This is a genomic window from Acidovorax sp. BL-A-41-H1, from assembly GCF_051942715.1.
The window spans coordinates 112,923-227,662 of record NZ_JBPVJQ010000003.1 but is presented as its reverse complement, the minus strand read 5'-3'; the positions used below and the strand labels follow the sequence as shown (position 1 = coordinate 227,662).

94 protein-coding genes and 1 riboswitch (1 of these 95 only partly in view) are annotated in these 114,740 nt (G+C 66.9%); of the genes, 52 read left to right on the top strand and 42 right to left on the bottom strand.

From position 1 onward, the window contains the following. The 8 genes from ACTPOI_RS02190 to ssb form a co-directional block, all read left to right on the top strand. Positions 1-1,398: the end of a beta strand repeat-containing protein gene (locus ACTPOI_RS02190; RefSeq protein WP_440105959.1), read on the top strand. 2,358 nt of this gene lie to the left of the window's left edge; the window shows 1,398 of its 3,756 coding nt (coding positions 2,359-3,756); its start codon lies off the left edge, out of view; the stop codon is at positions 1,396-1,398. A 242-nt stretch (positions 1,399-1,640) separates the two neighbouring features. Beyond that, a complete protein-coding gene (locus ACTPOI_RS02185; RefSeq protein WP_440105957.1) occupies positions 1,641-2,531 on the top strand; it encodes a GNAT family N-acetyltransferase in 891 nt (296 codons plus the stop codon). A gap of 1 nt (position 2,532) precedes the next feature. Next, complete coding sequence (locus ACTPOI_RS02180) at positions 2,533-3,051, top strand: phage tail protein (protein WP_440105955.1); 519 nt, start codon at positions 2,533-2,535, stop codon at positions 3,049-3,051. A 12-nt stretch (positions 3,052-3,063) separates the two neighbouring features. Then, the gene (locus ACTPOI_RS02175; protein ID WP_440105953.1) at positions 3,064-3,570 is read left to right on the top strand and encodes a phage tail protein; all 507 of its coding nucleotides are present in this window, start codon (positions 3,064-3,066) and stop codon (positions 3,568-3,570) included. 18 nt (positions 3,571-3,588) lie between these two features. Then, complete coding sequence (locus tag ACTPOI_RS02170) at positions 3,589-4,131, top strand: phage tail protein (RefSeq protein ID WP_440105951.1); 543 nt, start codon at positions 3,589-3,591, stop codon at positions 4,129-4,131. Between the two features lie 22 nt (positions 4,132-4,153). Continuing rightward, the gene (locus ACTPOI_RS02165) at positions 4,154-6,325 is read left to right on the top strand and encodes a choice-of-anchor U domain-containing protein (RefSeq protein ID WP_440105949.1); all 2,172 of its coding nucleotides are present in this window, start codon (positions 4,154-4,156) and stop codon (positions 6,323-6,325) included. Positions 6,326-6,580: 255 nt separating this feature from the next. Continuing rightward, positions 6,581-7,762 (top strand): MFS transporter, encoded by a 1,182-nt coding sequence (locus ACTPOI_RS02160; protein ID WP_440108244.1) that lies wholly within the window; start codon positions 6,581-6,583, stop codon positions 7,760-7,762. A gap of 130 nt (positions 7,763-7,892) precedes the next feature. Further along, positions 7,893-8,456, top strand: a complete 564-nt coding sequence (gene ssb / locus ACTPOI_RS02155; RefSeq protein WP_440105947.1) for a single-stranded DNA-binding protein — start codon at positions 7,893-7,895, stop codon at positions 8,454-8,456. A gap of 100 nt (positions 8,457-8,556) precedes the next feature. Here ssb and mnmA read toward each other — a convergent pair whose 3' ends face one another. Both mnmA and ACTPOI_RS02145 read right to left on the bottom strand, forming a co-directional pair. Beyond that, on the bottom strand, positions 8,557-9,672 hold the full coding sequence (mnmA, locus tag ACTPOI_RS02150; RefSeq protein ID WP_440105945.1) for a tRNA 2-thiouridine(34) synthase MnmA: 1,116 nt from the start codon (positions 9,670-9,672) through the stop codon (positions 8,557-8,559). A 78-nt stretch (positions 9,673-9,750) separates the two neighbouring features. Then, positions 9,751-10,938: an MFS transporter gene (locus tag ACTPOI_RS02145; protein WP_440105943.1), complete on the bottom strand. Its 1,188-nt coding sequence runs from the start codon at positions 10,936-10,938 to the stop codon at positions 9,751-9,753. A gap of 220 nt (positions 10,939-11,158) precedes the next feature. On the opposite strand from ACTPOI_RS02145, the gene ubiU reads away from it, so the two are divergent. From ubiU to ubiD, 7 genes are all read left to right on the top strand, one after another. Continuing rightward, positions 11,159-12,214 carry a ubiquinone anaerobic biosynthesis protein UbiU gene (gene ubiU, locus ACTPOI_RS02140; protein ID WP_440105941.1) on the top strand — a complete coding sequence of 352 codons (1,056 nt, stop codon included), beginning with the start codon at positions 11,159-11,161 and terminating at the stop codon, positions 12,212-12,214. Between the two features lie 136 nt (positions 12,215-12,350). After that, positions 12,351-13,265 carry a U32 family peptidase gene (locus tag ACTPOI_RS02135; RefSeq protein ID WP_440105939.1) on the top strand — a complete coding sequence of 305 codons (915 nt, stop codon included), beginning with the start codon at positions 12,351-12,353 and terminating at the stop codon, positions 13,263-13,265. A gap of 67 nt (positions 13,266-13,332) precedes the next feature. Then, positions 13,333-13,953, top strand: a complete 621-nt coding sequence (gene trhA / locus ACTPOI_RS02130; protein ID WP_440105937.1) for a PAQR family membrane homeostasis protein TrhA — start codon at positions 13,333-13,335, stop codon at positions 13,951-13,953. Between the two features lie 18 nt (positions 13,954-13,971). Then, positions 13,972-14,502, top strand: a complete 531-nt coding sequence (ubiT, locus tag ACTPOI_RS02125; protein WP_440105935.1) for a ubiquinone anaerobic biosynthesis accessory factor UbiT — start codon at positions 13,972-13,974, stop codon at positions 14,500-14,502. Positions 14,503-14,504: 2 nt separating this feature from the next. Then, the gene (locus ACTPOI_RS02120; protein WP_440105933.1) at positions 14,505-14,930 is read left to right on the top strand and encodes a putative zinc-binding protein; all 426 of its coding nucleotides are present in this window, start codon (positions 14,505-14,507) and stop codon (positions 14,928-14,930) included. Beyond that, positions 14,923-15,540: a UbiX family flavin prenyltransferase gene (locus ACTPOI_RS02115; RefSeq protein WP_440105931.1), complete on the top strand. Its 618-nt coding sequence runs from the start codon at positions 14,923-14,925 to the stop codon at positions 15,538-15,540. The genes ACTPOI_RS02120 and ACTPOI_RS02115 overlap by 8 nt, the downstream gene beginning before the upstream one ends. Before the next feature lie 67 nt (positions 15,541-15,607). Continuing rightward, positions 15,608-17,095 (top strand): 4-hydroxy-3-polyprenylbenzoate decarboxylase, encoded by a 1,488-nt coding sequence (gene ubiD, locus ACTPOI_RS02110; protein ID WP_440105929.1) that lies wholly within the window; start codon positions 15,608-15,610, stop codon positions 17,093-17,095. Between the two features lie 103 nt (positions 17,096-17,198). Here the strand turns inward: ubiD and ACTPOI_RS02105 are convergent, their stop codons facing one another. From ACTPOI_RS02105 to ACTPOI_RS02095, 3 genes are all read right to left on the bottom strand, one after another. Then, positions 17,199-17,999, bottom strand: coding sequence for a TIGR02391 family protein (locus tag ACTPOI_RS02105; protein ID WP_440105927.1), 801 nt, complete (start codon positions 17,997-17,999; stop codon positions 17,199-17,201). 13 nt (positions 18,000-18,012) lie between these two features. Further along, positions 18,013-18,999, bottom strand: coding sequence for a hypothetical protein (locus tag ACTPOI_RS02100; RefSeq protein ID WP_440105925.1), 987 nt, complete (start codon positions 18,997-18,999; stop codon positions 18,013-18,015). Between the two features lie 325 nt (positions 19,000-19,324). Further along, positions 19,325-20,143 (bottom strand): SOS response-associated peptidase, encoded by an 819-nt coding sequence (locus tag ACTPOI_RS02095; protein ID WP_440105923.1) that lies wholly within the window; start codon positions 20,141-20,143, stop codon positions 19,325-19,327. A gap of 198 nt (positions 20,144-20,341) precedes the next feature. Between ACTPOI_RS02095 and ACTPOI_RS02090 the strand changes: the two genes are divergently transcribed. Beyond that, complete coding sequence (locus ACTPOI_RS02090) at positions 20,342-21,670, top strand: acyl-CoA dehydrogenase family protein (RefSeq protein ID WP_440105921.1); 1,329 nt, start codon at positions 20,342-20,344, stop codon at positions 21,668-21,670. 170 nt (positions 21,671-21,840) lie between these two features. Next, complete coding sequence (locus ACTPOI_RS02085; protein WP_440105919.1) at positions 21,841-22,398, top strand: DUF3617 domain-containing protein; 558 nt, start codon at positions 21,841-21,843, stop codon at positions 22,396-22,398. Here ACTPOI_RS02085 and ACTPOI_RS02080 read toward each other — a convergent pair. From ACTPOI_RS02080 to ACTPOI_RS02065, 4 genes are all read right to left on the bottom strand, one after another. Next, positions 22,382-23,455 carry a diguanylate cyclase gene (locus ACTPOI_RS02080; protein ID WP_440105917.1) on the bottom strand — a complete coding sequence of 358 codons (1,074 nt, stop codon included), beginning with the start codon at positions 23,453-23,455 and terminating at the stop codon, positions 22,382-22,384. The genes ACTPOI_RS02085 and ACTPOI_RS02080 overlap by 17 nt on opposite strands. A 307-nt stretch (positions 23,456-23,762) precedes the next feature. Next, positions 23,763-24,920 carry a diguanylate cyclase gene (locus ACTPOI_RS02075; RefSeq protein WP_440105915.1) on the bottom strand — a complete coding sequence of 386 codons (1,158 nt, stop codon included), beginning with the start codon at positions 24,918-24,920 and terminating at the stop codon, positions 23,763-23,765. A gap of 447 nt (positions 24,921-25,367) precedes the next feature. After that, positions 25,368-26,147: a 16S rRNA (uracil(1498)-N(3))-methyltransferase gene (locus ACTPOI_RS02070; RefSeq protein ID WP_440105913.1), complete on the bottom strand. Its 780-nt coding sequence runs from the start codon at positions 26,145-26,147 to the stop codon at positions 25,368-25,370. Positions 26,148-26,249: 102 nt separating this feature from the next. Next, positions 26,250-27,470, bottom strand: coding sequence for an aminoglycoside phosphotransferase family protein (locus ACTPOI_RS02065; RefSeq protein ID WP_440105911.1), 1,221 nt, complete (start codon positions 27,468-27,470; stop codon positions 26,250-26,252). Between the two features lie 198 nt (positions 27,471-27,668). Here ACTPOI_RS02065 and ACTPOI_RS02060 point away from each other — a divergent pair, with 198 nt between their 5' ends. The 3 genes from ACTPOI_RS02060 to rsmA all read left to right on the top strand — a co-directional run bounded on the left by ACTPOI_RS02060 (position 27,669) and on the right by rsmA (position 32,372). Then, positions 27,669-30,011 (top strand): LPS-assembly protein LptD, encoded by a 2,343-nt coding sequence (locus ACTPOI_RS02060; protein ID WP_440108243.1) that lies wholly within the window; start codon positions 27,669-27,671, stop codon positions 30,009-30,011. Between the two features lie 113 nt (positions 30,012-30,124). Continuing rightward, entirely contained in the window at positions 30,125-31,543 is a 1,419-nt protein-coding gene (locus ACTPOI_RS02055) for a peptidylprolyl isomerase (protein ID WP_440108241.1), read from the top strand. A 49-nt stretch (positions 31,544-31,592) separates the two neighbouring features. Continuing rightward, the gene (gene rsmA, locus ACTPOI_RS02050; protein ID WP_440105909.1) at positions 31,593-32,372 is read left to right on the top strand and encodes a 16S rRNA (adenine(1518)-N(6)/adenine(1519)-N(6))-dimethyltransferase RsmA; all 780 of its coding nucleotides are present in this window, start codon (positions 31,593-31,595) and stop codon (positions 32,370-32,372) included. A gap of 354 nt (positions 32,373-32,726) precedes the next feature. On the opposite strand, the gene ACTPOI_RS02045 is transcribed toward rsmA, so the two are convergent. From ACTPOI_RS02045 to ACTPOI_RS02015, 7 genes are all read right to left on the bottom strand, one after another. Further along, the gene (locus tag ACTPOI_RS02045) at positions 32,727-32,954 is read right to left on the bottom strand and encodes a hypothetical protein (RefSeq protein ID WP_440105907.1); all 228 of its coding nucleotides are present in this window, start codon (positions 32,952-32,954) and stop codon (positions 32,727-32,729) included. Then, positions 32,933-33,361: a barstar family protein gene (locus ACTPOI_RS02040; protein ID WP_069104160.1), complete on the bottom strand. Its 429-nt coding sequence runs from the start codon at positions 33,359-33,361 to the stop codon at positions 32,933-32,935. The genes ACTPOI_RS02045 and ACTPOI_RS02040 overlap by 22 nt, the downstream gene beginning before the upstream one ends. A 152-nt stretch (positions 33,362-33,513) precedes the next feature. Further along, complete coding sequence (locus tag ACTPOI_RS02035) at positions 33,514-33,921, bottom strand: ribonuclease domain-containing protein (RefSeq protein ID WP_440105905.1); 408 nt, start codon at positions 33,919-33,921, stop codon at positions 33,514-33,516. A gap of 240 nt (positions 33,922-34,161) precedes the next feature. Then, entirely contained in the window at positions 34,162-36,507 is a 2,346-nt protein-coding gene (locus tag ACTPOI_RS02030; protein ID WP_440105903.1) for an NADP-dependent malic enzyme, read from the bottom strand. Between the two features lie 558 nt (positions 36,508-37,065). Beyond that, positions 37,066-38,583: a CoA-acylating methylmalonate-semialdehyde dehydrogenase gene (locus ACTPOI_RS02025; protein WP_440105901.1), complete on the bottom strand. Its 1,518-nt coding sequence runs from the start codon at positions 38,581-38,583 to the stop codon at positions 37,066-37,068. A gap of 70 nt (positions 38,584-38,653) precedes the next feature. Next, a complete protein-coding gene (locus tag ACTPOI_RS02020; RefSeq protein WP_440105899.1) occupies positions 38,654-39,283 on the bottom strand; it encodes a DJ-1/PfpI family protein in 630 nt (209 codons plus the stop codon). 36 nt (positions 39,284-39,319) lie between these two features. Beyond that, positions 39,320-40,681: an aspartate aminotransferase family protein gene (locus ACTPOI_RS02015; protein WP_440105897.1), complete on the bottom strand. Its 1,362-nt coding sequence runs from the start codon at positions 40,679-40,681 to the stop codon at positions 39,320-39,322. A gap of 128 nt (positions 40,682-40,809) precedes the next feature. Here ACTPOI_RS02015 and ACTPOI_RS02010 point away from each other — a divergent pair, with 128 nt between their 5' ends. Both ACTPOI_RS02010 and ACTPOI_RS02005 read left to right on the top strand, forming a co-directional pair. Continuing rightward, a complete protein-coding gene (locus ACTPOI_RS02010) occupies positions 40,810-41,772 on the top strand; it encodes a LysR family transcriptional regulator (protein ID WP_440105895.1) in 963 nt (320 codons plus the stop codon). Between the two features lie 76 nt (positions 41,773-41,848). Next, entirely contained in the window at positions 41,849-42,157 is a 309-nt protein-coding gene (locus tag ACTPOI_RS02005; protein WP_440105893.1) for a flagellar basal body protein, read from the top strand. Positions 42,158-42,455: 298 nt separating this feature from the next. Here the strand turns inward: ACTPOI_RS02005 and ACTPOI_RS02000 are convergent, their stop codons facing one another. Continuing rightward, on the bottom strand, positions 42,456-42,725 hold the full coding sequence (locus tag ACTPOI_RS02000) for a DUF2061 domain-containing protein (protein WP_069104153.1): 270 nt from the start codon (positions 42,723-42,725) through the stop codon (positions 42,456-42,458). Positions 42,726-43,019: 294 nt separating this feature from the next. Between ACTPOI_RS02000 and ACTPOI_RS01995 the strand changes: the two genes are divergently transcribed. From ACTPOI_RS01995 to ACTPOI_RS01960, 8 genes are all read left to right on the top strand, one after another. After that, a complete protein-coding gene (locus ACTPOI_RS01995) occupies positions 43,020-44,075 on the top strand; it encodes an SPFH domain-containing protein (protein ID WP_440105890.1) in 1,056 nt (351 codons plus the stop codon). A 100-nt stretch (positions 44,076-44,175) separates the two neighbouring features. Next, positions 44,176-45,693: a DUF4178 domain-containing protein gene (locus ACTPOI_RS01990; protein ID WP_440105888.1), complete on the top strand. Its 1,518-nt coding sequence runs from the start codon at positions 44,176-44,178 to the stop codon at positions 45,691-45,693. Between the two features lie 33 nt (positions 45,694-45,726). Next, positions 45,727-45,948: a DUF350 domain-containing protein gene (locus ACTPOI_RS01985; protein ID WP_069104150.1), complete on the top strand. Its 222-nt coding sequence runs from the start codon at positions 45,727-45,729 to the stop codon at positions 45,946-45,948. 132 nt (positions 45,949-46,080) lie between these two features. Continuing rightward, on the top strand, positions 46,081-47,769 hold the full coding sequence (locus tag ACTPOI_RS01980; protein WP_440105885.1) for an ATP-binding protein: 1,689 nt from the start codon (positions 46,081-46,083) through the stop codon (positions 47,767-47,769). Between the two features lie 158 nt (positions 47,770-47,927). Further along, positions 47,928-49,532: a polyamine aminopropyltransferase gene (locus ACTPOI_RS01975; RefSeq protein ID WP_440105883.1), complete on the top strand. Its 1,605-nt coding sequence runs from the start codon at positions 47,928-47,930 to the stop codon at positions 49,530-49,532. A gap of 199 nt (positions 49,533-49,731) precedes the next feature. Continuing rightward, positions 49,732-51,429 carry an NAD(P)-binding protein gene (locus ACTPOI_RS01970; protein WP_440105881.1) on the top strand — a complete coding sequence of 566 codons (1,698 nt, stop codon included), beginning with the start codon at positions 49,732-49,734 and terminating at the stop codon, positions 51,427-51,429. A gap of 234 nt (positions 51,430-51,663) precedes the next feature. Then, positions 51,664-52,251, top strand: a complete 588-nt coding sequence (locus tag ACTPOI_RS01965; protein WP_440105879.1) for a periplasmic heavy metal sensor — start codon at positions 51,664-51,666, stop codon at positions 52,249-52,251. Between the two features lie 50 nt (positions 52,252-52,301). Further along, positions 52,302-52,793: a L,D-transpeptidase family protein gene (locus ACTPOI_RS01960; protein ID WP_440105877.1), complete on the top strand. Its 492-nt coding sequence runs from the start codon at positions 52,302-52,304 to the stop codon at positions 52,791-52,793. A 231-nt stretch (positions 52,794-53,024) separates the two neighbouring features. Here ACTPOI_RS01960 and ACTPOI_RS01955 read toward each other — a convergent pair whose 3' ends face one another. Then, on the bottom strand, positions 53,025-53,321 hold the full coding sequence (locus tag ACTPOI_RS01955) for a DUF4148 domain-containing protein (protein ID WP_291517583.1): 297 nt from the start codon (positions 53,319-53,321) through the stop codon (positions 53,025-53,027). Between the two features lie 426 nt (positions 53,322-53,747). On the opposite strand from ACTPOI_RS01955, the gene ACTPOI_RS01950 reads away from it, so the two are divergent. The 5 genes from ACTPOI_RS01950 (at position 53,748) to ACTPOI_RS01930 (ending at position 57,982) form a co-directional block, all read left to right on the top strand. Next, a complete protein-coding gene (locus ACTPOI_RS01950) occupies positions 53,748-55,148 on the top strand; it encodes an esterase-like activity of phytase family protein (protein WP_440105875.1) in 1,401 nt (466 codons plus the stop codon). Between the two features lie 354 nt (positions 55,149-55,502). Continuing rightward, entirely contained in the window at positions 55,503-56,201 is a 699-nt protein-coding gene (locus ACTPOI_RS01945; protein WP_440105873.1) for a riboflavin synthase subunit alpha, read from the top strand. After that, positions 56,198-56,719, top strand: coding sequence for a GNAT family N-acetyltransferase (locus ACTPOI_RS01940; RefSeq protein WP_440105871.1), 522 nt, complete (start codon positions 56,198-56,200; stop codon positions 56,717-56,719). Before ACTPOI_RS01945 ends, ACTPOI_RS01940 begins: the two co-directional genes overlap by 4 nt. Before the next feature lie 89 nt (positions 56,720-56,808). After that, positions 56,809-57,294, top strand: coding sequence for an NUDIX hydrolase (locus ACTPOI_RS01935; protein WP_440105869.1), 486 nt, complete (start codon positions 56,809-56,811; stop codon positions 57,292-57,294). Between the two features lie 205 nt (positions 57,295-57,499). Further along, positions 57,500-57,982: a YidB family protein gene (locus tag ACTPOI_RS01930; RefSeq protein ID WP_440105867.1), complete on the top strand. Its 483-nt coding sequence runs from the start codon at positions 57,500-57,502 to the stop codon at positions 57,980-57,982. A 153-nt stretch (positions 57,983-58,135) separates the two neighbouring features. Here ACTPOI_RS01930 and ACTPOI_RS01925 read toward each other — a convergent pair whose 3' ends face one another. The 8 genes from ACTPOI_RS01925 to ACTPOI_RS01890 all read right to left on the bottom strand — a co-directional run bounded on the left by ACTPOI_RS01925 (position 58,136) and on the right by ACTPOI_RS01890 (position 67,281). Beyond that, positions 58,136-59,026 (bottom strand): lysophospholipase, encoded by an 891-nt coding sequence (locus ACTPOI_RS01925; RefSeq protein WP_440105865.1) that lies wholly within the window; start codon positions 59,024-59,026, stop codon positions 58,136-58,138. Positions 59,027-59,312: 286 nt separating this feature from the next. Then, a complete protein-coding gene (locus ACTPOI_RS01920) occupies positions 59,313-60,800 on the bottom strand; it encodes a M20 family metallopeptidase (protein ID WP_440105863.1) in 1,488 nt (495 codons plus the stop codon). A gap of 213 nt (positions 60,801-61,013) precedes the next feature. After that, positions 61,014-62,267 (bottom strand): GGDEF domain-containing protein, encoded by a 1,254-nt coding sequence (locus ACTPOI_RS01915; RefSeq protein WP_440105861.1) that lies wholly within the window; start codon positions 62,265-62,267, stop codon positions 61,014-61,016. A gap of 161 nt (positions 62,268-62,428) precedes the next feature. After that, on the bottom strand, positions 62,429-63,256 hold the full coding sequence (gene otnI, locus ACTPOI_RS01910; protein WP_440105859.1) for a 2-oxo-tetronate isomerase: 828 nt from the start codon (positions 63,254-63,256) through the stop codon (positions 62,429-62,431). 219 nt (positions 63,257-63,475) lie between these two features. Then, positions 63,476-64,612, bottom strand: coding sequence for a glycerophosphodiester phosphodiesterase (locus ACTPOI_RS01905; RefSeq protein WP_440105857.1), 1,137 nt, complete (start codon positions 64,610-64,612; stop codon positions 63,476-63,478). A gap of 82 nt (positions 64,613-64,694) precedes the next feature. Continuing rightward, the gene (gene metW / locus ACTPOI_RS01900; RefSeq protein ID WP_440105855.1) at positions 64,695-65,279 is read right to left on the bottom strand and encodes a methionine biosynthesis protein MetW; all 585 of its coding nucleotides are present in this window, start codon (positions 65,277-65,279) and stop codon (positions 64,695-64,697) included. Then, a complete protein-coding gene (gene metX / locus ACTPOI_RS01895; protein WP_440105853.1) occupies positions 65,276-66,472 on the bottom strand; it encodes a homoserine O-acetyltransferase MetX in 1,197 nt (398 codons plus the stop codon). The genes metW and metX overlap by 4 nt, the downstream gene beginning before the upstream one ends. 242 nt (positions 66,473-66,714) lie before the next feature. After that, positions 66,715-67,281, bottom strand: a complete 567-nt coding sequence (locus tag ACTPOI_RS01890; protein WP_440105851.1) for a TMEM165/GDT1 family protein — start codon at positions 67,279-67,281, stop codon at positions 66,715-66,717. A 16-nt stretch (positions 67,282-67,297) separates the two neighbouring features. After that, positions 67,298-67,481, bottom strand: a riboswitch (yybP-ykoY riboswitch). 224 nt (positions 67,482-67,705) lie between these two features. On the opposite strand from ACTPOI_RS01890, the gene ACTPOI_RS01885 reads away from it, so the two are divergent. Both ACTPOI_RS01885 and ACTPOI_RS01880 read left to right on the top strand, forming a co-directional pair. After that, positions 67,706-68,098, top strand: a complete 393-nt coding sequence (locus ACTPOI_RS01885; protein ID WP_440105849.1) for an RNA recognition motif domain-containing protein — start codon at positions 67,706-67,708, stop codon at positions 68,096-68,098. 271 nt (positions 68,099-68,369) lie between these two features. Continuing rightward, positions 68,370-68,927 carry an RNA recognition motif domain-containing protein gene (locus ACTPOI_RS01880; protein ID WP_440105847.1) on the top strand — a complete coding sequence of 186 codons (558 nt, stop codon included), beginning with the start codon at positions 68,370-68,372 and terminating at the stop codon, positions 68,925-68,927. Positions 68,928-69,176: 249 nt separating this feature from the next. Here ACTPOI_RS01880 and ACTPOI_RS01875 read toward each other — a convergent pair whose 3' ends face one another. The 4 genes from ACTPOI_RS01875 to ACTPOI_RS01860 all read right to left on the bottom strand — a co-directional run bounded on the left by ACTPOI_RS01875 (position 69,177) and on the right by ACTPOI_RS01860 (position 72,317). Beyond that, entirely contained in the window at positions 69,177-69,959 is a 783-nt protein-coding gene (locus tag ACTPOI_RS01875; RefSeq protein ID WP_440105845.1) for an SDR family oxidoreductase, read from the bottom strand. 75 nt (positions 69,960-70,034) lie between these two features. Next, positions 70,035-70,646, bottom strand: a complete 612-nt coding sequence (gene lptC / locus ACTPOI_RS01870; protein ID WP_440108240.1) for an LPS export ABC transporter periplasmic protein LptC — start codon at positions 70,644-70,646, stop codon at positions 70,035-70,037. Positions 70,647-70,731: 85 nt separating this feature from the next. Next, positions 70,732-71,316, bottom strand: a complete 585-nt coding sequence (locus ACTPOI_RS01865; protein ID WP_440105843.1) for a KdsC family phosphatase — start codon at positions 71,314-71,316, stop codon at positions 70,732-70,734. Beyond that, complete coding sequence (locus ACTPOI_RS01860; protein WP_440105841.1) at positions 71,316-72,317, bottom strand: KpsF/GutQ family sugar-phosphate isomerase; 1,002 nt, start codon at positions 72,315-72,317, stop codon at positions 71,316-71,318. Before ACTPOI_RS01860 ends, ACTPOI_RS01865 begins: the two co-directional genes overlap by 1 nt. Before the next feature lie 127 nt (positions 72,318-72,444). Here ACTPOI_RS01860 and ACTPOI_RS01855 point away from each other — a divergent pair, with 127 nt between their 5' ends. Next, a complete protein-coding gene (locus ACTPOI_RS01855; protein WP_440105839.1) occupies positions 72,445-74,430 on the top strand; it encodes a monovalent cation:proton antiporter-2 (CPA2) family protein in 1,986 nt (661 codons plus the stop codon). A 42-nt stretch (positions 74,431-74,472) separates the two neighbouring features. Here the strand turns inward: ACTPOI_RS01855 and ACTPOI_RS01850 are convergent, their stop codons facing one another. From ACTPOI_RS01850 to ACTPOI_RS01830, 5 genes are all read right to left on the bottom strand, one after another. Then, positions 74,473-76,869 carry a DUF1631 family protein gene (locus ACTPOI_RS01850; protein ID WP_440105837.1) on the bottom strand — a complete coding sequence of 799 codons (2,397 nt, stop codon included), beginning with the start codon at positions 76,867-76,869 and terminating at the stop codon, positions 74,473-74,475. A gap of 17 nt (positions 76,870-76,886) precedes the next feature. Then, positions 76,887-77,837 carry a protein translocase subunit SecF gene (secF, locus tag ACTPOI_RS01845; RefSeq protein WP_440105835.1) on the bottom strand — a complete coding sequence of 317 codons (951 nt, stop codon included), beginning with the start codon at positions 77,835-77,837 and terminating at the stop codon, positions 76,887-76,889. A 95-nt stretch (positions 77,838-77,932) separates the two neighbouring features. After that, entirely contained in the window at positions 77,933-79,819 is a 1,887-nt protein-coding gene (secD, locus tag ACTPOI_RS01840; protein WP_440105833.1) for a protein translocase subunit SecD, read from the bottom strand. A 125-nt stretch (positions 79,820-79,944) separates the two neighbouring features. Continuing rightward, positions 79,945-80,280, bottom strand: coding sequence for a preprotein translocase subunit YajC (gene yajC / locus ACTPOI_RS01835; RefSeq protein WP_440105831.1), 336 nt, complete (start codon positions 80,278-80,280; stop codon positions 79,945-79,947). A 293-nt stretch (positions 80,281-80,573) separates the two neighbouring features. Further along, on the bottom strand, positions 80,574-84,149 hold the full coding sequence (locus ACTPOI_RS01830; RefSeq protein ID WP_440105829.1) for an indolepyruvate ferredoxin oxidoreductase family protein: 3,576 nt from the start codon (positions 84,147-84,149) through the stop codon (positions 80,574-80,576). 168 nt (positions 84,150-84,317) lie between these two features. Between ACTPOI_RS01830 and ACTPOI_RS01825 the strand changes: the two genes are divergently transcribed. Together ACTPOI_RS01825 and ACTPOI_RS01820 are read left to right on the top strand one after the other, a co-directional pair. Next, entirely contained in the window at positions 84,318-84,812 is a 495-nt protein-coding gene (locus ACTPOI_RS01825) for an Lrp/AsnC family transcriptional regulator (RefSeq protein ID WP_440105827.1), read from the top strand. Positions 84,813-84,989: 177 nt separating this feature from the next. After that, complete coding sequence (locus ACTPOI_RS01820; RefSeq protein WP_440105825.1) at positions 84,990-86,783, top strand: MFS transporter; 1,794 nt, start codon at positions 84,990-84,992, stop codon at positions 86,781-86,783. Between the two features lie 105 nt (positions 86,784-86,888). On the opposite strand, the gene ACTPOI_RS01815 is transcribed toward ACTPOI_RS01820, so the two are convergent. Beyond that, a complete protein-coding gene (locus ACTPOI_RS01815; RefSeq protein WP_440105823.1) occupies positions 86,889-87,734 on the bottom strand; it encodes a sensor histidine kinase in 846 nt (281 codons plus the stop codon). A gap of 35 nt (positions 87,735-87,769) precedes the next feature. Further along, the gene (locus tag ACTPOI_RS01810) at positions 87,770-88,435 is read right to left on the bottom strand and encodes a LuxR C-terminal-related transcriptional regulator (protein ID WP_440108239.1); all 666 of its coding nucleotides are present in this window, start codon (positions 88,433-88,435) and stop codon (positions 87,770-87,772) included. A 606-nt stretch (positions 88,436-89,041) separates the two neighbouring features. Here ACTPOI_RS01810 and ACTPOI_RS01805 point away from each other — a divergent pair. The 4 genes from ACTPOI_RS01805 to ACTPOI_RS01790 all read left to right on the top strand — a co-directional run bounded on the left by ACTPOI_RS01805 (position 89,042) and on the right by ACTPOI_RS01790 (position 93,258). Continuing rightward, positions 89,042-89,512, top strand: coding sequence for a hypothetical protein (locus ACTPOI_RS01805; protein WP_440105821.1), 471 nt, complete (start codon positions 89,042-89,044; stop codon positions 89,510-89,512). A 93-nt stretch (positions 89,513-89,605) separates the two neighbouring features. Further along, positions 89,606-90,034 (top strand): hypothetical protein, encoded by a 429-nt coding sequence (locus ACTPOI_RS01800; protein WP_440105819.1) that lies wholly within the window; start codon positions 89,606-89,608, stop codon positions 90,032-90,034. 88 nt (positions 90,035-90,122) lie between these two features. Then, positions 90,123-91,943, top strand: a complete 1,821-nt coding sequence (locus tag ACTPOI_RS01795; RefSeq protein WP_440105817.1) for a DUF4384 domain-containing protein — start codon at positions 90,123-90,125, stop codon at positions 91,941-91,943. A 13-nt stretch (positions 91,944-91,956) separates the two neighbouring features. Further along, entirely contained in the window at positions 91,957-93,258 is a 1,302-nt protein-coding gene (locus ACTPOI_RS01790) for a hypothetical protein (protein ID WP_440105815.1), read from the top strand. Positions 93,259-93,406: 148 nt separating this feature from the next. On the opposite strand, the gene mltA is transcribed toward ACTPOI_RS01790, so the two are convergent. Continuing rightward, complete coding sequence (gene mltA, locus ACTPOI_RS01785) at positions 93,407-94,582, bottom strand: murein transglycosylase A (protein WP_440105813.1); 1,176 nt, start codon at positions 94,580-94,582, stop codon at positions 93,407-93,409. Between mltA and ACTPOI_RS01780 the strand changes: the two genes are divergently transcribed. Then, positions 94,581-94,745: a hypothetical protein gene (locus ACTPOI_RS01780; protein WP_440105811.1), complete on the top strand. Its 165-nt coding sequence runs from the start codon at positions 94,581-94,583 to the stop codon at positions 94,743-94,745. The genes mltA and ACTPOI_RS01780 overlap by 2 nt on opposite strands. Before the next feature lie 344 nt (positions 94,746-95,089). Beyond that, the gene (locus ACTPOI_RS01775) at positions 95,090-95,737 is read left to right on the top strand and encodes an OmpA family protein (protein ID WP_440105809.1); all 648 of its coding nucleotides are present in this window, start codon (positions 95,090-95,092) and stop codon (positions 95,735-95,737) included. A gap of 47 nt (positions 95,738-95,784) precedes the next feature. Here the strand turns inward: ACTPOI_RS01775 and ACTPOI_RS01770 are convergent, their stop codons facing one another. Genes ACTPOI_RS01770 through ACTPOI_RS01755 form a run of 4 tightly spaced genes read right to left on the bottom strand, consistent with a single transcriptional unit; the run spans position 95,785 to position 103,598 of the window. Beyond that, a complete protein-coding gene (locus tag ACTPOI_RS01770) occupies positions 95,785-96,414 on the bottom strand; it encodes a response regulator transcription factor (RefSeq protein WP_440105807.1) in 630 nt (209 codons plus the stop codon). Further along, positions 96,414-98,582 carry a sensor histidine kinase gene (locus tag ACTPOI_RS01765; protein WP_440105805.1) on the bottom strand — a complete coding sequence of 723 codons (2,169 nt, stop codon included), beginning with the start codon at positions 98,580-98,582 and terminating at the stop codon, positions 96,414-96,416. Before ACTPOI_RS01765 ends, ACTPOI_RS01770 begins: the two co-directional genes overlap by 1 nt. A 7-nt stretch (positions 98,583-98,589) precedes the next feature. Further along, complete coding sequence (locus ACTPOI_RS01760; protein WP_440108238.1) at positions 98,590-99,405, bottom strand: carbon-nitrogen hydrolase family protein; 816 nt, start codon at positions 99,403-99,405, stop codon at positions 98,590-98,592. After that, a complete protein-coding gene (locus ACTPOI_RS01755; RefSeq protein WP_440105803.1) occupies positions 99,405-103,598 on the bottom strand; it encodes a YhdP family protein in 4,194 nt (1,397 codons plus the stop codon). Before ACTPOI_RS01755 ends, ACTPOI_RS01760 begins: the two co-directional genes overlap by 1 nt. A 98-nt stretch (positions 103,599-103,696) precedes the next feature. On the opposite strand from ACTPOI_RS01755, the gene glnE reads away from it, so the two are divergent. From glnE to ACTPOI_RS01725, 6 genes are all read left to right on the top strand, one after another. Further along, a complete protein-coding gene (glnE, locus tag ACTPOI_RS01750; RefSeq protein ID WP_440105801.1) occupies positions 103,697-106,450 on the top strand; it encodes a bifunctional [glutamate--ammonia ligase]-adenylyl-L-tyrosine phosphorylase/[glutamate--ammonia-ligase] adenylyltransferase in 2,754 nt (917 codons plus the stop codon). A 244-nt stretch (positions 106,451-106,694) separates the two neighbouring features. After that, positions 106,695-107,471: a CerR family C-terminal domain-containing protein gene (locus ACTPOI_RS01745; RefSeq protein WP_440105799.1), complete on the top strand. Its 777-nt coding sequence runs from the start codon at positions 106,695-106,697 to the stop codon at positions 107,469-107,471. 7 nt (positions 107,472-107,478) lie between these two features. Continuing rightward, on the top strand, positions 107,479-108,864 hold the full coding sequence (locus tag ACTPOI_RS01740; protein ID WP_440105797.1) for an efflux transporter outer membrane subunit: 1,386 nt from the start codon (positions 107,479-107,481) through the stop codon (positions 108,862-108,864). A 67-nt stretch (positions 108,865-108,931) separates the two neighbouring features. Beyond that, the gene (locus tag ACTPOI_RS01735; RefSeq protein WP_440105795.1) at positions 108,932-110,155 is read left to right on the top strand and encodes an efflux RND transporter periplasmic adaptor subunit; all 1,224 of its coding nucleotides are present in this window, start codon (positions 108,932-108,934) and stop codon (positions 110,153-110,155) included. A 12-nt stretch (positions 110,156-110,167) separates the two neighbouring features. Continuing rightward, the gene (locus ACTPOI_RS01730) at positions 110,168-113,284 is read left to right on the top strand and encodes an efflux RND transporter permease subunit (protein WP_440105793.1); all 3,117 of its coding nucleotides are present in this window, start codon (positions 110,168-110,170) and stop codon (positions 113,282-113,284) included. Positions 113,285-113,456: 172 nt separating this feature from the next. Next, positions 113,457-114,659, top strand: a complete 1,203-nt coding sequence (locus ACTPOI_RS01725) for an HD-GYP domain-containing protein (protein WP_440105791.1) — start codon at positions 113,457-113,459, stop codon at positions 114,657-114,659. Positions 114,660-114,740 lie beyond the last annotated feature (81 nt).

The window sequence follows — 114,740 nt, the reverse complement described above, 5'->3', positions numbered from 1 at the left end:
CTGACCAATGGTGTGGCTTACACGTTTACCGTCACTGCCGCCAACTCGGCGGGTACTGGGGCAGCCTCGGCCGCATCCAACGCCGTCACGCCGGCAGCGCCCCAGACCATCACGTTCAACAACCCCGGTGCGCAGAGCTTCGGCACCTCGCCCACGCTTACGGCAACTTCCACTTCGGGGCTGACGGTCACGTTCAGCTCATCCACCACCGGTGTATGCACCGTGACCAGCGGCGGGGTCTTGACTTTTAACGCCGCGGGCACCTGCACCATCAATGCTGACCAGCCCGGCAACACCAGTTACCTGCCCGCCACACAGGTCAGTCGCAGCTTCACGGTCAGCCCGGTGGTGCCGGGCGCGCCCACCATCGGCACAGCCATCGCGGGTGACACCCAGGCCTCGGTGGCGTTCACCGCGCCAACCAGCATCGGTGGCTCTGCGATCACGGGCTACGTCGTCACCGTCAGCCCTGCAGACGTGGTGCCCGTGATCGGCGCCAGCTCGCCCATCGTGGTCACCGGTCTGACCAATGGCCAGGCCTACACCTTCACCGTCACCGCCGAAAACGTCGCCGGTACCGGCCCCGCCTCTGCGGCATCAAATTCCATTACCCCGGCGGCTACGCAAACCATCACCTTTGCCAACCCGGGCGCCCAGAATTTCGGCACCACGCCCACTCTTGCGGCGACAGCCGACTCTGGCTTGACGGTTGTTTTCACCTCGTCCACCGCGGGTGTATGCACTATCACCACGGGTGGCGCCCTTGCGTTTGTGACGGCGGGCACCTGCACCATCAACGCTGACCAGCCGGGCAACGCCAGCTACCTGGCCGCCTCGCAAGTCACGCGCTCCTTTACGGTGAACCCGGCGCCCAGTGTGACCGGCACGGTCCCCGGCATGGCCGGTGTCGCCACTGCCACGCTGACGGGCGGCGGTGCGACCTGCACACTGGATCCAGCAAACACGCGTTTCATGGCTGCGGTGTCGCTGCCGGCCGGCCGCACAGCGCCGAATGGCGGTTTCGAGTTCCGGGCGGCGGGCTGCACTGGCAGCGTCACGGTGACCCTGGTCTACCCTGACCCCCTGCCCGCAGGCGTGGCCTTCTGGAAGTTTGGCCCGGCCACGCCGGCCGCGGCGAGCAGCTGGTTCCAGTGGACGGGCGCCAGCCTCAGTGGAGACCGGCGCACTGTGAGCTACACCATTGCCGACAACGGTGTTGGAGACTCCGACCCGGCCATCGGGGTGCTGCGCGACCCGTTTGTGCCAGCGTTGGGCGGCGCTGCTGATGCGGTGGGTATCCCGGTGGATGCACCTTGGGCGCTTGCGTTGATCAGTGCGCTGATCGGATGGCTGGGTTGGCGCCGGAGTGGGCGCGCTGCGCCAGCGCCACAGGGCTGATTCGGCTCCATCAGCGGCACGCAGCAGCAGGGCTTTTCGGTGCTGCGGGGCGGCGGCTGTGTGCCTGCCCCTCAACGAACCCTGCGGACGGCAGGCGGATGATGCGTCTGAAGGTTCCCATTGCATGCAGTGACCGGGCACTGGGTGCATGGGCCATGTAGCTCCCATGCGGCGGTCGCATCCCACGGCATCGCGTGTTCACGGGATGTGCAGGTGTCCGGGGCTCGCATAACGTTCGGGCCATGTTGCAGTCTGCACGTCAAGCCCTTTCCTTTGCACCGCCAGTGGTGGCTGGCAGCGTCGAGTTTGTCGGTCCGCCCGGCGTGCCAGGCGTTCGTGAACTGCAGGAGGGGGTGGCCTTGCGCGCCATCGGGCCGGGCGACGAGGACTGGCTGCATGCCATCTTTAGCGCCACGCGCGATACCGAGCGCCAGTTGCTGGCATCGCCGCACGAGGCTTGGCAGGCCTTCGTGGCGCAGCAGTCTGCATGGCAGCAGGCGCAGTACCAGGCACAGTGCCAGAACCCCGCGTTCGACCTGGTGCTCTTGCACGGACAGGTCGCAGGTCGGCTTTATGTGGACCGGCGCCGCGATGAGATCCGTGTGGTGGATATTGCACTGCTGCCCGCATTTCGTGGCCAGGGTATTGGCAGGCGCTTGCTCGAGGCACTGGTGGCTGAATCGGATGCGAGCGGCCAGCCTCTGGCGCTGCAGGTAGCGCGGCACAACCCCATCCTGGCTTACTACCAGCGCCTGGGCATGCAGGTGCAGGACGACCTGGGGGCGCACCTGTGCCTGAGGCGCCCCTGCAGCACGGCCACCGTGCCGTCTGCCGACGCATTCCTGGATGGCGTGGGTTCGGACTTCAGGCTGGTGCACCCCGAAGCGGGGTACCTCGCCACGCTGCGGCTGGAGCGGGTGCAGTCGTGGCAAGCCGGAGCGCTACAGGGCTGCGCGGTGTATTTCTCGGGGCCAGACATCCAGCGCAGGGCCCCTGATACCTACGGCCTGGAGCATCGGCAACTGGGGCGGTTTTCGATGCATTTGCGGCCTGTGCAGCAAGGCGGCGATGGCGCTTGCCGGTATGAGGCACTGATCACCCGCCTGCATTCACCCACTGACCAAGGAAACTGACATGAGCGATGCATTTCTGGGCGAGATCCGCCTGCTTGCCAGCACCATCGTGCCGAGCGGCTGGGCCGTGTGCGATGGGCGCCAGCTGGCCGTGGCGGACAACACGGCGCTGTTTGACCTGCTCGGCTACGCCTATGGCGGCGACGGCAGCCAGACCTTTGCGCTGCCCGACCTGCGCGGTCGCCTGCCGATCGGCATCGGAAAGGGGTCTGGCCTGAGCCAGCGGAACCTGGGCGACGCGTTGGGCGAAGAGCGCGTGACCCTGGCGGTGCAAGAGATGCCACCGCACACCCACGCCCTGCAAGCGGGAGGCCCGGCAACCAGCAACCTGCCTCGGGCGCTGGTTCCCGCGGCGGTGGAGGGCTTCAACCTGTATGCCAAGGCGGTTGCAAATCCGCAGGTGCTGGCCACCGGGACGGTACAGGCCACGCAAGGCGGCAAGCCGCACAACAACGTGATGCCGTCGCTGGTGCTCAATTTCATCATGTGCCTGGATGGCGCATCCCCAAACTTGCAGTGAAAGGACAAGGCGATGGACCGCTTCATTGGTGAGATCCGTCCGTTTGGCTTCGGACGTGTCCCGCAGGGCTGGGCCGCGTGCGACGGCCGCCTGCTGGCAATCGCACAAAACCCTCTGCTGTTTGAACTGCTGGGGTGGCGCTACGGCGGGGATGGTCTCAGCCAGTTCGCGTTGCCCGACCTGCGCGGGCGCACACCCATCGGCTGCGGAAGCGCGACCAACGGCATGGCCGTGAAGCTGGGGTCGCATGCGGGGGATGAAGCCGTTGCCCTGACCAGCGCGCAAGTCCCCGGGCACAGCCACGCACTGATGGGGGCCACTGCGGCAGCGAGCACGAGCGTACCCGCCGGTGCAGCGCTTGCGCAGCCTGCCAAGGCAGCGTACGCCGCCCCCAATGGCGCCTACATGTCCAGCCAAGCTGTGGCGGTGAGCGGGGCCGGCCTGCCGCACTCCAACATGCAACCCTCGCTCGCCGTCAACTGGTGCATCGCCATTGACGGTCTGCGTCCCCCGCGTTGATTGCTGCAGGAGCTGACCATGGCAGATTCATTCCTCGGAGAGATCCGGGCCTTCGCATTTGATGGCGCCGCCGCCAACTGGGCACCGTGCCGCGGCCAGCTGTTGCCGATCGCGCAGAACAATGCGCTGTTTGCATTGATCGGCACCAGTTTCGGCGGTGACGGAAAAACCAACTTCGCACTGCCGGACCTCCAGGACCGCGCTCCCATGGGGCAGGGTGCCGGCCCCGGGCTGAGCCAGCGACACCTGGGGCAGGCGGTGGGGTCCGGCGCGCATGCACTGCAGCCCCGGGAGATGCCCACCCACAGCCATGCGCTGGTCGCCGCTGGCGCGCCCGCCAATGCGGCAGACCCTGCACAGGCCGTGTTCGCGCAAGGCGGTTCGTTCGGCTCGCGCCCTACGCCTGCCCCTACCTATGCAGCCGTGGAGCCCGATGTGCCCATGGCCGCCGAGGCCCTGGCACCCTTTGCCGGCGGTGGGCAGCTGCATAACAACACCCAGCCCTACCTGGCGCTGAATTTCTGCATCTGCGTCAACGGCTTGGCCCCTTCGGCCGCTTGAGCGTACCGACAACTGTTCTTCCATGCCCCACATGCAATTCCTGACCATGCCGTTTCCCGGAGTGCGCCACTGGATGTGCCTTGCAGGCCAGTGCTTGCGGCGGGGAGTCCTTGCCCTGCTGACCGGATGCATCGCGCTTTCACCGCTTGCGCACGCAGCTGTCGCCCCGGGTGCGCAAGGATTCGGCACTGGCGACCCGGAACTGGGCCTCATCGGCGAGCTCTCCGGCATTGCATTCAATGGGCTGGTCGCTGGGGACGGCCAGGGGTGGGTGTACGGCAAGGCAGACACCTACACCTCCTGCAACAACTGCGCGGGCCGCGGCGGGTTTGCGCTGGCCGAGAACGGCGGGGCCAATACGCCTTCGGTGGCATTCTTCCGTGCGGCGACCCCCGGAGACCGGTTCGGCGTGAGTGGCGTGCGCATCTACAACCCCAGCCCTGCCAACACCGGCATGACCGTGCGCGGATACCGCAATGGGAGCGTGGTGCAGACGGTGTCGCTCACGCTGACCCGCATCTCCCCGATGCTGGTCGCATACGACCTGGGTCTGACCGATGTGGACCAGGTCAGCTTCACTTCCAGCCACGACTGGTTTTTTGCGATTGACGACCTCGGCATTGCGCCGCGGCCCACGGTCACGGGCGTATCTCCTGTTAGCGGCGCGGGTGCGGGCGGCACTGCGGTGGTGATCACCGGCAGCGGCTTTACCGCGGCGGGCTATCCGGGCGGCACGGCGGTACGGTTCGGCACCACCCTTGCCACGGCCACGGTGGACAGCGACACCCAGATCACGGCGACTGCCCCGGCTGGCACCGGCACGGTGGACGTCACGGTCACGACGGCGGGCGGCGTCAGCGCCACGGGCGCTGCCTCGCAGTTCAGCTATGTCGCCTCACTCCTGCCGCAAACCATCAGCTTTGCCAATCCGGGCGCCCGCAACTTCGGCACGGCCCCTACCTTGACCGCTACTGCCACCTCGGGCTTGCCGGTGAGCTTTTCGTCTTCGACGACGGGCGTGTGCACCATCAGTTCGGGCGGGGTGCTGAGCTTCGTGGCAACGGGCAACTGCACGATCAACGCCAACCAGGCGGGTAACGGCAGCTACGACGCAGCGCCTCAGGTTACGCAGACGTTCACCGTCAACCCGGTGGTGCCCGGCGCGCCGACCGCAGTTGTGGCCACCGCGAGCGACACCCAGGCGTCCGTGGCATTCGCGGACCCCGCCAGCAACGGCGGAAGCAGCATCACGGGCTACACCGTCACTTCGAGTCCGGGGGGCATCGTTGGAACGGGCACTGCCTCACCCATCCTGGTATCCGGTCTGACCAATGGCCAGGCGTACACCTTCACCGTCACGGCCACCAATGCAGCGGGTACGGGGCCTGCCTCGGCTGCCTCCAGTCCGGTCGTTCCCCGCAGCGCACAAAGCATCCTGTTCAGCAACCCGGGACCGTTGACGTTTGGTACTACAAACACGTTGACCGCAACGGCCACCTCGGGATTGCCGGTGACGTTCAGCTCTGCCACGCCTGCCGTGTGCGCCATCACAGCGGGTGGAGCGCTCAGCTTTCTGACGGCCGGCACCTGCATCATCAACGCCGACCAGGCGGGCAATGCCAGTTTTCTGCCGGCTGCCCAGGCGGGACGGACCTTCCAGGTCAATCCGCGACTGGGTCTGGCAAACACGGTGCCCGGCATGACAGGGCTTGCCAACGCCACTCTCAGCGGCGGTGGGGCCACCTGCACCCTGGTGGGCGGCGATACGCGGTTCATGACCCCGTCTGGCATGCCAAGCGGCCGAACCGCACCCCATGGCGGCTTCGAGTTCCGTGCGGTGGGGTGTGTCGGCAGCGTCACCATCACCATCGCCTACCCTGAGCCGTTGCCGGCGGGCGTGGCGTTCTGGAAGTTCGGACCTGCCAGCCCGGGTGCCGCCAGCAGCTGGTTTGCATGGAGCGGAGCCACGCTCAGTGGCGACCGGCGCACCGTGAGTTACACCATCACGGACAACGGCGTGGGCGATGGTGACCCGGCGGCGGGGGCAGTGCTCGACCCGTTCGTCCCTGCGTTGGGCGGCGCAGCCGATGCTGTGAGCATTCCCGTGGATGCACCCTGGGCGCTGGCGTTGATGAGTGCAGTGATTGGCTGGCTAGGCTGGCGCCGGGCATCGCGGGCGGCGCCAGCGGCATAGAGCGGAGATGGCACCGTACGGTGCCAATGTCCGCGGCGTACGCCGAATCCGGGGTGGCACGGTCTTGTTCGCTTCAGGGGAGTGCCGGCAGCAGCACCACTGAAAACCGGGGCGCTGTCCTGGCTGAGCGGCGCCGCACCGGCCAATGGGCGAAAATCCCCCCTTTGCTCCACTTGGCCTCAAGCGCACACCGTGCCGGATTCCTCCCCCTCCCTGTCAGATACCGCCGCGCAGCCGCCGTCCCCCAGCACCCGCATGACTGCCCAGGAGCGCCGCTCCAGCGTCAGCCTGGCGCTGATCTTTGCGCTGCGCATGCTGGGCCTGTTCCTGGTGCTGCCCGTGTTCGCGCTGGAGGCCCGCAAGTACCCCGGCGGCGATGACCCGGCCCTGGTGGGGCTGGCCATGGGTATCTACGGGCTCACGCAGGCGGTGTTGCAGCTGCCGCTGGGCATGGCGTCCGACCGGTTTGGGCGCAAGCGCGTGATCGTGCTGGGGTTGCTGGTGTTTGCCGGTGGTAGCCTGCTGGCCGCGCTGGCGGATTCGCTGACCGGGCTGCTGGTGGGGCGTGCCCTGCAAGGTGCCGGGGCGGTGTCTGCGGCTGTGACGGCGCTGCTGGCCGACCAGACCCGCGACGAGGTGCGCACCAAGGCCATGGCCATGGTGGGCGGCAGCATCGGCCTGATGTTTGCGGTGGCCCTGGTGGCCGCGCCGGTGCTCACCGCGGCCTTTGGCCTTTCGGGCCTGTTTGCGCTGACGTGCCTGCTGGCGCTGGCGGGTGTGGCCGTGATGCTGTGGTGGGTGCCGCCCGAATCTGGCGCACTCAAACAGGCGCCGCGCGGCCGGCTGGCCGATGTCTGGTCGCACCCTGATCTGCTGCGGCTGAACCTGGGCGTCTTCGTGCTGCACACCGTGCAGCTGTCGATGTGGGTCGCGGTGCCCGCCATGCTGGTGCAGGCGGGCCTTTCCAAAGACCACCACTGGCAGGTGTACCTGCCGGCCGTCGTGCTGTCGTTTGCCGCCATGGGCGGGCTGTTTGCGCTGGAGCGCGCTGGCCGCCTGCGCGGCGCGCTGCTGGGCGCCATCGGGCTGGTGCTGGCGGTGCAGGCGGGGCTGTGGTGGCTGTCGGCCAGCGGCGCCACCCCCACGCTGTGGCTGCTGGGGCCGTTGCTGTTTTTGTTTTTCTGCGGCTTCAACGCGCTGGAGGCCAGCCAGCCCAGCCTGGTCTCGCGCATGGCGCCGGCCCATGTGCGCGGTGCGGCGCTGGGCAGCTACAACACGCTGCAGTCGCTGGGGCTGTTTGCCGGCGGTGCGCTGGGCGGCGCGCTGGTCAAGTGGGCGGGCGCACCGGGCCTTTTTGCCACCACAGCCGCGCTCACGGCCCTGTGGCTGGTGCTGACCTGGCCCCTGCGGCCCGTGGGGCGGGGCCGCGCCCACTGACAAGGCGCAAGCCCGGAAAGGCGCAAATGCTGACCCACAGCCGGTGGGTGTTGCGGCACAATGCTGCGCTCTGGCGCCCGGAATTCCCTCAAATCCGGCGCTTCCTTCGTTACTTTTCCAAGGCACTCACATGGCATCCGTCAACAAAGTCATCATCGTCGGCAATCTGGGCCGCGACCCCGAAATGCGCACCTTCCCCAGCGGCGACCAGGTGGCCAACGTGACCATTGCCACCACCGACAAGTGGAAGGACAAGCAGTCGGGCGAGATGAAGGAAGCCACCGAGTGGCACCGCGTGGTGTTTAACGGCCGTCTGGCCGAGATCGCAGGCCAGTACCTGCGCAAGGGCTCGCAGGTGTACGTGGAAGGCAGCCTGCGCACCCGCAAGTGGACCGACCAGAGCGGCGTGGAAAAGTACAGCACCGAGATCCGCGCCGACCAGATGCAGATGCTCGGCAGCCGCCAGGGCATGGGCGGCGGCCAGCAAGGCGGCGGTGGTGGTGGTGGCTACGACGACGGCGGCTACGGTGGTGGTGCCGACCAGGGCGGTGGTTACGACCAGGCCCCGCGCCGCGCGGCCGCCCCGGCTGCCCGCCCACCCGCCCCCATGCAGCGCCCCGCCCCGGCCCCCGTGGCACAGGCGCCCCGCGCAGCCTCGGGCTTTGACGACATGGACGACGACATTCCGTTCTGATCGCTGCTTTCAGCGTTCAGCGTTCAGAAAAAACGGCCCGGGGCGCAAGCCACCGGGCCGTTTTTCATGGTGCAGCGGCGTGCAGCCCTGCGCACCCCGTTCATTCCATCGCCGCAATCACCCCGCCGCCCAGGCACACATCGCCGTCGTACAGCACGGCGCTCTGGCCGGGCGTCACGGCCCACTGGGCCTCGGGGAACTGCAGTGCAAAGCCTTCGGGGGTGGGCGCCAGGGTGCAGGCCGCATCCTGCTGGCGGTAGCGCGTCTTGGCGGCATAAGCCCCGGGCGCGGGCGCATGGCCGGCGCACCAGCTGGCGTCCTGCGCCGTCAGGCGGTGCGACTGCAGCCAGGGGTGGTCGTGCCCCTGCACCACCTGCAGTGTGTTGCGGGCCAGGTCCTTGCGGGCCACAAACCACGGCGCATGCTCGCCACCGCCGCGCTGCGCGCCCTTTTCCTTCACGCCGCCAATGCCCAGGCCCTGGCGCTGCCCCAGCGTGTAGAACGACAGCCCCACATGCCGACCCACCTTGCGGCCGCGCTCGTCCTCAATGGCGCCCGGCGCGTGGCTGATGTAGCGGTTCAGAAACTCACGGAAAGGCCGCTCGCCGATGAAGCAGATGCCGGTGGAGTCTTTCTTGCGTGCGTTGGGCAGGCTGATCTCTTCGGCAATGCGGCGCACTTCGGTCTTGTGCAGCTCGCCCACGGGGAACAGCGTCTTGGCCAGCTGCGCCTGGTTCAGGCGGTGCAAAAAGTAGCTCTGGTCCTTGCCCGGGTCCAGCCCCTTGAGCAGCTCGTGCAGGCCCGTGGCGGGGTTGTGGCGCACGCGGGCGTAGTGGCCCGTGGCGATCTTCTCGGCCCCCAGGCGCATGGCATGGTCGAGAAACGCCTTGAACTTGATCTCGGCGTTGCACAGCACATCGGGGTTGGGCGTGCGGCCCGCCTGGTACTCGCGCAGGAACTCGGCAAACACGCGGTCCTTGTAGTCGGCCGCGAAGTTCACATGTTCGATCTCGATGCCGATCACATCGGCCACGGCCGCAGCGTCCACAAAGTCGACATTGGACGAGCAGTATTCGCTGTCGTCGTCGTCTTCCCAGTTCTTCATGAAGATGCCGACCACCTCGTGGCCCTGCTGCTTCAAGAGGTAGGCGGTCACGGCCGAATCCACGCCGCCCGAAAGGCCGACGACCACGCGTTGTCTGGTGCTTGCTGTCATTGGCCTGATTGTATTTTTGTACAGGCCAGGCGGGACGGGTGCGCCGCAAAGGCCCCCGTTGCGCTGCGCCCCGTACCTTCACACTGCAGGCGGCGCACTACGACGACGCTGCAGCCCCAGCCAGGCCAGCGCCGCGCCGGTGACAGCAATCGGCATCAGCGACCCCGCGTTCAGCAGCGTCCAGCCCTGCGTGGTGACCAGCACGCCCGACGAGAACGCGCTGAGTGCCAGCGTGGCATACACGCAGAAGTTGATGGCGGCCTGGGCGCGGTCCTTTTCCTCCGGCCGGTAGGCGGTGATCGCCAGCGTGGTGGAGCCGGTGAACAGGAAGTTCCAGCCCACGCCCAGCAGGAACAGCGCCACGCCGAAGTGGTGCAGCTCCACCCCCATCAGCGCCACGGCCACGCAGGCAAGGTTGAGCACCACGCCTGCCCCCATTACCGGCAGCACGCCCACGCGTTTGATCAGGTGCCCGGTGAAGAAGCCCGGTGCAAACATGCCGATCACGTGCCACTCCAGCACCAGCGCCGACGCATCGAAGTCAAAGCCGCACACCTGCATGGCCAGCGGCGTGGCCGCCATCAGCAGGTTCATCACGCCGTAGCCCAGCGCAGCACCCATGATGGCCACGATGAAGGCCGGCTGGCGCATCAGCTCGCCCAGCGGGCGTCCCCGGGCCACCTCGCCCGCAGCGTTGAGCACGGGCCGTTCGGCCTCGAAACGGATCGCGGCCATGCACACCATGCCCAGCAGCGCCACCCCGATCAGCGCGATGTACGCCCCGGCAAACGGCACCGGGAACAGCGTGCGCGTGGCGCTGGCCAGGTTGGGCCCCGCTATGGCGCCCAGCAGGCCGCCGGCCAGCACCAGCGACACGGCTTTTTCGCGGTAGTCGGGCGCCGACAGCTCGGCCGCTGCAAAGCGGTACAGACCGCCGTTGGCGCTGTAGTAGCCCGCCACCACCGTGGCCGCGCACAGCAGCCAGAAGTTGCCCTGAAACGCGGCCCAGGCGCACAGCGCCGCCGACGCCGCGCCCACGGCCAGGCCGATCTGGAACGACACCTTGCGGCCCCACAGCGACTGCGAGCGCGCCACCAGCGGCGTGGCCAGCGCCCCGCCCACCACGTAGCCCATCACCGGCAGCGTGGCCATCCAGCCAAAGGGCGCCAATTGCAGGCCCACCAGCCCGTTGATGGCGATGAAGACGACGTTGTTGGTGAGGAAAAGGCCTTGGCACAGGGCCAGCAACCAGAGGTTCTTGTTCACGGCAGGAGCGCGGCAGCGAGTAGGGGAAAAGGGGAGGGCGGCACGGCGCAAGCAGCGCGCGGGTGCCGTTGCGAAACTGTGCCGCATCAAAACCCAACTACTTTGCTCTGGCATTGTGCACCGCGGTTGATGCACATCAGCAGGAACACGCGGCGCTGTCACTATCGTCGCGCCCATCGCCTGGGTTCTCCATTCGGAGGCCCGCAACTTCTTGCCCATGATGGACTCCCCGACACGCCCGGAAACCGCGCCCGCCGCCGCCGACATCCCCCAAGCACCTGAACTCGTCTGCCCTGCCGGCAGCCTGCCCGCCCTCAAAGCCGCGGTGGACCACGGCGCCAGCTGCGTATACCTGGGCCTGCGTGACGCCACCAACGCCCGCAACTTTGCCGGTCTGAACTTTGACGAGGCCGCCATTGCCAGCGGCATTGCCTACGCCCACCAGCGCGGCTGCAAGGTGTTCATGGCGCTCAACACCTACCCGCAGGCGGGCAACCCCGGGCCCTGGCGCAGCGCGCTCGACAAGGCGGTTACCCTGGGCGTGGACGCCGTCATCCTGGCCGACCCGGGCCTCATGCAGTACGCCGTGCGGCACCACCCGCAGCTGCGGCTGCACCTGTCGGTGCAGGGCTCGGCCACCAACCACGAGGCCATCAACTTCTACCGCGAGCAGTTCGGCATCGTGCGGGCCGTGCTGCCGCGTGTGCTGTCGCTGGAGCAGGTGCGCCAGGTGATCGACCGCACGCCGGTCGAGATCGAGGTGTTCGGCTTTGGCAGCCTGTGCGTGATGGTGGAGGGGCGCTGCGCCCTGTCGTCGTACGCCACCGGCGAGTCGCCCAACACGCACGGTGTGTGCTCGCCCGCCAAGGCCGTGCGCTGGCAAGAAACGCCGCGCGGGCTGGAGTCGCGCCTGAACGGCATCCTGATCGACCGCTACGGCGCGGGCGAGAACGCCGGCTACCCCACGCTGTGCAAGGGGCGCTTTGACGTGGGTGACGACGAGAACTACTACGCCATCGAGGAGCCCACCAGCCTGAACACGCTGGAGCTGCTGCCCCAGCTGGCCAAGATGGGCGTGCGTGCCATCAAGATCGAAGGCCGCCAGCGCAGCCCTGCTTACGTGGCGCAGGTCACGAAGGTGTGGCGCGAGGCCATCGACCAGTGCCAGGCCAGCCCGCACCGCTTTGCGCCCAAAACGCAGTGGATGGCGCAGCTCGATCAGGTGGCCGAGGGGCAGCAGCACACGCTGGGGGCATACCACCGCCCCTGGAAATGATGTGCCATCCACCTGAGCCGCTGCGCGGCAGGGCAGCCCTTGCGCGGCGTCCGCGGGCCTGGGCCACACCCAGTGCAATGTCCTTGCCCCGCCTTCGGCCCCGTGGCACCGCAACGAAAACCTTCGATCTCTCCCCATGAAACTCTCCCTCGGCCCCCTGCTGTACTACTGGCCCCGCGGCACCGTGTTCGCGTTCTACGAGGCCATGGCGGCCACACCGGTGGATGTGATCTACCTGGGCGAAACCGTGTGCTCGCGCCGCCACGAGCTGCGCCTGGCCGACTGGCTGGCGCTGGCGGCCATGCTGCGCAGCGCGGGCAAGGAGGTGGTGCTCTCCTCCCAGGTGCTGATCGAATCCACCGCTGAAGTGAGCACGCTGCACAAGGTCACAGGCCAGGCCGAATTTGCCGTAGAGGCCAACGACATGGGCGCGGTGCACTGCCTCACGCGCGAGCCCGGTGAACGCCAGGCATTCGTGGCCGGCCCGCACCTGAACCTTTACAACGCCGACGCGCTGCAGTGGATGGCTGGCCTGGGCGCACGCCGCTGGGTGATGCCCCTGGAGATGTCGCGCGATGCGCTGGCCGCGGTGCTGGCGCAGCGGCCAGCGGGCCTGGAGACCGAGGTGTTTGCCTGGGGCCGCATGCCGCTGGCGCACTCGGCCCGGTGCTTCACCGCGCGCCACCGCAACCTGCCCAAGGACGACTGCCAGTTCAGCTGCATCGCACACCCCGACGGCCTGCTGCTGCGCACGCGCGAGAGCGAGGGCTTTCTGGTGCTCAACGGCACGCAGACCCAGTCGGCCCGCATCTACAACCTGGCCAGCGAGATGGCCGACATGCGCGCCCTGGGCGTGGACGTGCTGCGCCTGAGCCCGCAGTCCGAACACATGCCCGACGTGATCGCCGCCTTTGACGACGCGCGCCGCGAGGCGCCCCCGCCACCATCGCCCGCCGCCACGGCAGCGCGGCTGGCGCCGCTGATGCCCGGCGAGCCCTGCAACGGCTACTGGATGGGGCGCCCCGGGCTGGAGCAGGTGGCATCGCGCTAGGCCTGCGCGGCCGCCGCCTGACGCCCGCTGCCATCACCCTACCACCACACCTCGCACGAAAGACCCGATGTACGCCGGAGAACGTTTCAACAGCATCAGCCACCTGGTCGGGGCGCTGCTGGCCACCGCCGGCACCGCCGTGCTCGTCACCCTGGCCGCCCGCATGGGCGACCCCTGGAAGGTCGTGTCCTTCAGCATCTACGGCGCGATGCTGGTGGCGCTGTATGCGGCCTCCACCGCGTACCACAGCGTGCGCCGCCGCGCCATCAAGGCCGTGCTGCAAAAGCTCGACCACTGCAGCATCTACCTGTTGATCGCGGGCAGCTACACCCCGTTTGCACTGGTCTCGCTGCGCGGGCCGTGGGGCTGGTCGCTGATGGGCGTGGTGTGGGGCCTGGCCCTGCTGGGCATTGCGCAAGAGATCTGGTGGGCGCGCGGTGCGCGCGTGCTGTCGCTCGTCATCTACGTGCTGATGGGCTGGCTGGCGCTGGTGGCCGTGGTACCGCTGTGGCAGGCGCTCACGCCCGCCGGCTTTGGCTGGCTGCTGGCGGGCGGTGCCTGCTACACGCTGGGCATCGTCTTCTACGCACTGGACCACCGCGTGCGCCACGGCCATGGGCTGTGGCACCTGTTTGTGCTGGCGGGCAGTGTCTGCCACTTCTTTACCGTGCTTTTCTACGTGGCCTGAACGGCCACGCTCTGTCCCATGGCTGCATCTGAATCACCTGTTTCGTTTCCCCGCGTTGTTCCACCACCGGTGGGTGCCGTGCTCTCGCGCCTGCCGGCCTACCCCGGCTCGCTGCTGCTGGTCACGGCGCTCAACCTGGCGCTGGCACGCCACCTGCCGGCCGATGTGGGCCGCCTGCTGCTGCACAAGCGCATGCGCGTGCAGGTGCGCGACGCGCGCGTGGCCTTTGACTTTGCCTGGAACGGCCAGCGCTTTGCGCCGCACGCGCCGCTGGTACCCCCGGCCGTGGCCGACGTGACGCTGGGCGCCACCGCACACGATTTCTTGCTGCTGGCCCAGCGCCAGCAGGACCCGGACACCCTGTTCTTCAGCCGCCGCCTGTCGATGGAGGGCGACACCGAACTGGGCCTGGTGGTCAAGAACGCGCTCGACGCCATCGAACTGCCCGTGCTCGACCCGCGCCAGTGGAAACAGGCACTGGCCCCGCGCTCGGTGCTGGGCCGCTTGCGCCAGCGCCTGGGCGCCGCCGCGCCATCGCGCTCCCGCTGAGGATGAATTACATGCCCACCGATCCGAACCACCCCATCGTCTACTCCTGCTCGGGCTGCTCCAGTGCCGCGCAGCTGGCCAACCATGTGGCGCTGCAGCTCGACCGCCGCGGCGTGGCCGAGATGTCGTGCATTGCCGGCGTGGGCGGCGATGTGCCGCACCTGATGAAAACCGCGCGCTCGGGCCGCCCCATCATTGCGCTCGATGGCTGCCCGCTGGTGTGCGTCAAAAGCACGCTGGCGCGCCACGGCATCGCGCCCGGGCGGCACTACCAGTTGCAGCAATACGGCGTGAAAAAGCGCGCGCACGAAGACTTCGACCCCGTGCAGGCCGCCCTGGTGCTGGAACAGGTCGAGGCCGACCAGCAGGCGCAGCCGCTGGTGGGCCCTGCCGCCCATCCCGCGGCGGCGGAGGCATCGCATGGCTGACGCACCTGCCCCGCAGCACCCTCGCCGCGTCATCGTCGCCATCTCGGGCGCCAGCGGCGCGGTGTACGGCGCGCGCCTGCTGCAGGTGCTGCAGGGCCAGCCGGGGGTGGAAACGCACCTGGTGGTGTCGGACGCCGGCTGGCGCAACCTGCAGCACGAACTGGATATGGCCCGCCCCGCCGTGGAGGCCCTGGCCCACCGCGTGCACGACGTGGCCAACGTGGGCGCGGCCATTGCCAGCGGCTCGTTCCAGTGCCACGCCATGGTGGTGGCGCCGTGCTCCATGCGCACCCTGGCCGCCATTGCGCACGGTCTGGCCGACAACCTGCTCACCCGCGCCGCCGACGTGGCTCTGAAGGAGCGGCGCCGCCTGGTGCTGATGGTGCGCGAGTCGCCCCTGCACCTCACCCACCTGCGCAACATGGTCGCCGTGACCGAGATGGGCGGCATCATCTGCCCGCCGCTGCCCGCCTTCTACCTGCGCCCGCAGAGCGTGGGCGAAGTGGTCGACTACAGCGTGGCCCGCGTGCTCGACCTCATCGACCTGCCGCACGACCTGGCGCCGCGCTGGGAGGGGCTGGACATGCCTGGCGTGCAGACTGCTATTTGATTGATAGCTGCTAGTGCTTATAGAAAAAGCGCTACAGGCCGATTTGACCCAAAAAGTACCCCGGAGCATGCCCTACACCGACCTGCGCGACTTCATGGCCCAGCTCGAAGCTACGGGCGACCTGCGCCGCGTGGCAGAGCCTGTGTCGCCCCACCTGGAGATGACCGCACTGAGCGACCGCGTGCTGCGCGCGGGCGGCCCGGCGCTGCTGTTCACCCAGCCCACCGGCCACCGCATGCCGGTGCTCACCAACCTCTTTGGTACGACAGACCGTGTGGCCCGAGCCATGGGCGTGGCCGACCTGCGCGGCGTGCGTGCGCTGGGTAAATTGCTGGCCACCCTCAAGGAGCCCGAGGCGCCCAAGGGTTTCAAGGACATGCTGGGCATGGGCCAGCTGCTCAAGACGCTGTGGAACATGGCCCCGCACACCGTGGGCCGCAACGCCCCATGTCAGCAAGAGGTGTGGGAGGGGCCGGATGTAGACCTGGCCCGCCTGCCCGTGCAGCACTGCTGGCCCGGCGACGTGGCCCCGCTCATCACCTGGGGCCTGACCATCACGCGCGGCCCGCGCAAGGCCCGGCAAAACCTGGGCATCTACCGCCAGCAAGTGCTCTCGCGCAACCAGGTCATCGTGCGCTGGCTGGCCCACCGCGGCGGCGCGCTCGACTTTGCCGACCACTGCGCCCAACACCCCGGCCAGCCCTACCCCGTGGCCGTGGCACTGGGCGCCGACCCCGCCACGCTGCTAGGCGCCGTCACGCCCGTGCCCGATTCATTGAGCGAATACCAGTTTGCCGGTCTGCTTCGCGGCGCCCGCACCCAGGTCACGCCCGCGCTGGGCGTGCCGCTGCAAGTGCCCGCCACCGCCGAGATCGTGCTCGAAGGCCACATCCAGCCCGATGCGAATCACCCGAGCGGCTGGCAACACGCGCTGGAAGGGCCGTATGGCGACCACACCGGCTACTACAACGAATGCGCCGAGTTCCCCGTGCTCACCGTGGACCGCATCACCCTGCGGCGCGACCCGATCTACCACAGCACCTACACCGGCAAACCGCCGGACGAGCCCGCCGTACTGGGCCTGGCGATGAACGAGCTGTTCATCCCGCTGCTGCAAAAGCAGTTCCCCGAGATCGTGGACTTCTACCTGCCGCCCGAAGGCTGTAGTTACCGCATGGCCGTGGTCAGCATCAAGAAGGCCTACGCCGGCCATGCGCGGCGCGTGATGATGGGCGTGTGGAGCCACCTGCGCCAGTTCATGTACACAAAATTCATCGTGGTGGTCGACGCTGATGTGGACGTGCGTGATTGGAAAGAAGTGATCTGGGCCATCACCACCCGCATGGACCCGGCCCGGGACACGATGATGGTGGAGCACACCCCCATCGACTACCTGGACTTCGCCTCGCCCGTGAGCGGCCTGGGCAGCAAGATGGGGATGGACGCCACGAACAAGTGGCCGGGCGAGACGCAGCGGGAGTGGGGGCGACCGATGCGGATGGAGGAGGCGGTGGTGAAGCGGGCGGAGGCACTGTTTGTGGGGTTGGGGTTGTGAGGTCTTTGTCACACAAATGTTCGACCGGGCCCGTGGGAAAGGCGTCGCGAGGACCGAGCTTTCTACGCGAGGAGTACGCGAAACGACCGACGCGACGGCTTCCTCATGGACCGCTTGATCCGTCTAGCTTTCTATGGACGTACGACAACAGTGCCAACACATCTAAGGCGTCCTGTTCAGGCATTGGCCAGTTTGTTTTCGGCGAATGTGCGAGAGGATTTCGAACAGCCCCGAAGAGACCGATGAGCAAGTTGGCAACTCCCTTTTGCTCACTCCGTTGGGTCTCACTTTCCAGTGAGTTAAGGCAAATCAGCGGTGCCTTCACAGAGAAGGCCTCGTTCACCAACTCTGCTCCGTCTGAGTTCAAACCAGACAGTTTTCTTATGCGATCAGCCAAGCCCTTTGTGGCCTCAAACACCGCATGGAAGTAATTGTTCTCCAGCAACTCTGCGCGGCAATATGCGAAGACTTCTCTGTGCGTCCCGCGCGCTTCGAGACTGCTTTTCAACCGCCCGGCTCTTGCGCGCGCGCCGGTCAGCGTGGTCTCTCGATTGGTGTGAACTACCTGTCCCCGTTCGTTGACGCCGTAACCAGCAAATGCAAGCGCCACATTCAGGCCATCGCGACGCCACTCGAATACGTCTGGCTTGGAAACGTATCGCGCTGGCTCCATGGCTAGGTTCACGAACAGCACAAGGTAGTTGCCTATACGCTTGTCGTTTTGCGCTGCGGACAGCGCATTGAACAGTCGCTTCCACTTCGTGGCTCCGACATCCAAGTCAGGAATATTGAGAGCGTCGAGCTTGTAGGCGATTTCTGGTCCCGTGAGGCCGTTTGAAGTGTCGCCGAGGACGCGGCATGCCGCTTCGAGGACCGATGACGTGAAGCAAGGCAGATCAGCCATCTGTTGAGCACCCTTATCGTAAGAGCTGACCAGCGCGCGGCTGGTTAGGTGCCGGGTTGGACCCCGAGGGCGACATCACAACAAGTCTGCCATCGATGCTTGGAACGGCTGTGTCACGCGTTTCCATCTCGCTTGGTCCATCTGGCAGGAAGAGCAAGATGCCATTCTTCAGTCCACCAATTAGCAAATAGTGCTCTACCTGCGCAACTGAGTTCGCATAGCTTTGCTTATTCAGTCGACGCTTGAGCTCAATGACCACACTCTCAATACCGCGCGACACCAGCAAGTCCGCTCGGAATGACTTTTCTTCATTCAAGCGGGCCTCGGTCTGCACCGTCAGCTCCGGGGCTGCCGAGGACAGAAACCCATGAAGTGCACCGATCACTTGCGATTCGGTTGCCCGCCCTGAGGACGAAATAGACGGTAGATGAATGGCGCAAAACTGATTGAGAAGTCCTGTGACTCTGACCAATAGGTCGGCATCAATTGTTTTATCGAGGCTGGCTTTTAAGGCCACTTTCTGTGCTTCGGCTTCCGCTTGCGACCTCAAATAGGCAAGTTTTTCCGCAATTTGATCGAGAAGTAGGCATGCGAACGCAGATACAGAGACTATGGCTAGGAAAGCCTCGCTTTCGTCGAAGTCAAGCTTGTAATCGTGGGCCGATGGGTTGTGCCATTCGGTGCGATACGTGGTTAGCTGGCTGAGCACCCGGCTCCGAAAGGTGTTGTTCCGTTCCAAATAGTTTTCGATGTCAAAGGGACGCTTCTTCGCGGGATCCTGACCAGCTAGGACCCGATAAGCCTCTTTGACACTACCTTCGAACGCTTGGTTCGTACGGTAAATGGCATCTGTGAAGGCCGTCTCGTCGTCCAAATCTTGCCCGCGCGATAGATGCCGGAAAGCTGTCTCGATATGCAGCAATACTGCCTTCAAGCCCGCGACATGCTCCCCGTCCTCCAGGACGTCAATCTTCTTCCGTAGTGTGTCAACAAGGTCCATGGCTTTTGGTTTTTAGTGATTTGTCTACGAAACCTGCGGAATGAAAAGGATCATGCGGGACATCTAGGCCATCGATTTCTCGCGTGACGTGGACCTTCGAGTCGCGTCAGCGCAACCAAGTATAGAAATCCCTCAGAACCCGGCAAGCGCCAATAGGGCAGATGTGCGGCACCACCATGCGCTCGGGCAGCTTCAGGGGCATGGTCCCAAACACAAGCAGACTGGATTGTGCTGTCTGCTTCTACAAATATGTGCTCGCGGCCTGTTTCCGAAAGTCGCCAAGGCAGCGAGGGCGCGCACAAAGCTCAGTCCAACTGGCTATGACTCACCCCAACCACCCCTTAGGCACCTTGTCCGCCTTCTTCTCCACCGGGTTCGCCAGCAGCCACTGCGCCGCGTACTGCCGCATGAACTCCTTGGCCTTCTCGGGCCGGGCCGTCAGCCACGCGTCATACGCGCCTTCGTTCAGGATGGCAGGCATGCTCTTTTCGCTGCCGGGCTGGCCGTAGCGGTGCAGCAGCGCGTGGTTGTTGGCGTTCACCGTGAGCAGGCAGTAGCTGATGATGACCTCGCCATCGGCGCCCTGCCAGCGCGCCCACAGACCGGCCACGCCCATGGGTTTGCCGTCCACGCGGGCCACGCGGGTGGGGATGGCTTTGGTGCCGTTGCGCAGGTCGTCTTCGTAGAAGGCCTGCATGGGCACGATGCAGCGCTGGCCGTTCAGCCACGCGTCGCGGAACGCGGTGCCGGTGGAGGCGGTGTCGGACTTGGCATTGACCAGCTTGGGCGCGCGCAGCTTGGCGTCAGACGCGGACTTGACCCAGTGCGGCACCAGGCCCCATTGCGCGGGGACCAGCACGCGGGTGGTGTCTGGCGCGGGCTTTGCAGCGGCCTCGGCGGTGCCCGTGGTGTCTGCGGATTCGGAGGGCGCTTGGGCCACTTCGGGCGGCTGCTCTGGCGCGTGTTTTTGCGGTGCGGCGGCGCCTGCGGGGCGTGCCAGCGCGGCCGCCGTGGCGGCGTGCACGATGAAGAAGCCGGGCTTGCGCGGCCACATGTGGCGCTCGCCCAGGGCGGGTGGGGCATCCACCGCGAAAGATTCGCGGTAGTCATCGGCGTGGGCCAGGGTTTCGTAGTGGGTGCTCATCGGGCGATGGTACCTGCGGTTTGCTGGAGTTTTGGATCAAATCGGCCGCAAGTCCAGGTTTTGATTGCCCTGGTAGCTATTGATTTCATAGTGAAGGACGGGTGACGGTGTCCACCGTTTCGCGAAGGCATGACGTGCATCAAGCGGGTTGTCGCCTGCGTTGTGGACGCGTGGGCCGTGCGTTTTCACAATGGCCGCATGGACTTCGCACCTTCCCCCCTGGCCCGTGAACTGCGCGAGCGCCTGCTAGCCTTCATGGACCGCTACGTGCTGCCCTACAACGCGGCCTGGCACGCGGCGGTGCAGGCGGGCGAGTACCCGCCGCCGTTTTTGCAGGACCTGAAGGACCTGGCGCGCGACGAGGGGCTGTGGAACCTGTTTTTGCCTGCGTTGCGCGAGGACGAGCCGGGCACGCGCCTCTCCAACCTCGACTACGCCCCGCTGGCCGAGGCCATGGGCCGTCTGCCTTGGGCAGCCGAGGTATTCAACTGCCATGCGCCCGACAGCGGCAACATCGAGCTGCTGCACCGCTTTGCCACGCCCGCGCAGCGGGCGCAGTGGCTGGTGCCGCTGCTGGATGGCCGCATGCGCTCGGCCTTTGCGATGAGCGAGCCCGACGTGGCGTCGTCCGACCCCACCAACCTGCAGACCATCGTGCGCCGTGAAGGTGGTGAGGGCGGAAACCTGGTGATCCACGGCCGCAAGTGGTTCATCACCGGCGCGGCACACCCGCACTGCCGGCTGCTGGTGGTGCTGTGCCGCAATGCCGATGCAGAGGATGCCGACAGCCACCAGCGCCACAGCGTGGTGCTGGTGCCCGTGGACGCGCCGGGCGTGCAGATCGTGCGCAACATCAGCGTGGTGCACCACCACGCGCCCGAGGGGCACTGCGAGATCGTGCTGCAAGGTGTACGCGTGCCGGCAAGCCACTTGCTGGGCGACTGGGGCGGCGGCTTTGCGATGGCACAGGCCCGCCTGGGCCCCGGCCGCGTGCACCACTGCATGCGCACCGTCGGCCAGTGCGAGCTGGCCCTGCAACTGGCCACGGAGCGCGCGCTGGAGCGCACGGCGTTTGGCAAGCCGCTGGCCGATCAGGCCAACGTGCAGGAATGGATTGCCGAGTCGCGCATCGAGATCGACCAGGCCCGGCTGCTGGTGCTGCACGCGGCCTGGCTGCTGGACCAGGGCGATGCGGTGGATGCACCTGCCGTGCGTGCCGAGGCAGAAGATGCACGCGCCGTGCGCGCGCAGGTCGCCGCCATCAAGCTGGTGGCCGCGCGCCTGCAGCAGCGCGTGGTGGACCGCGCCATGCAGATCTTTGGCGCCATGGGCCTGTCGCCCGACACGCCGCTGGCCGCGGCATGGACCTGGGGCCGCGCACTGCGCCTGATGGACGGGCCCGACGAGGTGCACCTGCGCACGGTGGCCCGGCATGAGCTGGCGCGGGGCCGTGCGGCGCTGGGTGCATCGGCGGCGTACTTCACCACGCCCGAGCAGCTGCGCGCGCCGCCGCGGCTCAGGGCCTGAGCGCAGCGCCAAGCCGCGGTGATCCAGATCATGCGTCGCCAAGCCTGGCCTGTGCCCGCCTGTGCCGCGCCGGTTTCGCGGCGCTTTGGCACTTGGCAGCCCGGCAGCGCGTGGCGATACTGGCACCTGAAAACACCGGTGTGTTGCGTCAACCCTACGAGGTCATTCCCATGCACAAGATTGCACTTGCCCTGGCCGCTGCGGCCCTGCTGCCTGGCACTGCGAGCCTGTCCCATGCCCAGGTGCAGAAGATGCGCCCCGGCCTGTGGGAGCACAGCGTCACCATGAAAAGCCAGAGCGGCCAGATGGAAGCCGCCATGGCGCAGGCACAGAAGTCGCTGGCCGACATGCCCCCCGCCCAGCGCCGCCAGATGGAAGAGATGCTGGCCCAGCAGGGGGTGAGCCTGGGCGCCAAGGCCACCACCGTGAAGGTGTGCGTCACGCCCGAGCAGGCCGACCTGGACCGCCTGCCTCCCGCGCAGGATGGCTGCACGCACAAGCTGCAACGCACCAGCCCGACCACGCTGTCCACCACCTTCAGCTGCCCGGCCGCGCAGGGTCGCCCGGGCTCCAGCGGCAGCGGCACCATGACGATGAGCAGCCCTACCGCCTACACGGGCCGCTACAAGGTGGAGACGCAGACTGCTGGCAAGCCCGAGCAGCTGGACATGGAGCAGACGGGCCGCTGGCTGGCGTCAGACTGCGGCGCCATCAAGCCTGTGCGCTGACGTCCGGAGCCGGTGTGGCGGGCGGTGCCAGCACCACCCGGTTGCGGCCCAGCGCCTTGGCGGTGTACAGGGCCTGGTCGGCCCGCTCCAGGGTGCGCTCTGCCGTGTCGCCAACCCGGTGCGCCGCCAGCCCGGCCGACAGGGTGACGCGAAACACCCCGCCGGGGTGTGGCATGTCGAGGGCCTCCACCACCTGGCGTACGCGGTCGAGCATGTCGAGGGCTTCGTCCACCGGGGTGTCGCTGAGCATGAGCACGAACTCTTCGCCGCCCCAGCGGGCCAGTACATCGGATTCGCGCACGCTGGCGCGCACGGCCTGCGCAAACAGTTGCAGCGCACGGTCGCCCACAGCGTGGCCGTGGGTGTCGTTCACGCGCTTGAAGTGGTCGATGTCCAGCTGCGCAAGCAGCAGCGTGCGGCCGCTGCGCTGGCTGCGGCGCACTTCCAGGTGCATGAGGTCCGTGAGGTGGCGGCGGTTGAGCAGGCCGGTGAGCATGTCGCGGATGGCCAGCTCGCGGTTTTGCGCCAGCGCTGCCTGCAGCTCGATGTTCTGCCGGCGCAGCCGCCCGCGTATGCGCTGCACCTGCAGGCACATCAGGGTGCCCGCCAGTACCGAGGCCAGCACGATGGTCAGGTGCGCCAGCACGACCGCGGGCCCGGGCGGCGGGTGCTGCATCTGCGCAGCCAGCACCACGGCAACGCTGTACAGCACCATCGAATACGTCATGACGTAGACCATCTGGCGGCGGCTGCGGCCGAAGATGCCGAACATCAGGATGATGACCAGCACCGGAAGCACCAGCGCCCGTGACGGCCCGCCGACCACATAGGCCACGGCGTTGCACGTCAGGGCCCATTTCATCTGCAGCAGGGTGAGGGAGGGGTCGCCCAGGCGGGCGCTCAGCCCCGTGCGCACGGCCACCGTGGCGGCCAGCAGTCCGCCCACCGACAGTGCGCCCCACCAGTGCACGAAGCCTGCCGGAATGCCGTTGGCTTCGGCCAGCACGTACATGAACAGCGTGTAGCACGTCATCATGCCGGTCGCCAGGGCTGCCATGGAGGTCCGCAGGCGCCGCTTCGCATCATGGCCAAGCAGCCAGGCGGACCAGTTTGGCAAACGGTGGAGCGGCACCACGATTCCTTGAAATGTCGACGTGAGCGCGTGCGGCGCAAACCGGCCATTCTTGGGCGATCATGTAACTTTTCGTGTCAGACAACGCCCACACTTGTGCCGGGTCTTCCCGGGGCGCGGACCGGCATGACCACCGCAGCATGAACCCCGCGGTCCGGTGCAGTCAGGTACGGTGTGGTGCCGTGTGGCGCGCAACACTGCGACGCAGCACGGCGCGACGGGTGGGGCGCGGTCAGGCCCGTGCGCTGACGCCAGCCGCACCCTTGCCGGGCGGCGCCATCACCACGCGGTTGCGGCCCAGCGCCTTGGCGGTGTACAGGGCCTGGTCGGCCCGCTCCAGCGTCTGGTCGATGGTGTCGCCGGTGCGGTGCTGGGCCAGTCCGGCAGACACGGTCAGGCGCACCACGCCGCTGGCGTGCGGTATCTCCAGCGCTTCGACCGTCTGGCGTACACGGTCGAGCAAGTCTCGTGCATCCTCGGGCCCTGTTTCGGCCAGCATCAGCACGAACTCTTCGCCGCCCCAGCGGGCCAGCACGTCGGTGTCGCGCACGCTGGCGCGCACGGTGCTGGCAAACGCCTGCAGGGCGCGGTCGCCGGTGGAGTGCCCGTGCGTGTCGTTGACGGGCTTGAAATGGTCGATGTCGAGCTGCGCCAGCATCAGCGACCGGCCGGTGCGCAGGGCGCGGCGCTGCTCCAGCGCCATCAGGTCCTGCATGGCGCGGCGGTTGAGCAGGCCCGTGAGCTCGTCGCGGGTGGCCAGCTCGCGGTTGACGGCCAAGGCTTCGGCCAGTGCCTCGCGCTGGCGCTGCAGCTTGGCGCGGATGCGCTGGATGCGAAGGTTCAGTGCAATGCAGCCACCCAGCACGATGAACACCATCAGCGCGTAGGCGGTGTCGAGGTAGCCCGACGTGCTGGCGCTAAAGCGCGTGCTCACGGCAATGGCGCACGCAAAGGCTGTCAGCGCATACACGCCGATGCCGATGACCTCGGCCATGGTCAGTGCAAACGTGCCAAAGAAAAGAATCATGGCCAGCACGCTCGGCACGATGCCCCGGGCTTCGCCCGCCAGCACGTACGCCACTGCGCCGCTGGTAATGGTCCAGACCATCTGCGGGATGGTGAGCGATGGGTCGCCCAGCCGCGCTGTTCCGCCCGAGCGCACAAACGCGGTCATCACCAGCAGCCCGCCCACCGACATGGCAGCCCACCAGCGCACGGCGGTGACGTTCATGGTCTGCGTGGCTTCGGCCAGCAGCAACATCACGCCGGCACTGCTGGCCATGAGCACCAGCGCCAGCAGCGCCATGCTCACCAGCGTGCGGCGGCGCGGGTCGGTAGAGAGCGCGGCGTCGGTGATGCGCTGCCACGCGCGTGCGACGGGGTGCTTCATGCGCTGGGGCAGCGCAGCCGCTGCAGACCCGGGGCGAGGTTGCACGCCAGTGCAGCTGGGGCGATGGCGGCGGTGCGGGCAGTGCGGCAACCCGGTTCGTCAAGCGCGGCCCTGGTGCGCTGCGCATCGCTGCAGCGCACAGCACGCTGCCCCCGTGCCGAAGGCGCCGGGCAGGGGATCGGGCAGTACCGCGCTGACATGGCAGTGGCTGGTGAAGGTGTGGCGTCAGAGACGCTGATGGAGGGCGGGGTAGCCGGGCGCACTGGTCGCACTGGGCGCATCTCACAGCCCTGCCGCATCGGCAGCCGGCTGAACGGGAAAAGCGCGCGAGTGTTGCCCCTTGGGGACGATACAGAAGTTGGTGTGCTGCGTCTACCCATCCATAGGGGGGAAAGCTGTAACCCCCGGGACTCCGGCGGTCTGCGCCAGGCGCCGCGGGCCGCCCTGTCAGGACAGCACGAGTGCCGCCAGCGCCGCCAGCGGGGCGGTTTCGGCGCGCAGCACGCGCGGCCCCAGGGTGACGGGCGCAAAACCGTGCTCTGTGGCCAGGGCTTCTTCGGCAGGGCTCAGGCCGCCTTCGGGGCCCGACAGGAACAGCACCGCCCGCCCGTCCTGGCCGGCCACGGCCGCGTGCAGCGGCACCGTGCCCGCGCGCAGCGACAGCAGCAGGCGCTGGGGCGGCGTGGTGGTATCCGCAGCATCTGCTGCATCGATGCCTGCACCCGCGCCGTGGTGGCGCACCCAGCCCGCCAGGTCCACCGCCGGGTGCACCAGCGGTACCCGGTTGCGGCCGCATTGCTCGGCAGCCGATACGGCCACGGCCTGCCAGTGGGCGATCTTCTTGTCGGCGCGCTCGCCCTTGAGCTTGAGCACGCTGCGCTCGGCCATCAGGGGCGTGATGCTGGCCACACCCAGCTCGGTGGCCTTTTCCACCAGCCAGTCCATGCGCTCGTTGGCGGTGATGCCGGCCAGCAGGTGCACGGCGCGGGGCGCCTCGCGGTCGATGGCGTGGTGGGCGCCTACGCGCACGCGCACATCGCTACGGCCCATGTGGACCACGGTCGCCTCAAACTCGCCCCCCGGGCTGCCAGGCACCAGGCCGCCATCAAACAGCGTGATGGTGTCCCCCGGCTGCAGGCGCAGCACCTGTACGTGGCGCGCGGCGCTGGCGGGTAGGTCCAGCTCGGAACCTGTGGCCAGGAGTGCGGGGCAGTGAAAACGGGGCATTTGCTATTAATGTGATAGCTGTTGGGCATGATGAATCAAGCACTACAGCCCGGTTTGGCTCAAAAACGCCTTGCAGCGGCTGCTGCAGGGCTTGCGGACCCATTACATGCGGCCGTACGCAAAGCCCGTGACGGGCTCTGTGCCCTCGATCTGGTCGAGCATCTTGAGCAGTGGCCCGAGCTGCCGGTAGCGGTTGGCCGTGGCGCGGATGTAGCCCATGAAGCGCGGCGCGTCGGCCAGGTACTTGGGCTTGCCGTCGCGCAGCGTCAGGCGGGCAAAGATGCCGGCGACCTTGAGGTGGCGCTGCAGGCCCATCCACTCCACCGCGCGGTAGAACTCGCCAAAGTCATCGCCCCAGCCGCTGGCGCTGTTCGCGCCCAGCAGGCCGGCCTTGCGCGCCTTTTCCCAGTAACGCACGGTAATGTCGATGACGAATTCTTCTTCCCAGCTGATGAACGCATCGCGCAGCAGGCTGGCGATGTCGTACGTGATGGGGCCGTACACGGCGTCCTGGAAGTCCAGCACGCCCAGCGCGGTGCTGCGGGCGCCATCCGAGCTGCCGCCGGGCCGCCCCAAGGCGGCGAGCGCCCCTTCGGGGGGCAGCGAACCACGCGCAGCGGGGAGCGTGGGGGCCATGAGATTCCGGGTCATGAAGTCGCGGTGCACGTACACGCTGGGCGCGGCCAGGTTGTGCGCCACGATGGCGCTGAACGCGTTTTGCAGCGTGGCCTGCTGCGTGGCATCCAGCGTCACGCCGCGGTGCTGGGCCAGGTACCAGTCGGGAAACAGCGCCAGCTCACGGCGCAGCAGGGCTTCGTCGTACGCGGGCAGCACGCCGGGCTGCGATGCCTTTTGCCAGGCCAGCAGCACATCGGTGGCCTGCTGGTACCAGGCGTAGGCGTCCTGGGGTCGCTCGGGGTCCAGCAGCTCGATCAGCGTCTGGCTGCCCAGGTCAGACAGCAGCATGAAGCCGCCAGCCTGGTCCCACGCCAGGATCTGCGGCACGTTCAGGCCTGCGCCTGCCATCAGCGCCTGTACCTGCACGAAGGGCGCGCAGTTCTCCTTGTCGGGAGGCGCATCCATGATGATCCGGCTTTCGCCTGTGGCGCTGTCAATGCGCAGGTACCGCCGGAAGCTCGCATCGGCTGACGCAGGCCGCAGGGTGGCGGGCACCAGCTGGTGCGTTTGCGCCAGGGGCGCGAGCCACGCATGGAAGGCCGCCTCGCGGGCCGGGTCGGCCCAGGTGACCAGGGCTTGGGAAGGGGCGGCCGGTGCGTCGCCCGAAGGCAGGCCGGAGGGCAAGGGGGAGGAGGGGTGGCTCATGGATAATCAGATTTTACAAACCCGCCCCCGCGCAGCCGTGCAGGGGTGCCGCCTCTTCTGCCTTTGTTGCCCAATCCGCCCCACGTGCCCCGCCGCCAGCCTCCTACCGCGCAGTCTTCCTCCTTTCGGACCTTGCCCGTCCGGGGAACCACGCGCGCAGGCGCCCGGCCGCCGGTGCCGCGCGCCCTGGCCTGCGCCATGGCCCTGGCGTGGTGCGGCCTGCCGCTGGCCCACGCGCAGGATGCCGGTGCCCCGGCTGCCAGCGGCTGGGACGCCGCGCCTGCGCTGCGCACATCGCCCCTGCTGCAGGAGAAGATCCCGGACGCGGTGCGCTCGCAGCTGCCGGTGTTCGTGCGCGGCGACCGCGTGAGCGGCCAGACCGACCTGAACGCTGTGATCGAAGGCAATGCCGAGCTGCGCCGTGGCGACACCGTGATCCGCGCCGACCGGCTGGACTACAACGTGCCCGACGACCTGGCCCGCGCCCAGGGCAAGGTGCGCATCAACCGCGCGGGCAACGTGTACGAAGGCACGGCGCTGGAGCTGCGCGTGGATGCGTTCGAAGGCTTTTTCAGCGATGCGCGCTACCGGTTTCTGGCCAACGGCGCCCATGGCGAGGCCACGCGGGTCGATTTCATCGACCGCGACCGCGCCGTGGTGCACAGCGCCACCTACACCACCTGCGAGCGCGGCAACGAGGCCAGCTGGCAGCCCGACTGGGTGCTGCGCGCAGGCACGATCCGCCTCGATAACGAGGAACAGGTGGGCACGGCCGAAGACGCGGTGCTGGAGTTCAAGGGTGTGCCGGTGCTCCCCATCCCGTACATCACCTTCCCGCTGTCGGACAAGCGCAAGTCGGGCCTGCTGCCGCCCACCATCGGGCTCGACAGCCGCGATGGCGTGGCCTACATGCAGCCGTATTACTGGAACATCGCACCCAACCGCGATGCCACGCTGCGCGCCGCACTCATGACCAAGCGCGGGGCGAACCTGGGTGGCGAATTCCGCTACCTGGAGCCCACCTACAGCGGCCAGTTCAGCGGCGACGTGATGCCGTCGGACCGCCTGCGCGACCGCACGCGCTGGAGCGTGTCGGCGCAGCACCAGGGCACCATCGCCACCGACATCGGCGGGCTGGGCCTGAACATCAACGTCAACCGCGTGAGCGACGACAACTACTGGCGCGACTTTGGCCGGGCCTCCGAAGCGCTGCGCCAGCGTCTGCTGCCGGGCGACGCCACGCTGTCCTGGGGCGCCAACGACATGTCGGCCACGGTGCGCACGCTCAAGTGGCAGACGCTGCAGGACGTGAACGCGCCCATCGTCCCGCCGTACGACCGGCTGCCGCAACTGCAGTGGCGCTATGCCCCGTCGCAACTGGGCGGCGGACTCGATGCCAGCGTGGAGCTGGACACCACGCGCTTTCAGGCAGCCCGCGCGCTGACCGGCCAGCCCAACGCCCACCGCAGCTACGCCATGGCGCAGGTGAGCCGGCCGTTCCTGTCGCCGGGTGGCTTCATCACGCCGCGCATGCAGGTGCATGCCACGCAGTATCAGTTCGATACGCCGCTGGCCAACGGCGACCGTTCCGCGGCGCGGGCGCTGCCCACGTTTAGCCTGGACAGCGGGCTGGTGTTCGAGCGCGATGCCAGCTACTTTGGCCGGGCCTTCTTGCAGACGCTGGAGCCGCGGGCCTTCTACACGTACACGCCCTACCGCGACCAGAGCCGCCTGCCGGTGTATGACACGGCCGCCAACGACTTCAACTTTGCAACCATCTACACCGAGAACGCCTTTGGCGGTAACGACCGCCTGGCTGACAACAACCTGCTCACGCTGGGTGTCTCGACCCGGCTGCTGGACCCCGCCACCGGCGCTGAGGCCGCGCGCTTTGGCATCGCCCAGCGGCTGCGCTTTTCCGACCAGCTCGTGACGCTGCCCGGCGCTGCGCCGGTGAGCGAGCGCTTGTCCGACCTGCTGCTGGGTGCCGGCATCACCTGGACGCCGCAGTGGGGCTTTGATTCGACCGTGCAATACAACCCCAAGACGGGGCGCTCGATCCGCTCGACCATCGGCGCGCGCTACACGCCGGGCAGCTACCGCACCATCAGCGCGGCCTACCGCCTGCAAAGCGGCACCAGCGAGCAGATCGACATCGGCTGGCAATGGCCGCTGGACGCGCTGTGGGGCGGCGACAAGGGCTCATCCGCCGAAGCCGGGCGTGGCAGCAAGGCCCAGGGCAGTGGCCGCTGGTACACCGTGGGCCGCCTCAACTACAGCCTGCAGGACCGCAAGCTGGTGGATACCATCGTGGGCTTTGAATACGACAGCTGCTGCTGGATCGGCCGCGTGGTGCTCGAGCGCCTGCAAAGCAGCGTGACCACCTCTAACACGCGGCTGCTGTTCCAGATCGAGTTCGTCGGCTTCTCGCGCCTGAGCCTGGGGGCCAGCCCCCTGGAAACGCTCAAGCAGCACGTGCCGCGCTACCAGTACCTGCGCGAGCCGGGCCCAGCGCCCAGCCGGTTCTCGAACTACGAGTGAGCCCGTGTGAAGAAGACCGCTCGCATGCCGCACACTGCACGCCCCACGTCGGCCATTGTTTCGCCCCTGATTCCGCTGCAAACGCCAGACCGTACCCCATGCCACACACCATGATGAAACACCGCGCATTTGCTCTTGCCATCGCTGCAGCCCTGGCCGCCGTTGTCGTCTCGCAGGGCGCTGCGGCGCAGGGGCTTCGTCCGTCGGGTGCCGCACCCGCTGGCGGGGGCTTCGCCCGGCCTGCGCCGGGCCCGTCGGTCAGCGTGCCTGCGGCCAACGCGCCGGTCTCCACCGCTCCGCGGCAGGCCGATTTCATCGTGGCGGTGGTCAATTCCGAGCCCGTCACCAACAACGAAGTGCGCTCGCGTCTGGCCCGTGCCGAAGCGCAGCTGGCCCAGCAGGGCGGCACCATGCCCCCGCGTGATCTGCTGGCGCGCGAGGTGCTGGAGCGGATCATCCTGGAGCGCGCCCAGCTGCAGCTGGCCCGCGAGTCCGGCATCAAGGTGGACGACTTCGCCGTGACGCAGGCCGAAGAGCTGGTGGCCAAGCAAAACAGCATGTCGGTGGACGAGCTGTACCGGCGCCTTGGGCGCGACGGCATGAGCCGCGAGCGTTTCCGCGAAGAGCTGCGCAACCAGCTGCTTCAGCAAAAGCTGCGCGAGCGGGAGGTCGAATCGCGCGTGAAGGTGACCGACCAGGACATCGACCAGTTCCTGCGCGATCAGGAAAAGGGCACCGACGTGGCGGCCATGGAAATCAACCTGGGCCATGTGCTCGTGCTGGTGCCCGAAAACGCCTCGCAGGCGGTGGTGGCAGAGCGCCAGGCCAAGGCACAGCGCGCCGCCGACAAGGCCCGCAGCGGTGAAGACTTTGCCAACGTGGCGCGCGAGTTCTCGGACGCCCCCGAAGGCCAGCGCGCCGGCGGCCTCCTGGGCCTGCGCCCGGCCGATCGCTACCCCGAGCTGTTCGTCACGTCCACCCTCGGCCAGCCCGTGGGCAGCATCGTCGGCCCGGTGCGTTCGCCGGCGGGCTTCCATGTGCTGAAGGTGGTCGAGCGCGTGAGCGCCGGCATGCCCACCACGGTGGTGCAGAACAACGCCCGCCATATCCTGCTGCGCACGGGCCCGCAGCTGTCGGAAACCGCCGCCGCCGCCGCCCGTTTGGCCGACTACCGCCGCCGCGTGCTGGCGGGCCAGGCCGACTTTGCGGCACTGGCGCGCGAGCATTCGCAAGACGGGAGCGCCAAGGAAGGTGGCAACCTGGGCTGGGCCAGCCCCGGCCGCTACGTGCCCGAGTTCGAGCAGGCCCTCAATGCCCTCAAGCCCGGCGAGATCAGCGAGCCCCTGGCCTCGCGTTTTGGCGTGCACCTGATCCAGCTGATGGAGCGGCGCGAGGCCAAGCTCACGCAGCGTGAACAGCGCGAAATGGTGCGCAGCACCGTGCGCGAGAAGAAACTGGACGAGGCCTATGCCACCTGGGCGCAGGAAGTGCGTGGCCGGGCGTACGTCGAGTACCGCGATCCGCCGCAGTGACCAGCACACCGCGCGCAATGAACACGACACGCACCGCCAGGGCCGCCCGTTGAAACACATACCCCGCAAGCGCTTCGGCCAGCATTTCCTGTCGGACCGCGGCATCATCGACGGCATCGTCGACGCTATCGACCCGCGCCCGGGCCAGCCCATGGTGGAGATCGGCCCTGGCCTGGCGGCTCTGACGCAGCCCCTGGTGGAGCGCGTGGGGCGCCTCACGGTCATCGAGCTCGACCGCGACCTCGCCTTGCGCCTGCGCCTGCACGGGCAGCTCGACGTGATCGAGTCCGACGTGCTCAAGGTCGATTTCACCGCGCTGGCACACACCCTGCGCGAAAAGGCCAGCCAGCCCGATCTCAAACTGCGCGTGGTGGGCAACCTGCCCTACAACATCTCCACGCCCATCCTGTTCCACCTGCTGGACCATGTGGCCGTGGTCGAAGACCAGCACTTCATGCTGCAAAAGGAAGTGATCGACCGCATGGTGGCCAGCCCCGCCACCGGCGACTACGGCCGCCTGTCAGTCATGCTGCAGTGGCGCTACGCCATGGAAAACGTGCTGTTCGTGCCCCCCGAAAGCTTTGACCCACCCCCCCGCGTGGACAGCGCCGTGGTGCGCATGGTGCCTCGCGCTGAACCTGCCCAGGTGTCGCTGCCGCTGCTGGAAGAACTGGTGCAGGTCGCCTTCAGCCAGCGCCGCAAACTGCTGCGCCACACCCTGGGCCGCTGGCTGGAAGCGCGCGGCTTTGCCGGCGAATTCAACACCCAGCGCCGCGCCGAAGAAGTGCCCGTGGCCGAATACGTGGCGCTGGCGCAGGCTTGCGGCTGAGCTGGTGGGGAAGTGAGTGTGGGGTGCGCGCTTGAGGGCCTGAGCGCTGAAACCCTACGGACGCAGCGGCCATGCGGGGAGGTGCATCGTGCGGAGCAAATCAGGCTTCATTACAGAGCCAGCAGCCCACCCCGCCAATCAGATGGTTTGCTATTTATTCAATAGCTATCAGGCCAATCAAACCGAGCGCTAGCGCCCGATTTTGCCAAAAAAGCCCGATACTGGCGCGCCCCAAGGCCAGAGACACCGCGCAAGGGCCGCCCCGCCGCGCTGGTGTCGTCCCCCTTCCCGGAGCGCGAAGCGCGCAGAGAGAAGGGGGAAGGCGCAAAGCGCCTCAGGGGGATGCCACCGAATTCAGGCGGCGCTCAGCCAGTAACTGGCATTGAAAGGGCTGCTCATGCGCAGCGCCATCGGCGAGACGTCGACGAGCTTGTCGGTCGGCATCTTCTCGCCGCCTTCTTCTGTACTGATCGCGATACCTAGGGCGCCGCCGCTAGTGCTGCTGGTGCCGGTAGTAGCCTCGTTCGCCCGTTCTGCTTGGCTGGTGGATGCAGAACGGGCTACAGAAAAGAATAGAAACACCGGAACGGTATCTTGCGATCGCCCCAGTAGTCCGCTGCGTCGCGGAAGATGTCGAGCAGCTGCTCGCGTGCTTCCTTGTCGAACTTGCCCGTGGCCGGGATCTGTTCGAGCACCACAATGAAACCGGGCTGCGGGCCCGATTTGTGCAACGGGTCCGTCATGCAGTCATACAGCGCGTCGAAATTCTTGCCGAAGTGCGACGGGAAGGTGAACTGCGCGGCGATCAGGTCCAGCACATCCTGCTTGGACTGTGCGTGGGCCAGATTGGCATACAGGAAGTGATGACCCATGGATGTCGCGGCATCCTGCAGGTCCTGCACGCGGAAGGCGCGAATGGACTGCACGATGTTGGTGCGAACGCCGCGAAGCGGCGTTTCCAGGTCTTTACTACGAAGTGGCGTCTGCATCTCCGCTACTCTTTCTATATTAAGTCCACAAATCGGGGGCATCTTGGACACTTCGCAAGCCAGCATCGGGCGGCCTGCGGGTGGAAAATTCATCAACCGGGTGCGGCGGTCGCTGCCAGAGCGATCCGGGCCTGCTTGCGCCGCGACGGGGTTCATTTAACGATCTCGCGAAAACTGGCGTAGTGGTCGCTGGTGTAGTAGCAAACATCCGGAACCTGGGGTTTGCCACCGCACACGATGCGCCGGGCTCCCCGGTTGCGCGACCCTGGCGTTCTGACGGTGTATTCACGGTAGTAGCCCCGCTGCTTGCCGGGCAACAACCGTTCGCGATTGCCAAAAACCGTGCCATCCTTTTCGTACGGAAAGGGCCCGCCCTCATGGATCAGCGCGTACGTCGCACGCCCTTGGGGCGGCAACTCGGCCAGTGCAATGGGGGAGATGGAACCTTCGCCAGACGGGTTGGGGCGGGCGTACACCGCGCCTTGCGACAGCGCGAATGCAACACCCAGCACACACAAAACCCCTGCCTTGCGCGCCCGGGTGGCCATAGCCTTCAGCATCAACGAACCTTTCACACGACTTATGCAGTTAGGGACAGGCAGGTCGCTTGTTCTCCAAAACGCACTCCATGCACCCTTGTTGGCATAAGTCCAGCGTTCAGAAACCTACGGGTTAACCCGAAATTTCGAGCCGCTAGTGTCGCTCAACGTCCCCCAAAAAGCAAGCGTCTGCACAAAGATTGGGCAGACGCTGAAGGGGAAAGCAGGCACTTAAGTTAGTGCTTGCTATCCTAAAGTGGCTTATCTCGAAACGTTCGCATCCGCCACGGTGAGTGCTGTCATGTTCACGATGCGGCGCACTGTGGCGCTCGGCGTCAGGATGTGCACCGGCTTGGCGGCGCCCAGCAGCACCGGCCCGATGGCAATGCCGCCACCCGCTGCGGTCTTGAGCAGGTTGTATGCAATGTTAGCCGCATCGATGTTGGGGAACACCAGCAGATTGGCATCACCAGTCAGCTCGCTGGCGGGCATGAGGGCGGCGCGCGCCTTGCCGTCCAGGGCGACGTCGCCGTGCATTTCGCCGTCCACTTCCAGCCACGGGGCCTGCTGGCGCAGCAGTTCCAGGGTCTGGCGCATCTTGACGGCGCTGGGGTTGTTGCTGGTACCAAAGTTGGAGTGCGACAGCAGCGCGGCTTTGGGTTTGATGCCAAAGCGCATCATTTCCTCCGCGGCCAGCGCGGTGATCTCGGCCAGCTCCTGCGGGCTGGGGTCGTAGTTGACGTGGGTGTCCACCAGGAACACCTGGCGGCCGGGCAGCATCAGGCCGTTCATGCAGGCATACACCGGCACGTCCTGGGCGGTGCTTTCGGCGCCGCGTGCGTGCTTGCCGATCACCTGGTCGATGTACATCAGGTGGTTGGCCGTGGTGCCCCAAGTGCCGCAGATCAGGCCGTCGACCTCGCCCTTGTGCAGCATCATGGAGCCGATCAGCGTGAGGCGGCGGCGCATTTCGATCTTGGCGACCTGCTGGGTGATGCCCTTGCGCTCGGTCATGCGGTGGTAGGTCTGCCAGAAGTCGCGGTAGCGGTGGTCAAAATCGGTGTTGACCACGTCGTAGTCCACGCCTTCCTTCAGGCGAAGGCCAAACTTTTCGATGCGCTGGGCGATGATGGCCGGGCGGCCGATCAGCGTGGGGCGGGCCACGCGCTCGTCCACCACGATCTGGGCTGCGCGCAGCACGCGTTCTTCTTCGCCCTCGGCATAGGCCACGCGCTTTTTCGCGGCATTGCGGGCGGCGTCGAAGATGGGCTTCATCGTCGTGCCCGACGCGTACACAAATGTCTGCAGACGGTCGCGGTAGGCGTCCATGTCGGCGATGGGGCGCTGGGCCACGCCGCTGTCCATGGCGGCCTGCGCCACGGCCGGCGCGATCTTCATCATCAGGCGCGGGTCGAACGGCTTGGGGATCAGGTATTCGGGGCCGAACGTCAGCTTTTCGCCCACGTAGGCCGCGGCCACCACTTCGCTCTGCTCGGCCTGGGCCAGCTCGGCAATCGCGTGCACGGCCGCAATTTCCATCTCGTCGGTGATGGTGGTCGCGCCGCAGTCGAGCGCGCCGCGGAAGATGTACGGGAAGCACAGGACGTTGTTGACCTGGTTCGGATAGTCCGAGCGGCCCGTGGCCATGATGATGTCGCTGCGCACGCTGTGCGCCACCTCGGGCAGAATCTCGGGGTTGGGATTGGCCAGCGCGAAGATCACAGGGCGCTCGGCCATGGTGGCCACCATCTCGGGCTTGAGCACGTTGCCGGCCGACAGGCCCAGGAACACGTCGGCGCCCACCATCACCTCGGCCAGCTTGCGGGCGTCGGTCTTTTGCATGAACTGGCGCTTGTCGTCGTCCATCAGTTCTTCGCGGCCTTCGTAGACCACACCGGCCAGGTCGGTCACAAACACGTTCTTGCGCTGGATGCCCACCTTGAGCAGCAGGTTCAGGCAGGCCAGCGCCGCTGCGCCCGCGCCGCTGGTCACCAGCTTGACGTCTTCAATCTTCTTGTTGGCAACCTTGAGTGCATTGACGATGGCGGCCGCCACCGTGATGGCCGTGCCGTGCTGGTCGTCGTGGAAGACCGGGATCTTCATGCGCTTGCGCAGCTCGCGCTCCACGTAGAAGCAGTCGGGGGCCTTGATGTCTTCAAGGTTGACCGCGCCGAAGGTCGGCTCCAGCGCGGCGATCACTTCCACCAGCTTTTGCGGGTCCTTCTCGTCGATCTCGATGTCGAACACATCAACGCCCGCGAACTTCTTGAACAGGACGGCCTTGCCTTCCATTACTGGCTTGGAGGCCAGCGCGCCGATGTCGCCCAGGCCCAGCACGGCGGTGCCGTTGGTGATCACTGCCACCAGGTTGCCGCGCGAGGTGTAGCGGAAGGCGTTGGCCGGGTCTTTGACGATTTCCTCGCAAGGGGCCGCCACGCCGGGCGAGTAGGCGAGCGCCAGATCGTGCTGGTTCACCATCTGCTTGGTCGGGGCAATGGACAGCTTGCCGGGCTTTGGAAACTCGTGGTACTCGAGAGCGGCACGGCGCAACTGGGCGCGCTTGTCGGAGTCGTTGTTGTTGTTCTGGGCCGGGGTGTTCTCGGGCATTCAGTGTCTCCAACTCAATGTAGTGCACGACCGTGCGCAACGGCTGCGTGCGGGCTGTCAGCGTTAAGAACGTGTTTGCGATCTTTTCGGGGCCGCGTTGGAATGCAATCGGGATGAGTGGATGCTTCGGATGCGCCGCATGGGCTCGTGCCCATGCAAGCAGCCGAGGCGTCCAATCGCCCGATTTCACTCCAACCCTTCGGGCAAGTGCCTTGCCGGGCGGTCTGCGGCGTTGCAGCTCTTGTGGATAGCCAGGCTATCCACTGCGCACCGCGCCTTGCATCCCATCCCGGCAAGGGACTTGCGCGGCCCTGAAAAGGTCGTAAACACGTTCTGAGGGTCTGCGATTGTAGGGTCGCGGTCGTGAAAACCCTAGTAAGCGAATCTGCTTACACAGGTGGATGTGTGATGACCTTATGCACACCAATCATGGCGATCAAATTCTGACTGGCTGGCGGCAGTGCGGCACCGCCACCAAGGCAAACGCCCCAGGGCCGCAAGGGCCATGGGGCGTGCAATGCCGGGAGTGCCCGGCACGTGATGCGCCGACCCGGCGGCTCAGCGGCTGCTCGGGAAGCTGAACACCGCGCCCTCGCGCACACCGGCGCTCGGCCAGCGCTGCGTGATGGTCTTGCGCTTGGTATAGAAGCGCACGGCGTCCGGCCCGTAGGCGTGCAGGTCGCCGAACAGGCTGCGCTTCCAGCCGCCGAACGAGTGGTACGCCACCGGCACGGGCAGGGGCACATTCACACCCACCATGCCGACCTGGATGTGATCGGTGAAGTAGCGAGCGGCCTCGCCGTCGCGGGTGAAGATGCAGGTGCCATTGCCGTACTCGTGGTCGTTGATGAGCTGCATGGCTTCTTGCAGCGTCTTCACGCGCACCACGCCCAGCACGGGGCCGAAGATTTCTTCCTGGTAGATCTTCATGCCGGGCTGGACGTTGTCAAACAGGCAGGCGCCCAGGAAGTAGCCTTCTTCGTGGCCCGCCACCTTCACGCCGCGCCCATCCACCACCAGGGTGGCGCCTTCGGCCACGCCGCTGTCCACATACGCCTTCACCTTCTCGAAGTGCGGCCTGGTCACCAGCGGGCCCATGTCGTGGCTGTTGTCGGTACCGGGGCCGACCTTCATCTTGGCGATCTCGGTCTTGAGACCTGCAATCACGGCGTCGCCCACTTCGTCGCCCACGGCGACCAGCAGCGGGATGGCCATGCAGCGCTCGCCGCAGGAGCCGTAGGCTGCGCCCATCAAGGCGCTCACGGCGTTGTCCACATCCGCGTCGGGCATCAGCACGGCGTGGTTCTTGGCACCGCCCAGGGCCTGCACGCGCTTGCCGTGCTTGCAGCCTTCGCTGTAGATGTATTCGGCAATGGGCGTGGAGCCCACAAAGCTCACTGCCTTGACGCGCGGGTCGCGCAGCAGCGTATCGACCGCCAGCTTGTCGCCGTTGACCACGTTCAGCACGCCCGGTGGCAGGCCGGCTTCCAGCGCCAGCTGGGCGATGAACAGCGTGCTGCTGGGGTCGCGCTCGGATGGCTTGAGCACAAACGTATTGCCGCAGGCCACGGCCATGGGCCACATCCAGAGCGGCACCATGGCCGGGAAGTTGAAGGGGGTGATGCCCGCCGTGACGCCCAGCGCCTGGAACTCGGACCACGAATCAATCGAAGGCCCGACATTGCGGCTGTGCTCGCCCTTGAGCAGCTCGGGCGCGTAGCTCGCGTATTCCACGTTCTCGATGCCGCGCTGCAACTCGCCATGCGCGTCGGCCAGCACCTTGCCGTGTTCGGCGGTGATCAGGGCGGCGATCTTGTCGGCGTTTTCTTCGAGCAGGACTTTCAGCTTGCTCATCACCCGCGCACGCTTCAAGGGCGGCGTGTTGCGCCAAGCGGGGAAGGCGGCTTCGGCCGAGGCAATGGCCGCCTCGACCGTGGCTTGGCTTGCCAGCGCGACGCTGGTAGTGGACTGGCCCGTGGCGGGGTTGAACACCGGCTGCGTGCGCGCGGTGTCGGCAACGATCTGGCCGTCGATCAGGTGGCCGATGGTGGAAGTGACGTTCTTGTCGTGGTTCATGGTCGTTTTCTGGTCAAAAGTGCCGAATGTCGATGTATTTATTGCCTGTAGTGCTATCAAAATAGTAGTATCAAGCCGTCTCTGCAAGCGCTGGCAATGCGGGCAACACATGCCCCAGCGCCCGGTCGATGAACTCCTGCTTCTCGCCCACCGGGGCAAAGTAGTGCAGCACCTCGCGCGCGGCGTCCAGCCCCTTCAGGCGCGCAACCAGCCACGCCACCAGGTACTGCGACGCGAGGCACCCGCCCGCCGTGGCCACGTTGCCGCGGGCGGCAAAGGCGCGCGGCACCACGTCCACGCCGGACTCCACCACCCAGGGCTTGCTGGTCAGGTCGGTGCAGGCCGGCACACCACCCAGCAGGCCCAGGCGGCCCAGCAGGAAGGTGCCGGAACACTGCGCGGCGAGCAACTGGCGCTCGGGGTTCAGCACGCCAAGCTGCGCCATCAGAGCCGAGCTGTTGGCTACCTCACGCGTCTTCATGCCGCTGCCCACCAGCACCGCATCGGCCTCGCCCAGCTGGCTCAGGTCTTCATGCGCGTCAATGGTCAGGCGGTTCATGGACGTGACGCGCGGCGTGGGGCTGGCGATGCGCACCTTCCAGTCGGTATCGCCCAGCAGGGCGATGCGGTTGAGCATGCCGAAGGCCACGAGCGAATCGAGGTCGTTGAAACCGTCGAACGTGAGGATGGAGATGTGCATGCGAATGCCGTGAGGAGATGTGAGGACGCCCCGAGGTCAGTTGACTTCGTTCAGCGCATCGCCGAGCGCATTCACCAGGCGGTCGATCTCCGCCTGCGTGCTGATGAAGGGGGGTGCCAGCTGGATGGTGTCGCCACCGTAGCGCACGTAAAACCCCTTTTTCCAGCAGTTCATGGCGATCTCGTACGGACGGCGGGCCGGCTCGCCGGGCACCTGCGCAATCGTGAAGCCTGCAGCCAGGCCAAAGTTGCGGATGTCGGCCACGTGCTTGGCGCCCTTGAGGCTGTGCACGGCCTGCTCGAAATACGGTGCCAGCGCCTTCACGCGGCCGATCATGTCTTCCTTTTGCAGGATATCGAGCGCCGCAATACCCGCCGCGCAGGCCACGGGGTGGGCCGAGTAGGTGTAGCCATGCGCAAATTCCAGCATGTACTCGGGGCCGCCCGCGGCCATGAAGGTGTCGTAGATTTCCTTGGTGGCCACCACGCCGCCCAGCGGCTGCACGCCGTTGGTGACCTGCTTGGCAAAGTTCAGGATGTCGGGCGTCACGCCGAAGGCTTCGGACCCGGTCCAGGCGCCGCTGCGGCCAAAGCCGCTGATCACTTCATCGAAAATCAGTAGGATGTTGTTCTGCGTGCAGATCTCGCGCAGGCGCTGCAGGTAGCCCACGGGCGGGATCACCACGCCGGCCGAGCCCGAGAACGGCTCGACGATCACGGCCGCGATGTTGCTGGCATCATGCAGGGCAATCACTTCCAGCAGGCGGTCGGCCAGCTCCTTGCCCGTGGGCGGCATGCCCTTGTAAAACGAGCCTGCGGGCGGTTGCGTGTGGGGCAGGTGGTCGGCCTCGATGCCCTGGCCAAACATCTTGCGGTTGGCCACGATGCCGCCCACCGAGATGCCGCCAAAGTTCACGCCGTGGTAGCCCTTCTCGCGGCCGATCAGGCGCGTCTTGCTGGCCTGGCCCTTATTGCGCCAGTAGGCGCGCGCCATCTTGAGCGACGTATCGGCCGACTCCGACCCGGAGCCGGTGAAGAACACGTAGTCAAGGCCTGCAGGCATCAGTTCTTTGACGCGGTTGGCCAGCTCGAACGACAGGGGGTGGCCAAACTGGAAGGCGGGCGCGTAATCGAGCTTCATCGCCTGCTTGCCGATGGCTTCGGCGATCTCGCGGCGGCCGTGGCCCAGGCCCGCGCACCACAGGCCCGAGAGGCCGTCAAAAATCTTGCGGCCTTCGGAGTCGGTGTAGTAGGCGCCGCTGCCCTCCACGATGATGCGCGGGTTGGCCTTGAACTGGCGGTTGCCGGTGTAAGGCATCCAGTGCGCCTCCAGCCACTCGGCGTCCATGCGGGGGCCTTCGGCGCCGGCGGCGGGTTTTTCGATGTTGACGAAGCTCATGGGGGTTCTCCAATGCAGAGCGGCAGGAAACAGGTGTACGCCCCTACGCACGGGTTGGGCGTGGGGGCATTGTTGCGCCGGGTGTTAATCTCTCAAATACTCCAATATCAATGTTTACTTGACGATTCATGCAAGTAAAAGCCACTCCCGCGCCTTCTGCTGTCACCGCATCGAAGCACCGCGCCGTGCTCGGCCAGCTCAGCGATATGGACCTGCGGCTCTTGCAGGTCTTCAAGGCCGTGGCCGAATGCGGCGGCATGTCGGCCGCCGAACTGGAGCTGAACATCGGCACCAGCACGGTCAGCCGCCACATGAAAGACCTGGAAACCCGCCTGGGCCTCACGCTGTGCCGGCGCGGGCGGGCGGGGTTTGCGCTCACGCCCGAGGGCCAGCGCGTGTACGACGAGACCCTGCGCCTGCTGTCGGCGGTGGACACGTTTCGCAGCAGCATCGACGACATCCACCAGCGCATGGGCGGGCGGCTGGATGTGGCCGTGTTCGACAAAACCGCCAGCAACCCGGCGGCGCACATCGGCGATGCGATTGCGCTCTTTGCAGCGCAGGCGCCCGAGGTCAGCCTGCAGATGCACGTGGCCAGCATCCCCGCCATCGAGCGCGGGCTGATCGACGGCACTTTCCAGGTGGGCATCATCCCGGCGCACCGCAGCTCCCAAAGCCTGGTGTACGCCAACCTGTTCACCGAAACCATGCTGCTGTACTGCGGCGCGCGCCACCCGCTGTTTGGCACGGACCGCGCCCAGCTCACCTGGGACGCCCTGCGCGCCTACCAGTTTGCCGGGCTGGGCTACCACTCGCCCAACATGGAGCTGAGCCACAGCGCCCGCCTGCCGCGCAAGGCCACGGGGTTTGATCAGGAGTCGATTGCCACACTGATCCTGTCGGGCCGGTACCTGGGCTTTTTGCCTGACCACTATGCCGAGGGCTTCGAGCGCCAGGGGCTGATGCAGGCGGTGCAGCCGGCCCAGTTCTTCTACCCCTGCCAGTTTGTGAGCGTACTGCGCAAGTCCCCCCAGCCCACGCGGGCCGCCCAGGCGTTTGCGCAATGCCTGACGCGCGCGCATGGCGGTTGACCAGCGGCCTTGCCGCGGGCGCCGGGCAGGCAGACAATTCGCTTTCTCACCCACCCTTCCTGAAGCGGAGCACACCATGGCCACCAGCATCTCCTCGATCGGCGCGTCCGGCATGCAGGCTGCACAGATGCGGCTGGATGCCTCGGCCAACAACGTGGCCAATGCCAACACGCCCAACTACCGCCGCCAGGTGGTGTCGCAGGAAGCTGCGGCCGACGCTGCGGGGGTGCGTGCCACCGTGCAGCGCGAGCAGGCTGCGGAAGGGGTGGCGCTGGAGAAAGAAGCCGTGGAGCAGATGGCCGCCACTTACGCCTTCAAGGCCAACCTGCAGGTTGTGAAAACCGAATCTCAGATAATGGGCTCGCTGCTGGATATGAAGGCCTGAGGGGCGTGGCCTCAACGGAGGCGATGCAGCCCGGTCACCCGGCGACTTGCCGGGATGGCCGTCATCCTGCAGCGGCATAGGTGTTTTGCCAAGGGCAGCGCGGCGGTTCGACAGGCTCAGCGTGAACGCTTTGGTTCAGACCCTACCCCGTGCTGGCCATTCCCGCCAGGCGGCGCACCAGCCATTTCTGAAACGCCAAGCCTGCTGCGGTGCGGCTGTGCAGGGGGATGCTGTACATGGTGAGTCTCCTGAAGTGATGGGGTGTGGTGCGGGGTGAAGGGGAACAGCGGTGCTGAGTTCAGGCCGGCTGGGCCACGGGCCCATCGGCTGACATGCCAGCGGCTGCTGCTGCCTTGCGCTTGGCGGCCCGGTCCCAGGCCTTTTCATGGAAGAAGAACGCCACCGCCTGCACCGTGGGCTCCAGCAGGCTGAGCGTGAGCGACGCCCAAAGGTTGCCGGTGACGGCGTAGGCCACCATGGCGGCCACGCCGATGTGGATCACGTAGTAGCTGCCCGTCTTCATCAGCATGGTCTTGTTCTGGCGGGCGGCGTGGCGGATGCGGGTCATGGCGGGCTCCTTGCGGTATCGGTGCGGGGCTGCGCGCCGAGGTGGTGGCGCGAGGACTAATTCAATGATAATGATTCGCAATAACAAAGGCCAATTGATCCTCGCTAACGGCCGCATAGCCCGCTGCCGCAGCATGCGCAGTGGGATGCGCGCCACAGGTTCCGCGACCGTTCAGCGGGCCGGGCGCCTCGTCCACGCGGGCCGCCATAAAAAACGCGGCGTGCAAAGCCCCCATTGCTATGATGGTCGCTCGCTTTTTTCCGTCACCTCTCCTTTCACTTCAGCGGAGCACACATGGCCCTCATGGACTTCATCAAGAAACAGTTCATAGACATCATCCAGTGGACGGAGGAGAGCGACGGAACGCTGGCCTGGCGCTTCCCGATGAGCGGGATGGAAATCCAGAACGGCGGCACGCTGGTGGTGCGCGAGTCGCAGATGGCCGTGTTCGTCAACGAAGGCCAGGTGGCCGACGTCTTTGGCCCGGGCACACACAAGCTCACCACGCAGACCCTGCCGGTGCTCACGTACCTCAAGAACTGGGACAAGCTCTTTGAGTCCCCCTTCAAGAGCGACGTGTACTTCTTCAGCACGCGCCAGCAGATCGACCAGAAGTGGGGCACGCCCCAGCCCATCACCATCCGCGACAAGGACTTCGGTGCCGTGCGCCTGCGCGCGTTCGGCAACTACGCCTTCCGCATTGCCGACCCCAAGCTGTTCCACACCGAGATCTCGGGCACGCGCGAGAGCTACCCCGTGGGCGACCTCGAAGGCCAGTTGCGCGGCCTGGTGCTGCAGAACATCAGCAACGCCATTGCCGGCAGCGGCCTGCCGTTCCTCGACCTCGCTGCCAACCAGGTGATGTTTGCCGACGCGCTGGCCAAGGAACTGGCCCCCGCGTTCGCCAAGATCGGCCTGCAACTGGAAGGCATGACGGTACAGAACGTCTCGCTGCCCGAAGAGCTGCAGAAGATCATGGACCAGAAGATCGGCATGGGCATGGTCGGCAACGACATGGCCAAGTTCATGCAGTACCAGACGGCACAGGCGATCCCGAAGTTTGCCGAAGGCGGCGCGGGCGGCGGCAGCGGCATTGCCGGTGACGCCATGGGCCTCGGCGCCGGCGTGGCGCTGGGCCAGGTGCTGGCGCAAAACCTGGCACAAGGCCTGCAGGCCCCCGTGGCGCCCGCTGCGGCGGCAGCAGCGCAGGCGGCCGCCGCGCCCCTGGGCGTCAAGCCCGAAGACGTGATGGCTACGCTGGAAAAGCTGGGCGACCTCAAGGCCAAGGGCATCCTCACGCAGGAAGAGTTCGACGCCAAGAAGTCCGAGCTGCTCAAGAAGCTGATCTGACCTGACACTATAAAAATAATAGCTGCCTGCGCTTGAGGGACGAGCGCCAGAAGCCAAAAAGGCTTCAAAACGCCCTGCGCGCGCACGGTAGCTGCCCCTGATGGCATCCGAACCCACCCAGCGTTACTACCGGGCGCCCTGCCCGGGCTGCGGCGCGCCTGTCGAATTCAAGAGCGCGCAGTCGACCCACGCCGTGTGCGGCTACTGCCAGAGCACGGTGGTGCGCAACGGCGACGTGCTCACGCGGCTGGGAAAGATGGCCGAGCTGTTCGACGACCACAGCCCGCTGCAGCTCATGGCCAGCGGGCGCATCACGCTCGATGGCAAGGACACGCCCTTCACCCTCGTCGGCCGCCTGCAATACAAGAGCGATGCCGGCGTGTGGACCGAATGGGCCGCCTTCCTGGACGACGGCACCATGGCCACGCTGGGCGAGGACAACGGTTCCTACGTCTTCACCCGGCCCATCAACCCCGGCCGCGAGCTGCCCGAGGCCGCGCGCTTCCGCCTGGGCGCCACCACCGCCATCAACGGCAAGCCCTACAGCGTGGCCTCCACCGGCCAGGCATCGCTCATGTCCGCCCAGGGCGAACTGCCCAAGCTGCCGCCGCTGGGCCACCCGTTCGACATGGTCGAGTTGCGCAGCGCCGATGGCGAAGTCCTCAGCATCGAGTACAGCCGCCAGCCGCCGCAGGTAGAGCGCGGCAAATCCGTGCTGCTGGAAGACCTCAAGCTCCAGGGCCTCAAAGACGAATCGGCCAAGGAAGAAAAAGGCCGCCAGTTCAACTGCCCGCACTGCGGCGCGCCCGTGCAGGTGCAGCTGGCCACCACCAAAAGCATCACCTGCGGCTCGTGCGCCAGCGTCATTGACATCAGCAGTGGCGTGGGGGGCGAGCTGCGCTCGGCCGAGCAGGACGAACCCGTGCGCCCCATCATTCCGCTGGGCAGCAAGGGCCAGCTGCAGGGCGTGCACTGGCAGGTGGTGGGGTTTCAGCACCGCATGGGTGTGTCGCCGGGGGACGATGAGCACTTCGGCTGGAGCGAGTACCTGCTCTACAACCAGAAGCGCGGCTTCGCCTTTCTGGTCGATTCGGAAGAAGGCTGGAGCATGGTGCGCCCTACCACGGGTGCTCCGCAGCTGGCGTCCAACGGCCGTACCGCCACGTACATGGGCACCAAGTACGAGCAGAAATACAGCTACACGGCCGAGACCACCTACGTGCTGGGCGAGTTCTACTGGCAGGTACACCGCGGGCAAAAAACCAGCAACCGCGACTTTGCCAGCAGCAAGGGCGTGCTCTCGCTGGAACAAAGCCCTACCGAAGTCACCTGGTCGGCCGGCGACAAGATCGCCAGTGACGCCGTGGTCAAGGCCTTCAATCTGCAGGACAAAAAAGACGTGCTGCAGCGCGACGACCCCGGCCCCTTCGTGGCCGCCAAGGGCATGGGCTGCGGCACCATCGTGCTGATTGCGGTCATCATCCTGATCCTGCTGCTCTTGCTCAGCCGCTGCTCGCGCTGCGACCCGCAGGTTGAAAATTGTTCGTCGTCATCGTCGAGCTACCGCAGCTCTGGCGGCTCGTACGGCGGGTATTCATCCGGCGGCAGCCACAAATGACGTCGACAACCCCCGAACTCACAGGAAAACAGCATGACCAAATTCGAATGGCTCCACCCCCTGTCCATCGGCGGCACCCTGCTGTACGCGCTGATGGGCATCATCATCTTCTGGGTGGCGTTCATCATCATCGACAAGATCACGCCGTATGACCTGTGGCGAGAGATCGTGGAAAAGCAGAACAAGGCGCTGGCCATGGTGGTGGCGGCGATGTGCCTGGGCATCAGCATCATCGTGGCGGCGGCAATACATTGATGGCTGACTCCACTGCTGCAAAGCCCCGCGTTTCTTTCTTTTGTCAGCGCCTTAGGTGGCACTCGGCCATCCACGCCCCGGTATGTGAGCGAGATTCGGTCTCGATCTAAGCTGCCGAATCGGTCTGAGTTCATGCACGAAGCTTCCACATTGCTTGCGCAGTGGCGGTCCATGCCGTCCGAAACAGAATGGCTGGAGTTCAAGCGCGCACGCAGTACCTTCAATCTGAACGATCTCGGCCAGTACGTATCGGCCCTGGCCAACGAAGCAAATCTGGCGCGACGCGACGCGGGCTGGCTTGTATTTGGCGTGAGCGATGCCATTGATCCGCAAACCGGTCTGCGTCCGGTGCTCGGCACAGACTACGCACGCAGCCCAGGCGAAGTGAATGCAATCAAGCAGGCGATTGCTGCCCACACCACACCCAGCGTGGCTTTGGGCGATCCACTGGTTGTGCTGGAGGGCGGCGAGCGTGCTCTCTTATGGCGCATCCCTGCTGCGCCCGCCGGCATGCCCGTCGCCTGGAAGGGGCACTTCTGGGGGCGTGCCGGTGAATCATTGGGTGCGCTGGCCCTTCACAAGCTCGATAGCCTGCGCGCTCAATCAGCGCTGCAAGACTGGTCGGCCAATGTGGTCACAGATGATTGGTCATTGTTAAGCCCCGCCGCTATCGCTCGTGCCCGCCAGCTGTACGCCCGGCGGCATGCCGCTCAGCCCCATTTGATCGAGCGAATGACCAGCCAGTCCGACGTGGATTGGATGCACGGGCTGCGTCTGGCTGTCCATGGGCAACTGACACGTGCCGCACTGGTATTACTGGGCAAGCCAGAAGCCGCCGCTTTGCTGGGTGGCCCCACGCCACGCATCAGTTGGGTGCTTGAAGATCACACCGGAAATATTCAGGCGCACGAACATTACGATCTTCCCCTGCTACTCGCCATCGATACGCTGGTGGCACGCGTGCGCGTTATCCAGATAAACCTGCTGCCGCCGCGCCAGACTGCGCCGTTGAACCTGCCCAACTACGACGATTGGGTCATCCGCGAGGCGTTGCACAACTGCGTTGCTCACCAGGACTACAGCCTAGGTGGTCGCATTCGCGTGACCGAAAGCCCTGATGCGCTGCGGTTCTTCAACCTGGGCGCTTTTCTTCCGGGTTCAGTGGAAAAAGTGCTGGCCGCCCGCCAGCCTGAGCAGCGCTACCGGAATGCCTGCCTGGCCAACGCCATGGTCGAGATGGATCTCATGGAGACGTTGAACCGTGGAGTGCGTGACATGTTCCGCATTCAGCGCGAGCGCTTTTTCCCACTGCCCGATTTCGAATTGGCAGAGCAGCCATCTTCCGTCAGTGTGACCATCTGGGGGCGCACGCTGGATGAGCGCTACGTACAGACGTTGATGACCCACACAGAACTCACACTGGAAGACGCTTTGCTGTTGGACCGGGTGCAAAAGTGTCGTCCCATCGCGACTTCGCAGCAGCGACATCTGCGTTCGCTGCAATTGGTGGAAGGCCGTAGCCCGAAGTTGCGCATCTCGGCACAGGTTGCAGTCGCAACCGGACAGGAGATCGAGTATCTGGAGCAAAAGGGGCTGGACGCAACGCACTACAAGGCACTGGTGCTCGAACTCCTTGCTCTGGGCCCCCAACGCCGGGCCAAGATCAATGCCATGCTGCTCCCTAAACTGCCAGCATCAATCTCTTCGGAATACAGCCGCAAGGTTTACATCAAGAACCTGTTGCAGGACATGGCGCGTGAACAATTGATAGAGAACGTCGGCGGGGCTACGAACGCCGCGCTTTGGCGCCGCAAACCATGATCCTCGGGACCCTGAACGATTGGATAGCATCATTGTTTAATTGTTTTTTTATCCAATCTCTCATCCAATAAGAATTGTTTTTCCCTTAAAAATCAATGACTTATATTGGATAGATTGCAAAAGTTGCCTAAAGCATACCCAACCAGCCCCTCTCAAGCATGACTTATTCAGAGCGTCCTGACTCTGGCGCGGAGGTCGTTGGGGCAAGAAGTGCGTCTTCCGTTCTCGATCTCCCAGCGCCCGGGGCCACCGGTCCCCGCCCCATCGAAATCGCGCTGCTCTTCAGCGTCTTCGTGGTGGCCGCCTGCGGGCTGCTGTACGAGCTGGCGGCGGGCGCGCTGGCGTCGTATGTGCTGGGCGATTCGGTACTGCAGTTCTCCACCATCATCGGCACCTATCTGTTTGCCATGGGCGTGGGCTCATGGCTGTCGCGGTACTTTGAGCGGCAGTTGCCCGCGCACTTCCTCCGTGTGGAGCTGATGGTGGCGCTGGTCGGCGGGCTGCTGCCGGCCACGCTGTTTCTGGCCAACGCGTATGCGCCGGGTGCCTTTAGGCTGCTGCTGTACGGCATGGTGTTTGTGGTGGGCATGCTGGCGGGGCTGGAGATTCCGCTGGTGATGCGCATCCTGAAGCGCAACGTGGCGCTGCGCGATCTGGTCTCGCAGGTGCTCACGTTCGACTACCTGGGCGCGCTGGCGGTGTCGCTGGCGTTTCCGCTGCTGCTGGTGCCGCACCTGGGGCTCATCCGCACGGGGCTGGTGTTCGGCGTGCTCAATGCCGCGGTGGCGCTGTGGGCGGTGTGGCTCTTCCGGCATGAACTGCGGCGGCTGAAGGCGCATGTGGCGGCGTGTGTGATGGTGCTGGGCATCCTGCTCGGAGCGCTGGCCGGGGCCGACCACATCACGACCTTTGCCGAAGACAAGTTTTACCAGGACCGCATCATCTTCAGCACCGCGTCGCCCTACCAGCGGATCGTGGTCACGCACGGACGCGCGGGGCACCGGCTGTACCTGAACGGCAACCTGCAGTTTGCGCAGAGCGACGAGTACCGCTACCACGAGGCCCTGGTGCACCCGGCCATGGCCGCACACGGCGCGCCCAAACGCGTGGCCGTACTGGGCGGCGGCGACGGCATGGCCGTGCGCGAAATCCTGAAGTACCCCTCGGTCGAGTCGGTGACCCTGGTGGAGCTGGACCCGGCCATGACGCGCATCTTCAGCGAGAACCCCACCCTGGCCGCGCTCAACGGCCACGCGCTGCAAAACCCCAGGGTGAAGATCGTCAACACCGATGCGTTTGGCTGGCTGCAGCAGGGCACGCCAGAAGACACCTTTGACGTGATCGTGGTGGACTTTCCGGACCCCACCAACTTTTCCATCGGCAAGCTGTACACCAACAGTTTCTATGCCCTGCTCGACCGCCGTCTGGCGGCCAGCGGCTACGCGGTGGTGCAGACCACATCGCCCCTGGTGGCACGCAAGAGCTACTGGACGGTGCCCGAAACCATCGAATCGGTGGGCCTGCGTACGGCGCCGTACCACGCGCATGTGCCCAGCTTTGGAGAGTGGGGCTTCATCATCGCCAGCCACCGCCCCTGGCGCCTGCCCGATGCGCTGCCCGGCGACCTGCGATTTTTGACGCCCGACACGCTGCCCCTGCTGTTCGACTTCCCGCGTGACATGGCGCGGGTGCCGGCGGATGTGAACCGGCTGTCGAACCAGGCGCTGGTACACACCTACGAACGCGAGTGGGGAAAAAACTAGATGCGACACCCCCCTGAGCCGCTTCGCGTCTTCCCCCCGCTCTTGCAGCGCTGCGCGCAGCGGGCTGGGGGACGCCCCCAGCGCACGCCAGCGAAGCGCCGCCAAGGCGGCTTTGCGGCCCTTGCGCGGGGCCCGCTGGTCTGGGCCGCGCCGGTCGCCAGCGGCGCAGGCGTTGCATACACCCAGATGCACTGACACCATGCAGCGCCGCCAATTCTTGGCCACCGCCGCCGCCTCGGCAGCTACTGCTGTGCTGCTGCCGGGGTGCGACGACGCGCCGCGCGAGCTGCAAGGCGGCTTCACCGGCGTGAACATCGAGCGCGGCCACGCGTTGCGCGACCTGCTCAAAAGCGGCACCATCCCCGCGCCCGCTGTGGTCCGCCGGGCGCAGGTCATCATCGCCGGGGGCGGCGTGGCCGGGCTGGCGGCGGCGCGGTCGCTGCGGCTGGCGGGGGTGGATGACTTTGCGTTGCTGGAGCTGGAAGACACCGCCGGTGGTAACAGCCGGGGCGGGGCGGTGAGCGGCATCACCTGCCCGCTGGGCGCGCACTACCTGCCCGTGCCGGGCGACGACGCCCGCGAGGTGCAGGACCTGCTGGAAGAACTGGGCCTGCGCCAGCGCGTGGCCGGGCGCTGGCAATATGACGAACGCCACCTTTGCCACAGCCCGCAAGAGCGCCTGTTCTTTGATGGCGAGTGGCAGGAGGGCCTGCTCCCTGTGCACGGCGTGGGCGACGCCACACTGGCCCAGTACCGCCGGTTTGCGCAGGCGGTGGACGCCGAAAGCCGCGCAGCGCGCTTTGCCATGCCCGCCCTCAAACTCTGGGGCTCCAAACAGCCGCTGGCGCAATCCCATCAGGCGCTGGACGCTCTCACTTTTGCGCAATGGCTGGCGCAGCAAGGCTTGGACGACGAACACCTGCGCTGGTACCTGGACTACTGCTGCCGCGACGATTACGGCGCCGGCACGGCGCGCGTGTCAGCCTGGGCGGGCATCCACTACTTTGCCAGCCGCCACGGCTTTCATGCCCCCGGCGACGCCGTGGACGAAGCCCGCGAAAGCGTGCTGACCTGGCCCGAGGGCAACGGCTGTATCACGGCGCAGCTGGCGGCACCATTGCGCGCAGGTGGGCACTTGCGCACCGGCACCAGCGTGCTCCGCATCACCGAAGGCCGCCACGGCGTGGAGGTGGATGCGCTCAACCACGCCACGGGCAATGTGGAGCGCTGGCAGGCCCCGCGCTGCATCGTGGCGCTGCCGGTGTGGGTGGCCGCGCGCGTGGTGCAAAGCCCGCCCGTATTCCTGGCCGCCGCCGCGCAGCGCCTGCAGACCGCCCCCTGGCTGGTGGCCAACATGCACATCCGCGCCCCGCTGACCGACCGGCCCGGCGCCGCCCCCGCCTGGGACAACGTCCTGTATGCCGACCCCACCGCAGGCGGCCTGGGCTATGTGGACGCGGGCCACCAGCGGCTGGACGTGCGTGCCACCCTGGCCGGCCCTACGGTGCTCAGCTACTACCAGGCCCTGGGCGACGTGCCCGATGGCCGCCAGCAACTGGCCACCCAGCCGTGGCAGCACTGGGCCGAAGCGGCACTGGCCGCGCTGGCCGTGCCCCACCCCGACCTGCGCGATCGCGTCACCCGCATCGAGATCACCCGTTACGGCCATGCCATGGCCATCCCGGTGCCCGGTACGCAGGCATTTTTGAGTCAAATTGGCCTCAAGCCCAGGCAGAATAATGCCAGAACGCTATCAAATGGAGAGCGAATGGCACCCCTGCCGACGCCCGCCACCGCACGACTGGCATTCGCGCACAGCGACTGGTCGGGCTATTCGGTGTTTGAAGAAGCCTTCACCCGCGGGCATGGGGCGGGGCTGGTGGCCGCTGCGGTGTAGGGCCTGCACGCAAGGGCTGCGCGGCGAAAGAGCCCCTGGCTGCAGCACGCGCGAACCGGCCTCTCAAGCCGTCATCGGGGGGGGGGGCGGGGTGTGGTGCTCCCCCCATTCCATGCCGGGCCAGAGGCCATGGCGCGGGGCCGGGTTCAGCGGGGTGCCGCTGCCTATACTTTTGGAGGACGGCTGCTGCGATACCGTATCGCCCGCTACGCACCTTTTGCCCTGCGAGGTTTCATGAAAAAGATCACTTTTCCCCTCCCCGTCATCGCGGCAGCATGCGCCATGGCCTTTGCCGTGGCGGCAGCTACCCCCGCTCGCGCCCAGCATGCCCACGGGCAGCACGGGCAGCACGGGCAACAAGGACAGCAAGGGCAGTCCGGCTCGCACAGCCACTATGCGGGCATGCAGCAGCGCGCCATCAAGGCGCTGTCTGACCAGCAAGTGGCTGATCTGCGCGAAGGCAAGGGCATGTCGATGGCGCTGCCGGCCGAGCTCAACGGCTACCCCGGCCCCCTGCATACGCTGCAGCTGGCCGACCAGCTGAAGCTCACCCCCGACCAGACATCGCGCACGCAGGCGCTGTTTGCCCAGATGCAGCAGGAGGCCAAGGCCGCCGGCGAATCGGTGATCGCGGCCGAAACCGCGCTCGATAGCCTGTTCAAGGACAAGCGCGTACAGCCCGACACGCTGACCGCCGCCGTGGCACGTGCCGCCCAGGCGCAGGGTGCGCTGCGCGAAACCCATTTGCGCTACCACCTGCGCATGATGGACGTGCTGTCGGCCGCCCAGGTGACGGCCTACAACCGGCTGCGAGGCTACTGAAGGCGAGAGCGCGCGCACGCCGCACCGCTGTAGCGCCCGGGTTGCCCTGCATGGCTGTCATCCACATCGACATCACCCGGCAGGAACTGCGCCTGTACGGCCACGGTGAGGGCCACGCACTGCTGGCCTGCTACCCGGTTTCCACCGCCCTCAACGGCCCCGGCGAAACCCACGGCAGCGGTTGCACCCCGCGCGGCCTGCACCGCGTGCGCGCCAAGGTGGGCACAGGCTGCGAGCCCGGCACGGTGTTCGTGGGTCGCCGCACCACGGGCGAGGTGTATTCCCCCGAGCTGGCTGCAGCACACCCCGGCCGCGACTGGATCCTGACGCGCATCCTGTGGCTCACCGGCTGCGAGCCAGGCTTCAACCGCGGCGGCGTGGTCGATACGCTGCGCCGCTACATCTACATCCACGGCTGCCCGGACGATTGCGCCATGGGCGTGCCTCTCTCGCATGGCTGCGTGCGGATGCGCAATGCGGATGTGGTGGAGTTGTTCGACGCGGTGTGTGTGGGGACCGAGGTGCGGATCAGGCCCGACTGACCAGGGGCCAAACGCGTGGGGCGTGGCAGCTTTGCATCTGCCCGTCGATCAGCCATTCTCACGAGTGCCCCGCAAAAACACAAAAGGCTCCCGAAGGAGCCTTTGCTTTGGCGCGGCATGCCTGCCGTTGCGAGAAAACCCTGCCCATGAACGCGGCCCCTGTGGCCGGCCACCTGGACAACCCCCATGGGCAGGTCCCGCAAACGGTGGGCGATGGTTTCGCCCGTCAAATTACATGCGCGAGCCGAGTTCGCCAGAAGGGATCTGGCCGGTGCGCACGGCTTCGGCAGCCTGGGCGCGCACTGCAGAGCGGTCAGCGTTCGACTGGTACGTCACCACGCGCGAACCTGCTGGCTCCTGGCTGCGGGTCTGGGCCACGGTAGCGGCTTCGGACTGCACTTCAGCGCGTGTGCGGTTGGTTTCGAACTGGGTGGCAAATTGCGATGCGTCGGCTTCATCGGCGTGTGCACCGAAAGCGGTGAAAGCAGCCACAGCAGCGACGGAGAGGATACGAGCGGTCTTGTTCATGATGGATTCCTTAAAAAGTTGCGTCTCAAAAAAGCCGGAAACCGGTGCGCGGGTTGCGCTGTGTCTCCGGGTTCGGTGAGTCGCCTTGCGGGTTCGGCTCATCGATGGGTTGAACTGTACGCCGATGGTGTTCACTAAAAAACTACTTGGTCGCGAATTAACTATTCCGGTATTGGGAACAATTCAAAGGAACTCGGCGGGCGGGCCCGTGCATAAGTGCGAACGGCCTCGCCAGCGAGGCTGGGCAAAGAAATTGAGTCAAATTGCCGTCCAGCGCTTGAAATTATTGGCGATATTGCTATCAATATTGATATGGCGGCCCTTGCCAAAGCGTGGCCCCATGTCATGCAAACGTCACCGGGCGGTCATGCCTGCGCCACAGCAGCGCGGCATTGTGGTGGCTTCTTTGTTCCTGTCTGTAACAACATGGCCGCTTCCGCTTGCTCTCGTCTCCCGCTCTCGCAACTCTGCACTGCCGCCATACTGGCCTGCGCAGCCCCCGTGGCCGCCTGGGCCCAGCAGGCCTACCCAGCCACGCTGGCCGGGCACGCGGTGCTGCCGGCCCAGACCTTTGTGGCCGCACCGGCCGATGCGCCGCGGGACCTGCAGGTGAGCGGCAAATTCACCACCCCGCGCCGTGTGGAGGCCGTAGGCAGCGTGATGGGCCAATCGGGCGGGCGCAACACAGGCGTGTCGCTGCCGTTCCAGGGCCAGCCCATCCAGGGCCATTCGGGCATCAAGCGCATGGCCGATGGCTCGTTCTGGATCCTGACGGACAACGGTGCGGGCTCCAAGGCCAATTCGCCAGACTTCATGCTGCACCTGAACCACTACACGGTCGACTTCAAAACCGGCCAGTTCAACCGCCTGGCCACCGTCTTCCTGCACGACCCCGACAAGAAAGTGCCGTTTCGCATCACCCACGAAGGCACCGACAAGCGCTACCTGACCGGGGCCGACTTTGACCCCGAGAGCTTCCAGTTCGCCGGTGGCGCGCTGTGGATCGGCGAGGAGTTCGGCCCCTACCTGATCAAGGCCGACCTGAGCGGCAAGGTGCTGGGCGTGCTCGAGACGCAGGTGGACGGCAAGGTCGTGCGCTCGCCCGACGCCCCGGGCATGCTGCTGCCCGGCGCGCCCGACGCCAAGCCCACGGCCTTTGAAGTGAAGCGCTCCAAGGGCTACGAGGGCATGGCCGCCAGCAAGGATGGCAGCAAGCTCTACGCCCTGCTGGAAGGCGCGCTGTGGAACGACGCCGCCAAGGCGTATGAGAACGTGGGCGGCAAGCAGGTCCTGCGCGTGCTGGAGTTCGACGTGAAGACCGAGCAGTGGACCGGCCGCCACTGGAAGTACGTGCTGGAGGCCAACCACCATGCCATTGGCGACTTCAACATGATCGACAGCAGAATCTCGGGAGATGGCACAAGCGCCATGGGCCTCATCATCGAGCGCGACAACGGCGAAGGCACGGCCGACAAGGCCTGCCCCGAGGGCCAAAAGCGCACGGATTGCTTCCACGACCTGGCCAGATTCAAGCGCGTCTACAAGGTCGAGCTGAGCGACGCCAACGTGGGCGGCGAAATCCGCAAGGTGGGCTACATCGACCTGATGAACATCCAGGACCCACAGCGCCTGGCGAAGAAGCCGCTGAACAATGGCGTGCTCACCTTCCCCTTCTTCACCATCGAGAACGTCGACGTGGTGGACAGCACGCACATCGTGGTGGGCAACGACAACAACCTGCCCTTCAGCAGCAGCCGCGACCCCAACAAGGCGGACGACAACGAACTGGTGCTGCTGGAGGTGGGCGAGCTGCTGCGCGGGAAGTAGGGTTCACCCCCCTGAGACGCTGCGCGTCTCGGTGCTGGCCGCCAGAGGCGGCAGCTCTTCAGGCCGTCCAAGCCTGCACATGCAGGCTTGGAGCCGCGGCCCTCAGCCCCCGCTCTCGCGCTGCGCGCGGGTAGGGGGACGCAGCAAGAGCACGCAAGCGAAGCGCCACCCGGACTGCATGGCGGCCCTTGCTCGGCTGCCCTGGCCTGGTTCGCGCCAGTTTTGAGCGCTGTAGACGGATGTGATGCCCCGGAAGACCGGTGTGTGGCAGCTCCAACCCTTGGGACACCTTGGAACGCTGCGGGTGGCAAAATTCCCAGCTCCCCTCCCAACGCACCCGGAAGCCGCGCCACCATGTTCACAGGCATCGTCCAAGCCACGGCAGGCATTGCCGCCATCCACGACCGCGCAGGGCTGCGCACGTTCACGCTCGATTTTCCCGAAGGCTTTTGCCAGGACCTGGCCATTGGCGCCAGCGTGGCCACCGATGGCGTGTGCCTCACGGTCACCGAAATCCTTTCGCCCACGCAGGCCAACTTTGACGTGATGCTGCAGAGCCTGAACATCACCACGCTGGGCACGTATGCGCAGGGCGACCGCGTGAACGTGGAGCGCGCGGCCAAGGACGGCGCCGAGATCGGGGGCCATCCGCTGTCGGGGCATGTGGATTTCACCGGCACGCTGATCGAGCGGCGCGAGTTTGACAACAACCTGGTATGGCGCGTGGCCGTGCCCGAGGCGTTTCGGCGCTATGTGTTTGCCAAGGGCTACATCGCCATTCACGGCGCGAGTCTGACGGTGGCCGAGGTGAACCGGGCCGAGGGCTGGTTCGAGATCTGGATGATCCCCGAGACGCGCCGCGCCACGGTGTTTGAAGGCAAGCAGGTGGGCGCGCCGCTGAACATCGAGATCGAGCGCAGCACGCAGGTCATGGTCGATACCGTGCGCGAGGCCGTGCAGGAGAGCCTGGGCCGCCTGCAGCCCGTGCTGGAGGCCATCCTGAAGGAAAAGGGGCTGTCGCTGGAAGACTTTGTGCAGACGCCAGCCAAGTGAGCGGGCAAGCCTGGGTTCCACGCGCACTCACCGCCGCCGACCTGCCCGGCCTGCTGGCCGTGCAGCGCGCCTGCTACGGCGACGGCTTTGTCGAAAGCGCCGAGGTATTTGCCCGCCGCCTGGCCAGCCCGGCCAATTGCTCGCTGGTGCTGGAACACGCGGGCGCCGTGTGCGCGTACCTGGCGGCCTACCGGTCGGTGCAGGGCAAGGTCACCCCGCTGCACGGCGACTTTGAAGCGATGGCGCATACCGACACCCTGTACCTGCACGACATGGCCGTGCTGCCCGCGCTGGGCGGCCAGGGGCTGGCGCGTGCGCTGCTCCAGCCCCTGTGGGCGCAGGCCGCCGCGCAAGGCCTGGCGCACACGGCGCTGGTGTCGGTGCAGGGCTCCGAGGCGTACTGGGCGCGCCACGGCTACGCAGTGCAGCCACTGGCCGATGCCGGGCAGCAGGCACGGCTCGCCAGCTACGGTGAGGGGGCGGTGTACATGGTGCGCAGCCTGGGTGCGGGGCACTGAGGCCGCTGCCGGACCTGAGTGGCAGTAGCAGTCGCACAGGGGCTGGCGATGGAAGACGCGTGTCATCTCCCATCGTCATAATGCCCGCCATGCCCCACCGCTGGAAACCCAATGTCACCGTGGCCGCGCTCATCGAGCGCGATGGCCGTTTTTTGCTGGTGGAAGAAGAGACCACCGACGGCCTCAAGCTCAACAACCCCGCAGGCCACCTGGACCCCGGCGAATCCCCCGTGTCGGCTTGCGCCCGCGAGGTGCTGGAGGAAACCGCGCACGACTTCGTGCCCACGGCGCTGATCGGCGTGTACCTGAACCGCTTCACCAAGACGCGCACGGGCGACGACCTGACCTACATGCGCTTTGCGTTTGCGGGCACGCTGGGCACGCACCACGACTGGCGCAGCCTGGATGCGGGCATCGTGCGCACCCTGTGGCTGACGCCCGACGAGATCCGCGCCTGCCCCGAGCGCCACCGCAGCCCGCTGCTGCTGCAGTGCCTGGAAGACTACCTGGCGGGCCAGCGGTTTCCGGTGTCGCTGATCCATACCGACGCATCGGTGACGGCGCAGGGGCAGTAGCCGACGCGGCCTGCGGTCTCCGGCTCCATGCAGCGCGAGGCGCGCGTTTCACCATTGTTGACAGGGCCGTGCCGCGTGCGTGCGTACCATGCGCCTTTTGGCGCTGCGCTGCGCCCGCGCGCCCTTCGGGGTGCGGTAGCGCGGCCCTGTCCGCTGCATTGCCAGCACGCATTCATGGGCAAATTGCCCCATTCAGGAGATCACCATGGGTTTGCTCGATTCGGTTTTGGGTGCCGTCATCAACAACGCGTCGCAGGGCGCCCACGCCGCGGGTGCGCAAGGTGCGGCGGGTGGCGGGCTGGGGGCGCTGCTGGGCATGGCGGCGCAAAACCCACAACTGGTACAGGCCGTAATGTCGCTGCTGAGCAATGACGGCCCGGTGGGCGGGCTGCCCGGGCTGGTGGCGCGGTTCCAGCAGGCGGGCCTGGGCGATGTGATCGCATCGTGGCTGGGTAACGGCGCCAACCAGGCAATCTCGGGCGAGCAGCTTTCGCAGGTGCTGGGCAGCGGCCCGCTGTCGCAGATCGCATCCCAGCTGGGCATGGGCACGGGTGCCGCCGCTGGTACGCTGGCACAGGTGCTGCCCGGCCTGGTCGACCAGCTCAGCCCCGGCGGCAAGGCGCCGCAGGCGGGCTTTGGGTCTGCCCAGGACCTGATGGGCGTGCTGGGTGGAATGCTACAAAAATAGTAGCAACCGGGGCAATTAAAACCTGGACTACCGCCCGGTTTTGCCTTGAAATGACCCGCCCAGGCCCTGGCGGGCATGTCGCCTGCCCGCCAGCGTGCAGATGACACCACTGAACCCGTCCTCGCGCTTGGCGCAGGCTGGTTCAGTGTCGCCTCAGCGCCCTGCCACCCCCTGCGCACGCAGCGGGCAGTGCGCCACCAGCCACTGGCGCAGCATGTCGAACACGGGCTCGGCCAGTTCGGGGCTTTCGTTGAAAAGCTCGTGGTACAGCGGCTCAAAGCAGTGCGACTGGACGACCGCCTTGGGCGCGGCGGCTGCAAAGGCGCGGCTGCCTGCGGGGTTGACCAGCTTGTCGCTGCCCGCCCACATCAGCAGTGTGGGCACGCTCCAGTGCGCCGCGCGCGCCACCGTGGCCGGGCCGCCTTCGCCAATGAATCGCGCCAGCCGGGCGCTGATGCGGTCATGGCAGCGCGCATCAGCCAGGTAGGCCGCGGGCACGGCGGGGTTGTGCGACAGGTACTGTGCATCCAGCCCGTTGCCCACGCGCAGGTTGGGTGCAATGCGCGGCAGGGTGGCCAGCAGCAGCTTTTGCACGGCCGACAGGCCCGCATCCAGCGCGGGCGATGACAGCACCAGCGCATCCACCGGCCGCAGGTGCAGCGACACGAAGCGCGACGCCACCAGCCCGCCCATGCTGTGCCCCAGCAGCACCACCGGCAGGCCGGCAGGCGTGCGTGCGCGGGTGGCGTCCACCATGTCACCCAGGTCGTCCAGCAGGCGCATGTCCGAAGTGAGCCCGCCGCGCGGCCCGGCCGAGTCGCCGTGGCCGTACTGGTCGTACCCGCGCACGGCAAAGCCCCAGCGGTTCAGAAGGCGCGCGACGGCGTCATACCGGCCCACATGCTCACCCAACCCATGCACCAGCAGCACGGTGCCGCGCTGCGGCTCGCCTGCAGGCAAGGGCCAGTCCTGCACGGCCAGGTTCTCGCCGTCGCTGGCAGTGAAGGAGGTCAGGGTGGAGGGGGCGAGTTCTTCCAGGGTCATGGTGTGCAGGGTGTCAGGGGTGTCGGCAGCGTGCGCGCCAGCATACGCGGCACCGGGCCGGGTGCGAAGAAGAGAATGCGCACGGGTGCGAAGGAGGGTGTCGGGGAGGCGCGTCGGGCACTTGCAGGCCTGCCCGTGCGCAGACTCGTGAAGTGGGCGGCGGCGCGCACGGTGACGCGCGACCTTGGGTCGCAGGCGGCAGGAGCATCGTCGGACAGCACTTGCGACGCCCGCCTGCCCGCGCAGACCCAGGCTTGCGCTTCAGGCTGCCCACGCCCCCGCGGGCTCAGGCGGTCGCTGCAGCCGCGCCCTGCTGCGCCATCGCGGCCATCACATGCGCCACCGAGGCCGTCAGGCGCTTGGCATACGGCACATGCAAAAACTCGTTGGGGCCGTGCGCGTTGCTCTTGGGGCCCAGCACGCCGCAGACCATCATCTGCGCGGTGGGGAAGCCCTCGCTCAGCATGTTCATCAGTGGGATGGTGCCGCCCTGGCCGATGTAGCCGCAGGGCGCGCCAAAGTGGGCCTGCGAGGCTTCGTTCAGGGCCTTTTCAAACCACGGCGTGGTGGCGGGGGCGTTCCAGCCCGTGGCGCCGCCGCCGCCCTGGAAGGTGACCTTGGCCTGGTAGGGCGCGTTGTCTTCCAGCAGCGCCTTGAGCTCCTGCACGGCCTGGCCCGCATCCACCAGCGGGGGCAGGCGCAGGCTCAGCTTGAAGGCCGTGTAGGGGCGCAGTACGTTGCCCGCATCCTGCAGCGCCGGGAAGCCTTCAGCGCCCGTCACGCTCAGCGTGGGTTCCCAGGTGCGCTTGAGCAGTGCCTGCACCGGATCGGTGGTGGTGGGCAACGCAAAGGTGGTCGAGCCACCGCAGTCGTAGTGCGCCCACGGAAAGCGGCGGTACACCTCTTCGCCCAGGATGGCGGCGGTGGCCTGCGCCTGGGCCAGGCGGTCGGCGGGTACCTCGCAGTGGAAGCTGGCGGGCAGCAGGCGGCCGGTGGCGCTGTCTTCCAGGCGGTCGAGTACCTGCCGCATGATGCGGAACGACGAGGGCACCAGGCCCGAGGCGTCGCCCGAGTGGATGCCTTCGGTCAGTATCTCGACCTTGAGCGTGCCGCTGGCCATGCCGCGCAGGCTGGTGGTGAGCCACAGCTGGTCGTAGTTGCCGGCGCCCGAGTCCAGGCACACCACCAGCGCCACATTGCCCATGCGGGGGCGCAGGGCGTCGATGTAGGGCATCAGGTCGCGCGAGCCGCTTTCCTCGCAGGTTTCGATCAGGCCCACGATGCGCGGGTGGGGCACGTTCTGGCGCTTCAATTCCTGCACGGCGGCAATGCTGGCGTAGGCCGCGTAGCCGTCGTCGGCGCCGCCCCGGCCATAGAGCTTGCCGTCTTCGTACTTGGGCGTCCAGGGGCCCAGGTCGTTGCGCCAGCCGCTGAACTCGGGCTGCTTGTCCAGGTGGCCGTACATCAGCACGGTGTCGGTCACGGCCGGCTGCGTGGAGGCGATTTCGAAGAACAGCACCGGGGTGCGGCCGTCCAGGCGCACCACCTCCAGCTTCAGGCCCTCGACCTTCTGTGCCTCGATCCACGCAGCCGCATTGCGCACCACGGTGTCGAGCAGGCCCAGCTCGGCCCAGTTGGGGGCAAACATGGGCGACTTGGCGGGGATGGCCACGTAGTCGGTCAGCTGCTTGACGATGTCACTGTCCCACTGCTGGCTGACCCGTTCGAGTGCCAGGGCGGGTTGCAGGATCTGGGGGGGGACGCGGGCGTTCATGGCACTCTCCTCAAAGACGGTGTTGCGTGGGGCAAACCGCCATTCCAACACAACGCACGGCCGTGCGCCATCGCGGGCGGGACGCTCTTCGGCAGGGTGGGACAACACCATCGCGGGGGCCGCAGTTGTGGCCTTTTCAGCCGGGTTGCCGAGGGCCCTGGGCTGCCGCGGTCGGGCCTGCAGCTGCGCGCGCCAGGCGCGTTCAGCGTTGCCCTACCGCAGCGGCGCAGGCAAGGTCTCGGCGCCGCGCCTGGGCACCGCGGACCCGCCGGGGCTGCGCAGGCTGGTGGCCACTTCCACGCGGTTGCGGCCATTCTCCTTGGCCTGGTAGAGGGCGCGGTCGGCCGCGGCGATCAGCAGGTCCCAGCTGTCGCCCTGCTCCAGCTGCCCGCCGTACACGCCAATGCTCACGGTGACCTCGATATCCACCCCGCCCGGCGGGCTACCGGGCACGTCGGCTGCAGACACATGGCAGCGCGAATCTGCCACCGCGCGGCACAGCGCGCGGGCCAGTTGCTCGGCACCGGCCAGCCCGGTGTCAGGCAGTACCACCATGAACTCTTCGCCGCCATAGCGGCCCACCAGGTCTTGCGCGCGCACGCGTTCGCGCAGCACGTTGACCACGCTGCACAGCACCTGGTCGCCCACGGGGTGGCCGTAGATGTCGTTCACGTGCTTGAAGTGGTCGATGTCCACCATCATCACGGCAATGGATTCGTGCGTGCGCAGCGCGCGGGCCACGTCGCGGTCCAGCGAGGCCACCAGCGAGCGGCGGTTGGCCACGCCCGTGAGCGGGTCGCGCGCGGCCATCACGCGGTTGTTCTCGTCAGCGCGCTCGCGCAGCATGAAGATGAAGCCCAGCGAGCTGACCAGCACTACACTGAACGTGGTCAGGAAGGTCAAGGTCTGCACAGAGCTGCTGTCCAGGATGCTGTTGGCAGCCTCCAGGTCGAGCATGGCGCCCAAGGCGCGGCTGAGCAGCACGGCAGCCTCGGCCGCCAACCCCGCCACCACCAGCCACTGGCCGCGCCCGACGGTGGCGCGCCGGTAGCGCACGATGGCTCCAGCCGCCCACAGCGACTGCAGCCCGAGCACCGTACCCACCAGTGCCACGCGCTCGGTGAAGTCGTCGGCCAGCAGGGCGATCAGGCACACCACCAGCACGGGCGGTAGCAACAAAAGCATCCAGCGCGCCGAGCGCCCCTGGAACTGGAAGATGGCGGCCAGCAGCAGGGCGAGCGACCCCGAGAGCATGCCGTTGGCGCCCACGATCGAGATCACGTCGGGAATCTGCCCGCGCAGCAGCAGAAGGGTGTGCCCCACGGCATTGACCAGCAGCGCCACCGACCAGTGCAGCAACCCGTCATGCCGCCGGCCCCACGCCACCACGGCCATGGCCACCGCCATCATCACGAAGCTGGCAATGACCATGACCAGCATGGTGGGGACGTGGGCGGCAAAGGCCATGGGGGGTGGGTGCGAATGCGGGTGCGCGAGGGCGGTAACCCATTATTTCAGGTTGGCCCGTCAGCGCCATGTGGTCAACGCAAGGTTTGTGGGCGTGTCAGCCCGATCCGGGCTTGCAGGAGATGGCTTGCTGCCGCGCGCAGGATCTGGTCAGCGCTGCCTCAACGCGCAGGCCGCGTCGCCAGCGCGCGGTCGCGCCAGCCCAGGCCCTGCGACGTACCCGCAGCAGGCCGGTACTCACACCCCACCCAGCCGGTGTAGCCCAGCTCATCCAGCGTATCGAAAAGATAGGGGTAGTTCAGCTCCCCCTGGTCAGGCTCGTGCCGGCCGGGCACGCCTGCAATCTGGATATGCGCCACGCGCCCGGTGGGCAGGTAGCGGCGCAGCTTGGTGGCCACGTCGCCCTCGACGATCTGGCAGTGGTACAGGTCCATCTGCACCTTGAGGTTCGGTGCCTGCACGGCATCGAGCAATTCATGCGCGTGGTCCTGCCGGTTCAGGAAATAGCGCGGCATGTCGCGCAGGTTGATGGGCTCGATCAGGATGTCACGCCCCACGCGTGCCGCCTCGGCTGCGGCCCAGCGCAGGTTGTTCACGGCCACGTCCTTGAGCGACTCGCGCTCGACGCCCTGCGGCACGATGCCCGACATCACATGGATGCGCGGGCAGTCCAGCGCCTGGGCATAGCGCAGGGCGGTCTGCACACCCGCGCGGAACGCGTCTTCGTGCCCGTGCAGCGCCGCCGTACCGCGGGCCTGCTGGTCCCACGCGGCAGCCATGCCGGGCAGGTCGGACCCGCCAGGCGGTGCGTTGAACAGCACCAGTTGGAGGCCGTGGGCGCTGAGCCGTGCGGCCAGCTGGGCCGGATCGTACGCATACGGGAACAGGAACTCCACCGCCCTGAATCCGTCGCGCGCGGCAGCGGCAAAGCGGTCGAGGAAGGGCACCTCGGTGTACATCAGGCTCAGGTTGGCGGCGAACTGGGGCATGGCGATTGCGGGTCAGGGAAACGAATCAGGGCATTGCCCGGTTTGGCGACTGCCGGGCGCTGCGGGCCGTCTGGCAGTGCGCAATGCCATCGAGAGCCCGTTCTGCATGATATCGGCCTCTAGCGCTCTTTCCATATGCCAGTGTTGCTATTGTTTTTGATATTTTGACATCCTGGCCCTAGCGATGCGTACCGTGATGCGCACGCGCTGGCACCGCACTTATCTGGCCGCCGCGCCCCGAAACGCCTGCACCGCCGCGCGCCCCACGGCCGGGTCGTCGGTGAAGAATCCGTCAATGCCCGCGCGCAGGTAGGCCGTGATCTCGGCCACGCTGTCGCCGCGCAGGGTGCCGTCCGTCACCGGAGCCTTCTTCAGGCCTGCAGGCAGAAATGCGTTTTCGGGCCGCAGCGTCCAGATGTGTACCGCCAGCCCTTCGGCGCGGGCACGCGCCACCAGCGCCGTGGGTTCGCCGGGGACGCCGTCTTTCACCGGCACGACCAGCGTCTTGAACGGGCCGATGGCGTTGGCATAGGTTGCCACCTGCTTGAGGCCTTCGGGCGTGATGAGGTCGGCGTAGCTGCGCGCATTGGCCGCGCCCTGCGCCACAAAATCGTACGGCCGCCCGGATGCGGCCACCAGCTGCACCAGGCGCACGCTGCTTTTCTGGCGGATGGCCTGCAGGTTGGAAACCTCAAACGACTGCACGAACACCGGTGCGTCCTTGTGGTTCCAGCCGTTTTTCTCCAGCACGGCCAGCAGCGGTGCTTCCAGCGGCAGGCCGATGGACTGGAAGTAGGTCGGGTGCTTGGTCTCGGGGTAGATGCCGATCACCTGGCCGGTCTTGGCACTGGCTGCCTTCGCCAGGTCGATCACTTCCTGCAGCGTAGGCACTTCGAACCGCCCGTTGAAAGCCACGTTGGCCGGGCGCTGCGCGGGAATGCGCTCGCGGGCGCGCAGCGTTTTCAGTTCGGCCAGCGTGAAGTCCTCGGTGAACCAGCCGGTGATGGCCTGGCCGTCGATCATCCTGGTGGTTTTGCGCGCCGCGAACTCCGGGCGGTCGGCCACGTCGGTAGTGGCTTCCTTGATGGAGCCATCAGCGCCGACGATGGCAATGGCGTTTTCGTGCCGCGCCACCAGCACACCATCCTTGGTGATTACCAGGTCGGGCTCGATGATGTCGGCGCCATCGTCAATCGCCTGCTGGTAGGCCGCCAGCGTGTGCTCGGGCCTGAGGGCCGATGCGCCGCGGTGGGCAATGACGGTGGGGGTGGGCGGCCAGGTCTGTGCGGCGGCGCTCAGTGCCCAGGTGGCAATCAGCGCGGCAGCAGTCACGGCGCGCAGGGATGTACGGATCATGAGGATCTCCTTCGAACGGTCTGCACACCTTAGTGGATGTGCTTGACAGTGCCGTGTCGCGAAGGCGGCCCGCGCCAATGCGCTACGCGTGTTCGAAGTGGAACACGGCTGTGCCCGCCCGCGCGTTTGGCAGCCAGCGCACCTCGCGCCCCTCCTGCAGGCCGAAGGAATCCAGGATGCGCAGGTTGTTCTTGGTGGCCAGCACTTCGAAATCCTTGTACGTGCCGACGCGGATGTTGGGCGTGTCGTACCACTGGTAGGGGAGCCGCCGCGTAACGGGCATGCGCCCGCGCAGCACCGACAGCCGGTTGGGCCAGTGCGCGAAGTTGGGAAAGGCGACGATGCCCGTGCGGCCCACGCGGGCGGTCTCGCGCAGCATGGTCTCGGCATTGCGCAGGTGCTGCAGCGTGTCGATCTGCAGCACCACGTCGAACGAGTTGTCGTCGAACATGGCCAGCCCCTCGTCCAGGTTGAGCTGAAGCACCTGTACGCCGCGCTGTACGCAGGCCAGCACGTTGGCATCGGCAATCTCCACGCCGTAGCCCGTGCAGCCGCGCTCGCGCTGCAGGTAGTCCAGCATGGCACCATTGCCGCAGCCCAGGTCGAGCACGCGCGAACCGGTGGGCACCAGGCGCGCCAGCGCCTGCATCGCAGCGGTTTCGGTCATGGCTGCAGCTCCTTGGCAATGCTATTGAAGTAAGAGCGCATGAGGCCCATATAGCGGGCGTCGTCGAGCAAAAAGGCATCGTGGCCGTGGGGGGCGTCGATCTCGGCGTAACTCACGCTGCGGCGGTTGTCGAGCAGGGCCTTGACGATCTCGCGGCTGCGTTTGGGCGAAAAGCGCCAGTCGGTGGTGAAGCTCACCAGCAGGAAGCGCGCGGTGGCGTTGGACAGGGCCCGCGTGAGGTTGCCGCCGTGGTGGCGTGCGGGGTCGAAATAGTCGAGCGCGCGGGTGATGAGCAGGTAGGTATTGGCATCGAAATACTCGCTGAACTTGTCGCCCTGGTAACGCAGGTAGCTTTCGATCTGGAACTCCACGTCCTGCGTGCTGTACAGGTATTCGCGCAAGTCGGAAGATGTCGCCAGAACGGCCGGGTCGGCCACGCCCTGCGCCAGGGCAGCGGCCAGCGCCGGGGCGCGCAGCGTGCGGCCAAACTTCTCGTTCATCACGTCGTCGCTGAGGTACGTGATGTGCCCGATCATCCGTGCGATGCGCAGCCCGCGCTTGGGGATCACGCCGTGGCGGTAGAAATGCCCGCCGTTGAAGTCGGGGTCGGTCACGATGGCGCGGCGGGCCACTTCGTTGAACGCGATGTTCTCGGCCGTGAGGTTGGGCGCACTGGCCACCACTACGGCGTGGCGCATGCGGTCGGGGTACTGCAGCGTCCAGCTGAGGGCCTGCATGCCGCCCAGACTGCCTCCCAGCACGGCGGCCAGCTGGCGTACGCCCAGGCGGTCGAGCAGCCGGGCCTGGGCGTTCACCCAGTCTTCCACCGTGACCACCGGGAAGTCGGCGCCATACACCTCGCCCGTGTCGGGGTGGGTATGCATCGGCCCGGTCGAGCCAAAGCACGAGCCCAGGTTGTTCACGCCGATCACGAAGAAGCGCTCGGTGTCCACCGGCTTGCCGGGGCCGATCATGTTGTCCCACCAGCCTTCGCTCTTGGGCTGGCCCGCGTACACGCCCGCCACGTGGTGCGATGCGTTGAGCGCGTGGCATACCAGTACAGCATTGGAGCGGTCGGCATTGAGCGTGCCGTAGGTCTCGTACGCCAGGTGGTAGTCGCGGATGGACGCACCGCTTTGCAGCGGCAGCACCTCCGGGAAATGCATGGTCTGGGGCGTGGCAATGAACGACATAAGCAACGGTGTTTAGGCCCCCATGCGCCACGGCCTGCTCGGGTTGCGGCCTCTGATTGAGGATGCAATGTTCTGCCTGGGGGCGGCCCGATGGCAAAAAAAACCCGGCGTCGCTAAAAACGAGGCCGGGCTTGGGTGTCGGACGGGTCTTTAGCAGGATTTATATCGCGCCCGCAAGCTGTGGCAAATCGGCGCGTGGGGCAAATATACCAAAAGCGCCCACCGCCGCTGTCTGTGCGCGTTCAGCCTGCCGGTGCAAAGATGGCCAGCAAACCCAGCACCAGGAAGATGACGGCCGATACCACATGCACCGCACGGATCGGCACGCGGCGCGTGATGCGCTCGCCCAGCCACACCACCGGGGCGTTGGCCAGCATCATGCCCAGCGTGGTGCCGGCCACCACCCACAGATAGGCGTTGTACTGCGCGGCCAGCATCACGGTGGCAATCTGCGTCTTGTCGCCCATCTCTGCCAGGAAGAAGGCCACCACGGTGGTGCCGAACACGCCCCAGCGCGGGTTGCCGTCCGCCTCGCCCTCGTCGAGCTTGTCGGGAATCAGCATCCAGATCGCCATGGCGATGAACGAGCCGCCCAGGATCCAGCGCAGCACCTGCGGGCCGATGAATGTGGTCACCCACGCGCCCACAGCACCGGCCAGACCGTGGTTGACCAGCGTGGCCACCAGGATGCCCAGCACGATGGGCCAGGGTTTTCGGAAGCGCGCGGCGAGTACCAGGGCCAGCAGCTGCGTCTTGTCGCCCATCTCGGCAAGCGCGACGATGGCGGTAGAAATGAAAAAGGCTTCCATGGGGTGATGTCCTTGTACGGCCGGACGAATTGAAAACGCATTGACTGCACCCCGACTCCGGCCATGTGGATCGGCATGCAGTCAATGGTCTCGCCCAACCTGAAAGCCGCATGCGCCATAGGCCACGTATGGACCCAAGTGTGTTGACGCATGCCCCGACGCGTTGCGCGCCGGGCGGGCTACTCCCCAAAGACGCGGTGATTTTAACCCGTCGACGGCTATGGGATTCGCGCTGCATCGGGAACACCCTCAGAAATAAAACCCCACACCCCGCACAAAGTGATTGATAATGGCTTCGCTTTTCTGCTTGCAGATGAGCAGTTAGCTTAGCGGTGAATGGTCAGTTTCGCGTCTTTGAAGTCGTCACAGGTTTGTTGATTGCGTCGGGCTCCATCGCGTTTTCATGTTTTTCTAGGAGTCCTTCATGGGCAACAAACTTTACGTGGGCAACCTGCCCTACTCTTTCCGCGACGAAGACCTGCAGCAGACCTTCAGCCAGTACGGCTCGGTTGGCAGCGCCAAGGTCATGATGGAACGTGACACCGGCCGCTCCAAGGGTTTCGGCTTTGTCGAAATGGGCAGCGATGCTGAAGCCCAAGCCGCCATCCAGGGCGTGCATGGTCAAAACTTCGGCGGTCGTGACCTCGTGGTCAACGAAGCTCGCCCCATGGAGCCACGTGCTCCCCGTAGCGGCGGCTTCGGCGGCGGCGGTGGTGGTGGCGGCGGTTACGGCGGTGGTGGCGGCGGCGGTTACGGCGGTGGCCGTAGCGGCGGCGGCGGTGGTGGTGGTTACGGCGGTGGCCGTAGCAGCTACTAAGCCCTGTCCGGCAGCCAGACCTTGCGGTCTGGTAGCGACAAACAAGGAGCCTTCGGGCTCCTTTTTTCATGCCCGCGCGGTATCTCTGCCACAGCGTGTATCAGCGCTTGCTTTTTGCGCAAAAGTGTGGCGCATAATGATCTTGCGGGGTTTCCTCCGCTAAAAAGTTTGCGGTGATCCGTCAGTTTCGCGCTGAGAGCGTCATTGAGATTAGCTGGCTGCGTTTTCGGGACTCCATCGCTTTATCCATGTGTTTTTGAGGAGTCCCTCGATGGGCAACAAACTGTATGTCGGCAATCTGCCGTACTCGGTGCGCGACAGCGATCTGGAGCAGGCTTTTGGCCAGTTTGGCGCAGTGACCAGTGCCAAGGTGATGATGGAGCGCGATACAGGCCGCTCCAAAGGCTTTGGCTTTGTGGAGATGGGTAGCGACGCCGACGCTCAGGCTGCTATCCACGGCATGAACGGTCAGCCTCTGGGCGGCCGCAGCATTGTGGTGAACGAAGCCCGTCCGATGGAACCTCGCCCCCCGCGTAGCGGCGGCTTTGGCGGAGGCTACGGCGGTGGTGGTGGCGGCCGCAGCGGCGGTGGCGGTGGTTACGGAGGCGGCGGTGGCGGCTATGGAGGCGGCGGCGGTCGTGAAGGCGGTGGCGGCGGTTACGGTGGTGGCCGTAGCGATGGTGGCGGCGGCTATGGCGGCGGCGGTGGTGGTGGCCGCGGCGATGGTGGCTTTCGCAGTCCCTACGGTTCCGGTTCGCGCAACGGCGGCGGTGGCGGCCGCAACGGTGGCGGTGGTGGCGGCTATGGCGGTGGCGGCAACAGCTACTGAGCCGTTGTCACATAGCACCCTGCGCTGAACCCATACAGCGCATGTTGAGCACCGTGGGTGACGTCATCCAGCAGACAGAAAGCCCCGATCCGGGGCTTTTTGCATGGTGCGGCGAAATCTCTAAGGAGAAGACGCGAGCTGCAGGGAAGGCGAGGCGGCGCTCGTTCACCACAGCTCGTCGGGATGCCGTGTGCGGGCTTTTCCCAGTCCTTCGCGGCGTGCCGGCACTGTCCGCAAGGCCCTTGCACTCTACTGCGTCTCGTTTTGCCGGCGCTTTCGGGGGCGGCCTGCGAGCAAGCGGTCAAACAATGCGTTGGGCAATACGCGCAGCAGCTTGGCCACCACGCCCATCTGCCAGGGGATGACCCGGTAACTTGATCCCGCAGCAATCGTGTGGAACGCACGGTCGGCAAAGTCGTCGGCCTGCATGAGAAACGGCATGCTGTAGCGGTTCTGGCGGGTCAGCGGCGTATCGATGTACCCAGGCGAGATGGTGACCACGCGCACGCCGTAAGGGCGCATCTCGCCGCGCAGGCTTTCGCAGTAGCTGATGACCGCAGCCTTGCTGGCGCAGTAGGCGCCATGACCCGGAAGCCCGCGGATACCTGCCACGCTGCCGATACCGACGAGCGTTCCGCTCTTTCGCTGCGCCATGGCGTCCACAAAAGGGTGGAACGTGGCGGCCAGGCCGGTGTTGTTGGTGGCAAATGTGCGCGCCATGACATCCAGGTCTTCGCGCACCGATGTGTCCATACCGACGCTGATGCCTGCGTTGGCGATCACGACATCCGGGATGCCCTGCCGAGCGATGCACTCCTGCCCGGCTGCCACGATGCTCTCTGGGTGGGCAACGTCTGCACTATAAATATGATAGCTGTCAGGGCTTATTCCACATGCGCCTGCCCATGATTCGACCTCAGAAACACGTCTGGCAGCCAGAGCGAGCCGGTATCCGGCGCGGTGGTAGCGCAGGGCCAGCGCCTGCCCGATACCGCTGGACGCTCCGGTGATGAACACGAGGGGAAGGGTCATGGTAGCTCCAGGGCGGGGACGCACGGTACGAACTGGCGCGGTGGTGGACGGTCAGGGACGGTGGCGGCGCGCAAGCTACTTGGCCACGCCGGGTTGCAGGATGCCGCGCACACGTCCGCGCAGCTGCATCACCTGGTCGAGGTTGTCATAGTCCATGCCGTCGGCCGTGAACTGGTCGTTGCCGCGGATGAGGATCACAGGCTTGTCCGAGCGCACACGCTCGGTCTTGGTGTACGCGTGCAGGAATTCACTGCGAAACTCCATGCGCGGCTGCCTGGGCGCACCTGGCTTACCGGGCAAAGGCTCGCGCGTGACCACCGCGTTTCCGAACAGTTGCACTTCCGAGGCGTCTGCATTGGTCAGCGCGCGGTCTGCAGTGGCCAGCGTGAGCTGGCCCTCGGGAGACACCGAGCGCATGCGCGCCTTTTCGATCTCCAGCGTATCGGTGTTGGGAAAGTGGCGCGCCACATCGCCTTGTACCTCGCTCTGCAGGCGGCCGTTGGCATCGAACGACTTCACCGAGAACGACTTCATGAAATAGTCGGGCTGGTTGCTGGGGCCGCGCTCCACGGCCGGCAGCTGGGGCATGGGGGCGTTGCGCACCAGCCACCAGGTTCCCAGCGCCAGCAGCCCCATCAGCAAGACGGGCAGATAAAGGGAGAACTGGTCCCATCCCTGGCGGATCATTCGCACGCGGGCATCCCTTCATGTCTTGCCAAACCGGGACGGTGCTCTGGCGCCCGGCAAAAGCTGGGGTGCGTGTGGATCTGCTTCATGCCGTGTAGGGCTCCAAAAGCGCGGCGTAGCGGCCCGTGGCGGTCAGCAGCAGATCGCACAGCTCACGGGCAGCGCCTTCCCCGCCACGGGCCTGTGTCACCAGGTGCGCTGCATGGCGCACTTCGACATGGGCGTTGGCGGGTGCGCACGCAAAAGCGCTGCGCCGCATCACCGGCAGGTCGGGCCAGTCGTCGCCCATCGCGGCTGCCTGGTGCCATGCCAGCCCCAGGCGAGCCAGGATCTGCTCTGCAGCGGGGCGCTTGTCTTCAGTGCCAAACACGGCGTGCTCCACGCCCAGCGTCTTGAGCCGTACACGCAGCGGCGCAGAGTCACGGCCGGTAATCACTGCGGGCGTGATGCCGGCACGTTGCAGCAGCTTGAGCCCGTGGCCGTCCAGGGTGTTGAAGCGCTTGAGGGTCTCTCCGGCCTCACTGAAAAGCAGGCCCCCGTCGGTCAGCACGCCATCCACGTCGAAGAACGCCACCCGCACGTCCTGCGCACGCAGCAGCAGCTGCGGATCACACTGCAGCGCGGGGCGGTGCGCGGGCAGTGCAAAGGAGCGTTCATCGGTTTCAGCCATCAGATCACCTTGGCCCGCATCAGGTCACCAATGTGGACCACCCCGGCCAACTGGCCGCCAGCGTCCACCACAAGCACGCTGGTGATCGCGTGGGCCTCCATCATTTCGGCCGCATCCACCGCCAGGGCATCGGGCGAGATCCGGCGTGGCGACGCGTGCATCACATCGGCTGCCATCGCGTTTCGCAGATCCGCCCCCGCCTCGATGCAACGGCGCAGGTCGCCGTCAGTGAATATCCCAACGAGCTGGCCGTCCGCGTCGACGATCGCCGAGGCGCCCAGGCCCTTGGCACTCATCTCGCGCATCAGTTCGCTGAATGACGCCTCGGGCGCCACGCGCGGGATCTGGTTGCCTGAGCGCATGACATCGCGGACATGGGTGAGCAACCGGCGTCCCAGTGCGCCGCCCGGGTGCGAGCGCGCAAAGTCTTCCGGGCGAAACCCGCGCGCGTCCAGCAAGGCCACCGCCAGCGCATCGCCCAGCGCCAGCTGGGCGGTGGTGCTGGCCGTGGGGGCCAGCTGCAGCGGGCAGGCCTCGCGCTCCACGCCGCTATCGAGCACGATGTCGGCATGCTGCGCAAGCGTGGACTGCGTTCGCCCGGTCATCGCCACCAGCGTGGCGCCCAGGCGCTTGATCACGGGGAGCAGGGTCGTGAGTTCGTCTACCTCGCCGCTGTTGGACAGTGCCAGCACCAGGTCGATCGACTTGATCATGCCCAGGTCGCCGTGGCTGGCTTCGGCCGGATGCACGAACATGGCCGGCGTGCCGGTGGACGCCAGAGTGGCCGCGATCTTGCGGCCGATGTGTCCGCTCTTGCCCATGCCCATCACCACCACACGGCCACGCACGGCCAGCATGGCCTGCACGGCGCGTGCGAACGGCTCTCCCACCCGGGCCTTGAGCCCCAGTACGGCCGCAGCCTCGATGTCCAGGGTTTCGCGGGCCAGGCGCAGGGCCTGTTCGGCATCGAAGGGGGGTAGCGCGGAGTGCGACGGAATCATTCTCCGATTCTATCGACGGGCTGCCGGACCCCTTTGTGCCGCGGCTTTTGCCGTCTGCGTCGCACGCCGCGGCGCTCTGGCCTCAGAAGACCACCGGATGTCGCTCTTGCTCGGATAGGATCGTTACATGTCGTCCCTCGCCTTGACGTTGCTGTACCTGCTGGCCGCCGTGCTGGGCGTGGTGGCTTGCCGCAGCCTGAAGTTGCCGCCCATGCTGGGCTACCTGGCCGCGGGCGTACTGATTGGCCCGCATGCGCTGGCGCTGGCGCAAAACTCCGACGGCGTGCGCCACCTTGGTGAATTTGGCGTGGTGTTCCTGATGTTCGCCATCGGGCTGGAGTTCAGCCTGCCCAAGCTGCGCGCGATGCGGCGGCAGGTTTTTGGCCTTGGCCTCATGCAAGTGGTGCTGACGATGATGGCGGCCACTGGCGGGGCGCTGCTGATGTCGCACTGGCTTGGTGGCGTATGGGAGATGGGCTGGCAGACGGCGGTGGCACTGTCGGGCGTGATGGCCATGAGCAGCACCGCCATCGTCGTCAAGCTGATGGCCGAGCGGGCTGAGCTGGAGAGCGAGCACGGGCGCCGGGTGATGGGCATTTTGCTGTTCCAGGACCTGGCGGTCGTGCCGCTTTTGGTGCTGATTCCGGCGCTGGCCTCGTCGGCCGACCAACTGCTCCCCGCACTGGGCTGGGCGCTGATCAAGGCCACCGTGCTGGTGGGCCTGCTGCTCACGGGCGGGCAACGCGTGATGCGCTGGTGGCTCACTTTGGTGGCGCGGCGAAAGAGCGATGAGCTGTTCATGCTCAACCTGCTGCTCATCACCCTGGGCATGGCGTGGCTGACCGAACTGGCCGGATTGAGCCTGGCGCTGGGCGCATTCATCGCTGGCGTGCTGGTGTCCGAAACCGAGTATCGCCACCAGGTGGGTTCAGACATCCGGCCGTTTCACGACGTGTTGCTGGGGCTGTTCTTCATCACCATCGGGATGATGCTGGACTGGCACATCCTGGTGGACCGTTGGGGCTTGGTCCTGTTGCTGCTGACGCTGCCGCTCCTGGTCAAGCTGGTCTTCATCCTGCTGCTGGCCCGTGCCATGGGCGCCACCACGGGTGTTGCGCTGCGCACGGGGCTGTACTTGGCGCAGGCGGGCGAATTCGGCTTTGTGCTGCTGTCCCTGACCCAGCGCAACGGACTGGTGGAGCCAGCGCTGATGAATCCCATTCTGGCCGCCATGGTGCTGTCGATGCTGGCCACGCCGTTCCTCATCCTGTTCAGCAACCGCATCGTGATGAAGCTGGTGGCCAGCGACTGGCTGCAGCAGTCGCTGCAGATGACGACGATTGCGCGCAAGTCGATCAACACCAGCAAGCACGTCATCATCTGCGGCTATGGCCGCTGCGGCCAGAACCTGGCGCGCATGCTGGAAAAGGAAAGCATTCCCTACATGGCGCTGGACCTCGATCCGGACCGCGTCAGCCAGGCCGCCGCGGCGGGCCATTCGGTGGTGTACGGAGATGCCACGCGTCTGCAGGCGTTGATGGCAGCTGGCCTCGTGCGGGCCAGTGCCGTGGCCATCACGTACATCGATGTGCCGGCGGCGCTGAAGGTGCTGGCCAATGCACGCAGCCATGCGCCCAATGTACCGGTGGTGGTGCGCACACAGGATGATTTGCACCTGGAAACGCTGCAGGCGGCGGGTGCCACCGAAGTCGTACCCGAAGCCATTGAAGGCTCGCTCATGCTCGCCAGCCACGCGCTGGCGCTGGTGGGCGTGCCCATGCGGCGCGTGCTGCGCCTGGTGCAGGACCAGCGTGACGCCCGCTACAACCTTTTGCGCGGCTACTTCCACGGGGCAGACGACGATACGGTGAACGAGCGCGACCAGGAGCGCCTGTCCACCATCAATCTGCCACCCGGCTCCACCGCCATTGCGCAGACACTGGGCCAACTCGCTCTGCCGGCCATGGGTGTGCAGGTCGTCAGCCTGCGGCGCAGCAATGGCCATCCTGGCACCACCCGCGATGAAACCCATCTGGCTGCGGGCGACACGCTGGTGTTGTCGGGGCACCCGGCAGCCCTGGCGCTGGCCGAGGACAAGCTGTTGCGGGGATGAACAGACTGGGCGTGCGGCGGGACACCCGGTACCGGCGCGAAGTCAGTCGCCCAGCAATCGCTCGGGATTGGCGTCCAGTTTGGCCAGTGCCTCACGTGTGGCACGCACGGTAAGCCCTTCTTCATCCTGCGCCACCAGGAGCCCGGCCTGCATGTACGCAGCGAGCCGCCGCAGCTGGATCAGGTAGCTGCTGCCGTCCACGGCGGCAAACAGGTGCAGCTGCTTGCGCTGGCTTTGCCACACGTACTGAACCTGTGCCGAGGCGCCGTTGTGATCCAGGGTGTACCAGGTGCCGGGCTGCAGCTCCTGGGCCCAGGCCACCATGGCTTCGTCCACCGGTGCGCCGTTGTCTGCCACCACATGGATCGACGAAGCGTCGATACCCAGCATCATCTCGATGTTGTCGGTGTTCAGCGGCATCTCGCCGAGCGTCGCATCGCTCATGAAGTCTTCGAGGTTGGCCAGCCGCTTGGCCATGGCATCGATGTGTGCCTGCGGGATCGAGGCGGTCTTGGACAGGAAGGCATCGGCCAGCGTGTCGGTCAACTGCTTGACCTGCGCGTCCTGCGCCGCGTCATTGATGCCCAGCAGTGCCAGGCCCTGGCGCAGGCGCTGCAGCAGGGCGGGCAGGTTCTGGATGACTTGCGCGCGGTCGGTACGGTTGGGCTTGGCACTGGCGGCCCACACCAGATCTGACGCCGAGCGCTTGTAGGCCAGGGTGTCCTCATGCTGGGCGCCGTCGCGCACGGCGGACAGCGCCAGCACCTCGGCCCAGGTCTTGAACAGGAAGTCTCGGATTTCGTCGCGCACCGGCATGTCGCGCAGCATGGTGCGCAGCTCGATGGTGTACTGGATGGCCAGCGTCTCGCGCTGCTCGACCTGCTGTGCCACCGAAACCAGTCGTGAAGTGGACTGCTTTTCAGTGAGGAACTTCGACAGGAATTTCTCGAACTCGTCATAGACGAGCTGGAACACGCGCCGGCCTGTCTCGGGGTATTGCTCGATGACTTGCACCACCCGGCGAATCTCGTTTTCGAGCGCGCTGCCGTTGATGCTGGAGGCATTGAACCCCATGACACAGGCGCCCATGCGGTCAATGAGCTGGCGTGCCGGATGGTTGAGGTTACTGAAAAACTCGGGTTCGGCCAGTGCCACCCGCAGCACGGGGACCTGCAGGCGAGCGAACCACACGCGCACGGCCGGTGGAATGCGGTCCTCGGCCAGGATGCTCTGGAACATGAGGGCCACCACCTCGATGATGGCCTTCTCGCCCGCAGTGGACGCCTTTTTCTTGAGCTCGGTGGACCGCTCGCGCACCGCGCCGGCCAGCTGGACCACGGCCGCAGGGCTGTAGTCTTCCACCAGGTTGCCCACGCCGCTGTAGTAGGTGTCCGCCTGGATGCGCTGCGCCGACAACGCATGGGCCAGCGCTGCCGAGGCGGGCGGTGCATTCACCATGTCGAAACCGGTGGCAGGCTGCGTGAGCAGCCTTCGCAGCTGACCCATCACGCCATTGGCACGCTGGCGCGCACGCGCCAGCGGCGTCATTCCGGTGGCATACCCGGTGGGCATGCCCTGCTGCGGGTATCCTGGGCCGGGTCGTCGTGGGGGGTACGGGGCCGCAAAGGGCTGCGCCGCACCCGGACGACCCAGGTAGCCCGGGGGATAGCGGTTTGCAGCCAGGGCATCACGGGACTGGGCAAGTGCCTGCGATGCCAGACCGCCCGCGCCGGATTCCAGGCCCGTGCGCATGCCGCCTGCCGAGGGCGGTGCGCCGTCGGCTGTGCGCTTCACCCGGGATTTCTGGTCCGTCTGCGGGGTGACGCCCTGCTCCACATAGAACACATTGACGGCCTGGTACTGCTTTTGCAGCAGGTTGGCGAGTTCGCGCTGCAGTGGGTCGATCACGGTCTGCAGGTCGGTGCGCGGCATGCCTGTAGACACCCATTGCTCGACCAGTCGCAGGCAAATCGTTTCAGGGCGCAGGATGTCGTTGGCATCCATGTCCTGGCCTTCCAGCGACTGCGTGCGTTGGCGCACGGTGTCGAACTGCAGGCTGACCTGCTCATTGACCGTCAGCGCCATGCGCGACGCAACGATCCGGTTTTCCACGACGTCGTCACTGAGCAGTTCGAACTGGTTACCGGCAGCGTTGGTGACAAGACCGGTGCCGGAGGAGCTGGTATGCGGTGCGAGCGCGTCGCGCCAGGCTCTGACCGTGCGCTCCACCCAGGCGCCGTGGTGCTGCTGATACAGCATCCAGGCATCCCGGCGGCTCTGCATCTGTCGGGCCGTGCCGGTCTGCGCCATCAGGGTGGCCAGAAACTCCAGGACCGTCTTGTCCAGCGCTGCAAGCCCGGCGCAGGTCCCCTCCACAAACCGCTGGCGCGCCTGGCGGGCCAGACGGCGTTGCGGAACCGGTGGAGGGGGTGAATACATAAACCGATATTAGCGGGTCAGACCGTCGCTCCGGCCTGCGGGTCGTTGGGGTCGTCTTCCTTCCTGGTGGGCTTGACCAGGTCTTCGCGCTTGACGCCCAGCCACATGGCGATGGCGGCCGCCACGAACACCGACGAGTAGATGCCAAAGACGATGCCGATGGTGAGTGCCAGGGCGAAGTAGTGCAGGCTGGGGCCGCCAAAGAAGAACATCGACAGCACCATGGCCTCGGTGGAGGCGTGCGTGATGATCGTGCGGCTCATCGTGCTGGTGATGGCGTGGTCGATGACCTCAGATGTGGACATCTTGCGGTACTTGCGGAAGGCCTCGCGGATCCGGTCGAAGATCACGACGGATTCGTTGACCGAGTAGCCCAACACGGCCAGCACGGCAGCCAGTACGGCCAGCGAGAACTCCCACTGGAAGAACGCGAAGAACCCCAGGATGATCACCACGTCGTGCAGGTTGGCGATGATGGCCGCTATGCCGAACTTCCACTCGAAGCGGAACGCCAGGTAGATCACGATGCCGACCACCACCATGGCCAGTGCCATCAGGCCGCCGTGGACAAGCTCCTCACCCACCTGGGGTCCGACAAATTCAGTGCGCCGCAGGGTGACCTCGGGGTCCGCCGCCTTGAGCGCTGACAGCACCTGCTCGCTTTGCTGCGCAGAGGTCACGCCCTTTTGCACGGGCAGGCGGATCATCACATCGCGCGCAGTGCCGAAGTTCTGAACCTGCACCTCGGGGTAGCCAAGTGCCGAGACGGTTTCCCGCACCTTGGACAGCTCTGCCGGCTGGCTGTAGGCGACTTCCATGACGGTGCCGCCGGTGAACTCCACCGACAGATGCAGGCCGCGCGTGAACAGGAAGAACACCGCCAGGGCGAACGTGATGAAGGAGATCGCGTTGAAGATCAACGCGTGCTTCATGAAGGGGATGTCTTTTTTGATCCGGAAAAATTCCATGATGTCTTGTCCTTTGCTGGAGCTCTCAGCCCGGGCTCGGGTGCGCTGTCGCACCCGGGCCTGTAGCGGAGAACCCCATGGGTCTTCTTCCGTCTTTACTGCGACTTCGCCACGGCGCCAGTGTCCGCATCAGGCTTCCAGACCTGGCCGATGGACACGCTCTTGAGCTTTTTCTGGCGCCCGTACCACAGGTTCACCAGCCCGCGCGAGAAGAACACCGCCGAGAACATGCTGGTCAGGATGCCGATGCAGTGCACCACCGCAAAGCCCCGCACAGGCCCTGAGCCGAAGGCCAGCAGCGCCACGCCTGCAATCAGGGTGGTCACGTTCGAATCCAGAATGGTGGCCCATGCGCGCTCGTAGCCGGTGTTGATGGCCACCTGCGGCGATACCCCCGCGCGCAGCTCCTCGCGGATGCGCTCGTTGATCAGCACGTTGGAGTCGATGGCAACCCCGATGGCCAGCGCCATGGCGGCAATGCCCGGCAGGGTGAGGGTGGCTTGCAGCATCGACAGCACGGCCACCAGCAGCAGCACGTTCACGGCCAGCGCGATGCTGGAGAACACGCCGAACAGCATGTAGTAAAAGCACATGAACACGGCAATGACCACCAGGCCCCACACCACGCTGTTGATGCCGCGCTCGATGTTGTCGGCACCCAGCGTGGGGCCGATGGTGAATTCCTCGATGATTTCCATGGGCGCTGCCAGCGAGCCCGCGCGCAGCAGCAGCGCGGTGTCGTTGGCTTCGGTGGTGGTCATCCGGCCCGAGATCTGAACCCGCCCGCCCGCAATTTCGGTACGGATCACGGGGGCAGTAACGACCTCGCCCTTGCCCTTTTCGAACAGGACGATGGCCATGCGCTTGCCCACGTTCTCGCGGGTGATGTCCTTGAAGATGCGCGCACCCTTGGCGTCCAGTGTCAGGTTGACAGTGGGCTCCTGCGTCTGGCCGTCAAAGCCGGGCTGGGCGTCTGTCAGGTTCTCGCCGGTCAGGATGACCTGCTTTTTTACGATCACCGGCTGGCTGTTGCGGTCCATGTAGCGCTCGGAGCCAAACGGCACCGGGCCGCGGCCGGTTTCGGCGGCGCGGGCTTCGGTGCCCTCGTCCACCAGGCGCACTTCCAGCGTGGCGGTGCGGCCCAGGATGTCCTTGGCTTTGGCGGTGTCCTGCACGCCGGGCAGCTGCACCACGATGCGGTCCAGGCCCTGCTGCTGGATCACCGGCTCGGCCACGCCCAGTTCGTTGATCCGGTTGTGCAGCGTCACCATGTTCTGCTTGAGCGCCTGCTCCTGCACGCGGCGCGTGGCCTCGGGCTTGATGGAGGCGCGCAGGCGGAACTCGGAGCCGTCCGGGCTGCTGGTCATCTGCAGATCGGTGAACTGGTCGGTGATCAGGTTGCGTGCTGCCGTCAGGGTGGCTTCGTCGCGCAACTTGATGTCGATGGTCTGGCCGTCGCGGCTGATGCCGCCGTGGCGGATGCCCTTGTCGCGCAGCGCGGAGCGGATGTCACCTGCATATGATTCGGCCTTCTTGGTCAGCGCAGCCTGCATGTCCACCTGGAGCATGAAGTGCACGCCGCCGCGCAGGTCCAGGCCCAGGTACATGGGGTTGGCGTGCAGCGACTTGAGCCACACCGGCGAGCGCGAAACCAGGTTCAGCGCAACGATGTAGGACGCGTCGTTGGCGTCGGGGATGAGCGCCTTCTGGATGGCGTCCTTGGCCTTGAGCTGGTTGTCGGGCGTGTCGAAGCGGGCGCGCACCGAGTTGCCTTCCAGCGCGACGAAGTCCGGCGTCAGGCCCGCTGCCTTGAGCGCGTCTTCCACGCGCTGCTGCACGCCAGCGTCCACCTTGATGGTGGCCTTGGCAGACGACACCTGGACCGCAGGGGCCTCACCAAAGAAATTGGGCAGGGTGTACAGGGCCCCCACCAGCATCACGATCACGAGGATCGCGTACTTCCAGACCGGATAACGGTTCATCTTTACGCCTTTTCCACGCCCTGCCGGCTACCGCCATGCCAGAGCCATCCCCGCCACGCCGGCTGGGCCGCGCCCGCTGCAATCGGTGCAGCGTCGGCCTGTCCGGCGTACGGGATGTTCATTGATTACTTGACCGAACCCTTGGGCAGGACCTGGACCACGGCGCTGCGCTGCAGTTGCACTTCCACGCCGCTGGAGATTTCGATGTGCAGGAACCCTTCGGACAGGCGCGTGACCTTGCCGACGATGCCGCCAGCGGTGGCCACTTCATCGCCCTTGGCGATGGCTTCGATCATGGCGCGGTGTTCCTTCTGGCGCTTCATCTGGGGGCGGATCATGACGAAGTACAGCACCACGAACATGAGGACCAGGGGCAGCATGCCCGTCAGCGAGGACATGATGTCGCCGCCACCCGTGGCTGCGGCAGGTGCGGTCTGTGCGAAAGCGGAAGAAATGAACACGAGGTGGACTCCACAAATGGATGGTCAAAATACAAAAACCCGCACGGGCCGGACGCACAAGCGCCTTCCGGGGCGGAACAGGACATTGTATGCGGCACTGCGGCCCGCCCCCAAGGGCCAAGTCCCGGGTGGGCGCCGGGTGTTTCCCCGGGGAGGGCCCCATCGGGCCCTTGCAACACGTTTTTGATTAAAAAGTGCCTGTAGCCTCCGTGTCAATTGCCTGTTAAGCTATCAAATAAATAGCAAAATGCCCGCCGGTCAGGGCGGGCATCGGGCCGGGGAGGCTGCGGTGGTCAGGCTGCGGCGCGTTCGGGGTGTGCGGTGGCGCCACTGCGCCAGCGGGCCATCAGCGCATCCCACTTGGGGCGGGCCATCTTCAGGTGGCGCTCCTTCACGTGGCCGTAGCCGCGGATGTCTTCGGGGATGCTGGCAATCTCCACCGCCAGCGCCAAGTTGTCGGCGTTCAGCGTGGCCAGCAGCTCGTCAATACAGGCGCGGTATTCCACGATGAGCGCGCGCTCCATGCGGCGCTCTTCGGTCTTGCCGAACACATCCAGCGCCGTGCCGCGCAGGCCCTTCAGCTTAGCCAGCAGGCCAAAAGCGCTGCGCATCCAGGGGCCAAACGGTTGCTTGACGAGTTCGCCCCGGTCGTTCTTTTTGGCGGTCATGGGCGGCGCCAGGTGGTGCACCAGCTTGTAGTCGCCTTCAAACATGTTGGCGATCTTGTCCGTGAAGGCCTTGTCGGTGTGCAGGCGCGCCACTTCGTACTCGTCCTTGTACGCCATCAGCTTGAACAGGTAGCGCGCCACGGCCTCCGACAGGCGGGTGCTGGTGGTCATGCGGGCCTCGGTGGCCTTTACCTTCTCGACGAAGGCCTGGTACTCCTGCGCGTAGGCGGCGTGCTGGTAGCCGGTCAGAAACTCCACGCGCTTGTGGACCATTTCCGTGAGCGAAGGCTTCTTCACGAACTGGATCACTTGCGCCGCGGCAAAAAGCGCCTGGACGGATGCCAGATCGTGCGCGCAGCGGCGGCCCCATTCGAAGGCGGCCTTGTTGTTGTCCACCTGCACGCCGTTCAATTCCATGGCGCGCATCAGCGATGCCAGCGTGAGCGGCACGCGGCCCTTTTGCCAGGCGTAGCCCAGCATCAGCGGGTTGGTGTAAATGCTGTCGCCCAGCAACTGTGTGGCCACCTGCTCGGCATCAAAGCTGCCCACATTGCCCGCGCCTACCGCGGTGGCGATGGCGCTGTCGCAGTTGGCACCCGGGAACTGCCAGTTGGGGTTGGTCACAAACGCCGCCGTGGGCGTGCCGTGCGTGTTCAGCGCCACAAACGTGCGGCCCGGCTGCATCACGGCCAGCGTGTACTTGTGTGCGGCCACGATGGAATCGCACCCGATCACCAGATCCGCCTTGGCGGTGTCGACCTTGGTGGTGTAGATGGCGTCGGGCCGGTTGGCGATCTGGATGTGGCTCCAGGTGGCGCCGCCCTTTTGTGCCAGGCCACCCGCGTCCTGCGTGATGACGCCCTTGCCATCCAGGTGCGCGGCCATGCCCAGCAGCGAGCCGATGGTGATCACGCCCGTGCCGCCCACGCCACCCACCACGATGCCCCAGGCCGTTTCGGCCACCGGCAGCACCGGCTCAGGCAACGGCGGCAGTGCCGACAGGTCGCCCTTCTTTTCCTTCTTGGGCTTTTTCAGCTTGCCGCCTTCCACCGTCACAAAGCTGGGGCAGAAGCCGTTCACGCACGAGTAGTCCTTGTTGCAGGTGCTCTGGTTGATGCGGCGCTTGCGGCCAAACTCCGTCTCCACAGGTTCCACCGACAGGCAGTTCGATTTGGTGGAGCAATCACCGCAGCCCTCGCACACCAGCTCGTTGATGACCACGGTCTTGTCGGGCGTGGCCAGGGTGCCGCGCTTTCTGCGGCGGCGCTTTTCCGTCGCGCAGGTCTGGTCGTAGATGATGACCGTGCAGCCCTTGATCTCGCGGAACTGGCGCTGTAGCGTGTCGAGCTCGTCGCGGTGGTGCACCGTCACGCCCTCGGCCAGCGGCACGCCGTCGTACTTGTGCGGTTCGTCCGTCACGATGATCAGCTTGACCACGCCCTCGGCCTTCAGGCTGTGCATGATCTGCAGCACCGAGTGCCCCTCGGGCCGCTCGCCTACCTGCTGGCCGCCCGTCATGGCCACGGCGTCGTTGTAGAGCACCTTGTAGGTGATGCTGGTGCCTGCCGCAATGCTCTGGCGGATGGCCAGCAGCCCGCTGTGAAAGTACGTGCCATCGCCCAGGTTGGCAAACACGTGCTGGTCGGTGGTGAAGGGCGCCTGGCCCACCCAGGTCACGCCTTCGCCGCCCATCTGCGTGAAGGTGCTGGTGTTGCGGTCGGGCATCCAGTTGGCCATGTAGTGGCAGCCAATGCCGGCCACGGCGCGCGAGCCTTCGGGCACGCGGGTGCTGGTGTTGTGCGGACAGCCGCTGCAAAACCACGGGGCGCGCTCGCCGGTGTCCACCTTCAGCTCGGTCATGGCGCGTTCGCTGGCCTCGATGACGGCGATGCGCGAATCCATGCGCGCAATGATGTCGCTCGATACGCCGAGCTTTTTCAGGCGCTTGGCGATCGCCTTGGCGATGATGGCGGGCGTGAGGTCGGCCTTGGCGCGCAGCAGCCAGTTCTGGCTGGGGTTGGGCATGCTCCATTCGCCGCCGGTGGCATCGCCTTCGGGCTCGTCGAACTTGCCCAGCACGTTCGGGCGCACGTCGGCGCGCCAGTTGTACAGCTCTTCCTTGAGCTGGTATTCGATGACCTGGCGCTTTTCCTCCACCACGAGGATCTCCTGCAGGCCCTGCGCAAAGTCGCGGGTGATGGTGGCTTCGAGCGGCCACACCACGTTGACCTTGTGCACGCGGATGCCCAGCTGGCGGCAGGTGTCGTCGTCCAGCCCCAGGTCCACCAGGGCCTGGCGCGTGTCGTTGTAGGCCTTGCCGCTGGCGATGATGCCGAAGCGGTCGCTGGGGCCCTGGATCACGTTGTAGTTGAGCTTGTTGGCGCGGATGTACGCCAGGGCGGCGTACCACTTGTAGTCCATCAGGCGCGCTTCCTGCTCCAGCGGTGCGTCGGGCCAGCGGATGTGCAGGCCACCCGGTGGCATCGCGAAGTCCTCCGGCAGGATGATCTTCACGCGGTCGGGGTCGATGTGGATGCTGCCGGACGACTCCACCACCTCCTGGATGGTCTTCATGCCCGACCACACGCCCGAGAAGCGGCTCATGGCAAACGCGTGCAGACCCATGTCCAGAATCTCCTGCACGCTGCTGGGGAAGAACACCGGTGTGCCGCAGGCCTTGAAGATGTGGTCGCTCTGGTGCGCGGCCGTGCTGCTCTTGCTGATGTGGTCGTCCCCCGCAATCGCGATCACGCCGCCGTGTTTGGCCGTGCCTGCCATGTTGGCGTGCTTGAACACGTCCGAGCAGCGGTCCACGCCCGGGCCCTTGCCGTACCAGATGCCGAATACGCCGTCGAACTTCTTGCTCTGCGGATACAGGTCGAGCTGCTGCGTGCCCCACACGGCCGTGGCGCCGAGTTCCTCGTTCACGCCGGGCTGAAAGACGATGTTGTTGGCCGCGAGGTGCTTCTTCGCGGCCCAGAGCGCCTGGTCATAGGTACCCAGCGGGGAGCCCCGGTAGCCGCTGATGAAGCCCGCGGTGTTCAGGCCCGCTGCGGCATCGCGCTGGCGCTGCAGCATGGGCAGGCGCACCAGGGCCTGCACGCCGCTCATGAACGCCCGGCCGCTGTCCAGAGAGTATTTGTCGTCAAGCGATACAGTTTCCAGCGCTTTGCGGATGGATTCGGGCAGAGGGGCATTCATGAGGGATTCCTGTGGGGTGTCGGCTTGCAGGCGAGGCCTTGTGGGCCAGGCTGCAGCGGTAGTAATCGGTGTCCTGGCAGTTTAGGGATTGCCCGGGGATATGTGCTTTCGTTGTTGTGCCGTGTTTACCCTTGTTTCAGAAAGGATCTTTCTTAGAATGGTCGATAAATGAACAATCTTGACAAATTCGACCTCGCCATCCTGCAAGAATTACAAGCCGACGCCCGCCTGACGAATGCCGAGCTGGCCCAGCGGGTGGGCCTGTCGGCCGCACCCTGCTGGCGCCGCGTGCGGGCGCTGGAGGAGGCGGGCTATATCAGGGGCTACCGCGCCGAGATCGACCGCCACAAGATCGGCCTGGGGGTGCTCGCCTTTGTGCGGCTGGACGCCGACCGCAGCACTGGCAACCTCACCCGCGCCATGGAGGAGGCCATTCGCCAGATCCCCGAGGTGGTGGCCTGTCACTACATCAGCGGCACGGGCACGTTCGAGCTGCAGGTGGTGGCGCGCGACCTGGACAGCTTTTCGCAGTTTGCGCGCGATGTGCTGCTGAACCTGCCCAACGTGAAGGACATGCACACCAGCTTCTCGCTGGGCGAGGTCAAGGCCAGCGGGGCGCTGCCGCTGGCGCACCTGGCGCACCTGGCGCGCAGCCGGGGCTAATGCTATTAAATTAATAGCTATGAAGGCAATCAATACAAGCGCTTCAAGCTGATTTGACCAAGAATTGCGCTCCAGCAGGCCCATAGCGCACCCCAGCGGAGCCAAGCCCATGGCACGGTGGTGGTTGCGCCACCGTGCTCCTTTGGCCAGTACGTATCCGTCGCACAATGGCTGGGCATGCCTGTTTTGCCACCTTCTGAAAGCACGCGCAGCACTGCGCCTGCATCGCCCCCCTTTCCAAACTCCGCAGGTGCCGACGCACCCGCAGCGCCGGCACCCACCACCCTGGATCCCACATCCGCCGGGCCTGCCGCCTCGGCTGCAGCCAGCCGGGCGCCACTGACCCACGACGCCGACGACACCGTCGCTCCGCAGCACGGTCAGGCGGCCGCCCTGCAGGACGCAGCGGCTTCGCTCTCGCCTCTGGCGCCGCTCACGGTGCCGGTCTTTCGCATGCTCTGGCTGACCTGGGTGGCGGCCAACACCTGCATGTGGATGAACGACGTGGCCGCTGCCTGGCTGATGACCACGCTCACCACCTCGCCCATCCTGGTGGCGCTGGTGCAGTCCGCTTCCACGCTGCCGGTGTTTTTGCTGGGGCTGCCCAGCGGCGCGCTGGCCGACATCCTGGACCGCCGCCGCTACTTCATCGCCACGCAGTTCTGGGTGGCCGCCGTGGCGCTGGTGCTGTGCGCGGCCATCATGGCCGGCGGGATCACGGCACCGCTGCTGCTGGCCCTCACCTTTGCCAACGGCATCGGGCTTGCGATGCGCTGGCCGGTGTTTGCCGCCATCGTGCCCGAGCTGGTCAGCCGCCCGCAGCTGCCGGCCGCACTGGCGCTCAACGGCGTGGCCATGAATGCCTCGCGCATCATCGGCCCGCTGCTGGCCGGGGCCATCATTGCCAGCGCGGGCAGCGCCTGGGTGTTCGTGCTCAATGCCGTGCTGTCGGTCATCTCTGGCCTGGTCATCATGCGCTGGAAGCGCGCCCACGTGCCCAGCCCGCTGGGGCGCGAGCGCCTGGGCAGTGCCATGCGCGTGGGCGTGCAGTTTGTGCGGCAGTCGCCGCGCATGCGGGCTGTGCTGTGGCGCATCTCCATCTTCTTTTTGCACGCCACGGCCCTCATGGCCTTGCTGCCACTGCTGGCCAAAGGGCTGGAGGGCGGCGGCGCGGGCACGTTCACGCTGCTGCTGGCCAGCATGGGCGCAGGTGCCATTACGGCAGCCATGTTCCTGCCGCGCCTGCGCCAGGCCATGGCGCGCGATGTGCTGGTGATGCGCGGCACCATGCTGCAGGCGGCTGCCACGGCGGTGATGGCCGTGGCGCCCAATGTGTACGTGGCGGTGCCGGCGATGTTTGTGGGCGGCATGGCCTGGATCACCACAGCCAACTCGCTGTCCGTGTCGGCCCAGCTGGCACTGCCCAACTGGGTGCGGGCGCGCGGCATGTCGATCTACCAGATGTCCATCATGGGCGCCACCGCTTTGGGTGCCGCCGTGTGGGGCCAGGTGGCCACGCTGACCGACGTGCACACCAGCCTGGGCCTGGCTGCGGCCACTGGTGTGGTGGCCATGGCGCTGGTGCAGCGCCTGGTGGCCGACCGCAGCATCGAGGAAGACCTGAGCCCTTCGCGCGCCTTCAAGGCCCCGGTGGCCGAGGCGCCGCCGGGCGCAGGGCATCTGGTAGTCACCATCGAATATTTCATTGACCCCGACCACGCCACCGAATTCCGCGCCGTGATGCAGGAAAGCCGCCGCAGCCGCCTGCGCCAGGGCGCTTTGGGCTGGCAGCTGCTGCACGACATCAGCCAGCCCGCGCGCTATGTGGAGCGCATTGAAGACGAGTCGTGGACCGAGCACCTGCGCCGCTTTGACCGCGTCACCGCTTCGGACGTGGCCCTGCGCGATCGCAAGCTGGCGTTCCATGTGGGCAATGCGCCGCCGCGGGTGACGCGATGGGCCGTGGAGTAGACCCGCCCTCGCGGCAATGCAAACGGCAACACCGGATAGATCTCTCGGGCGCGGCGCATCCTGATCACTGGCTCGCCGTGTGGCGAAAGCTCGCCCGGCTTCTTGCTACACCACCGCTGCATCGCCCGGCACGAAGACGCTCACACATGTGCCGCCCTCGGGGCCAGACTGGAGCCGCAGCTTCCCGCCCGCCTGGCGCGCACGCCAGCGCATTCCGGCCAAGCCTGAGCCTGCTGCCGTTTCACCATCGCCAGGCGGCACACGCAGACCGCGCCCGTTGTCACTGATCGCGATGTGCCAGGCACCAGATGCAGCCAAAAAGTGCACGCTTACGCAGATCTGCGTGGCACCCGAGTGCTGCAGCGCGTTGCTCAGCGCCTCCTGGACGATGGCGGCAAGGTGCCCCGCGCAGTGGCGCTGCAGTGGAGGCACATCGTCGACCACCTGCACATCCCACACCATGCAGATGCCGCGCCGCTCCAGCGCTGGCTGGATGCGGTGGCGCAGGCGGGCCAGCCGGTCGGTCACCGACTCGTCATCGGAATCCATCGAGTCGACCACCATGCGCAGGTCGAACAGGCAGCGCTCCAGCGCGGTGCGCACTGGTTCGCCAGGTTGTCCGGCGTCGGCAAGCGTCATCGCGCTGACCAGTTGCGAGCCCACGCGATCATGCAGTTCACGCGCAATGCGTCGCCGTTCGGCTACCACGTCGGCGCTGGGCCGGTGGCTCAGCCGGGGCCGCCAGCGCAGTGCCCTGGCGCGGTGGACCAGCAGCCATGCGCACAGCTGCAGCCCCAGCGCCAGGGCGGCGGCCAGGCACCACGCCTGCGCGCGTGCGCCCAGCGGCAGCAGCGCCTGCAGCGCGCCCAACGCCGTAGCCACCAGCATCAGCTGTGCAGCACACAGCCCCACGCAGGCCGTGGCCTGCCAGGCGGGCACCGTGCGCCACACGCGTCAGCCCCCGGCGCTGCGCTGCCACAGCCCCATCAGAAAAGCCCTCGCAGCGACGCAAAGCGCACGGCCTGGGCACGGGTGCGCACCTGCAGCTTGCGGTAGATGTTGCGCAGGTGCGTGTTCACCGTCATGCCGCTGATGAACAGGCGTGCACCGATCTCGGTGCTGGTGTAGCCGCTGGCCACCATGCGCAGGATTTCCTTCTCGCGGGTGGAGAGCTTGTCGGCCTCGTCGGCCCGGCGCTTGGATTGCGGCGCATTGGCGCGGTCAAACCGCTGCAGCAGACGCCGCGCGATGTGGGGCGTGATGGATGCGCCACCATTGGCCACCTGCAGCACTGTCTGTGCATAGTTGCCAAACCACGAGTTCTTGCCCACAAACCCGGCCGCACCCAGCTCGAACGCCCGCAGCACCTGCTCGTCGTTTTCCATCACCGAGATCACCACTGCCTGTGCGCTGGGCCGCACCGAGCGGAAGAAGTCGAGCACCTCGAAGGCTTCCCCGTCGCCCAGGTTGAGGTCCACCAGCAGCACATCGAACTCGTGCTGGCGGATCGCGCGGCGGCCTTCACGCACGCTGGTCGCCTGCCCCACGAGCAGGGTGCGCGGGTCGGCCATGAGCTCCTGGGCGATCACCCGGCGGATGTGCGCGTCGTCATCGATGAGCAGGACCCGCACGGGGCTCGTCTCCTGCCCCATGAGGAAAGCCGGCCATACCGAGGGCGGGTTTTCATACGTGGAGAACTGGCCCGGAGCACCTGCCGGCTGCAGGGGAGCGCCGTCGCCTGGCTCTGCGTGTCTGTGGATGGTCATCATGCAAACGTTCCTCTTGCGTGCTGCTTTCTCGCACTCATTGTTGGGGACATCCTTGCAGCGACCAAGCAAAGAATGGCCGTGCGATACAGGCGCTGCGGGGCTGGTTGCAAGCCCCACGCCGCTGCACGATGCAACAGATCCGTGGCTGCAGGCGCTGGCTGCACACGCCATTGCATACGTCACAACTCGTTACTACCTGGTTCTTGGCGCGCGCTGTCCGCAGCTTCTGCCTGCAAGGCCAGCATGCGCGCGGGTTGGTGGTCGGCCTAGTGCATTTGTTCTGCGCTGTACGGGGTAGCCATGCCTGCGTATTCGTGACCTGTGGGTCCGCAAAGACACTGCAGCCAGACAACACGGAACGGGGCCTGAAAACCGCTGGCCCTGCCAGCCCTGGCCCCGATCCCTGATGTCCCTTTCCTGCCCTGAAGCGACCCGGTCGCACCGGTGCAGCCAACGTTTCCACTGTCCAACTGTTTTGAAGGAACTATCATGAAAGCCTTTGCATTCATCGCCCTCAGCGCCATCGCTACTGCCGCACTGGCCACCGGTCCTGCGCCTTCGCCCGACATCTCCATCACCGGCACCTCGCTGCAGGCGGCTGCGCTGACTTCCGTAGCGGTGTCCAACAACTCCATGGGTTCCAAGAGCGAAGCCTTCCAGAACCTGGCCACCAACACCGGCAATGTGACGATCAGCGGCACGTCGATGCAAGGCGTGCTCGGCGCGGGCGGCTCGGTGCGCAACAGCGCCACCGGCAGCGATGCCTATGCCAGCCAAAACCTTTCGTCCAACGTGGGCGAGGTGTCGATCACGGGCGATTCGGTCCAGCTGACGATGATCAAGGGCGCCAGCCTGACCAATCTGTCCAGCGGCAGCAACAGCAAGGCCGTGCAGAACATTGCCACCAACAACGCGTGCTTCACCTGCCAGCCCACGCGCACTGGCGGCTGGTCGCACTGACCTGCCCGACGGGTGCCGGAGCGCGCCCGTCGTGTGGCCCAGCCGCCGGCGTGCTGCGCTCCATTTCTTTCCCTGCCATCCCGGAGACTCCCCATGCACACCTATCGCGCCACGCCACGCCTTTTACTGGCTGCAGCCGGCCTGCTTCTGGCGACTGCCGGGCATGCCCAGGCGCCGGGCGAAGACCCGGTAGTGCTCACCCGCAACCCCACGGTGCAGATGCAGCCCATCGGGCCGGCAGCGCAGCCTGGCCAGCTGGACCCCGCCATGGAGATGCCCTCCTGGCTGCGCGCCCGGGTGGCACGCTATGAGGCCAGGGCATTTGCGCAGGATGCCCAGGGCCAGCTCGGTGACACCGACGTGGTGACCACTGCGAGCGCACAGGGCATGCAAAAGACATGTGTGCAGGAAGTGGGCAGCAATACCGTGGCTGCAGGTGCAGCGGGTGCATCAAAGTACGGCCCCGGTGGCACGCCCCAGGTGGTGGTGCTGCGCGGCGACCTGGTGAACATCTGCCGCTAACTCATACATACCAGCGCCCGGCGGGGCTGCGGTCGGCACGCCAGCCCGTTGCCCAGGCAGCCCGAACAAGATCACGAGAGCCCACACCATGCTGCCGTCCACCAACGCTGCCCTGCTGGCGCCACCTTCCGTACACCGAGCGGGCAACAGCCTGCCGCGCTGCCAGGGTGCGCGCACCGCGCTGTGGCCCGCGCTGCTGGGCCTTGCGCTGCTGGCGGGTTGCGCCACGCCCATGGACCCGCGCAAAGATCAGGCCTTGCTGGAACACGCATCCATTGCCGACCGGCCTGCGGTGCGGCCAGCGCGATCCATCTCCAGCTTCTCGGACTCGCTGATGTGCATGGACCACATGCTGCGCGCCGCCCAGCTGCCCACCACGCTGGTCACCAGCAAGCAGATCCCTGACTACTCGGGCCGCGTGGCCGTGGGCAGCAAGGACATGGTGATCACGGCGCTGTCGCAGATGTCCCGCCTGAGCAATGCCTTTCGCTACGTGGACTACGAGGTGGACATCGCCCGGCAGGACACGGTGCAGAACCTGACCACCATCCTGCTCAACAACAACCAGATGCAGCTGCAGCGCCCGGCGCTGTATTTCTCGGGCGCGATCTCGTTTGTGGACCAGAACGTGCTGAGCAACCGCTTCGACACCGGCCTCTCGGGCCCGCGGGTTGACCTGGGCTACAGCCAGAGCCGCAACGCCACGATCATCGGACTGGAAATGCACCTGGGTGACTTCCGCACGCGCACGCTGATCCCCGGGCTGGACTCGGCCAACGAGGTCATCCTGGGCAGCGGCGGGCAGGGCGTGGACCTGGCGGGCCGCATCGGAAGCTATGGCGTGCAGTTCAACGTGGGGCGCGACTACACCCAGGGCTCGGGCAGCGCGGTACGCACGCTGGTAGACCTGGCCACGATCGAGCTGGTGGGCAAGTGGGCACGCGTGCCCTACTGGCAGTGCCTGACGCTGGAGCAGAACCACCCCGACTTTCAGCGCCAGCTGCGCGACTGGTTCAGCGAGGGGTCATCCGCCGTGCGCTGGCAGCTGGTGGCGCGCGCACTGGCCAGCCGCGGCTACCTGGGCGCAGAGGTTGTCGCGACGGCCGAGCCCACCCCCGCCCACAGCACGCAGTTGCGCGCCGCGCTGGCCCGATTTCAGGCCGACAACGGCATGGTGGTGACGGGCGTGGTTGATTTCCCCACCTATGAACGGGCGCTGCGCGACTTTGTCGGCCTGTCGCCCGACGGCGCCCTGGCCCGCATCGGTTGGAACCCTACCGACCCGGCCCCGGGCCCCAGTGCGGCAGTCGCCGAATCGGCGCTGCCCGCTGTAACCACCAGCAGCCTGCTGTACGGCGCGGCCGCTGTTGAGCGCACCATCGACCTGCAGATCGAGAACGTGCTGCTGGACCGCACGGCCTTCGAGGTGGGTGAACAGATCTTTCTGTCGGCCACGGTATCGCGTGCCTCGTACCTGCAGTGCTACCTGTCGGATGCCACTGGCACCGTCATGCGTCTGCTGCCCAACCGTGCCAACACGAGCGGCTGGGTGTCGGCCAACCAGGCCCTGCGCATCCCCGACTGGATGAGCCCGAACCCCGGCTTCGTGATGGACGCAGCCAGTCCTGGCACGGAAGGCGTGGCGTGCTTTGCCACCGATGGCGACGCGTCGGCGCGCCTGCCCGAAGAACTGCGCGGCCCGCCGCTCAAGCCGATTGCCGGTTACCGCACGCTGGAGAAGATCAACGAGGCTTTTGCCGCCTTGTGGGGCGCTACGGGCTATACCGGCAATGCGGTCTACTGGACCGTGGTGCCACGCCGCGCTGCGCCGCCAGCGGCCAAGGCAGCGCCTGTCCCCGCCCCGGCATCCGGGCCGACTTCCAAGGCTCCGCCAGCGCCGCGTTCCTGACCGGCTGCCCCGCATGCGCTGCACCATCACCGGCATGGGCCACTCCATCGCAAAGGCCGCCAGTGCGCCGCCCCGCTTGCGCGTCGCACCGGCGGGTGCGTCGCGGGCCGCGGTGCTGGGCGCGGCCTGTGTACTGGTCTGTGCGCTGGTGCCGTGCGTGGCGGTGGCCTCGGCGCGGGCCTTGCCAGGCCCGGCGGACACGCCGGCCGTCAGCACGGACCAGAGCGGCTGGAGCCCGACCGCGCCACACCCGGCCGGCCCTGACGCCCCTGCCCTGGAGGCCGTCGTGCGCAGCCTTCGCGCTACCGCGCAGGGCGAGAAGCCGGCTGCTGCCGCTCCCCGCGCCCCAGGTCTGCGGCCCCCGGCGGGCTCACGTGCGCCACCCGCTGCGACCGAGGCCGCCAGCCCCGCGCAGGCAGCCTGGCTGCTGGGGTTGCTCGCCCTGCACGGGGTGGGAATGGCCCCCGACGCGCCCCTGGCACAGCAATGGTTTGAACGCGCCCAGGCGCTGGGCCACCCGCTGGCACCCGCGGGGCTGGCGTGGTGCCAGATCAGTGGCTGCGTGACTGCGCCCAATCCAGCCGGGGCCAGTCGCTGGACGTCCGCATTGGCCCGCCATGCGCCCGCATTGGCGAGATACCTGCAATGGCACGCAGCGGTAGCCCTGTCGCCGCTGGAGGCCCAGGACCGTACCGCCTTTGCGACCACACCCCCCGGAGTCCATCTCCAGCCGCCGCCCGCACGGCCGCAACTGCGTGCGCTGCTGGCCGAAGCAGCCAGCGCCGGCAGCGCCCAGGCGGCCAACGAGCTGGGCCTGGAATACCTTGCCGCGGGCCAGCTGAACGAAGCCCTGCAACAGTTTCGCAGCGCAGCACCACAGTCGGGCGCCGCCGCCGCCAACGCACGCCTGCTGGCCAGCCGCCTGCGCGCCGACGAAGCCGCACGCAACCCGCCCGGCCGCCAGACGCCCGGCGACTGGTACGACCAGGCCCGCCGCTACCACCGGGGCGAGAGCGTGCCCGCCAACTACACCGAGGCGGTGCGCCTGTACCAGATCGCCGCCAGTGCAGGCGACCGGCGCGCGCGCCGCATGCTGGAGCTGATCTTCTCGCGCCCGGCACCCACCGGTACGGTGGACCCGGCATGGATGCAGCAGCTGGCTGCGATGGCCGCAGAGGCGGACGGTGCCCCCGGGCGACCGGCCCCGCGCTCGCCACCTGCCCCGCCGGGCTGGCAGACCGACCCCAGCCCGCTGTACCACCTGATACCGCTGCAGTGGCGTGGAGAGGATGCCCGGCCGGCCGCGGTGCGATGAGGCCTCAACCCTGCGATGCCGCATGCGACGTGCGACGTGCGACGGGGCGCGTCAGCGCGCGCGAAGCGCACAAAGCGCAGAAAACGCTATAAAAATAATAGCTACAGGTGCAATCAAATAAAGGACTTCAGGCCGATATTGCCTCAAATCACCTCGGCCAGAGCACCCACAGCCGCAGCCCCTGCTTGAGCCGGCCCGCAATGTCGCCCGCCTCCGGCCCCCAGCCCGTGAAATAGTCGGCCCGTACCGCCCCCAGGATGGCGCTGCCCGTGTCCTGCGCCAGCACCATGCGGCTCAGCTGCACTTGCGGGCCGCTGGAGGCCAGCCACACCGGCGTGCCGTAAGGGATGCTCTGGCGGTCGACCGCAATGGAACGGCCGGGGGTGAGCGGCACGCCCTGCGCGCCTTTGGGGCCAAAGCCCGCGTCCATGCCCGCCAGCGGCTCCTCCTTGAAGAACACGTAGCGCGGGTTGGTCCACATCAGCTCGTTGGTGCGCTGCGGGTTGGCGGCCAGCCAGGCGCGAATGCCGGGCCAGGTTGCGTCGCGGGTGTAGCCCTGGTCGAGCAGCCAGCGACCGATGCTGCCGTAGGGCTGGTCGTTGGTGCCGGCATACGCCACGCGCACCATCGACACCGATCCATCAGGCTCGGTAATGCGCAGGCGGCCCGAGCCCTGGATGTGCAGCACCATCGACTCGACCGGGTCGCGCAGCCAGGCGATGGCCCGGCCCTGCAGCGCCGCCTGGGCTTCTGGCAGGGTCTCGATCTGCTGGCGCGTGTACCAGGGCTTGCGCGCGCCAAAGCTGGCGGGCAGGCGGTAGATGGGCACCGTGTAGCCGTTGCCGGGCTGGCGGGCGCCTTCCATCATGGGCTCGTAATAGGCGGTCAGCAGGCCGTCGGCGTTGCCGTCGTGCCCCTCGACGCGGTAGGGCTGCAGGCGGGCGATGAGCCACGCGCGCTGCTCGTCGGGGGTGGCAATGCTCAGCTGGCGCACCTCGCCGCACAGCGCGGTGAACGGCGGGGCGGGGCGCTCGCAGCTCTTGATCCAGGCGTTCCAGGCCTCGTGCAGCGCGTCCTGCGTGAAGCCGGGCAGCTCTGCCCAGCGCACGGGGATCCAGCGGCTTTTGGGCTGCGCGATGGGCGGCGGCAGCGGGCCGGTGTCCCCGGGCAGCGGAACGGCGGCCGGAGGTGGCAAAGCGCCGACGGGCGGCTGCGTGGATATGGCCCCGGGCGGAGTGGGGCTTGGCGGCATGGGTGTGGAGCACGCGGCCAGCATTCCTACAATCAGCGCCGTCAGAACAAGGCGCAAAGGGGTCGATTTCATGGGGCTGATTTTGCTTGAAGCGCTGCTGGCGCTGGTGCTGCTGATTGCCATCGTCTGGTGGACGATGTTTTCAGGGCGCAAGGGCGGCGAGCTTCCCGTGCCCCCCGCCTCGGGCGACGACGACCGGAAGCCTCCTTCACCGCCTTCGCCGCCCGCAGCGTAGGCCCCCGGCGCGGGCGCCACGTTCTTTTCCTTTGCCTCGCTTTTCTCTTTGACCGCGGCGTCCTTGCGCCTTCACGCGGGACCTTGACGCTGTTGCAGGGCCCTTTCCGTTGTGCTGGGACCTGGCACCCACCTGACCTGTGACCGGTTCGGGCTCCTGTCCTACGGCCATTGGCTGCGTGCACCGATAGCGGACCGCGGCACTGGCAGCCACCATCACGGCTTGCGCTGGGCGGCTTCGGCAGGCGGGCATTCCCTCAGGGGCTGCCGCCTTTGCGGAAAGCAGCAAGCGCATGGCCGGTACGCATCGGGTGCTGGCCGCCTGTTTACATTCAAGGAGATCACATGCGCAAAGACATTCTTTGGGGCGTTGCCGCCACCGTCGTTCTGGCCACCGGTTGCGCCAGCATGGACGACACCCAGCGCCGCACGGCCACGGGTGCCGGGGTGGGCGCACTGGCGGGCGCAGTGATCGGCTCGGCGACGGGCGGCAATGCTGGCACTGGCGCAGTGGTGGGTGCGGGTGTGGGGGCTCTGGGCACCTACATCTGGTCGCAGAACATGGAACGCCAAAAGCGCGAGATGGAGCAGGCCACGCGCGGCACCGGTGTGGTGGTGTCGCAGACGGCGGACAACCAGCTCATGCTCAATATCCCCAGCGACATCTCGTTTGCCGTGGGCCGCTCGGACATCCAGGCAAACTTTGGCCCGGTGCTGGACCAGTTTGCCGCTGGCCTGCGCAACAACCCCAACAGCGATGTGCGCATCGTCGGCCACACCGACAGCACCGGCAATGACAGCGTGAACAACCCGCTGTCGGTGGAGCGCGCGTCCAGCACCCGCAACTACCTCACGGCGCGGGGTGTTGACGGGCGCCGCATTGCCATCGACGGCATGGGCGAGCGCAGCCCGATTGCCACCAACGACACGGCCGAAGGCCGCGCACGCAACCGCCGTGTGGAAATCTTTGTGGGCGAACGGCCGCGCGGGTAACCGGTTCGCCAGAGGCCGGGGCCGCGGTACAGCCGGGCTCACCCCGGCTATTTGCCGGCGCGCAGCAGGTTCGCCAGTTCCACCGCCGACTTCACCTGCATCTTGTCGAACACGCGCGAGCGGTGCACTTCCACTGTGCGCACGCTGATATCGAGCTGATCGGCAATCAGCTTGTTGGGCAATCCGGCCACGACCAGGTCCATCACATCGCGCTCGCGCTCGGTCAGGTCGCCCAGGCGCACCTGCAGGTCGCTGCGTTCGCGCACGCGCGCCAGCCGCTCGGCCGACTGGGCCAGGGCCTGCTCGATGCGGTCCACCAGCACGTTGTCTGAAAAGGGCTTTTCACAAAAGTCGAACGCGCCGCGCTTGACGGTGTCGACCGCGGTAGGCACATCGGCGTGCCCAGTGAGAAAGATCACCGGCATGGTGGCCAGGTCGCCCCGCGCGGCCAGCACATCAAAAAGCGCCAGGCCGCTCATGCCGGGCATGCGCACGTCCAGTAGCAGACAGCAGGGATGGCGCTGGGGTGCGCGCTTTTGGAGCATGGCGTCAAAGGCCTCGGCGCTGTCGAAAGACTCGCTGGGCAGGCGGCGCGAACGCAGCAGCCAGGCCAGCGCCTCGCGCACGCTGGCGTCGTCGTCAACGATGTAAACGGTGGCGTTGGATACGGGTTCCATCAGGGGCTTTGCGCTGGGGAGGAGGCGACGGGAAGGGTGAAGGTGAATACCGTACCACGGGGCTCGTTGGCGGCAAAGCCGAGGAAACCGCCGTGCTGCTCGATCACCGTGCGGCACATGCTCAGGCCCAGCCCCATGCCCTCGCTGCGCGTGGTGTAGAACGGCGTGAACAGCTTGGCGGCCACATCGCTGTCGATGCCGGTGCCGAGGTCGGTCACCGTGAACTTGATCCATCCCGCCCGCTGCACGGTGGCTGTCTTGAGCACGCGGATATCCAGCACGCGCTGGTGGATGTCGGGGTGGTCCATGGCCTGCATGGCGTTGCGCGCCAGGTTCAGAAGCACCTGTTCCACCATCGTGCGGTCGCACAGGACGGGCGGCAGGCCATGCTCGACATGGGTCTGCACGCGCACGCGCAGTTTGCGTGCCTGCAGGCTGACCAGCGGCAGGATGGCGTCAAGCAGTTGCTGTGCGGGCAACGACTCGCGCGCCTGGTCGCGCCGGCGCACGAAGTCGTGCACGCTCTTGATCACCTTGCCCGCGCGTTCGGCCTGGCGGGCGATCTGGGTGAGGGCCATGCGCACGCCCTCTACGTCGTCCGGGCTGGGCGAGCCGGGGGCATCGGGGCTGACCGGTGCCGTCCCGGGGCCAGCTGTGTGTGGCGCTGCGGGCGCAGTGCTGCTGGCAGACCCCAGCAGGTTGATGGAACCGGTGGCGTAGCTGGAGATGGCGGCCAGGGGCTGGTTGAGCTCGTGGCTGAGCAGCGATGCCATCTCGCCTACGGTGGCCAGTCGGGCCGTGGCCTGCAGGCGCTCCTGCGAAGCGCGCGACAGCTCCTCGACGCGGCGCTGTTCGCTGATGTCCAGGAAGGCGCTCATCCAGCCCGTGTGCTGGCCCTGCGCGTTGATGAGCGGCGCCTCGATGATCAGCACCGGAAAACGCGTTCCGTCCTTGCGCATGAAGACCGACTCAAAGCCTTCCCGGGGCGGAACTTCGCCGCCCGACAGCCGCACGGCCTGCCGCTCGCGGTATTCGTCCACCAGCTCGGGGGGCCAGTAGGGGGCCGTCACGCTCTGGCCCAGCAGCTCGGCTGCGCTGAAACCGACCATGGAACAGAACGCGGGGTTGACGTAGGTGATGCGGCCTTCCAGGTCCCGTGCGCGCAGCCCCGTGACCAGCGAGTCCTCCATCGCCTTGCGGAACGCGAGTGCGTCTGCGAGATCGCGCTCGGCACGCAGGCGGCGGCGGTTGTCGCGCACCAGCACTGCCATCACCGTGACCAGCGCAATCGACATCGCGGTGACGAGCGCCGTGAGCACGTTGGGAAACAGGCTGGGCGCCGCGTGCCAGGTGTCCATGCGCAGCACCAGGGTGCTGCCGGGCATGTCCAGCAGGTGCTGCGACGTGAACATGCGCGAGCCCTTGCGTGCAGCGCCCAGCACGGCCAGCCGGGTGCCGTCGGGCTCGATGAACGAGGCCTCCTGGCGGCGCGTGAGGTTGGGTGCCACCAGGTTGAGCAGGATTTCGCGCAGCGAAAACGTGGCCACGACAAAGCCGGTGATCTTGCCGCCGGTGGTCAGCGGCAGGCACAGGTCCATCATTTCCGAGCCCATGCCGTCGCCGTGCGGCTGAAAGTAGCTGCTGGAGTAAGCCGGGCTGCTGAGCCGTCGCGCGTTGGCGCAGGCAATGGCAGCATCAGACTGTCCGCTCTCGCGCAGCCGCCGGTCCCAGGCCAGCGGCCGGTAGGGCGACTGCTGGTGGTCGCGTACGCGCAGGGCTGCGTCGCGCCACTCGATGCGGACCAGCTCGCGGTGGTTGCGCAGCAGGTCGGCCGCCCCGACTTCCCAGGCCAGTTCGCCGGGGTCGTTGGCGTGCAGGGCCTGCAGGTTCTGCAGGGTGCGCGAGAGCGATACGCGGATGTCGGCCACGGCATCGGCCGCGTCGCGCTCCAGCTGGGTCTGCACCTGGCTTTCTTCATACCGGCCCGCGAGCCATACCAGGGTGGCCAGCATCGACACGACCAGGCCCACCAGCGCCGTCCACAGCGACCAGCGCCGCCATGCACCCCGCCAGCGCTGCAGCAGTGTGCGGCGCGGTCGGGGCTGCACCGGGGCCGCCAGCGTTGTGCCCAGGTCAGGGGTGCCGTTTTCGGGCGTGGGTGAATTCATGCGGTATTCAGAGCACGCGGTGCTGGAGGGCCGGCAACTGCGCGCGCACGCTGTCGATCCGTGCGGCATCCACCGTTGCGGTGACGACCCCTGGGCCCTGGTCGAGTGATGCGATGACGGTCCCCCAGGGGTCTACCAGCATGCTGTGCCCCCAGGTGTGGCGGCCGTTCTCGTGGATTCCGCCCTGTGCCGGGGCCAACACGTAGGCCAGGTTCTCCACGGCCCGCGCGCGCAGCAGCAGTTCCCAGTGCGCCCGGCCTGTGGTGTAAGTGAAGGCACTGGGCACCAGCAGCAGGTCAGCGCCGGCGCGGGCGTGGGCCCGGTACAGCTCCGGAAAGCGCAGGTCGTAGCACACGCTCAGCCCCACGCGCCAGCGGCGGCCATCGCGCGCTGGCAGGTCGAAATGCACTGCGGGGGCACCGGCCTCGATCACGCGGCTTTCGTCGTACTGCTCGCGTCCGTTGTCAAAACAAAAGAGGTGGATCTTGTCGTAACGGGCCACCTGCACGCCGCTGGGGTCGAACACGAGGGTGGTGTTGCGTACCTTGCCGGGGGCGGCGGTCTGCATGGGCAGGGTGCCGCCCACGATCCACAGGCCCAGCGAGCGCGCCGACGCGGACAGGAAATCCTGGATGGGGCCGCCAGCGGGTGTTTCCGCCAGCGGCAGCTTGTCGGTGTCGCGGTGACCCATGATGCAGAAATACTCGGGAAGCACCGCCAGTTCTGCGCCTTCGCGCGCCGCCTTTTCCAGCAGCCGGTGGGCGGCCTGCAGGTTGTCATCAAGCCGGGTACCCGACACCATCTGGATGGCAGCCACTTGCATCATGAGGGTTCTCCAGGCTTGGGCGCAGGCGCAGCCGCGGGGGCGGCCTGCCCCGGTGCCGGGGCGATGGCGTCCCGCGCGCGACGGGGCACGCGCACCACGCGCGGGTCCGTCCATGTGCCGTCGATGCGGAACTCCTGCGTGGCGGCTTCGATCAGCGGCCCGCGCAGGAACACCTGTGCCAGGAAGCTGCCCAGGCCGATCACGGGGTTGATGGCCGTGGCTACCAGCGATGCCGTCATGGCATTGATCTCGGGCACCACCACCACGCGCAGATCCTGCGTTTCGGCCTCGATGTTGGCGCTGCCCTCCATCAACACTGCAGCGTTGACGCCTTTCATCTGCAAATTGTTGGTGGTGGCCACGCCCTGCTCGATGCGGACGTCGCCGCGCACAAAGTCGAACGCAAAGCCCTCGCTGAACACATCCCGGAAATCCAGCGCCAGCCGTCGCGGCAGCGACTGCAGGCTGAGTACGCCGAGCAGCTTGGCCAGGCCGGGGTCGGCCTTGAGGAACTGGCCGGACTCGATATTGAGATTGATCTCCCCCGTCATGGACCGGTAGTCGGGGCTGAAGGGCGCGCCCATCCACGCCACCTGGCCTTCCATCCGCCCCTTGCCGCGGCGCACCACATTGGCCATGCCCATGCGGCCCAGCAGGTCGCCCGAGTCACGGATGTCGAGCTTGAAGTTGAGCACCGTGCGGCGCTCGGCTGGCTTCGCGGTCGCCGCGCCGGCCACCACCGCCCAGTTGCCGCTGGCCGTGAGGTTGGCTTCGGGCGACAGGATGTTGAACCGTGTCAGGCGCCACTCGCGCTGCGCGCCCTCGCTGCCGCGGTTCTGGGCCTGTATCTCCACGCGGCCCAGCCGTTTGGCACGCAGTTCGAAATCGTCCACCACGATGTCCAGAGCGGGCAGCATGCCTGGCTGTTCATCCAGCAGGGCTTCGACCTGGTTCGCATCGCTTTGCGGCAAGCTGGCGCGCGACAGGCGCGCGTAAAGCAGCCCGTTGGGGTGGTCTGCAGCACCGGGCTGTCTGAACTCGATAAACCCGTTGAGTTCGCTGGCGTCCAGCGTGGCGCGCCATGTGGTGCCGCTGCGCAGGGCCCCTGCCACCACGTTGTGCAGCGTGCGCCCCTGGAGTGTCAGTTCGCGCGCGCGAAGGGCCAGCGTGGTGGGCAGGTAGTCCTGCGCGCTGCCCGTGCTGCCGGCGCTTGCGGTTGCCGGGCCCTTTGGGACGGCATCGGTGAGGCCACTGGCGACCGTGCCTGGGGCGCCCGCGGTGGCCTGCGTGAGCACGTCTTCCCAGGTGTCGACATCCACTTTGCCCTGCTGGATGTTGGCGGCCACGCCCTGGAGCGGCATGGGTGCAGACTCGCCATCACCCAGCCCGATACCGATCGTGCCGCGCAGCACACGCGCCTGGCCACCCGACAGCTCGCGCACGTAGGTGGCCGAGCCGATGGTGCCCAGGTCCAGCGTGATCTGGTCGCGCAGCGGAGGAAGTCCTGCCGTCCCGGTTGTGGTGGCGCTGGCCAGGCCCGTGAGTGACTCGCGCAGCACCTGGGTTTCAAAGCGCAGCGGCGTGCTGGTGCCAGCCGTCTTGGCCAGCGGGGCGGGCAGTGCCAGCGCCATGCCCTGCAGCGATGTGGTGACCTGGACCTCGGGCACCCCGCGCCGGAACCCCAGGGTCATGGTGTACGGCGCGCTGCCGCTGGCGCGGCGTGCCAGCTGCGCGATCATGCCCAGCTGTGTGGCCTGCTGCAGCCCTTCGGCCGTGGCCGTGCCCTGGGCGCGCAACTGCACGGCAGATTCGGTGGCGGGTGCGTTGGGAGGCAGCGCACGCATGCCGCCTTCCAGCCGCACCGGGCCGCCCAGCGCCTGGGCCTGCATGTTCGTCAGCGAAAACCCGCTTTCGCTGAACTGCACCGTGCCCCGCGCGCGGGAAAGCGGCGGTGTGTCGGGCGTGATGCGGACCTCGTTGCCCGCCAGCACCACGCTGCCCTGCACCTTCGATTTGGCCATGTCGCTGATGGGCAGGCTCAGGCGCAGCTTGAAGTCGGCATTGCCCGTGCCGGTGGCCTGGTCCAGCGCGTTGGAGGTCATGCCGCCCAGCGGCGAGCTGCTCATCAGCGCCAGCAGTTCGGGCAGTGGCCCGCGTGCGTCGGCGTCCACGCCCACCACCGTGTGCGACAGGTCGGGAATGCGCGCCTCCACGCGCGACAGGCGCAGGCCCGGCCGGCCCGCAAAGCTGCCGCTGGCGCCCCGCACCTGCATGGAAGACCGCTCAAAAATCAGCTCGCCGCCGAGCTCGGTCAGGGCCGGCCACGGCAGCGTGCTGGCAGGCTGCAACTGCGGCGGCACATAGGCGTAGGTCACGTCCCTGACACGGGCGGCAATGCGGAACTCGCCCTGCCTGGGGTCGTTGAACGGCAGGTCGTGCAGGTCTCCCTTCACGCGGAACTGCACATTGCTGGCCGTGCCCGCCACCACGGCGTCGCGCACGTAATGGCGGGCATCGGCCGGGATGGACAGGGGCAGGTAACGGTGCACGCGCGTGCCGTCGGCGCGGTTGAGATTGCCCGACAGGTCCAGCACTCCCGGGAACCGTGAGCGGTGCGACACCTTGGCCGCATCGGAGGTGTGCCAGCTGGCGCGGGCCTCGCCCTGTGCGTCGGCGTTGGCAAACTGCACGTCGGCGGCCTGCACCGCGATGCGCTCGCCTTCCATCTGCCAGCGCACGTCTGCGCTCAGCCGGTCCAGTGGCAAAACGGGCTCTTCAAATACGCCGGGCAGCACGAGCGCACCCGATGCAATCGACAGCGCTGCCTTGCCGCCCGCCTGCGTCATGTCGATGTCCACGGTGGCTCCACGCAGGCCGAAGTGGGTGGGGGCCGTGCCCGGGTTCTCGGCTGCAAGGGAAAGACCACGCACCCGGCCGCGCAGCTGGTAGGTCTGCAGGGCATCCAGCGGGCCCCGCCAGGTGGCGCTGACCTCGTCCACCAGCCCGCGCGGCGTGTAGGTGGCCAGCGCGCTGTGGGCAGCGGAACTCAGGGGCAGCCGGGCACCAATCTGGGCCAATGCCGCCAGATCCAGCCGGTCGGCGCGGAAGTCGCCCTGCGCCGGCAGCTTGCCGCTGGCATCGGTATGCACCAGGCGCACGTTGCCGCCCGGCCAGTTCAGGCCGTCGTCCGTCTGGAACTGCAGGCCCTGCGTGAACAGCTCAAATCCGCCTGCCAGCCGGCGCCCGCCCAGCCTGCCCTGCACCGCAGGGAGTGCGAGCGCCTGCAGATCCTTCCCCAGTGTGGCGTTCACATCGGCCAGCGCCAGGTCCGCTGTTCCGCCCATCAGTTCACCCCGCTGGAAGTCGGCCCAGGCGCGCAGGGCGCCGCGCCCCTCGGCCACATTCACCCCGTCGATCTGGGCGTGGCGGTGCAGCTGCGACACATCGACACGCGCAAAGTCGGCAAAGACCTGCCCGTTCCAGTGCTTCCAGTTGCCGTCGCGTGCACGCAGAAGCGGGGCACGGAACATGCCCGCCAGCGTGAACCGGTCGCCCCAGTCAGGCGGGGGGGTTGCATCCAGGCGCATGTGGTGGCGCCAGTTGCCATTGCGCAGCACCAGGTTGACGTCGGTCAGCGCGAGCTCGGGCGCGCTGCGCTGCTCGTCGGTCCAGCGCAGCGTGCCGCCCTTGATGAAGACCTCGCCCTGCGAGAACACCCAGTCGGCAGCCGCATTGCTGTCGCCGCCCGATTGCGCAAATTCCAGGCCTGCCACCTGGATGCGCCCGTCTGCGGTGCGGCGCACGTCGAGCACAGGTTCTTCTATATAGATCTGCTCGGCGTTCCAGTTGACCAGCGAGCGGGGGGACACAGCCACCACCACCCGGGGCAAGCGCAGGGCCACGCGGCCGCCGGCATCGAGCAGCGCCACATCCAGCAGTTCCACCGAAGGCACGAGGCTGTCGGTACGCGCCTCGATAGCGCCGATCTGCACGGGAACCCCCAGAACCTTTGTGGCATGCGCCTGGAGCTGCGGGCGAAATTCGCCGATTCGCGGCACAATCAATCCATGAAGGGCCCCCCACGCGATGGCCAGCAGCAGCCAGAAGGCGAGCAGCAGACCCAATGACCACCGCGCAAGACCTGCCATCATTTTCAGCAGGCGAGAGGGGTGCGAGGTGGGAGCGATCATGGTCAAACTGAATGTGGCAGGAATTATGACCCGCGGCCTCGGCCTGGGTTCAGTGCAAACGAGTGTCCTTGTGTACGCGGCCAGCTTCCGCGCGCCCCATGCAGACGCCGTCCGCTGACCCGCGCTGCGCGCCGCGCATACCCGGCGTTGCGCTGGCGGAGCACTCGCGTTTTTTCCAGCGCCTGCACCGCCGTTACGAAGCCGATCTGCATCTGCTGCCACCGGGCATTCCCGTGTTGGCGTCCATGCAGCAGGCCTGCGATGCGCTGCTGGCCCGCGGCCTTGATACCGGGGCGGCGCTTCGCGTGCTGCGCCAGCTGGTGATGGAGCGGCTCATACAGCTCGACTGCGACAGCGAGCTCCCACTGGCAGACGTGACCCGTGCAGTGACCGAGCTGGCCGAGCTGGCCCTGGACCGCGCCTGCACGCATGCCCGCCGTGAACTGGACGAGCGGCACGGCGTACCCTGCGGCCCGCAAGGCCAGCCGGTCGAGCTGTGGATCATCGGCATGGGCAAGCTCGGTGCGCGCGAACTCAATGTGTCGAGCGACATCGACCTGATCTACGTCTACGAGCATGACGGCGAGACCGCGGGCATGCCCGACGGACGTGGCTGCATCTCCAACCACGAATACTTCGCACGCGCCGTCAAGGCCATCTACAGCCTGGTCGGCGACACGACCGAGCACGGGTTTGTTTTCCGCGTGGACCTGGCCTTGCGGCCCAACGGCAACTCGGGCCCGCCTGCCGTGTCGCTGGCCGGGCTGGAGGAATACCTGCAGGTGCAAGGCCGCGAGTGGGAGCGGTTTGCGTGGCTCAAGAGCCGTGTAGTGGCACCGCGCAGCTGCATTGGCAGCCCGGGCGTGCAGGCCCTGCGCGGCGTGGTGCTGCCGTTTGTGTTTCGCCGGTATCTTGACTACAGCGTGTTCGACGCACTGCGCTCGTTGCACCGGCAGATCCGCGACCACGCGGCCAAGCGCAGCGCGGGCCACCCCGAGCGCGCCAACGATGTGAAGCTTTCGCGCGGCGGCATCCGCGAGATCGAGTTCACCGTGCAGCTGCTGCAGGTGGTGCGCGGCGGACAGTTCCCCGAGCTGCGACGCCGCCCCACGCTCGACGCGCTGCAGCGCGTGGCCCAGGCCGGCCTGATGCCCCAGGAAACCGCCGATGCCATGGCGCGTGCCTACGTTTTCTTGCGGCGTGTGGAGCACCGCATCCAGTACCTGGACGACCAGCAGACCCATGTGCTCCCCACGCGCGACGATGACCTGGCCTGGATCGCCTACACCCTGGGCTACAGCGACTGCTGCGCCTTCCTGCACGAACTGGACGCCCACCGCGAACTGGTGGCGCAGGAATTCGACACCCTGCTGGGCGGCAGCAAGAAGCAGTGCAATGGCGGCGGCTGCGGCGGCCCGCGCGCTTCGGCCCCGCCACCGCCCGAGCTGGAAAGTCTGCTCGAACAGCTGCCCCCGGGCTTCCGCGAGCGTGTGGCCGAGTGGCGCACCCACGCCCGCGTGCAGGGCCTGCGCGACGAGGCGCGCGCGCGGCTGTTCCGGCTGGTGCAGCGCACCGCGCAGTGGCTGACCGAAGGGCGCGTGACCGAAGAAGCCGCGCTGCGCTTTGCCAACTGGCTTGAACCCCTGTTGCGTCGCGAAAGCTACCTGGCCCTGTTGCTGGAGCGCCCCTCCGTGCATGAGCAGCTGCTGCACCTGCTCGGCGCTGCCAAATGGCCTGCCCGATACCTGCTGCAGCACCCCGGTGTCATCGATGAGCTGGTAGGTGACTCGCTGTTGTCCGAACGGTTTGTGGTGGCTGATTTCGAGCGTGAGCTGGCCATGCGGCGGGCCTCGCTGCAGTCCACCGGCGAAGACGACGACGAGACCCTGCTCAACCTGTTGCGCCGTGCCCAGCACGCCGAAACCTTCCGTACGCTGGCTCGGGATGTGGAGCGCCGCATCACCGTCGAGCAGGTGGCCGATGACCTTTCGGCGCTGGCCGACAGCGTGCTGCGCATCACCGCGCAGTGGTGCTGGAGCCGCCTGAAGAACCGCCACCGCGAAACGCCGCAGTTCGCCATCATTGGCTACGGCAAGCTGGGCGGCAAAGAGTTGGGCTACGGTAGCGACCTCGATATCGTGTTTGTGTTTGACGACGAGGACGAGAACGCGCCGGAGGTCTATGCGGGCTTTGTCCGCAAGCTCATTAACTGGCTCACCGTGAAGACGGGCGAGGGCGACCTGTACGAGATCGACACCGCCCTGCGGCCCAACGGCAACTCGGGCCTGCTCGTCACCAGCTTCGAGGCCTACGCCAACTACCAGCAGCGCCGCGGCAGCAACACCGCCTGGACCTGGGAGCACCAGGCCATGACCCGGGCCCGCTTCGTGATGGGTACCGAGCCGTTGCGCCAGCGCTTTGACGCCGTGCGTGAGGCGGTGATCACGTCGGAGCGCGACGCGCAGGCCCTGCGCGAGGAGATCGTGGGGATGCGCGAGCGTGTGCGCAGCGCCCACCCCGCGCCCGAAGGGCGTTTTGATGTGAAACACAGCCCCGGCGGCATGGTGGATGCCGAGTTTGCCGTGCAGTATCTCGTGCTGTCGCAAGCCGCCGCGCACCCCGAGCTGGTGGGCAACGTGGGCAACATCGCCCTGCTGCAGCGCGCCGAGCAGGTCGGACTGCTGCCGCCCGGTGTGGGCATGGCCGCGGCCGATGCCTACCGCGAGCTGCGCCGCGTGCAGCACCGCGCGCGGCTTGACGAGGCCCCCACGCAGGTGGCACCCGCCACCGTGCAGGCCGAGCGCGACGCGGTGATGGCGCTGTGGGTGGCAGTGTTCGGCCCGCGCGGATAGCGCGCCGGAGCTCCCCCCCGGGCCGGGTGCGCCGGGGCTCCCGGCCTCATCTGGTGCTTCTTTTGCTTTGTGCCAGTGGACTCAACAACGTGACAACGTGATGACCCGCCGACTGTCGTGCGCGCACGCCCTTGCGTGTTCGCGTGAGCTCGTGGGCCTGGCGGCCACGACCGCCAAGTATTGACATTTACTGAAACAAAAAAGTTAATCAATCGTTTGATTAACAGTGTTGTAATCCGGGGCCATGTCTCCCCCCGCCTCATCTTCCCGCCGCCGAACGTCATCCACTCCGTTGCCCGTCGAGGCGGCGGCCGCGCGCACGCGGCTGCTCCATGCGGCCTTGCAGCTCTTTGCAGAGCATGGCTTTGCCAAGACCTCCATCCGGCAGATCGCGCAGGCCGCGGCTGTCAACCCGGCATCCATCAGCTATTACTTCGGTGACAAGAACGGGCTGTACCGCGCGGCCTTCACCGAGCCCATGGGCAGCCCCGTGTCGCTGGATGCCTGGCCCAAGGACGGCCCTGCACCCAGCCTGCGCGAGGTCATCACCCTTCTGATCCATAGCTTCATGCAGCCCCTGCATGAAGGGCAGCTGGTGGAGCTGTGCATGCGGCTGCACTTTCGCGAGATGCTGGACCCGACGGGCCTGTGGGAGCAGGAGCTGGAATGCGACATCAAGCCCGCCCACGCGGCACTGGTGGCGTTGCTCTGCAAGGAGTTTGACCTCAGGACCGCAGACGACGATGTACACCGCCTGGCCATGGCCATCACGGCCCTGGCATTGCAGTACTACGTGGGCCGCGATGTGGTGCAGGCGGTGCGCCCGGGGCTGACGGCGAGCCCGCGTGCACTGGCCGCCACCACGTCGCGCCTGGTGGACTTTGCCTGCTTCATGGTGGATGGCGAGCGCGGGCGGCGCCTTGCTGCGCGCACCGAGAGGGGTGCAGCAGATTTGCCCTTCGCATCGACCAACCCCCCTTCGAAACCCGGCGTACGCCCTGCCCGCAAACCCCGGATGTGATTCCCCTATGCCATCAACCCACCGCACCCTTGTCGCGGCAGCGCTCGTGCTCCTGCTCGCCGCCTGCTCCACCACCCCGCCGCCCGCACAGGTGCAGACAGCGGTAGCCACGGGCTGGCAGGCCCCGCTGCCGCACGGCGGGTCTGTGGAGGACCTCGCCCGCTGGTGGGCGCGGGTGGACGATCCGCTGCTGGTCGAGCTGATCGAGTCGGCGCAGGCTGTCAGCCCCGGCATGGCGCAGGCGCGTTCGCGCATTGCCCAGGCCCGGGCTACGCAGGTCGCCAGCAGGGCGGCTTTGGGGCCGTCGCTCGACGGCCAGGCCAGCGCCAGCCGGGGCTTCAACGAGCAGGTGCGCAGCACGGCCACCACCGCGCAGGCCGGGTTGCAGGCCAGCTGGGAGCTGGACCTGTTTGGCGGCAACGCAGCCACCAAGACGGCTGCCGACGAACGGCTGGCGGGCGCCCAGGCGCAGTGGCACGAAGCCCGCGTGAGCGTGGCGGCCGAGGTGGCCTTGCAGGTGAGCAGCCTGCGCAGCTGCCTGCGGCAGCTGGACGTGGCGGTGCGTGATGCGCGGTCGCGCGAAGAGACATCGCGCCTGTCGGGCCTCAGCGAGCGTGCCGGCTTCACCGCCCCCGCCACCGCGGCGCTGGCCCGCGCCAGTGCCGCGGAGGCAGCGGCCCGCCTGTCGCAGCAGCGCACCCAGTGTGATGTGGACACCAAGGCCCTGGTCGCGCTGACCGGCTGGGAAGAGCCGCGCATGCGTACCCGGCTTGCGGCCTTGCCCGCACAGGCTGCGCCCGACGCACTGTTTTCAATCGCTGCCCTGCCCGCGCAGGTGCTGGCCCAGCGGCCCGATGTGTACAGCGCCGAGCGCGATGTGGCCGCCGCCAGCGCCGAGGTGGGCAGCGCCCAGGCCCAGCGGTATCCGCGCCTGGGGCTGTCGGGCTCGGTGGGGGCAGGCTGGGTGCGCACCGGCGGTGTCACCACCGACCTGAGCACCTGGACCATCGGCCCGCTGGCGCTGAGCGTGCCGATCTTTGACGGTGGCCGCCGCGCCGCGCAGGTGGACGCAGCACAGGCGCGCTATGAAGAGGCCGCTGCGCTGTACCGCGCCCGTGTGCGCCAGGCGGTGAGCGAGGTCGAGCAGGCGCTGGCGCGCCTGCAGGGCACGGCCGAGCGCAGTGCCAGCGCGCGCATCGCTGCCGAGGGCTATCGCGCATCGTTCAATGCGACCGAGGCCCGCTGGCGCGGTGGCCTGGCCAGCCTGGTCGAGCTCGAAGACGCCCGCCGCACGGCCCTGGCCGCCGAGAACGCGCTGGTGGCCCTGCAGCACGAACGCATGGCCGCCTGGGTGGCGCTGTACCGCTCCGCAGGCGGCGGCTGGACCGAATGAGTCACCTTTCCTGCTGCTGCGCGCAGCCCCGCCCACGGCGGACCTGAATCTACAAGGACGGATCTCCATGCAAGGCTCCTCGCTCCCTCTCAAGCTCTCTCCCGCCACTTTGGCCGTGATCGCGGCCTGCGTGCTCGCAACGGGCGGCGCCCTGGTGTTCTCGGGCGCATCGCGTGCGGCCGATGAGCCCAAGGCGGCCAATGCGCAGCGCCCGGCCCTCACGGTGAGCACGGCACAACCCCAGCGCACGTCGGTTCCCATCCGCCTGGCGGCCAACGGCAGCATTGCTGCGTGGCAAGAGGCCATCATCGGCGCCGAGAGCAACGGCTTGCGCCTGACCGAAGTGCGCGTGAACGTAGGTGATGTGGTCAAGGCCGGGCAAGTGCTGGCGACGTTTTCGCCCGACACGGTGCAGGCAGAAGTGGCCCAGGTGCGTGCCAGCCTGCTGGAGGCGCAGGCCACCGCCGCTGAAGCTGCGGCCAATGCCGAGCGGGCCCGGTCGCTGCAGACCACTGGCGCGCTGAGCCAGCAGCAGATCCAGCAGTTCACCACGGCAGAGCAGACGGCCCAGGCGCGGGTGGAGGCAGCCCGCGCAGCCCTGAACGCGCAGCAGCTGCGCCTGCGCCACACGCAGGTGCTGGCGCCCGACAGCGGCGTGATCTCGGCCCGCACCGCCACCGTGGGCGCGGTGTTGGGCGCGGGCACCGAGCTGTTCCGCATGGTGCGCAAGGGCCGGCTGGAATGGCGGGCGGAAGTGACCTCGACTGAACTGCGCCGCATCAAGCCCGGCGACAAGGTTACCGTGACCGCCGCCAGTGGTGCCACGGCCGAGGGCACGGTGCGCATGATTGCGCCTACGGTGGACCCGCAGACCCGCAACGGGCTGGTGTATGTCGATCTGCCTGCCACCGCGGGGGCGGGATCCGCGGCCATCCTTGCGGGCATGTTCGCGCGAGGCGAATTCGCCCTGGGCCAGAGCGATGCCCTCACGGTGCCGCAGGAGGCACTGGTGGTGCGCGACGGCTTTGCGTATGTGTTCGTGGTGGGGCCGGACAACCGGGTGCAGATGCGCAAGGTGAACACGGGGCGGCGCGTGGCCGACCGGGTGGAAGTGCTGTCGGGGCTTGACGCTGGGGTGTCCATCGCCGTGCGCGGCGCAGGTTTTCTGAATGATGGTGATCTGGTACGCGTGGCGGCAGCCCCGGCGGCCGTTTTGAGGGCTCCCGCAGGCGATTTGATGCCAAAAGCGCCTGGGGTCCAGGTATCTATTGCCCCTAATGCTATTAAATAAGGAGCATTCCAGATGAATGTCTCTACCTGGTCGATCAAGAACCCGATACCGGCGCTGATGCTGTTTGTGCTGCTGACTTTCGGCGGCCTGCTGTCGTTCAACGCCATGAAGGTGCAGAACTTCCCGGACATCGACCTGCCCACCATCTCGGTCACGGTCGCCCTGCCTGGCGCGTCGCCCGCGCAGCTTGAAAACGATGTCGCCCGCAAGATCGAGAACAGCATAGCCACGCTGCAGGGCCTCAAGCACATCTACACCAAGGTGCAGGACGGCGGTGCCACCATCACCGCCGAGTTCCGCCTGGAGAAGCCCACGCAGGAGGCGCTGGACGACGTACGCTCTGCCGTGGCGCGCGTGCGCGGCGAGCTGCCCGGCGACGTGCGCGACCCCATCGTGACCAAGATGGACCTGGCCGCGCAGCCGGTGCTGGCCTTCACCATCGCCTCGGACCGCATGGACGACGAGGCGCTGTCCTGGTTTGTGGACGACACGGTGGCCAAGAAGCTGCTGACGGTGCGCGGCGTGGGCGCGGTGACGCGCGTAGGCGGCGCCGAGCGGCAGGTGCATGTGGCGCTCGACCCGCTCAAGCTGCAGGCGCTGGGCGCCACCGCGGCCGATGTGTCGCGGCAGCTGCGCCTGGTGCAGACCGAAAGCGCTGGGGGTCGCACCGACCTGGGCGGCAGCGAGCAGCCCGTGCGCACGCTGGCCACGGTGCAATCGGCACAAGAGCTGGCGCAGCTGACGCTGGCGTTGCCTGACGGCCGCCACATCCGCCTGGACCAGGTGGCCGAGGTGTCCGACACCGTGGCCGAGCGCCGGGCGCTGGCCCTGCTCAATGGCAAACCGGTGGTGGGCTTCGAGGTGGCGCGCAGCAAGGGCGCCAGCGAGGTCGAGGTGGGCGCTGCCGTGCAGGCGGCCCTGAAGGAGCTGCGCGAGCAGCACCCCGACCTCACCGTCACCGAGGCCTTCAACTTTGTGCAGCCGGTGCAGGAGGAATACGACGGCTCCATGCACCTGCTGTACGAAGGCGCGCTGCTGGCGGTGGTGGTGGTGTGGCTGTTCCTGCGCGACTGGCGGGCCACGTTTGTGTCGGCCGTGGCGCTGCCGCTGTCCATCATCCCGGCGTTCATCGGCATGCACCTGCTGGGCTTTTCCATCAACGTGATCACGCTGCTGGCCATGTCGCTGGTGGTGGGCATCCTGGTGGACGATGCCATCGTGGAGGTCGAGAACATCGTGCGCCACCTGCGCATGGGCAAGACGCCCTACCAGGCCGCCATGGAGGCGGCCGACGAAATCGGCCTGGCGGTGGTGGCCACCACGTTCACGCTGATCGCGGTGTTCCTGCCCACCGCGTTCATGAGCGGCATTGCGGGCAAGTTCTTCAAGCAGTTTGGCTGGACGGCATCGCTGGCGGTGTTTGCCAGCCTGGTGGTGGCCCGCGTGCTCACGCCCATGATGGCGGCCTACATCCTCAAGCCCATCGTCACGGCTCATGAGCAGGACCCGGGCTGGATGCGCGTGTACCTGCGCTGGGCGGCCTGGTGCGTGCGCCATCGCTGGCTCACGTTTTTGGGCACGGGCGCGTTCTTCATCGGCTCGCTGGCGCTCATCCCGCTGCTGCCTACCGGCTTCATCCCGCCGGACGACAACTCGCAGACGCAGGTGTACCTGGAGTTGCCTCCGGGCGCCACGCTGGCGCAGACCCGCGCCGTGGCCGAGGATGCGCGCGAGCGCATTGCGAAGGTGGAGCACGTGCAGAGCGTCTACACCACGATCGGCGCGGGCTCGGCGGGCTCCGACCCGTTCATGGGTGGCGCCAATGCTGAAACCCGCAAGGCGACGCTCACCATCCTGCTGGCCGAGCGGGGCGACCGGCCGCGCAAGCAGGGCATCGAGAACAACATCCGCGCGGCGCTGGAGACGCTGCCCGGCGTGCGCAGCAAGGTGGGCCTGGGGGGCTCGGGCGAGAAATACGTGCTGGTGCTCACGGGCGATGACCCGCAGGCGCTCACCTCGGCCGCGCTGGCGGTCGAGAAAGACCTGCGCACCATCCCCGGCCTGGGCAGTATTTCGTCCACCGCCAGCCTGGTGCGCTCCGAAATCGCGGTGCGCCCAGACTTCGCCCGCGCCGCCGACCTCGGGGTGACCAGCAGCGCCATTGCCGAAACCCTGCGCATTGCCACCGTGGGCGACTACGACGTGTCGCTGCCCAAGCTCAACCTGGCCTCGCGGCAGGTACCTATCGTGGTCAAGCTGCAGGATGCGGCCCGGCAGGACCTGTCGGTGCTCGAACGCCTGCCGGTGCCGGGCAGCAAAGGCCCGGTGATGCTGGGGCAGGTGGCCACGCTGGAGTTCAGCGGCGGCCCGGCCGTGGTCGACCGGCACGACCGCGCCCGCAACGTCAACTTCGAGATCGAGCTGTCGGGCCAGCCGCTGGGCGAAGTGACCAAGGCCGTGGCCGCGCTGCCCGCCATCCAGAACCTGCCGCCCGGCGTGCGCCAGATCACCATTGGCGACGCCGAGATGATGGGCGAGCTGTTTGCCAGCTTCGGCCTGGCCATGCTGACCGGCGTGCTGTGCATCTACATCGTGCTGGTACTGCTGTTCAAGGATTTTCTGCACCCGGTCACCATCCTGGCCGCGCTGCCGCTGTCGCTGGGCGGCGCGTTCGTAGGGCTGCTGATTGCGCAAAAGAGTTTTTCGATGCCCTCGCTCATCGGGCTGATCATGCTCATGGGCATTGCCACCAAGAACTCCATCCTGCTGGTGGAGTACGCCATCCTGGCGCGGCGTGAACACGGCATGAGCCGCTTTGACGCGCTGATCGACGCCTGCCACAAGCGCGCGCGCCCTATCATCATGACCACGCTGGCCATGGGCGCCGGGATGATGCCGATCGCTTTGGGCATCGGCGCGGCCGACCCGAGCTTTCGCTCGCCCATGGCGGTGGCGGTGATCGGAGGGCTGATCACCTCCACTCTGCTGAGCCTGCTGGTGATTCCGGCGGTGTTCACGGGGGTGGACGATGTCGGGCAGTGGCTGGGCCGCATGCTCCGCCGCGCACGCGGGCTTCCCGCACGGAAGCCCCAGCCGCAGGAAGGCGCTGCCCCATCCCTGCCGCAGTGAGCGTGAGGGTGCCCAGACAGGCCAGGCGCAACGAGCCGTCTGCCCCGGCGGGGGGCGGGCAGGTTGTTGCGGTGAGCCCGGAGTTCCGCCACATGTCTGCCGAGATATAGGGCAATTCCCCCTTAAGCGTGACCATTGCCGGCCCGGTGTTCTCCCATAATCCGAAGTTCCCATGAACCTCGTCAGCCTCAGCATCGAATCCATCCAGTTGGGCAACCCCCTGCCGTTTGCGCTGCGGGGGAACGACGGCGCCCTGCTGGCCAAGAAGGGCTATGTGGTGCGGTCACGGGAAGAGTTGGCCACCATGGTGGGCCGCGGCCGCCAGCTCTGCGTGGACACGGATGAGTCGGGCGAAAGCTACCGCGCTTACCTGGCCCAGCTGCAGCGCATGCTGATTGCCGACACCAACCTGGGCGAGATCGCCGCCATGAAGATGAGCGCGGCCGAAGATCCGGTTTCCCGCACCCGCGGCCGCGTGCTGCCCGACTGGCCGGAACTGCAATTGCGGACGACCCAGTTGCTCCGCGCCCCGTCACCGGTGGATTTCGCGGCACGTTTCCGGCCACTTCTGGAAGAACTGGCCCGCCATTGCGCGACCACGCCAGACGCCACGCTGCTGGCGCTGGTCTACCTTTCGGCCCAGGAATCGCGCATGTACAGCGCCACGCATGCCATGCTGGTTTCGTGCGCGTGCATGCTGGTAGGGCGCGAAATGTTCCGTTGGCCCGATGCGCGGGTGCATGTGCTCGGGGCTGCCGGGCTGACGATGAACATCGGCATGTCGGAACTACAGGACCAGCTCGCCCAGCAGTCAAACCCCCTGACTGCTCAGCAGGTTGCCGCGATAGAAGCCCACTCTGCGCGCTCGGAAGCAATGCTCCGCAGCCTGGGTGTGGCCGACGCGGTGTGGCTGGAGGCGGTGCGCTGCCACCACCACCGCATACCAGGCCCCCTGGCCGGCAAAAGCGAAGGGCAGCAGATGGCCCGCCTGATCCAGCGTGCCGACGTTTTTGGCGCGCGCCTGGCGCCCCGCGCCGCCCGCTTGCCGATGCCGGTGACGGCCGCCATGCAGGCAAGCTACTACGACGAAGCGCAACAGGTGGACGAAGCAGGTGCTTCCCTCGTCAAGACGCTGGGCGTGTACCCCCCGGGTTCTTTCGTGCGCCTGGCCAGCAAGGAAGTCGGCGTAGTGATCCGCCGTGGCGTAACGGCCACCACCCCGCGAGTGGCTGTGCTGACAAACCGCGATGGCATGCCCACCGGCGAGCCCATCCCGCGTGACACGGGCATGCCGCCCTGGAAGGTGACTGGCGTCGTCGCAGCGCGCGACGTGCGCGTGAGCCTGCCGCTCGACCGCCTTCTGACCCTGGCCTGACCCGCGGTAACCCAACGGGGCAGGCCGCCCTGCTTTGATTTATCCCCACTCCTCCCAAGCCGTCGGCCTGGTCACCCAGGT

What these genes read in the sequence shown, in the direction of transcription:
- ACTPOI_RS02185 (WP_440105957.1), top strand. Translation starts at nt 1,641, where the DNA reads ATGTTGCAGTCTGCACGTCAAGCCCTTTCCTTTGCACCGCCAGTGGTG.
- ACTPOI_RS01945 (WP_440105873.1), top strand. Translation starts at nt 55,503, where the DNA reads ATGTTCACAGGCATCGTCCAAGCCACGGCAGGCATTGCCGCCATCCAC.
- ACTPOI_RS02120 (WP_440105933.1), top strand. Translation starts at nt 14,505, where the DNA reads ATGAATTACATGCCCACCGATCCGAACCACCCCATCGTCTACTCCTGC.
- ACTPOI_RS02100 (WP_440105925.1), bottom strand. Translation starts at nt 18,999, where the DNA reads ATGGACCTTGTTGACACACTACGGAAGAAGATTGACGTCCTGGAGGAC.
- ACTPOI_RS01960 (WP_440105877.1), top strand. Translation starts at nt 52,302, where the DNA reads ATGGCTGTCATCCACATCGACATCACCCGGCAGGAACTGCGCCTGTAC.
- ACTPOI_RS02035 (WP_440105905.1), bottom strand. Translation starts at nt 33,921, where the DNA reads ATGCTGAAGGCTATGGCCACCCGGGCGCGCAAGGCAGGGGTTTTGTGT.
- ACTPOI_RS01740 (WP_440105797.1), top strand. Translation starts at nt 107,479, where the DNA reads ATGCCATCAACCCACCGCACCCTTGTCGCGGCAGCGCTCGTGCTCCTG.
- mltA (WP_440105813.1), bottom strand. Translation starts at nt 94,582, where the DNA reads ATGAAATCGACCCCTTTGCGCCTTGTTCTGACGGCGCTGATTGTAGGA.
- ACTPOI_RS01730 (WP_440105793.1), top strand. Translation starts at nt 110,168, where the DNA reads ATGAATGTCTCTACCTGGTCGATCAAGAACCCGATACCGGCGCTGATG.
- lptC (WP_440108240.1), bottom strand. Translation starts at nt 70,646, where the DNA reads ATGATCCGCCAGGGATGGGACCAGTTCTCCCTTTATCTGCCCGTCTTG.
- ACTPOI_RS01755 (WP_440105803.1), bottom strand. Translation starts at nt 103,598, where the DNA reads ATGATCGCTCCCACCTCGCACCCCTCTCGCCTGCTGAAAATGATGGCA.
- ACTPOI_RS01725 (WP_440105791.1), top strand. Translation starts at nt 113,457, where the DNA reads ATGAACCTCGTCAGCCTCAGCATCGAATCCATCCAGTTGGGCAACCCC.
- ACTPOI_RS01935 (WP_440105869.1), top strand. Translation starts at nt 56,809, where the DNA reads ATGCCCCACCGCTGGAAACCCAATGTCACCGTGGCCGCGCTCATCGAG.
- ACTPOI_RS01990 (WP_440105888.1), top strand. Translation starts at nt 44,176, where the DNA reads ATGGCATCCGAACCCACCCAGCGTTACTACCGGGCGCCCTGCCCGGGC.
- ACTPOI_RS01985 (WP_069104150.1), top strand. Translation starts at nt 45,727, where the DNA reads ATGACCAAATTCGAATGGCTCCACCCCCTGTCCATCGGCGGCACCCTG.
- secF (WP_440105835.1), bottom strand. Translation starts at nt 77,837, where the DNA reads ATGGAATTTTTCCGGATCAAAAAAGACATCCCCTTCATGAAGCACGCG.
- ACTPOI_RS01970 (WP_440105881.1), top strand. Translation starts at nt 49,732, where the DNA reads ATGCAGCGCCGCCAATTCTTGGCCACCGCCGCCGCCTCGGCAGCTACT.
- secD (WP_440105833.1), bottom strand. Translation starts at nt 79,819, where the DNA reads ATGAACCGTTATCCGGTCTGGAAGTACGCGATCCTCGTGATCGTGATG.
- ACTPOI_RS01760 (WP_440108238.1), bottom strand. Translation starts at nt 99,405, where the DNA reads ATGCAAGTGGCTGCCATCCAGATGGTGTCGGGTACCCGGCTTGATGAC.
- glnE (WP_440105801.1), top strand. Translation starts at nt 103,697, where the DNA reads ATGCAGACGCCGTCCGCTGACCCGCGCTGCGCGCCGCGCATACCCGGC.
- ACTPOI_RS02005 (WP_440105893.1), top strand. Translation starts at nt 41,849, where the DNA reads ATGGCCACCAGCATCTCCTCGATCGGCGCGTCCGGCATGCAGGCTGCA.
- ACTPOI_RS01955 (WP_291517583.1), bottom strand. Translation starts at nt 53,321, where the DNA reads ATGAACAAGACCGCTCGTATCCTCTCCGTCGCTGCTGTGGCTGCTTTC.
- ACTPOI_RS01810 (WP_440108239.1), bottom strand. Translation starts at nt 88,435, where the DNA reads ATGGGGCAGGAGACGAGCCCCGTGCGGGTCCTGCTCATCGATGACGAC.
- ACTPOI_RS02115 (WP_440105931.1), top strand. Translation starts at nt 14,923, where the DNA reads ATGGCTGACGCACCTGCCCCGCAGCACCCTCGCCGCGTCATCGTCGCC.
- ACTPOI_RS01885 (WP_440105849.1), top strand. Translation starts at nt 67,706, where the DNA reads ATGGGCAACAAACTTTACGTGGGCAACCTGCCCTACTCTTTCCGCGAC.
- ACTPOI_RS02160 (WP_440108244.1), top strand. Translation starts at nt 6,581, where the DNA reads ATGACTGCCCAGGAGCGCCGCTCCAGCGTCAGCCTGGCGCTGATCTTT.
- ACTPOI_RS01735 (WP_440105795.1), top strand. Translation starts at nt 108,932, where the DNA reads ATGCAAGGCTCCTCGCTCCCTCTCAAGCTCTCTCCCGCCACTTTGGCC.
- ACTPOI_RS02055 (WP_440108241.1), top strand. Translation starts at nt 30,125, where the DNA reads ATGAAACACCGCGCATTTGCTCTTGCCATCGCTGCAGCCCTGGCCGCC.
- ACTPOI_RS01800 (WP_440105819.1), top strand. Translation starts at nt 89,606, where the DNA reads ATGCACACCTATCGCGCCACGCCACGCCTTTTACTGGCTGCAGCCGGC.
- ACTPOI_RS01930 (WP_440105867.1), top strand. Translation starts at nt 57,500, where the DNA reads ATGGGTTTGCTCGATTCGGTTTTGGGTGCCGTCATCAACAACGCGTCG.
- ACTPOI_RS01780 (WP_440105811.1), top strand. Translation starts at nt 94,581, where the DNA reads ATGGGGCTGATTTTGCTTGAAGCGCTGCTGGCGCTGGTGCTGCTGATT.
- ACTPOI_RS01790 (WP_440105815.1), top strand. Translation starts at nt 91,957, where the DNA reads ATGCGCTGCACCATCACCGGCATGGGCCACTCCATCGCAAAGGCCGCC.
- ACTPOI_RS02165 (WP_440105949.1), top strand. Translation starts at nt 4,154, where the DNA reads ATGCCCCACATGCAATTCCTGACCATGCCGTTTCCCGGAGTGCGCCAC.
- ACTPOI_RS02015 (WP_440105897.1), bottom strand. Translation starts at nt 40,681, where the DNA reads ATGAGCTTCGTCAACATCGAAAAACCCGCCGCCGGCGCCGAAGGCCCC.
- ACTPOI_RS01875 (WP_440105845.1), bottom strand. Translation starts at nt 69,959, where the DNA reads ATGACCCTTCCCCTCGTGTTCATCACCGGAGCGTCCAGCGGTATCGGG.
- ACTPOI_RS01975 (WP_440105883.1), top strand. Translation starts at nt 47,928, where the DNA reads ATGACTTATTCAGAGCGTCCTGACTCTGGCGCGGAGGTCGTTGGGGCA.
- ubiD (WP_440105929.1), top strand. Translation starts at nt 15,608, where the DNA reads ATGCCCTACACCGACCTGCGCGACTTCATGGCCCAGCTCGAAGCTACG.
- ACTPOI_RS01925 (WP_440105865.1), bottom strand. Translation starts at nt 59,026, where the DNA reads ATGACCCTGGAAGAACTCGCCCCCTCCACCCTGACCTCCTTCACTGCC.
- ACTPOI_RS01825 (WP_440105827.1), top strand. Translation starts at nt 84,318, where the DNA reads ATGAACAATCTTGACAAATTCGACCTCGCCATCCTGCAAGAATTACAA.
- ACTPOI_RS01980 (WP_440105885.1), top strand. Translation starts at nt 46,081, where the DNA reads ATGCACGAAGCTTCCACATTGCTTGCGCAGTGGCGGTCCATGCCGTCC.
- metX (WP_440105853.1), bottom strand. Translation starts at nt 66,472, where the DNA reads ATGTCGTTCATTGCCACGCCCCAGACCATGCATTTCCCGGAGGTGCTG.
- ACTPOI_RS02070 (WP_440105913.1), bottom strand. Translation starts at nt 26,147, where the DNA reads ATGCCCCGTTTTCACTGCCCCGCACTCCTGGCCACAGGTTCCGAGCTG.
- ACTPOI_RS02060 (WP_440108243.1), top strand. Translation starts at nt 27,669, where the DNA reads ATGGCCCTGGCGTGGTGCGGCCTGCCGCTGGCCCACGCGCAGGATGCC.
- ACTPOI_RS01995 (WP_440105890.1), top strand. Translation starts at nt 43,020, where the DNA reads ATGGCCCTCATGGACTTCATCAAGAAACAGTTCATAGACATCATCCAG.
- ACTPOI_RS02085 (WP_440105919.1), top strand. Translation starts at nt 21,841, where the DNA reads ATGCACAAGATTGCACTTGCCCTGGCCGCTGCGGCCCTGCTGCCTGGC.
- ACTPOI_RS02095 (WP_440105923.1), bottom strand. Translation starts at nt 20,143, where the DNA reads ATGAGCACCCACTACGAAACCCTGGCCCACGCCGATGACTACCGCGAA.
- ACTPOI_RS01745 (WP_440105799.1), top strand. Translation starts at nt 106,695, where the DNA reads ATGTCTCCCCCCGCCTCATCTTCCCGCCGCCGAACGTCATCCACTCCG.
- ACTPOI_RS01965 (WP_440105879.1), top strand. Translation starts at nt 51,664, where the DNA reads ATGAAAAAGATCACTTTTCCCCTCCCCGTCATCGCGGCAGCATGCGCC.
- mnmA (WP_440105945.1), bottom strand. Translation starts at nt 9,672, where the DNA reads ATGACAGCAAGCACCAGACAACGCGTGGTCGTCGGCCTTTCGGGCGGC.
- ACTPOI_RS01950 (WP_440105875.1), top strand. Translation starts at nt 53,748, where the DNA reads ATGGCCGCTTCCGCTTGCTCTCGTCTCCCGCTCTCGCAACTCTGCACT.
- ACTPOI_RS01855 (WP_440105839.1), top strand. Translation starts at nt 72,445, where the DNA reads ATGTCGTCCCTCGCCTTGACGTTGCTGTACCTGCTGGCCGCCGTGCTG.
- ACTPOI_RS01850 (WP_440105837.1), bottom strand. Translation starts at nt 76,869, where the DNA reads ATGTATTCACCCCCTCCACCGGTTCCGCAACGCCGTCTGGCCCGCCAG.
- ACTPOI_RS02010 (WP_440105895.1), top strand. Translation starts at nt 40,810, where the DNA reads ATGCAAGTAAAAGCCACTCCCGCGCCTTCTGCTGTCACCGCATCGAAG.
- ACTPOI_RS02090 (WP_440105921.1), top strand. Translation starts at nt 20,342, where the DNA reads ATGGACTTCGCACCTTCCCCCCTGGCCCGTGAACTGCGCGAGCGCCTG.
- ACTPOI_RS01775 (WP_440105809.1), top strand. Translation starts at nt 95,090, where the DNA reads ATGCGCAAAGACATTCTTTGGGGCGTTGCCGCCACCGTCGTTCTGGCC.
- ACTPOI_RS01865 (WP_440105843.1), bottom strand. Translation starts at nt 71,316, where the DNA reads ATGGCTGAAACCGATGAACGCTCCTTTGCACTGCCCGCGCACCGCCCC.
- ACTPOI_RS02025 (WP_440105901.1), bottom strand. Translation starts at nt 38,583, where the DNA reads ATGAACCACGACAAGAACGTCACTTCCACCATCGGCCACCTGATCGAC.
- ACTPOI_RS02105 (WP_440105927.1), bottom strand. Translation starts at nt 17,999, where the DNA reads ATGGCTGATCTGCCTTGCTTCACGTCATCGGTCCTCGAAGCGGCATGC.
- otnI (WP_440105859.1), bottom strand. Translation starts at nt 63,256, where the DNA reads ATGCCCCAGTTCGCCGCCAACCTGAGCCTGATGTACACCGAGGTGCCC.
- ACTPOI_RS02180 (WP_440105955.1), top strand. Translation starts at nt 2,533, where the DNA reads ATGAGCGATGCATTTCTGGGCGAGATCCGCCTGCTTGCCAGCACCATC.
- ubiU (WP_440105941.1), top strand. Translation starts at nt 11,159, where the DNA reads ATGGACTCCCCGACACGCCCGGAAACCGCGCCCGCCGCCGCCGACATC.
- ACTPOI_RS02170 (WP_440105951.1), top strand. Translation starts at nt 3,589, where the DNA reads ATGGCAGATTCATTCCTCGGAGAGATCCGGGCCTTCGCATTTGATGGC.
- ACTPOI_RS02030 (WP_440105903.1), bottom strand. Translation starts at nt 36,507, where the DNA reads ATGCCCGAGAACACCCCGGCCCAGAACAACAACAACGACTCCGACAAG.
- ACTPOI_RS02175 (WP_440105953.1), top strand. Translation starts at nt 3,064, where the DNA reads ATGGACCGCTTCATTGGTGAGATCCGTCCGTTTGGCTTCGGACGTGTC.
- ACTPOI_RS01765 (WP_440105805.1), bottom strand. Translation starts at nt 98,582, where the DNA reads ATGAATTCACCCACGCCCGAAAACGGCACCCCTGACCTGGGCACAACG.
- ACTPOI_RS01860 (WP_440105841.1), bottom strand. Translation starts at nt 72,317, where the DNA reads ATGATTCCGTCGCACTCCGCGCTACCCCCCTTCGATGCCGAACAGGCC.
- ACTPOI_RS01770 (WP_440105807.1), bottom strand. Translation starts at nt 96,414, where the DNA reads ATGGAACCCGTATCCAACGCCACCGTTTACATCGTTGACGACGACGCC.
- ACTPOI_RS02075 (WP_440105915.1), bottom strand. Translation starts at nt 24,920, where the DNA reads ATGAAGCACCCCGTCGCACGCGCGTGGCAGCGCATCACCGACGCCGCG.
- ACTPOI_RS01820 (WP_440105825.1), top strand. Translation starts at nt 84,990, where the DNA reads ATGCCTGTTTTGCCACCTTCTGAAAGCACGCGCAGCACTGCGCCTGCA.
- ACTPOI_RS02080 (WP_440105917.1), bottom strand. Translation starts at nt 23,455, where the DNA reads ATGGCAGCCCTGGCGACCGGCATGATGACGTGCTACACGCTGTTCATG.
- ACTPOI_RS01920 (WP_440105863.1), bottom strand. Translation starts at nt 60,800, where the DNA reads ATGAACGCCCGCGTCCCCCCCCAGATCCTGCAACCCGCCCTGGCACTC.
- ACTPOI_RS01795 (WP_440105817.1), top strand. Translation starts at nt 90,123, where the DNA reads ATGCTGCCGTCCACCAACGCTGCCCTGCTGGCGCCACCTTCCGTACAC.
- ACTPOI_RS01905 (WP_440105857.1), bottom strand. Translation starts at nt 64,612, where the DNA reads ATGATCCGTACATCCCTGCGCGCCGTGACTGCTGCCGCGCTGATTGCC.
- ACTPOI_RS02040 (WP_069104160.1), bottom strand. Translation starts at nt 33,361, where the DNA reads ATGCAGACGCCACTTCGTAGTAAAGACCTGGAAACGCCGCTTCGCGGC.
- ACTPOI_RS02020 (WP_440105899.1), bottom strand. Translation starts at nt 39,283, where the DNA reads ATGCACATCTCCATCCTCACGTTCGACGGTTTCAACGACCTCGATTCG.
- ACTPOI_RS01880 (WP_440105847.1), top strand. Translation starts at nt 68,370, where the DNA reads ATGGGCAACAAACTGTATGTCGGCAATCTGCCGTACTCGGTGCGCGAC.
- trhA (WP_440105937.1), top strand. Translation starts at nt 13,333, where the DNA reads ATGTACGCCGGAGAACGTTTCAACAGCATCAGCCACCTGGTCGGGGCG.
- ACTPOI_RS02000 (WP_069104153.1), bottom strand. Translation starts at nt 42,725, where the DNA reads ATGACCCGCATCCGCCACGCCGCCCGCCAGAACAAGACCATGCTGATG.
- ACTPOI_RS01915 (WP_440105861.1), bottom strand. Translation starts at nt 62,267, where the DNA reads ATGGCCTTTGCCGCCCACGTCCCCACCATGCTGGTCATGGTCATTGCC.
- ACTPOI_RS01890 (WP_440105851.1), bottom strand. Translation starts at nt 67,281, where the DNA reads ATGGAAGCCTTTTTCATTTCTACCGCCATCGTCGCGCTTGCCGAGATG.
- ssb (WP_440105947.1), top strand. Translation starts at nt 7,893, where the DNA reads ATGGCATCCGTCAACAAAGTCATCATCGTCGGCAATCTGGGCCGCGAC.
- ACTPOI_RS02135 (WP_440105939.1), top strand. Translation starts at nt 12,351, where the DNA reads ATGAAACTCTCCCTCGGCCCCCTGCTGTACTACTGGCCCCGCGGCACC.
- ACTPOI_RS01805 (WP_440105821.1), top strand. Translation starts at nt 89,042, where the DNA reads ATGAAAGCCTTTGCATTCATCGCCCTCAGCGCCATCGCTACTGCCGCA.
- ACTPOI_RS02065 (WP_440105911.1), bottom strand. Translation starts at nt 27,470, where the DNA reads ATGAGCCACCCCTCCTCCCCCTTGCCCTCCGGCCTGCCTTCGGGCGAC.
- ACTPOI_RS01830 (WP_440105829.1), bottom strand. Translation starts at nt 84,149, where the DNA reads ATGAATGCCCCTCTGCCCGAATCCATCCGCAAAGCGCTGGAAACTGTA.
- metW (WP_440105855.1), bottom strand. Translation starts at nt 65,279, where the DNA reads ATGACCGAAACCGCTGCGATGCAGGCGCTGGCGCGCCTGGTGCCCACC.
- ubiT (WP_440105935.1), top strand. Translation starts at nt 13,972, where the DNA reads ATGGCTGCATCTGAATCACCTGTTTCGTTTCCCCGCGTTGTTCCACCA.